The organism is Gemmatimonadota bacterium, assembly GCA_016720805.1.
Lineage (GTDB): Bacteria > Gemmatimonadota > Gemmatimonadetes > Gemmatimonadales > GWC2-71-9 > Palsa-1233.
The window spans coordinates 1-110,140 of record JADKJZ010000007.1; the positions used below are offsets into that span (position 1 = coordinate 1).

Consider the following 110,140-nt stretch of genomic DNA (forward strand, 5'->3'; position numbering starts at 1 on the left):
GCCCCGATAGTGAGTCGCCAGGGTCGATCCACCATCCGGCTCCGCATTGTGGTCACCGACCCGGTGCCCGGTGTTGCGCTCGCCCTGCAGTCGGGGCGATTCGATCTCGTTGCACCGACATCGGTGACGGCTTCGGCGGTGGCGTTCGAATTGGCGGTGGAGGCGAGCCAGCCAGTCGCGGATGGTCCGGTCGTCTGCTACGGGCCGTTCACCCAGGGGCCACCGACGGAGCGGTTCGTCTACGTCACCGTCGGGACACGGGCGGGTCAGCCCAGCAGTCCCTATGACCGGCGGGCGAAGATCCCTCTTGCCGGCATCACCCCCGCGCTCTATCACCACGCGGTGACGGATCCTGGCAGCGTTCTCGAGGTGCGCGTCGGCGGTCGCGGTCGAGATGGCAGTCCGGTCTGCGCCTCGGTCAGGTTGCCGGCAGATGCCTGGCGGCTCGTTCCTTCCATCCCGGCAAGGTGCGCTAAATGGCTTCCGCGTTTCGCTTCATGCTCTCTGCGCTCGTTGCCGCTGCCTTCTACTGGCTGATCAACCGGTTTCTCTGGCAGGACGAGCGCTCCTCCAGCACATTGATCATGCAGTCGTTGGCCTGGGGTGCGATGATGGCGGCCTTTGCGGTCTGGCAATCGCGTCGGGCGCGAGCCGGCAAGGTCAGCGATTTCCATCCCGCCTTCTATTTTGTTTTCGGACTGTTCATGATTGCCGCAGGTATCGCGTGTTGGTTCGAAGCGTCCCCGCCAAGGTCCCCGAATGACGTGCTGAGTTCGGTCGGTGCGGCAGCCCTTGGCCTCTTCTTCCTGGGCTGCGGGGTGAGTGCGGCTCGCAGCCGCAAGCTCAGTGGAGTGACACAATGAAATCATCCGTTCTAGGTGGCATGGTGACCGTGTTGTTTCTCGGTGCAACCACCAGTGCCAGCGCGCAGCTGACCTATCGCGGGCCGACGGCGGTGTTCCGGGATTCCCAGACTGCCGTACCACTCTTCGCGCTGAAGCCCACGCTTGGCCCCTTCGCACGCGGCACGACCCCGGGCGCACCCACCGCGACGACGGCGCGACTGATCGGCGTCGCTGGCGTTCAGCTCTCGCCGACGCGCTGCCCGATCCGCACCTTCCTTCCCGACAGCACGAAGCAGGATCGGATGCCGATCGCCGAACCGAACCTCGCGACGGTCGAGCGGATGCCGGTCGATCGGAGCAGCTGTCCGATCCGGTAAGCACGCATCAGACCACGACGCCCTACCCCGGAGTGCCTTTTGTCGACCATTCGCCTGACGACCGTCGCTCTCCTCGCCGTCATCGCTCCGATGGCGGCCGTCTCCCTTCAGGCGCAGGCCCCAACTGGACCGGCCGCAGCCAAAGCATTGCTGCGCATCGACGCCGAGGCCGAGAATCTCAGCGCGATCTCGAGCCTCGCAGTGAGCCCCTCCGGCATCCTCGCCGTGTATCTCCGGCAGGACGGTGTCATCCGCCTCTACAGCCCTGCGGGAAAGCCGGTCGCATCGGCGGGGCACGCAGGGGAGGGTCCGGGAGAGTTTCGACAACTCGACGCCATCGGGTGGATCGGCGATACCCTCTGGGCATCGGATGGTCGCCTGCGTCGGTTGACTCGGTACTCCGCCGACGGAAATTTCCTTCGCGCCATTCAGCTCCCTGACCGCATTGAGCAAACGTTACCCGGGGGCACATCCACCCGATATACCGGTGCCCGCCTGCAAGCGGCCTATCCCGACGGCAGTCTATTGCTGCAAGTGATGCTTTTCAGTCCGCCGAAGTCGGAGGCGCCGAAGGACGTCATGGGTGACCCGCGGTTCGCCGTCCGCACCTCGCTTGAGGGCGCGGTCCGCTTCGTCATCGCAACGGACCCTCCGAATCGCTGCATGGTCGCGGGGTCGGAAGTGATCATCAGCATGCCTGGGTCCTCCTGCCCCATGACGCTGCGTGCCACTCCGCCGAATGCCAGCCGCCGGGTGGCGGTGCTGCAGGAGACCTCGCCCAACGGGACGGGTTCGATCAGGGTCGTCGCCGTGAACGACCGCGGTGAACCGCTCTTCGAGCACAAACGGTCCGTCCCTCTGCGCCGGGTGCCGTCCGAGGCGCATGATCGCCAACTCGAAGGGGTGCCAAGCGAGATGCGCGAGCAGATCGAGGCGCGAACTCGGTTCTTCCCGCCCGCCTTCGAAGTACAAGTGGCACCGAGCGGTGCCGCCTGGATCGGCCTCGACGCCGCCTCGGGCAAGCTTCGCGAATGGTTCCGCCTCGACGCCAGCGGCAAGCCGCTCCCCTCTGTCTGGCTCCCAGCCTCGGCGAAGGGGCTCGCCTTCGATCGTCGCGGCGCGTGGGCGATCACCGAGTCAGAGGACGGCTCGCAGAGCATCGTCCTCTACGAGGCGCGACCCTAGTGCTGCAACGGACCGCCGTCACCCTGCTCGTCCTGGGCGTCGCTCCTCTGACCGCCCAGCAGGACTACATGGCCAGGGCGCGGCCGATGCTCGGCTGCTGGAGCATTGCCGTTGGCGCGTACGCGCCGAAGCTGACCGAGCGGGGTCGCGACACCGCGGCGGTGTACCCACCCCGCGTCATGAAGGTCGACACGACCGCGGGCCAGGGGCTCGAGGCGACGGACGGACTCGGCTGGCTGATCGCTGGAGTCACGCCGCCGATTGAGCAGCGCTGGCGAGGCGCCGTGATGCTCGGGCGAGTCGACAGCGTCGAGATCAACTGGTTCCGGACTTCCGGTGTGCTCACCGCCGTGGTCAAGCCGGCCCCGCGACACGGTGCGCGGGCGACTCATCCACATGCCCTTCGGCGGCGATGCGTATCCGTCCGCCCCGATCACGATGATCCGGACGCGGTGTCCTTGACGCAGCCGCCTACTCCGGCGCTTCGACGAACGCCTTGAGGCGCGCCGCGGCCGCATCCCACTGCGCCGAGACCTGATCGAGATACTCGCGCGCGACGCCGAGTCGCTTGAGGTCAAGCGAGTACACGTGCTCCCTCCCCTCCTTGCTGTCGCGGACCAGGCCGACTCGTTCAAGCGACTGCAGGTGCCGGGTGATGCCCTGCCTCGTCATCCCGCTCCCTTCGGTCAGGCGCGTGATCGAGAGGTCGCCCTCGACGGCGAGTCGGCGCACCAGGGTGAGGCGCGTGGTGTCCCCGAGGGCGGCGAAGACGGGGGCCGCGTGGCGGACGGCGCCGCTGCGACTACTCGACATACGCAGCCAGCTTCTTCGACTGCCCGTTCCATCCGCCGGTGTTCATCCGGAACGCCTCCACGCGGCGCGTGGCCGGCAGCTGGTCAAAGCCGGACTCGATGATGGTGATGGCGGTACCGCCCGCGTTCTCCTCGAGGCGGAACTCCACCAACGTCATTGGCTCGGCGGTGTAGTCGACCTTCGGGTCGATGGCGCCCGGGTGCCACCGGTAGGAGAAGTAGCCCTCCGGCTCGACCCGTTCGATCCGCATCTCGATCGTCACGTGCTCCAGCCCCGCCATCCGCAGGCTGCCGTGGACGATCGCCCCGGGCGTGAACGGACCGTCGAGCGAGATGCCGAACCAGGTGCCGAACTCGGTGGCGTCGGAGAGTGCGCGCCACACCCGGGCGCGTGGCGCGGCAACATCCAAGCGCTTCTCGATCCGGTCGGTGGTCTCGGGCTGTTCGGTTGTGCTGCTCATGGGGGAGCTCCAGGCGGGGGCGAAGGAACGATAATAGGCAACGTGAAGGTTGCGCATTATGCGGCAGGCGAAGGGAACACGCAAGGTTTTGGTTGCGCATTGGCACCGGGCCATGGCGCATGGCGCTTCGCTGGGGCCGTGGGCTGATACCTTCCATCGAGTCGCCGACCCCCGCGGCCGTACCCGGACCCGGAGCCCGACATGTTCAAGGGCCTCACGCCGCTAGTCGTCGTCGCCATCCTCCTCGGAGGGGCATTCACCGCCTCCGCCCAGCAGCCTCCCCTCCCGGCATCCGTGGACAGCGGCAAGATGGTGCGGATGTACACGGCGACCACGATGCTCGAGGGGCGACTGCTCGCCCCTACGGCATGGGCGACTCGGCGCTGCACTACTGCCGATTTCCCGGACGGCCATGCCTCGGAATCGAGGACTCGGCCGCCATGCGCACGATTCCGGTCAGCGACCTGCGGCGCCTCGACGTCTCGACCGGATCGCACTGGCGCCGTGGCGGACTGATCGGTGGCGTCATCGGCGCCGCGATGGGCGTCGTGGGGACCGCGTTTGCGGTCAGCATGTGCGACACCGCGGACTGCGCCTCCAACCGCGACACGATCGTGATTCTCGGTGGCATCAGCAGCGGACTGACCTTCGGCGCGCTCGGCGCACTCTGGGGATCGGCCTTTCCACGATGGGACTCTCGGTGATGACGCAGTGACCACCACGCCCCAAACGCTCCCCCGGGTGATCGGCTTCATTTGCTTCGCGATCATGGTGTGGGTCGCAGGACCGGTGGTGATCGGGTCCCGCCCGTTCGACTGGTCGCGCGCCGCCGAGGGGATGCTCACCGGCGCGTTCTTCGCGATCGCGATGACGGCGACGAAGCATTCCCGACTGCCCGTCGAGAAGCGCCTGGCACCGCCTCACGCGATCGGGCTCGGTGGGTTGAGTCTGGCACTCCTCGGCATGATGGTCATCGAGGGCGCGGCTCGGCGAACGAAGCTCGATGCCATCATGGTGGTCGGTACGCTGCTCCTCGCGCTTCCCGGGGCCTATCTGATCGTGGCTGGGATCCGGCAGCGGCGATCCACCGACGCCCAGGGCGGTGCCTGACGGTTGGTCCACTGGCAGAACACGACTTCGGAGTACCCATGACCGCACCACGCGTCCCCACGTTCGCAACCATCGCCCTATGCTGTTCGCCGCCCCGAGCGGCGCGCAGGCTTTCACCGCCCCTTCGTTCGCGCGACCGACATGGACGTCGGCGCAATCGTTCACCACCGTCACGGGCGTTCGAGAGCTCTCCAGCGGCTCGGTGCTCGTGGCCGACTTCTCCGAGCCGATGGTCCATCTGCTGGCCCCGGGTGGCCAGAGTGCCAAACAGATTGGCCGAAAGGGATCCGGGCCGCGCGAGTACCTCACGCCCCTGCGGCTGATCGTGCTCCCGAACGACTCGACCCTGCTGATCGACCGTGACGCAGATCGTTACCTGATCATCGCGCCAAACGGGGACATCGTCGCCACGACCCCTTTCCCCGAGCAGATGCGTCTCGCCGGCCAGTACATCCGCGGGGCCGACCAGGGCGGGCGCCTCTACTTCCAGATGCGTTACATCGCCTCAGCGCCGACCGCCCCAACGACGACGGCCATTCTGCGCTGGGATCGCCGGAGCGTCCGATTCGACAGCCTCGGCTTCGTGAAGATGCCTTCCGCCACCCCGATCGGCGGCAAGCTCGCGAACGGCGCCAGCTACCAAGGGATGCGGATCATGCCGTACACGCCCGCGGATGCGTGGACCGTGGCCCCCGACGGCCGGATCGCGATGATTCGCGTTGCGCCCTACCGTGTCGATTGGCTCGCGACCGGCCGCCCGCCGGTGGTTGGCGGGGCCATCCTCTATACCCCGGTCCCGGTGACCGATGCGGACCGGAAGGCGAACGAGCCGAAGGGACCTCCCTTCACGCTGGTGTACGCCGAGGTCAAGCCACCCTTCAGCAACGACGCGGTCGTGCTGGATGACCGAGCGCGTCTCTGGATCGGCCGCTCGTTCACCCGAGGCGCCAAGGCAAGAGACTGGGATGTTGTCGATAGCCAGGGGAAGTTGCTCAAGACGATCAACCTCGCCGCCGACAAGTGGATCATGGCCGTCACCGCACGCTTCGTCTACGTGCTCTGGCGGGACCAGGACGACGTGGAGTGGCTGCAGGCCTACGCACGGTAACGGGCTAGCGCCGCACCGAGCGATCGCTGAGCAGCTTGCTTGCCGCCTGCCTCGCCGCCGGGGTACTGTTTCCCATGCCCATCATCCGCTCCGCCGCGCTTGCCGTCCTCACGGTGCTCATCGCCGTGCCCCTTTCAGCCCAGATCCGCCCGACCGTAACCGGGCTGGTGACCGAGTACCGCGCCAACCCCCTCGGCACTGACGTCCTACGGCCGCGTCTCAGCTGGCGGATCGAGTCCCCGCGCCGCAACACGATGCAGGCGGCCTATCAGATCCAGGTCGCCGCGTCGCAGGCGGCGCTGACCGCCGGCAAATCGCTGCTCTGGGACTCCGGCCGCATTGCTACCGACGCCTCCATCTTCCAGCCGTACAGCGGCCCTGCGCTGACCTCGTCGACGCGCTACTTCTGGCGAGTCCGCATCTGGGACGACGCCAACATTCCGTCGGCATGGAGCACCCCCGCCTTCTGGGAGACCGGGCTGCTCAAGGCCACCGACTGGTCGGCCCAGTGGATCGGCCCCGCCGCCGAGATGCACGACTCGGCCGGCGCCCCTGCCCCGCTGCTTCGCAACCGCTTCACGGTGAAGGGCACGGTTCGCTCGGCGCGCGTCTACGTCACCGCCCGCGGCCTCTACGAATTGCGGCTGAACGGCCAGCGCGTCGGCGAGGACTTCTTCACGCCGGGCTGGACCTCGCTCAACCGTCGCCTGCAGTACCAGACCTACGACGTCACCGCCGCGCTCGCCCAAGGCGAGAACGCCATCGGTGCGATGCTCGGCGACGGCTGGTATCGCGGCTACCTCGGCTTCTCCGGTCGCCGCCACGCCTATGGCACCACGGTGGCGCTGCTCGCCCAGCTCGAGATCCGCTACGCCGACGGCCGAGTGCAGCGCGTCACCACCGACAGCACGTGGCAGACCTCGACGGGGGCGATCACCTTCGCCGACATCTATCGCGGCGAGAGCTACGACGCGCGGCTCGAGCAGGCGGGCTGGGATCGCGCGGGGTTCGCAGGCAAGGGCTGGCTGCCTGTCGCGATGGCCGCGCCGACGAACGCCGTCCTCGTCGCCCCGACCACCGAGCCGGTCCGCCGGACACAGGAGATCAAGGCCGTCACGATCCTCCGCTCCCCGTCGGGAAAGGTGATCTACGACCTCGGCCAGAACATGACGGGCTGGGTGCGGCTCCGCGTGCGCGGCGCGGCCGGCACCACGATCACCCTCTCCCATGGCGAGGTCCTCACCCCCAAGGGTGAGCTCTATACCGACAACCTCCGCGACGGCTTCCAGAAGGACCGCTACACCCTCAAGGGCGGCGGCGACGAAACCTGGGAGCCGCACTTCACCTACCACGGCTTCCGCTATGTGCAGGTCGAGGGGATGTCGGGTGAGCCGGCGATCGGTGCGATCACCGGCGTCGTCGTCCACACCAACCTGGCGGAGACCGGGACGTTCGTGACGTCGGACACGCTGCTGAACAAGCTGCAGCGGAACATCGTCTGGGGGCAGCGCGGCAACTTCCTCGACGTGCCGACCGACTGTCCGCAGCGCGATGAGCGGCTCGGGTGGACCGGGGATGCGCAAGTCTTTGCGCGAACCGCGAGCTTCAACATGAATGTCGCCGGCTTCTTCGCGAAGTGGCTCGGCGACCTCGCCCTCGATCAGCATCCCGGTGGCGCCGTCCCCTGGGTCATCCCGAATCCGCTGGGCGGCGACAGCACCCGCTTTGCCTCCGCTGCCGGCTGGGGCGACGCGTCGACGGTCGTGCCCTGGACGATGTACCTGATGTACGGTGATCGCGGGGGCCTCGAGCGACAGTTCGCCAGCATGACTGCGTGGGTCGACTACGAGACCCGCCGTGCCGGCCCAGCGCTCATCTGGAAGCAGGATTCCCACTTCGGCGATTGGCTCGCCTGGCACAGCGACGACGCTGGCTACCCCGGCGCAACCACCGGCACCGACTTCATCGCGACGATCTACCTGGCCCACTCGGCCGACATTGTCTCGCGCGCCGCCACCGTTCTCGGCCGCACCGCTGACGCCGCCAAGTACCGCGATCTCTTCAACCGGGTGCGGGTGGCGTTCCGGAAGGAGTTCGTGACGACCAACGGACGCGTCGCCGAGAACACCCAGACGGCGTATGCCCTTGCGCTCAACTATGGGTTGCTCGATGCCAGCGAGATGCCGCAAGCAGTGCAACGTCTGGTCGATGACATCGGCAAGCATGATGGTCACCTCTCGACCGGCTTCCTCGGCACGCCGGAGCTGACGCATGCCCTGTCACGCAACGGGCGCACCGACGTGGCCTTCGCCCTGCTCAATCAGCGCGGCTATCCGGGATGGCTGTACCCGATCGGGCGGGGTGCCACGACAATGTGGGAGCGGTGGGACGGCATCCGCCCCGACGGGACGTTCCAGGAGCAGAGCATGAACTCCTTCAACCACTACGCCTTCGGCGCGATCGGCGACTGGATGTACCGCACCATCGGCGGGCTCGATGTCGACGACGCTGCACCGGGCTACAAGCATGCGATCATCGCCCCGGTGGTCGGCGGCGGGATCACCAGCGCGAAGACCGAGTTGCAGACGTCGTACGGCCTGCTTGGCTCCGACTGGCAGTACGTGAACGCAGTGGCCGACCTCGGGGATGTGGCGCACGCGATTCAGCTGGCTCTCGCGCCGGTCTTTCTCCTGACCGGAATCGCCGGCATCCTGAATGTGATGACGGGGCGTCTGGCACGGATCATTGATCGTGGGCGATACCTGACGGAGCGGGAGCTGCCGCCGGCGATGGTCGCATCTGCCAGCTACCATGTCGAGCTGGCGAGTCTCGAATTCCGGCGCCACCTGGCGAGCTCCGCGATCGCCGTCAGCACCCTCTCGGCGCTGCTGGTTTGCACGGTGATCGCGGCGCTCTTCGTCCAGGTGCTGCTGCAGATCGAGTTGCGCTGGGTGGTGGGCGCGCTGTTCACCGGCTCGACGATGGCGCTCGTCGTGGGGCTGGTGTACTTCCTGCGCGAGGTGCACCTGGCCACCAAGACGGTGCGCATTCAAGCTGCTCCCCCGAGCGCGTGATGCCACTCACGACCCGAGCCACCTTCCGCATCAACCTGATCCTTGCGATCCTCGGCGGGGTCGTCGGCGCCATCGCCGCGATCCCGCTGACCTGGGTGGGCAAGGTGGTGTCCGGCGCCCCGCCGGCGGATCTCGCCAACTATCTCTGGAACATGCGGGTCTTCGGAATCATGGGGGCACTGTTCGGACCGATGCTCGCCTGGTCGTCGCTCCGCAACGTGCCGCTCTGGCGTGCCGCGCTTGAACCCACCATTGGGGCCCTCGTCGGGGCGGCCCTTGGCATGCTGACGGGTTCGGACTCCCTCTTTGTCATGGGAGCGGCGTTTGGTCTGGCGCTTCCAGTCTGGCGGCTGAATCGGGTCTATCGCGCACACGGCCAGCTCCCGGCGTCCGCCGATCCGACGAATGGGAGACTTGAGTCGTGACGAACGGGCGCGACGTGCACCGAACTTGTCACTGGTAATCCCGTGCACGACGTGCTGACCACCTGGGGATGGGACGCAGGTTGGGAGGTGCTGCTGGCTGCCCACCAACTGGGGCTGCACCATCAGGCAGCCCGCGTCACCGCACAGGAGCGCGACCGGTGGTCGATTCAGCTGGCCGACGGTCCCGTGGAGGCCAGGCTGGTCGGGACCCACGACGGTCCCCTGCCCGTGACCGGCGACTGGGTGGTCGTCGAACCAGGTCCGCTGCCCACCGATCCGTGGACCCTGCGTGACGTGTTGTCCCGTCGCACCGCCATCTCTCGTGGGAGTGCCGGCGAGGGGGGCGGCGAGCAGCTACTCGCGGCCAACGTCGACGTCATCTGGATCGTGCAGCCGCTCGATGTGCCGATCAATCCGCGCAGCATCGAACGCTATCTCGCCGTGGCGTGGGAGAGTGGTGCGGTGCCGGTGGTCGTGTTGACGAAGGCCGACCTCGTCACCGACCTGGCGCTCGCGCGGGCCGAGGTCGCTACCGTGGCGCTCGGCGTTGACGTGCACGTCGTGCGCGTCGACGATGACGCGAGTCTCGCCGCGTTGCGGGCGACGCTTCGCCCCGGACGCACCGTGGCGCTCCTGGGGCCGTCCGGTGCTGGCAAGTCGACGCTCGTCAATACGCTCGCCGGCGCGCATCAACTGGAGACCGGCGAGGTGCGGGCGTTCGATCGGAAGGGTCGGCACACCACGACCCGCCGCGAGCTCTACCAGATCGCCGGTGGCGCCCTGCTGATGGATACGCCGGGACTGCGCGAACTGCGGATCTGGACGCTCGACGAAGGACTCGCCGGGGCATTTCCGGAGATCGACGAGCTCGCGGCGACATGCCGTTTCCGGGATTGCCGTCATGACGCCGAGCCCGGGTGTGCCGTGGTGGCTGCAGTGGAGGCGGGGCAGCTGGCCGCGGACCGACTCGCGAGCTATCGCAAGCTGCAGGCGGAGGCGGCGTGGATCGACCGCAAGCACGACGCTCGTGCGCGGGCGGCTGCGGTGTCGCAACACAAGACGGCGCTGAAGACGATGAAGCACCACCCCAAGTACCGGCCTGAGGATCGCTGAGCCATCGACCGAGGCTAGGGTGTCGGCAACCTCAGTCGAAACACCCGCAGCACCGTATACCCTTCCTCATCCTCCACGCGCATCAGTACCGCATTGGTGCCGAACGCCTCGATCCGATCACGCCCGGTGCCAGTGAGGCGGCCTGCGATGGTGCCGTCCTGTCGGAGCGCCGTCCATCCCCAGGTCGAGTCGGCGTACTCGTAGCCGCCATCCTTGAACCAGGCGAGGCCGTCGGCGCCGATCAGGACCCGATCGAACGTCGGCAGCGAATCGGCCGGTGCCGTTCCGCGGAGGTTGTTGAACACCCGCGCGGTGTCCCACTTGATGACCCCGACGTTGGTGCGGGTGCGCAGCCAGGTGATGTACCGCTCGACGTCGAGGTTCACGCTCTCCGGATCGGTCGCGCGCCGTGTGCTCGGCATGCGGATCCGCTGCATGAGTGCCCCGCTCCCTGCACGGAGTCGCATGGAGCCGTTGCGGATATCCACCAGCAGGATGCGCCCGCCCCACCCGGCCAACGCGCCGGCCGTGCCGTAGCGCTGGCTGACCATCCCGTTCAGGTACTTCGTGAGGGCAAAGCCCGGCAGCGAATCGAACGGCGTCGGTGTGGCCGTGGGCATCACGATGCGGCCGACAAACCACGGCACCAGATTGGAGCTGCTCTTCGGATCGCGGAAGCCGATTCCCTCGTTGGAACCGACCAGCAGTGTGTCCTTCCCGACGAGACCAAGCGGGGAGAAAGCGATCTTTCCGAATTGAGCGGTGATGTTGACGGTGCGGATGACGCCGACGCCGGGCACGATCACAGAGACGCGAGCGTTCTCGATGTCGTTCAGCAGCAGCGTATCACCAGCGCCACGAATCATCCGTCCGCCCTGGAACTCCCCCGGCCCTGCCCCGCGCTGCCCGATCCGCTCGGCGACCTTGCCGTCGGCACCGATGACGAAGACCGAGCCGTCGCTGAAGAACGCCATCCGGTTGTCGCTCAGCAGGAGCGGCCGCCAGAGCTTGCCGAGCTCGAGGTCGGTGGTCCGCTCGTCAACGACGGTGATGGGCAGGGTATCGAGCGTGAAGCGTGGCGCGCGGTCGCGTGCATCGAGCGCGTGCTCGACGATGCGAATGCCGGCGCTGTCGTGGACGGTCGGGGCTGCGACGTCGGGAGGGGCTGACGGTTGTTCGGGATGTTTGCTGGCGTTGCACGCGCCGAGCAGTAGAAGCACGGTCGCGAGCGCGTGGCGATGAGCGGATGGGTGCGGAATGGACTGCCTCCTGTGGGGGCCGCAAGCTAGTTCTGAACGGTGCCTCCCCAAAGGATGCGCGACACGCCGGGGTGGACATTCTCCGGATTCGGCAGTCATTTCGAAGCACACACGACCATTGCCGCCATCGGCTCGCTCCCCTTCCCCCCTGGGTCACGCCATGCGCCGTCCGGTTCTGCTGCTGCTCCTCATCTCCATCCTCGCAGGCAGTGCAACTGCGCAGTCCCCGCGCATCATCGATAATCCCCGCCCCACCTGGAAGCCGGGGGAAGCGCTGGCCCTCTCCGCGGCACCGACGCTGGTGATCGGCGCGGACGGGGGGCCCGACTACGAACTCTCGCGCGTTCGCGGGGCGGCCCGGCTGGGGGACGGCCGCATCGTGGTGGCCGATGGTGGCAGCCTCGCGCTGCGCTTCTACGATGCTGCAGGTCGCTATGTGAAATCGGCTGGGGGCAAAGGAGGTGGGCCTGGTGAGTTTGAACAGCTGGAGTCGTTCTGGCGCGTACGGGGCGATACCCTCGTGGCAGGGAGCTTGATGAGGGGGGACCTTTCCTACTTCACCGGAGACGGCAAGTACCTGCACCGGCTTCCGAGCACACCGCCCCCGGGGCCGCCAGGCGAAGCATCGTCCACCGGTATGCCGTTCACGCTCGTACCACTCGATGGAGGCGGCCTGCGGGTCAGCGCAATGATGCGGATGGGGCGGCACACCGCAGGGAATCCTCGCTCGGTCGATTCCTTTCCGGTGGCCGTTGTGGACCGGAGGCAGGTTGAGACGCGCCGCATCGGCGCCCTGCCGATGATGGAGGTAGCCCTGCACGAGGGGGAGTATGGCTCGCCATGGTTCGGCGCCAAGGCCGCGTATGCCGTCGATGCGACGCGCTTCTATGTCGGCCTTGGCACGGCGTACTCGATCAGCGTGTACACGCGGGATGGAACGCTTTCCCACACGATCCGACGGGCATGGAGTCCGCGCAGGGTGACCAAGGCGGACATCGACGCCTACATGACTGAATGGGGAAAGCGTTGGATCAAGTCGAAGGGCGCGCAGGCCGAGAAGGAGCGCGCAGAGCTGCGCAACGATCGCTATGCCACCACAGTCCCCGCCTTCTCGCAGTTCATTGCCGATGGGACGGGAAGGCTCTGGGTCCGCGAGGCGCACCTTGCCGATGCCCCCGGCGCCGGACAACTCAACACTACCCCACTCGTTCCGAGCACCTGGAGCGTCTTCGACCCGGCCGGCCGATGGCTCGGCGATGTCACCATGCCCGCGCGTTTCCTCCCGCGCGACATCGGCACCGATTATGTGCTGGGCGTCGCGCTCGACGACGACAACGTCGAGACCGTCGTGATGTACCGGCTCGCGCCCCGCGCTGGCCGGTAGCGAGGCCTCCCACCCCCATCCCCCCTAGGTTGGCCTCGTTGCCACCTGAAACTTGCGCGGCACGCCCCCGTACTTTACACTACAAAGTGCTTTGCCGCCTCCCAGGAGTCGCCCGTGCCTCGTTGCCACCACAGCCCGTCGGTCACCGCATGACAGCCCCGGAGCCCGAACCGACCCCGCTGCACGACCGGGCCCTCCAGGACCTGTCGTTCATCCGGCGCACCATGGAGGGGGCGGCCTCCTTCACGGATGTCCCCGGCAAAGGGATCGTGGCGCTGGGGCTGATCGCCATCGCGGCGGCCGGTATCGCCTCCCGACAGGCCACCCCCGACGGATGGCTCATGGTCTGGCTGGTGACGGGCATCGTCGGTGGGCTCGTCGGCAGCGGGACCATGTATCACAAGATGCGCCAGCGGATCGGCACCGGCGGCGCCTTCTCGCTCAGCGCCCCGGCCCGGAAGTTCTTCCTCGGTTACTGGCCCGCACTCCTCGCCGGCGCCGTCCTGACCATCGCCCTGATCGATCCGGGCACACCGGGCGTCGAGGCCCACGTGGTCGATCGCCTCCTGCCGGGGGTCTGGCTCCTCCTCTACGGCGTCGGTGTGACCACGGCAGGCGCCCATTCGGTGCGCGCCGTCCCGCTGATGGGAATCGGCTTCATCCTCCTCGGCGCGACGGCGCTGTTCTGCCCGGCCCTCGACGGCGACCTGATGCTCGCTCTCGGCTTCGGCGCGCTCCACATCGGCTTCGGCGTCCATATCGCTCGGCGGCACGGTGGCTAAGCCCCGCGGCAGCGCCGCTCGGGCGCACAAGCCATCTGCCACCGAGGCACCGGCCTCGAAGGCACCGGGCCCGAACCTGCAGGCCATTGATGGGGATGTCTCGATGCCGATGTCGCTCGATCGGATCATCCACGAACGGATGCGCCTCGCGATGGTGAGTGCGCTGGCCGTGCACGACACGCTCTCGTTCAACGAGCTGAAGTCGCTGCTCGACACCACAGACGGCAACGTCTCGGTGCACGCTCGGAAACTCGAGGACGCCGGCTACATCACCTGCACCAAGAGCTTCGACGGGCGCGTCCCACGAACCGAGTTTCGACTCGCCCCGGCCGGCCGACACGCGCTCGAGGAATACCTCGGCCACATGGAAGCGCTGATCCGTCGCGTGGGAGGCGCCTGATGCCCGCCGGGATTCCCTCGCATCTCGCGATCATCATGGACGGCAACGGCCGCTGGGCCACCTCGCGCGGGCGTCCGCGCTGGATGGGGCACGCCCGTGGCGCACGCACCGCCGCCGAGATCGTGGCGCACTGCGCCAAGCTCGGCGTCAGCGACCTCTCGCTCTACGCCTTCTCGAGCGACAACTGGAAGCGCCCGCGCGAGGAAGTCGGCTTCCTCTTCGACCTCTTCGCGTCGCACCTCGAGAACAAGCTGGCCTCGCTGGTCACTCATGGCATCCGACTCTCGATCTTCGGCCGACGCGATCGCCTGCCGACCAAGCTCGTGATCGCGATCGAGCAAGCCGAGCGCCGCACCGCCCATGGAACACGGATGCACCTCCATGTGGCGATCGACTATTCCAGTCGCGCCGCACTGGAGGACGCGTTGCCACGGGCTGACCATGCCTCGCGCACCGCCCTGCTGCCGTCGGTCGACCTGCTGGTGCGAACCGGCGGGGAACGGCGTCTCTCCGACTTCCTGCTGTGGGAAAGCGCCTACGCCGAGCTTGCCTTCCTCGACGTCTGCTTCCCCGACTTGAGCACCGACGACCTCGACGCGGCCTTCGCCGACTTCGCCCGACGCGATCGGCGCTTCGGCGCCGTTCCGTCCATTGCATCCCCCCTGGAGCCCGTCACATGACCGTCGTGCAGATTACCCAGTACGCCGAAGAACCGGAGGCGCTCGAGGCGCTGTATCGCCGTGACCCGGCGCTCTTCAACCGTTCGTTCGCCGAGGCCTTCCGGGCGGCGCCGCAGTCGCCAGTCCTCCGTGTCTGGCAGGCCCGGCTCAACTATCGGGAGGCGTCGGATCAGGCGGCGACGCGGCGCGGCGTGATAATGGTCATCCTGCTGGCGCTGATCTCCGGCGCGGCGGTCCGCCTGCCGGCGCTGGCCCTCACGGTGGATTGGTACTATCCCCGCTTCGCGCCGATGATCGTCATCCTCGGACTCTGCACCTACTTCTGGATCGCGAACCCCGACCGCCGACGAATCATCCTGGGACTCGGTGTCGCCCTTAACACCGGCATCTACGTCTCGCTGTTGCCCGGCTTCAAGGATTCCGTGGTGATGGCGCTGATTCACCTCCCGATCCTCTTCTGGGGCGTCCTCGGCCTGGCGTTCACCGGCTCGGCGTGGCGTGACACCGATGCCCGCATCCGCTTCATCCGCTACAACGGCGAGATGGTGATCCTGGTGGCGCTCGTGGGCCTCGGCGGCATGGTCTTCAGCGGCCTGACGGTGGCGCTGTTCGAGATGGTGATGAAGGACAGCGCGGAACAGTACTTCGAGAACATCGGCATCTTCGGGGTGGCCGCGGTTCCCGTGGTGGCGACCTACCTCTATGACGTCGTCTTCCATCGACGCACCGGGATTCCGGCCGTACTGGCCCGTGTCTTCGCGCCGCTCTTCCTAGTCATGTCGACCATCTACCTCGGCGTCGCCTTCCTCGGCGGGCAGAACCCGTTCCTCGACCGCGGCTTCCTGATCACCTGCAACGGCCTGCTGCTGGTGGTCCTGGCGATCACCGTCTTCTCCATCGTCGAACGCGACGCCGATTCGCCCACCGGCCTCGTCGACACGATCAACGTGGCGCTCGCCGGCGTCACGCTGGTGATCAATGCCATCGCCCTGTCGGCGATCGTCTTCCGTCTGGCCTCCTACGGCTTCACGCCGAATCGCGTCGCGGTGCTCGGCGTCAACCTGGTGATCATGGTCCACCTTGCCCGAATCTGTTGGTCGTACCTTGCGGTGGTGCGCGGCCGCGCCCGCTTCGCGACGATGCGTCCCGTCGTGGCGGGATACCTGCCGGTATACGCCGGATGGGCGGCCCTGGTCGTCTTCCTGCTGCCGGTGATCTTCCGCTTCGCCTAGCGCCCGCTGACTGGCCCGCCCCGACCGTGGGCGGCATATTCCGCTCGGACGCCTCCCCTCACGCCCGAGCCACCCAATGAGCGATTCCCTCTCGCGCCGAGACGCCCTCAAGGCACTCGGCGCGGCCGCGACCGCCGGACTGCTGCCGACGACCACCCAGGCCGCGGAGCCCGACGCGTCGCCGATCACGCCAACGCCGCCCATCGAGCAGGTAGCGCGTGCCAGCGGCGAGATCGTGACTCTCCAGAACACCAGCGAGGTCTTCACGCCGGCGCGGGGCGAGTCGTTCATGCGATTCTCGTTCGACTTCCCCGAGCCGTCGGTGGTCTTCGGGCCGCATCGTTTCGGCTTCGTCCTCTTCACCAACGAGAACACGTACTCCCTCGATCAGTCGCGGATGCGCGCCGAGGGGAACGACGACGCGATGCGGCTGAGCTGCGACTCGTTCGTCTGGGCCGGCGGGCAGGAGAAGGTGACGGGGAAGTTCGAGGCGACCTTCCGGCGCACCGCGCAGGCGATCGAGTGGGACATCGTGGTCACCATGCCGCACCCGGTGAAGACTGTCACCACCGTGATCCGCGACATCCCGAAGGGCCCGGTCTCATTTGGCGGCGGCGGCTTCGTCAATCCGCGCGACGGCGACCTGCTGGGTGGCTACACCTTTGGCGCGGGCGACCTCCACGGCGCCTTCTCGCCGATCGGGATGACGACGCCGATCGCAGTCCTGCAGGCGGCCGACGCCGAGTTTATCGCCCTCTCCACCCTCGACGATCGCGTCCGCCCGAAGCGCTTCTACTTCCAGCAGGGGGAGAAGGGGTTCCGGGTCGAGGCGATCTACGAGCACGACGCCTGGCGGAACGACACCACGGTGCGCGTCCCAACGTGGCGGCTGCTGCGCGCCACGACCTTCGAGGGGGCGATGGCGCCGCACATGGCGCACATCGAGCGCGCCTACGCGCTGCCGACCTACGAGACCCGCCCCGACGCCCCGGCGTGGATGCGCAACGTCGCGCTGGTCACGACGTTCCACGGGCAGCACTATACCGGCTACATCTTCAACGACTACGCCAAGCAGCTCGAGATCCTCCGCTGGATGGCGACGCAGATCGCGCCCGAGCGGGTGCTCGTCTTCCTCGCGTCGTGGGATGGCCGCTACTACTGGGATTACCCCAACTACACGGTGCCCGAGCGGATGGGGGGCGAGGCGGGATTCCGGCGGCTGATCAGCGAAGGCCAGAAGATGGGCTTCAAGATGATGCCGATGTTCGGCGCCAACTCGGCGAACCGGCAGCAGCCGTCCTGGGAGAAGATCAAGGGCGGCGCGACGTACAAGCTCGACGGCGACCTCTACAACCTGAACTGGGTCGACTGGAACAACGATCGCCACCAGGACGGCTGGCTCACCTACATGAACCTCGGCCATGACGCCTGGCGGAACCACATCACGGGGCGGATCGCCGAGACGATCGAGCGCTTCGGCGTCGATGCTTACTTCCTCGACATCGTTGGCGGGCACGTCAACGCCACCACGGGCGACATGCACGAGGGAACGAAGCGGATGATCAGCGACCTGCGGACGCAGTTCCCGAAGGTCGCCTGTGTCGGCGAGATGCCCTACGACGCTCTCTACGGCTTCATCCCGATGTACCACGCCGGGGGCGGCGGGCGGTGGCGGAAGTACGCCCGCTTCTTCTCGCACCTGAGCGCCCCCGCCCCGGGACGCGGCAGCAGCGGCGTCCACGAGGCAGGCTTCCAGCACTTCAACACCGAGACCCTCGGCCTCTCGCCGAACACCATCCCCACGCTGCAGGTGGTCGACGACACCTTCACCCTCCACCGCGACACGATGGCCGCCGTCATTGCGCGCGCCAAGCAGCGCGCCGGGATCGGCTAGAGCGCGTTCGCCCGCACGGTCCGGATGCCGAAGACCGGGGCGATCCGCCCCGGCTGGGTGGCCTGGAAGCGCACCGTGACCTTCGCCTTGCCGCGTACCAGCGTGGCCGGGACCTGGTAGGTCGCGTCCCAGAAGCCGACGGCGTCCGGCTTCGCCTCGAAGCTGCCCACCACGGTGCCATCGACCTGGATCTCGAAGTTCCCGGCCGCGGGCATCAGGCCGATCTCGTTCAGGTAGGTCACCACGACCGCCATCGGCGCGTCAGCATCCACTGCGAGCTGGTACGAGAACCACCCTCCACCCGCGCGGTTGGGCTTGCCGTCGGCGTTGCCGGCCGGCCTGTTCGCGGGCTCGCTGACGTACCCTGCGGACGATTCCTCCGCGGCCACACCGGGGTGCACCACGCTCACCGTCGCCGCTTCCAGCCGGCGGAGCCGTTCCCGTTCGGCCGCGAGCGCACCGACGCGCGCGTCGAACTCCGCCGTCGTGATCACGTCGAAGTAGTTGCTGTAGCGGCGGCGATGGGTCCGGTAGAACGGCTTGAGTGAGAGGTCAGTCGGCGCGGCCGGCTGCGCCGGAAGCCGCGCCACCTGGCGCGCCGTGAAGTCACCGGGTGCACCGGCCGGCACCAGCCACTCCGCGACTGGCTTGTCGTCGGTGACCAACGCCGGGATCCTCGCCACGCTCGCGCCCTCCGCACCTCGGCTCGGGCCATGGTCGCCTGCCAGCACGAGCGGGCCCCACATGATCGCCGTGACCCGCTTGTTGTCGGCGGTCGGCTCGAAGCGGAGCGTCTTCGGCAAGCGCATTGCGATGACGTCGCCGGCCTTCCACTGCCGTGTGATGCTGACATACTGGCTCGGCGGAAGCCCCGACTCGTCGATGCCGATGCGCCAACCGCCCGCGGCCCCTGGGCGGAAGCTCGCGATCGGCGGCTGCGGCAGCTTCTCGCCGTTCACGCTGATGGTGTAGCCATCGCCTGCCCAGCCCGGCCGACGCAGATGCAGCGTCGACGGCTTGAGCCCTGCCGCGACGACCTTGATCCGCGCGCTCTCGCCCGTGGGGAAGTCGGTCTCCTGCACCAGCTTCATCCCCGAGGCGAAGTCGGCCGAGCTGGGGACGAAGAGGTTCACCCAGGCCTGGTCGGCGTTCTCGTAGTAGATGCCGTCGCCGTGGAGGGCGTGGCTCTCCATCCCGCTGCCGACGCAGCAGGTGAAGTCGCGCTGCATGTCCTGGTATTCCTGCGTCACGCCACGCCCGGCCGGCACCATGTACGAGGTGGTGCCGTCGGCCGGATCGATCGAGGCGAGGATGTGGTTGAAGAGTACCCGCTCGTGGAAGTCGCCGTACTCGGCATCCGGCCGGAACGAGAAGAGCCGGATCGAGAGCTTCCGCATGTTGTAGGCGTTGCAGGTCTCGCAGGTGCGGCCATCGAGGCGGGTGCTCAGCTGGTCCGGCATCCCGAAGTACTCGGCCAGGCCGTGCCCGCCGGTCGCGTAGGTGTGATGCTGCACCACGCGATCCCAGAAGAACGACGCGGCGACGATGTCGGCCGGGTCGCCGGTGTAGCCGTACCGTGCGGCCGAGCCGATCAACTTGGGGATCTGACAGTTGCCGTGTTTCCCGGCGAGGTTGTCCTGGTGGCGCTTGAGGGCATCGGTGAATGCCACGTGCTCGAAGCGGTGCGACAGGTCGAGCCAGCGCTTGTTACCGGTGTCGGCGTAGAGGTCGGCAAGGACCTCGTTCATGCCACCGTGCTCGGTGAGGAGCATCTTCTGCACCTGCGCCTCCGACAGCGGCGCCAGCACGGACTCGGCCCACGCGGCGTACTTGATCTCCAGCGCCAACGCCGTGGCGTTGCCAGTATGCCGGTACGCATCGCGGAGGCCGGCGTACGTCTTGTGCAGCGTGTACCACGGCGACCAGAGACCGTTGAGGTCGAACCCGCCGGAGCGGATGTTGCCCTTCGACACCGCGGCGAACGCCTCGCGCAGCCCTTCGAGGGCGCCGAGGTAGCCATCGCCGTTCTTGAGCTGGACCTCCTGCATCTCCTTCACGAGATAGCCGGCGCGCGCCTTGAAGCGGGCGTCGCCGGTGGCCCGATACATCAGGCTCACCCCCGAGAGATGGTGCCCGGCGATATGCCCCGTGAGGTTGCGGCCACCGCCATCCCATCCCTCGTACGGCTCGGCCTTCTTCGGCAGTCCGGCGCGGAGGCGATAGTGCGCCATCATCCGATCGGGATCGAGCGCGAGGAGGTAGCTCGCGGTGACATCCTGTGCGCGCTTCAGTGGCCCGCCAAGTACCCGCACCTTGTGCAACGGCAGTGGACGCGCCGTGAGCATCCGCAACTCGAAGGCGCGGATCGTCGGATCGACCGCGGGGGCCAGCGGCAGCTCGGCGGCGAGCTCGCCCTTGGTCAGCGGCCCGAGCGAGAAGGCGGCGGCAGTGGCCGCGGACTGCTGGAGGAAGTCGCGGCGATTGGTGGGCATGTCGAGGTCCTGGTGGGGTGGGAACAGCGACGGAATCTAGGGACCGCGCGCTCGGCTGTCGAGCGAGCACCCTCCGATGCCGCTGGAGGCGGATTCGCTTCGGGGACGCTAGCTTGAGGGCAGACCCCCCGACATTCCGAGGAACCCACCATGCGACTCCCGTTGCTCATCGCCGCCCTCGTGCTCGGCGTCGGTCCGGTGCCCCAACAGGCGCGCCCGCTCTTCAACGGTCGCGACCTGACGGGGTGGCATGTGGATGTGCCCGCCCGCGACACGACGCCATCACTCCGGAATCCGTTCATCGTGCGGGACGGCCATCTGGTCTCGCTCGGCACACCGGAAGGGCACCTGATCACCGACAGCGTCTACGCCAACTACCGCCTCGACGTCGAGTATCGCTTCCCGGGCAAGCCGGGCAACGCCGGGGTGCTGGTACATGCGTCGACGCCGCGCGCGCTCTACGGCATGTTTCCGAAATCGATCGAGGTGCAGATGGAGCATGGCAATGCCGGCGACTTCTGGTGCATCGTCGAGGACATCACCGTCCCCGACATGGTGGCGCGGCGCGGGCCCAAGAACCTGTGGGGTATCCGGGAAGGCGCCAACCGCCGGATCGTCAACCTGACCGATGACTCCGAGCGCCCGCTCGGCGAATGGAACTCGATGCGCATCGAGGCGGTCGGTTCGTCGCTGAAGATCTGGGTCAACGGCGTCCTGGTAAACTCGGGCACCAATGCCACCGCGTCGCGCGGGCAGATCGCGCTGCAGGCCGAGGGCTCCGAGGTCGAGTTCCGTCGACTCGACCTCACGCCGATCACGCGACTGAGCCCCTAGGGACGCGGCTTGGCGGGTGCCTTCAGCGCCCGCTCGCCGATCCCGGGCTGCTTCATCAGCGCCTCGATGTCGGCGATCTCGATCGGGACGAAGCCCGACATCAGTTCGTAGCCGGTCTCGGTGATCAGGATCATGTCCTCGAGCCGGACCGAGAGCTCCCCGGCGCCGTCAATCGTCATCTGCGGCTCGATCGTGAAGACGTAGCCGGGCTCGAGCGTGCGAGTGATGTTCGGCACGTCGTGCACTTCCATCCCCACTGAATGGCCGAGGGAGCCGCCGCGGCCCGTTGTGCCCGGCGGGAGCGGCTTGTAGCGGTCCATCATCGCCTGCGCCGCCGCCTTGATCCGTGGGTCGGTGAAGCGGTAGGCCGCCATGATGGGCTGCATCTTGGCGTAGGCGGAGTCCATGACCGCACGGGCCGTCACGTGCGGACGGATCGACGTGAGCACCGCTTGATAGAGTCGCAGATAGATGGTGTAATACTCTCGCTGCCGGGGCGTGAACTTGCCGTTCACCGGCCAGACGCGGGTGACGTCGGCGGTGTAGTTGTTCAGGTCCGGCGCCCAGTCGAATTGCAGCAGCTCGCCATCGACCAGCGTGCCGCGGTTCTTGTGGTAGTGGGTGTACTGCATCCGCGGTCCGCCGGCGATCAGCGGGAAGTACGACGTCCCGTATGCCCCGCCCCGCTTGTAGACATACTCGGCCGGCGCCTCGAGCTCGTGCTCGAGCATCCCCGGCTTCGTGTCGCGCATCGCCTCCATGATTGCGACCCCGGCGAGCCTGGTCGCCTCGCGAATCTGCGCGACCTCCCGAGGAGTCTTGAACGCCCGGAGCGAATCGAGCACTGGATCGAGGTCCTTGAGCTGGGCCGTCGGCACCGCACGCTTCACCGCCGCGACGAACAGCTCCTCCCGCGAGACGCGCCCGTCCCAGGGATCGGCCTTCGAGCGCCGGAAGTAGCCGGCGACATCGCTTGAGGACTCGCTCCCCTGCGTCTCCGGGCGGAACGGCGTGAAGATCGTCCGTCCATCCAGCCGCCCCAGCACCGTCGCGAAGGAGTCGCGCGGCATCACCACGTCGACCCCGCTCACCTGCCGGGCGGAGTCGTTGGCGGTGAGGTAGGGACCGTACTGGCGGACGCGCGGTGCGGCGGCGTTGAGGAAGAGCGTCGTGCGCTTGGTGCGGCCGTCGACGATCAGCATCGCGCGCGGCTCGACGACGCCACTCAGGTAGAAGAACTGGTTCCCCTGCCGCAGCGTCCATTCGCCGCGGGCCTCGGTGGTCCCTTGGATCACCGCGACGCCGTCGCCGATGTGTTCCATCACCTTGGCGCGGTGCGCGGCGAACTCCTCCGGTGGGAAGGCGCCGGTGAAGCCGCCTTGTGCCGCCAATGGCGCGGCGAGGAGGCCGAGCGCCACGGCGACGGTGCAGGTACGACGAGCCATGCGGTCCATTCCTTGTGGTGGTTACTTCCGAGTGAAGGCGGGGGGCGTCATCAGCAGGCGCGTTCGCGGATCGAGGACGACATCTCGCGGCGCCCGGGCGCTGGGGATCTCGACTCGCGTGCTGACGCCCGTGAACTCGATGGTCGAGACGGTCGTCGCTCCGGCACTGTCGGGCACGATGCCGACATCCAGCGCCAGGCGGTACGGCGTTCCGGCCTGGGTCTGTCGAAGCTCGACAACGACCACCTTCCGGGCGTCATCCCAGCTCCACGTTCCCGCGAGTGCGGGAGAGATGGTGCGATGCAGCCACTGCTCGAAGAACCAGCCGAGTGACTGGCCCGACACCTCTTCCATCACCCGTTGCAGGTCTGCGGACGAGGCATTCGCGTCGCGATAGCGCTTCGAGTACTCGCGGATCCCGGCCCGGAAGAGATCCTCGCCGAGCTGGATGCGGAGCATGTGGAGGACCCAAGCCCCCTTCTGGTAGACCAGGTTCGGGATCACACCGCGGAGGTCCGCCGGGTTGGCATGGACCACCGGATGATTGACCCGCGTCTCGGCCGCAAGCGCCGTCGTCCGGGCGCGCTGGAGCCCGGTGACGAAGGCGTCGCGCCCGTCGTAGTGCTCGGTGAACAGCAGCGTGAAGTAAGTGGCGAAGCCTTCGCTGAGCCAGGCATCGTCCCAGTCATTCTCGGTGACGGCGTCGCCGAACCACTGATGCGCGATCTCGTGCGCCACCAGCGACGTCTGCGGCGTGGTGCGGACCGTCGTCTCGCCGTAGAAGATCACGCTGGCGTGCTCCGTGCCACCGCCCCCAAAAGCGGCCGCCACGTTGGCAAGCTTCTCGTACGGGTACGGACCGATGTAGTCGCTGAAGAACTCCACCGCCTGCCGCGCCGGTGCCTCGTAAGTCAGGATGCCGTTCTCCATCTCCTGGTAGGCGACCCAGGTCTGCAGCGCCACGCCCCGGACCGTGCCAGCATGATGGACCGCGAACTGGGCGACACCGATCGCATTCAACCACGACGAGATGGGCACCGACTGCTTCCAGTGCGTCCGCTTGGTGCCGTCGGCCCGGGAGATCTCGGACTGGAGCAGACCATTGGCGACGACGGCGTACTTGGTCGGCGCCGTGACGATGAACTCGCTCGTTGCCTTGTCTGATGGGTGGTCGATCATCGGCAGCCACTGCCGTGCCAAGTCGGGCCAGTTCCACGAGAAGAAGCAGCGCTCCTTGAACTTGTTGAGTCCCACCATCAGGCCGCCGGCCGGAATGCCGTGGTACCGCACCCGGAAGCGGCGCAGCTCACCCGCCGCCGGCGCACGGCCCAGCGTCATGGTGAGATGGTTCTCACGATGCGTGAATGGCACCGCCACGCCATCACTGGTCACCTCGGCCACCGCCATCCCCTTCCCGTTCGCCACGGTTGCGAGGTCAAGGAAGAAGGTGGTCAGTCCGCCCTTGATGAATCGCACGGTGACCGTCGCGTCGCCAGCCAGGTCATCGGTCGAGTCGTTGAGTGCCAGCTCGAAGCGATAGTGCTGCACGTCGATCCCCGGCTGACGCGGGTAGGCGTCGCGCATGGCCGGCGGCGTGCCGACGAGGCCAGCGGCGAGTCCGACGAGGGTCCACAGATGCATCGCGAGCGTCTCCGGGGGGCTGTGCGTGTGGGGTGAAGCGGGTGGTGCCCTAGCCCAGCACTTTCGGTGCGACGAACCGCTTCGACGCCTGCTCGTAGCTGTGCGCGAGCGCGAGGAGACGTGCATCGCTCCCCGGCAGTCCGACGAACGAGAGGTTGCCCCCCGGCATGCCGTCGCTGCCAAGGCCGCTCGGCACGGAGACCTCCGGAAGGCCGAGCCAGTTGCCGTAGCCGAGCGTGGTGCGGATATCGGGCCAATTGTCGACGGCACGGGGCGCGGGAAACGGCATCGTCGGATAGACCATCGCCTCGATCCGCTGCTGCCGGAACGACTCGGCCAGCTGCGCGGTGACCTCGGCGCGTGAGCGTGCGAACGACACCCCTGCGGGATCGGTCTCGTACGGCTGCACCATCAGCTTCGCCATCGCCTCCCATTCCTTGGGGAGGACGTCGTAGAACTTCTGGAACGCGGCGAGCCCCTTTCGGACACTCGCTTCGGCATTCGCACTGCCCTGCCGCTGGAAATAGCGGAGGAGGGCGTTGGCGGTGGCGGCAGGCGAATTCGGATCGGGGCGAGCGTCCTGCCGGGCCGTGGCTGAGGCGGTGAAGCGTTGCCGCACGGTCGCGCGGGTCACCTCCGGGGCGAACGGCTCAACCACGGCGCCGGCGCGCGTGAGGTCAGCGATGGCCCGATCGAAGATGGCCACCGACGCGGCGGGCATCTGGTCGCGCGGGACGTGGAACTCCACCAGGCCGAGTCGGGCGCCTTGCAGGGCATTCGCATCGAGGGTGGCGAGGGTGCCGCGTCGCCACGGTGCGGTCAGCGCGAGACCGTCGGACGCATCGGGGCCGGCGATCGCGTCGAGCATCAAGGCCGCGTCGGCCACGAAGCGCGACAGGGGTCCGTGGGTGTCGAGGTACGGCCAGGTCGGGATCACACCACTGCGCGGGACGAGGCCGAAGGTCGGCTTCATCCCGACGACGCCGGTGAACTGGGCGGGGATGCGGTTGGAGCCGCCGTCATCGGTGCCGAGCGCGGCGAAGGCGATCCCGCAGGCCACTGACACCGCCGACCCGGCGCTCGAGCCACCAGGGGTCTTGATATTGGCCGAATCGTATGGGTTGATCACCTGGCCAGAGAGCGACGCGGTGCCGTTGCCGCGGTAGGCGAAGTCGTCGGCGGCCGTCTTGCCGAGGATGACGGCGCCGGCGGCGCGGAGCCGGGCGACCTCCAACGAGTCGTGGCGTACCGGCTCAGGAAAGAGCTCCGCCCAGGCGGCACTCGAGGAGGTGGTCGGGAGGCCGGCCATATCGTAGATCGACTTCGCAAAGAGCGGCACGCCATCGAGCGGACCGCGGAGCGCGCCACGACGGGCGCGAAGGTCCGAGGCACGCGCGTCGGCGAGGGCACGGTCGCTGAGCAGGTCCGTCGAGTGGAGGCGGTGGTTCCAGGCGTAGCTGCGGTCGATGGCCTCGCGGGTGACCGAGGTGGCGGTCCACTCCCCGCGCGCGCGGCCGGCCTGGAATTCCAGGATGGTGCCGGCGAGTGGCTCGGGGGGAGCGCGGGCCAGCGGAGGTGCGGCGCGGCGAAGAGGGCGCCGAGGGTCTCGAGGGCTTCGCGACGAGTGAGGGGCATGAGGAAGTTTACAGCCATTCTGCGGGTGGCGGGGTGGCAGGTGGCGGACGGGGAGATTGAAGTAGCTTCAATCGGCAGGCGAGTCTGCTGTGACATCCGGGAGGCGACATGACGTTCGGCGACGAGGGTACCATGTCCGCAGGCGAGCAGGCAGGACGATTGGGGAGTCACGAGTGATCGGCGGGCCACGTCGTCGGTGGCGCGTCCTCGCGTCCCTGCTTGTCGCGGCGCCTCTGCAGGGCCAGACTCCGCCGTGGCGCCTTCTCCGCGAATCGGGCTTCACCATTCCGAGCACGATCGCCAACGCCAACTCGATTGCGCTCCTGCCGAACGGCCACCTGCTCCTGCGCGACAACCGACCGCCATATATCCATATCATCGATCGCACCGGCCGTTCGATCCGTGCCTTCGTCGAGCATGGCGCCGGGCCCGGACATGCCACGAATCCGGTGCGCATCGGCTACCTGAATGGCCAGGTCTGGTTGTGGGACACCGCGACCCAGCGTCTCAGCTATTTCACCCTGGAGGGCGTCCTTCAGCGCGAACTCCCGTTGGCCATTCATGGAGACGTCATTCCTCGCGCGGCGAACCGCTTCGTGGTGCTGCCCTTCTTTGTCTACTCCCCAGGCGGCGATTCGATGCGCACGATCACGATCAATGCGATCGACTCCACCGGTCGCCTGAAAGAGCGGCTCTTCAGCTACACCGGTGCGATCCCGACGCTCACGGTTCCGGCAGGAGGCGGCCGCACGACCGTCGGCGGCCAGCCATACTTTCAGGTGCCCTATCAATCAGTGTTCCCCCATGGCAACGGACTCGCGGTGGCCTTTCCCGCGGTCATGCGTCGCGGGACGAGGACCGCGTTCAGGCTTGTACGGATGGATGAATCGGGAAAGCGCCTCTTCGACGGCTGGGTGAACGTCCCCGGCGTTCGCACCGGGCCGAGGCAGCTCGACGAGGCCGTTGCGTATCTGACGACCGGCCCTGCGGCCAAGGATCCGGCGTACGCCGGCCGGGTCCGGAAGGCGGTGCGCGTCCCCGCATTCCTCCCGGCCTTCACCGTCGCGATGGTCGGGCCTGGTGGCGAGACCTGGCTGCGAGACTTCGCCCTTGGCCGGGGAGGCCCCGGATGGTTCGTCGTTTCGGCGACGGGCAGCCTGCTCGGCCGCGTCACCCTTGGCCGCGATGAACAACTGGCCTCCATCACCCCGGACGGCCGCCTCGTGGTTCGTGGCGAGGGTGCCGATGGCGAGCCAACGCTGACCTTCTACCGGGTCGACCGGCGCTGAGCGGCGGGGTGGCGCCTTGTGGTCCGCCATCCCGCTGTAGCTTCAAGGAATCCCAATCCAGAGAGGTCCCGGTGCCCCGAGTCACCACCACCGCCGTATACATCGTGACGAGCGCCGCGCTCCTCGCTGCCTGCTCCTCGAGTACGCCCACGCCGTCGACGACCCCAACGACTGCACCCAGCGCCGCCGCCACGGCGACCACCGTGGCCGCGCGGCTCCCGGCGTGCACCGGCCCGGTCGCGGACAACCGGGTCTTCGCCTTTGATGAGGTCCACGTGCCGCCCGCGTATCGCGATGGGCCCGCAGTCAGGTACCCTGCCGCACTCCGACAGGCCGGCGTAAGTGGCCGGGCCACGCTCTCCTACATCGTGAACGGCGATGGCGCCGTCGACAGCACGAGCGTCACGGTGGTCTCCGCCACCAACCCTGCCTTCGAGGCACCATCGCGAACGGTGGTGGCCGCGACGCGCTTCTGGCCGGGATGCCGTGATGGCACGCCGGTGCGCACCCGCGTCACGCAGGCGATCATGTTCGACGCCAAGCGCGATGGAACCGGGGCCCCGTGAGGGCGCTGCTGGCGCTGGCCATCGTTGCGACGGTCCCATTGCCGATACCAGGACAGAGCGAGGCATCCTACGACGCCTTCCTGCGTCAGGTCGTGCTCACTCGAACCGGTGGCTACGGCCACCCCACCGGCATCAGTTATCAGGCCGCCGACTCCACGACGATGCGCCTGCTCGGCAGCAACGATTCGCTCCGCGTCACACAGCCAAACGCCTCATCCCCCATCGATTGCCCCAGCGCCACCAGCGATCGGGGGCGCTGGACCGGCGGCTACCTGGTCAAGGTGTCCGACTCGGCAAACGCCGAGGCGGGCGTCCGGCGCATCACTGTCGAACTGTCGTGCACCAGTCACGTGGTTATCCGGAATGAGAAGCCGACCAGGTTTTGGGAGCTCGGCGTCTGGGACGTCATCCACGACGCGAGCGGGTGGCGCGTGTTGCGGCAGATCTCACGGCGGATGACATGAGCGACAGGGGAGCGGCCGCCGAGGTCCAGCGCATCGCCGCGTTCTCCGACGGTCACACCGGCGGCAACCCCGCCGGGGTCTGGATCGGCGAGTCGTTTCCGACCGACGCGGAGATGCAGCGCACGGCGCATGAGGTCGGCTTCTCGGAAACCGCATTTGCGGTCCCGACGGCGACCGGATTCCGGGTCCGCTATTTCGCGCCCGCGTCCGAGGTCCCCTTCTGCGGTCACGCCACCATTGCGCTCGGCGCCGCACTCGCCATGACCCACGGCGACGGCACCTTTGCCCTGACGCTGAACGACGCCGAGATCACGGTCGAGGGGCATCGTGACGGAATGATCGTTTCGGCCGCGCTGCAGTCGCCGCCGACCCGTAGCGCCCCGATCTCGCCGCTGCTGGTGTCGGAGGTGCTCGGCATCTTCGGCTACACGGCTGCCGACCTCGACCAGCGCATTCCTCCAGCCATGGCGCACGGCGGCGCGAATCATCTCGTCGTCATCCTCAAGTCGCGAGCGCTCCTCGCCGCGATGCGCTACGACCTGGACGCAGGCCGTGCCCTGATGCTGCGCGAGGGGCTGGTCACCATCCTCTTCGGCTGGGCCGAGTCGGCGCAGCGCTTCCACACGCGGAATCCCTTTGCGTCGGGCGGCGTCTACGAGGACCCGGCCACGGGCGCCGCGACCGCCGCCTTCGCAGGCTACCTGCGCGACATCGGCTGGCCGCATGGTGGCGTGATCGACATCGTACAGGGTGAGGACATGGGCATGCGATCCCTGCTCCGAGCGGAGATCCCGGAATCGCCAGGCAGCTCGATCCGCGTGTCGGGGACGGCGCGGGTGATGGCGTCGACTGGAAGCTGAACCTCGCTCTCAGGGTCCCGACGCTCCGACCGCCGATCGCTGACACTTTCCCGCGCCGGGCAACGTCCTGTTCTGGAACGCTACTCCAGCTACCCCAACATACCGCATGGCTGTCGCAGGTCGGCCGCCGGCCCTGCCTTGGTGAGGATCCTCCAATGAACGAAGACCTGGCCGCGTCATTCATCTTCCTTGCCATCTCCGTCACGCTCAACCTCGCGCTGTTGGTCGGATGGTTCCGCTCCTCTCGACGGGCCAGCCGCTTCGAGAAGCGACTCTTCGCGTCTCCGGTGGCCGATGACCGCCGCGTCGAGCAGCTGGAGGGCGTCCTCGATTCGGTGGCCAGTCAGGTCGATCGGCTCGCCAGCGGCCAGGAATTTCTGAGCCGAGTCGTCGGCGAACGGAGTGCGCGGCTATCGGAGCGGCTCCAGGTCGAGACCCCCCATTAACATCAGGCTCTCCTCTTCGCTGGAGTCGTCCTGATGGCATGGGTCGCCCTGTTCGTGGCTGGTCTGCTGGAAATCGGTTGGGCCGTCGGGCTCAAGTACACCGAGGGCTTCACCCGGCTCTGGCCCACGGTTGGAACGGCCGCCGCCCTCGCCGCCAGTATGGGTCTGCTCGCGTTCGCGATGCGGACCCTCCCGCTCGGCACCGCCTACGCCGTCTGGACCGGCATCGGCACCGTCGGCACGGCCATCCTCGGCATCGCCCTCTTCCGCGAACCCGCCACTGCACTTCGCATCACTTGCATCGCGATGATCGTCGCCGGCATCGTCGGCCTCAAGCTCGCTTCGGCCCCGCCAACCCCGGGATCATGAGCGCGCCCCCGCTCGAACTGTCGGTCTCCCCCGAGCTGCGCCTGCGATCACTCCGCGCAACGCACGCTGGTGCGCTGCTCGCGGCCGTCGATGCCGACCGCGCGCTGTTCGAGACCTGGCTGCGCTGGGCTGCGGGTGTGCGTACCCGCGACGACGCGGCAGCGTTCATTGCGCGGGCGACGGAGGCGGAGGCCGAAGGCCGTGGCTTTCATCTCGGCCTCTGGCGAGACGGGATGCTGCTCGGCGGAGTGCCCTGCTGGTCGATCGACCCCGTGCATCGCGTGGCCGAGCTCGGCTACTGGCTTGGGAGCACGAGCCGCGGGAGTGGGCTCGCCGCCACAGCCACCAGAGCCGTGATGGCGTACCTCTTCGATCAGCGGGAGGTGAATCGCATCGAGTTCCAGTGTCGGATTGAGAACGACGCCTCGCGGCGCACGGCCGAGCGTGTTGGCGGCCAACTCGAAGGCGTCCGGCGACAGTCGCACTGGGTCGGCGGTGCGTTCCGGGACCATGCCCTCTACGCGGTTCTGGCGCCAGAGTGGCGGGGTGGCGGGACAGATGTCAGGGCGGTGGGGTAGGTTCCACTGCAAGGATCGCGATCCGGGCTGAGCGACGGGAATCCCAAAGTGTGGGCGCGACGCCGAGACCCCGGCGATGTCTGTTGCGCTTGCAGCGGTTCAGCGAGCAACAAACGACGTTGAATTGTTGTTAGCGTGACTTGGCCATCTGGCGCGTTGTTACGCTACCCGTTATAATAGACCCCGTGATACGCTCCTTTGCCGACGCCGCGACCGAGGACCTCTTCAACGGCCTGAGCAGTCGGCGGGCGCGCCAAGCCTGCCCGGCCGCGATCTGGCCGGTCGTCCGACGGAAGCTCACCCAGCTCAACCGGGTGCGCGACCTCCAGGAGCTGAGCATCCCGCCAGGCAATCGGTTGGAACGTCTCAAAGGGGACCGGGCCGGGCAACACAGCATTCGCATCAATGACCAATACCGGGTGTGCTTCCGGTGGGAGGACGGCTATGTCGACGAAGTCGAAGTCACCGACTACCACTAAGCGGGGGCGGGCCGGGGCGCTGGTCCAGCGCCGGCTGCCGACGCACTTGCCGCCGACGCATCCGGGCGAGATGCTGCGGGAGGAGTTCCTCGTCCCCCTCGGCATCACGCAGTCGGCGTTCGCCGCACGGCTCGGGGTCTCCTTTCCCCGACTGAACGAGGTGATCAACGCTAAGCGGGCCGTGACCCCGGATACCGCCCTCCGCCTCGCGCGGGTGCTCGGGATGAGTGCGGACTTCTGGTTGGGTTTGCAGCAGGACTGGGATTTGTGGCACGCCCTCCGCTCGGCGGACGCGGCCGAGATCGCGCACCTGCAGCCGCTCCGGCGCGCGAGTTGAGGGCACGCTAACCGGCAAACGCAGCGAACGAGCGCGCTTGTGATGCGGCTCCGCCGCCCACGCGCTCGCCGCTGATTTGCAAATCGTTAGGGTCACACTCACTTGATTCAGGAAGCCCGGATGGATGACCGACGCGTGAAGCCCTGGAAGGTCACCATGCTGGCTGGTCTTTGGGTGTGGGCGGTGGCGTATGCCGGCTATTTCGGCGTTCTCGTCTGGACTGACCCGGGGCTCCTACTGTACGCAGGGCATGCGATCTCATTGATCTTCTATGGCGTCCCGCTTCTCCTCCTTGTCTTGATATCGTGGCCGCTCCTGCGCGTGTGGACGCGCCGTCCGCAACGAATGCCACTCATCTTTCTTGCCGTCTGGGGCGGGATGGTCTTTGCTCCGTTGCCGCCGATGCCCACCTCCCATTGGACAAGTGGAATGGCCGAGCCTGAAACAACGGTGTCATGGCTTTTTCTTGCGTTTGCGGCGGTGTTGAGCGTGATGCCGCTCTTGCTGTCCCTTGGGATGCTTCGAACGACGATTCGGGCACGCCGGCATCTCGTCGCGACGGGACCCTAACAAGCGTTTGCTGCGGTCGGGGCCTGACGCCTCGGCCCACGCGCCGTAGACTCATTGAGGCACGCGCGGGCCTCGGCAGGCCCCGCCGCAGAAACGCACGCCGTTAGCTGTCCAGACCCTCGTGAACTCGATGGCACGTAGCGGAATCCTGTTTGCGGTTGCCCGCCGCATCCTGCTCTGGCATTCCGTCGGGATCGGACTCGGCACGCTGGGGTTCGGATTCAGCTACTTCCTACTCGTGCTGTGGGAAAGCGCCCCCCAGTGAAGACCTGGTTTTCGGCGCCCACTCCGGCCTCGGTTCGAAGGAAGTCCCGCCGAGATCACCCCGGGGTCTGTCGCTTAGCTTGCCATTGCTACCGTGACCCCGTTGTCCCACCTGGAGACCCTCGATGCACCTCGGCTTGTTCGCCCTCGGACTCCTCAGCGGCCTCGGCACCATTGCACCCACCAAGGGACAAACCGTTGATCTCCAGGCTGCCACGGCGCTGATCGAGCGTGTCCTCCCCGGTCACACCAGGGACTTCCGCGCCGAGGCGATCCCCGACAGCGCCGGGCTCGACATCTTCGAGCTGGAATCCCGGAACGGCACAATCATCCTGCGCGGCTCCTCCGGCGTCGCGATCGCCTCGGCCCTCAACTGGTACCTCGAGCGGGTGGCCGGCGTGAACGTCTCGCTCCCGCTCAAGCCGATCCGACTCGGCCGCCTCGTGCCCGTGCCCGCCAAGGTCCGTGTCGGCACGCCGTACCGGCTCCGCTACTTCTTCAACTACTGCACCTTCTCGTACTCGATGGCCTGGTGGGACTGGGAGCAGTGGCAGCAGATGATCGACTGGATGGCCCTCAAGGGGATCAACATGCCCCTGGCCGTGACCGGCCAGGAGGCAGTCTGGCGGGCCGTGCTCCAGGACCTCGGCTTCTCCCGGAAGCAGGTCGCCGACTTCCTCGTCGGCCCGGCCTATTTCCCCTGGGGATGGATGGGCAACATCGACGGTCTCGGCGGACCACTGCCCGATTCGTGGATCGACAGCCACATCACCCTCGAAAAGCAGATCCTCCAGCGTGAACGCTCCCTCGGCATGACGCCAGTCCTGCAGGGGTTCACGGGGCACGTGCCGGAGTCCATCAAGGAGATCTTCCCGGCCGCCAAGATTCACCGCACCGGTGACTGGTCGGCCGGCTTCTCAGGGACCTGGTTCCTCGATCCACTGGACCCGCTCTTCCAACGCTTCGGCAAGCGCTTCATCGAACGGCAGACCGAGCTCTTCGGCACCGACCACCTGTACGCCGCCGATCCGTTCAACGAGATCGATCCGCCAACCAACGACTCCACCTTCCTCGCCGGGATGGGGCGCACGATCTACGAGTCGATGCGCTCCGCTGATCCCGACGCGACATGGGTGCTGCAGGGGTGGTTTCTCTACTATCAGGCGAAGTTCTGGAAGGAACCGCAGGCGCGCGCCATTCTCGGCGCGGTGCCCGATGATCGCATGGTGGTGCTCGACCTCTGGGGCGACCGACACCCCGTCTGGCAGGCACGGCAGGCGTTCTACGGCAAGCCGTGGATCTGGAACGTCCTCTACAACTTCGGCGGCAAGGTCAGCGTCAACGGTGACCTGCCGAAGATCGCCGCCAACCTCGACAGCGCCGTCACCAGCCCAGCCAAGGGGAGGCTCTCCGGCCTCGGCATGATGATGGAAGGCCTCGGCACCAACCCGATCGTCCCTGACTTCGTGATGGACCAGACGTGGCGAACGACCGTGCCGGATGTGACCGAGTGGACACACGACTACATCAGCCGCCGGTATGGTGCCGCCAACAGCGCCGCCTGGAGCGCGTGGCAGATGCTCCTCGCCACGGCGTTCACGTCGGCCGCACAAACCGGCAACTTCCTGGGTGAGCGCCCCGGCTTCTACGTCAAGGGCACAGCGTATCGCACCGAACCGATCGCACCCTATGATCGTGGCCTGCTCGCCGCGGCACTCGATTCGCTGCTGAGTGCGGCACCACGCCTGGGGGGCAACGACGCCTTCCAGTACGACGTCGTGAACCTCACTCGGCAGGTGCTCGGGCAGCAGGGGCTCCCTCTCGTCAACGAGGTCGAGACGGCGTTCACGCGGCACGATCGCGCGGCCCTCGTGGCAGCGGAAGCAAAGGTGACCACCCTGCTCCGCGACCTCGACGAGCTGGTCGGCACGCGTGACGAGTTCCTGCTGGGCCGGTGGATTGAGGATGCCAAGCGCTGGGGGACCACTGACGCCGAGCGGCGGCTGTACGAGTGGAACGCGCGGAACATCATCACGCTGTGGGGAACGAAGTGCACCGAGGGTCAGAACGACGACCTCAATCTCTATGCCTTCAAGGAATGGCAGGGGATGTTCAGTGGGTACTTCCTGCCCCGCTGGCAGGCCTTCTTTGCGGAGATCAACGCTGCGTTCGATGCTGGAACCGCATTTGACCGGAAGCCGTTCGCCGCGGCGATGTGCGAGTGGGAACAGAAGTGGTCCAGCGGCAGCGATGCCTTCCAGCGCCGTCCCAAGGGCGATCCGATTGCGGTGTCGCGTCGGCTGGCGGCGAAGTACCGTTGAGCTGCAGCCTGCATCCTCACCTCCACCCCCCAGGAGCCCTACCGATGCCCCCAGCCACTGAAGGTCGGCGATGGCTATCGCCAAGATCGCGCTGATGGGCTATCTGCCTGGCGCTCCCCTCGCTCTACCTGATCGTGGCCGGCGCGCGCCACGCTCGCTTGCCCTGAGACCCTGACCGTGCCCGCATCCAAGCCCCACAAGCGAAAGCCCATGACCTTCGCCGACGCCGAGGCGCTCACGGCGAAGCTCCCTGGGGTCGAGGTCAGCACCTCCTACGGCACCCCGGCCCTCAAGGTGAAGGGGAAGCTCTTCGCCAGGCTGCACGACGACGGCGAGACCCTCGTGCTCCGGACCACCACCGTCAACCGCGACTGCCTGCTCGAGGCGTGGCCCGACACCTTCTTCCTCACCGATCACTACCGGAACTATCCCTGGGTGCTGGTGCGCCTCGCGCAGGTCGAGCGCAACCACGTGGCTGAACTGCTGTCGGACGCCTGGGAGCTGGTCGCGCCTGCCAGGCTCCGCGCTTCCCGTGGCGGGGCCACATGACCCACCACAACTTCACCGACCGGTTGCGGCGGGGGTTGCCGATCGCCTGGAGGGTCGCGCAGGTCGTCGTCGTCGTGGGTCTGCTCTCGCTGGCGGGGCCCGTCACGGCGCACGCGCAGGCGGCCGCCTCGGACTCCGGCGTGGTCCTCACCATCATGCGCGGTGTGTACAGTCGGCTGGGATACCGTCTTGCAGCTGGCGCGCAGGACACAAGCCGTCGCGCGTGGGAGATTTCGTTCCCGGCGGCTGATTCGGCGCGTTGGGAGCCTCACCGCCGCAACCTGCTGCGCATCCTGCGTGGCAGGACCCCGACAGCAACCGATAGCTCAGTTAGCAGCCTCTCCATCGGGCCATGGTCCGTTCACGGGGACACGCTCACCGCAGCCTTCTCTCTCGGTGCCAAGTGGCGCTGCTGGGATGGACACGAAACCGGCCAAGGCACTTCCTATCGCATCACGGCCGTCAGGCGCGGGAGGACGTGGGATGAGCCGCGCGTGGAGCCTGAGGTCTTTGGAGACGGCATCTGCATCAGCAAGCCTCCACGGGGCGGTCCCTCGCGGTGAGCACCTTCGTGGAGTACTTCCCGCCCTGGCTGCTCCTCGCGGCGGTGGCACCGCTCATCGGCTTCCTGCTGCTCGCGGAACTGGGGCCAAGGTTCCACCCGAGGTGCACCAGAACGGTGGCGCTCCTCGTCGCGTGGTTCGCCGCTGGGGCCGTGGCGGGCGTGATCACGTACCGCTCCGGCGCACCGACCCCTGGAGCGGCATGGCTCGCCGGCCTGGTCGCCATCGTGGCGTTGGCGCCCGCGCTCCTACCCGCGGTCGGAGTGCACGCACGGCTGGCCAAGGCGCCGCCCCTCACACGCAGCCTCACCACCGCTCTGGTCGGGTCACTCCTCGCACCGCTGGCGATCATCGCCCTGATCGCGCTGAGCTGCCTTACGGGTGATGGCGGGTGCATATGAGCGCCTGGAGACACCATCGATGAAGGGCGGCGCCGTGATCGCGGCAGTCGTCGTTTGCGCCACGGGGGTGGTGCCGATTTCCGCACAATCCCGCGGTGAAGGCGCCGCGCCAGTCCCGGCCTGCGACCGACCGTTCTATCAGATCAGCTGCGCCATGCAGGCAGCCGGGATCACGGCGCTTCGGCAGGTCGTGCTGGGCAAGGACGATCGCGAGATCCGGTACTGGATGACCAGCGGCTACTTCTTTCCGGACGAGGTGCTCATCCTCCGTCAACGGGGCGACTCCGTAACCGGCCGGCTGGTGTATTTCTGGGCCCCCGGCATGTTGGAGCAGGCGTTCGCGCAATCCCGCTGCCGGGAGCAGGAGCAGTGGTCCACCCCGGCAGGCGGCGCGTGCGTGGCCCGCCTGACCTCGCCGATATACTGGCGGGCGATGGTCCGCGACCTGGACGAGGCAGGCCTCTCCATGGTGCCGTTTGCCCCGGTGCGCACCAAGTGGTGCGATCGGACGCCGATCCCGCCGCCCCCGGACGACCCCGACCGCCTGCCGATCGACCGCCTCTGTCCGATGCGCTTCGACGGCTTCGACGAAGTGATCGAGGTGAAGAGTGCGACCGGCTACTGGCGCTACCAGTTTCCGGACTTCCCGGCCCCGATGGATATCGGCCTGCAGCGCGACAAGGCGCTGCGCGAGATCTTTCGTCGCACCAACCAGCGCTAGGCGATCAACCTTTGCCACCGGAGCGCCCCACCATGCACGCCAAGGCCATCACCCCCATCCTCAATGTCTCGAACATTCAGGAGAGCTTCGCCTGGTTCGAGAAGCTCGGCTGGGCCAAGGGGTGGGACTGGGGATCGCCACCGACCTTCGGCGGGGTCTGCTCGGGAACGTGCGAGATCTTCCTTTGTCAGGGTGCCCAAGGTGGCCGAGGCAAGAGCGACCTCGCGATGACCTCCGGGCCGAACGGATCCGACGACGCCGAGCGGGGCGTCTGGATGTCGATCTGGGTGGAGGACGTCGACGCCATCCATGCGCACTGCGTCGCTCAGGGACTCGACGTCACCTGGCCGCCGACCGACGAACCGTGGGGCGTCCGAGAGATGCATGTGCGGCACCCGGACGGGCATGTCTTCCGGATCAGCCGAGGCGTGGGACACGAGTGATGAGTGGCGCTCCCTTCAGCGTAACGCGCTACGCGACCGCCGAGGACTTCCTCCGCGATGTCGGCGACTTCCTCATGGCCGATGAAGCCGAGAATGCGTTGATGATCGGCATGGCGCATGCACTCGTGGGCCACGACACCCCGGCGTACTTCGCGGCGGTGCATCAGAATGGCACTCCCGTGCTGGCCGCGTTCAGCAATCATCCCGAGAAGCTCGGCCTCAGTCAGACAGCGGAAGCAGCGGCCGTTGGGCTGCTCGTCGCCGACGTGATTGCTGCATGCCCACGCGTCTCGCGCATCGGCGGCCCGGAACCGACGGTGGCGCATTTCGTCGCCATATTTGTCGCGCACACGGGACGTCGCGTCACCGATCGGATGGGCACCCGCATCCATCGACTCGACGAACTGCGACCCCCGACGCGCCTCCCTGCGGGAGCGCTGCGCATGGCGGTCGAGGCGGACTTGCCGACACTCGTTCCCTGGGTCGAGGACTTCCTGGTGCACATCGGCGACCAGAGCGAAGCACGGCAGATCGCCGAAGAGCGCGTGCGCGGCGGGCAGGTGTTCGTCTGGGATGATGGCGAACTGCGATCGATGGCAGGGTGGTCCGGGAAGACACCCAACGGCGTACGCGTGAACCTCGTGTACACACCGGCCGCGTTGCGCGGGCGCGGCCTCGCCTCCGCCACCGTGGCTGCGTTGACCCGCCTGCTCCTCGACGAGGGACGGCACTTCTGCTGCCTCTACACCGACGTCACCAATCCGATATCGAACGCGATCTATGCCAAGCTCGGCTACCGTCCGGTGTCAGAAGCGGCGCTGTACGCCATACCGTGCTAAGTGACCGCCTCCTCCGCGCCGCCCTCTGGGCGTCGGTTGCGCTCAACACCCTCGGCGTGGTGGTCTTCACCCTGCCGGCGCTCGGGCACACCACGCCCCTGCTGCCACTCGCGGTGCCGCCATACTTCGCGGCGCAGATCGGTTTCACGATCGCACTCTTCGGCTGCGTCTACGCGTGGCTCGCGACGCAGGAGCACATCAATCGACCCTTGATCGTCGTCGGTGGTCTCGGCAAGCTCGGCTTTTTCGGATTGACGCTCGCCTATGCGCTCGCCGGTGATCTCCCGCTTTCAATGGCCGTCAACGCGACCCCCGATCTGATCCTCGCCGCCGCCTTCCTCATCTGGGCGCGCCAGCCACGATGACGGCCACGCCGACATCCCTCCTCGCTGCCGGCCTGGCGACCGTCCTCGTGGCGCTCGCCCTGCTGCACCTCTACTGGATGGTGCGCGGTGTCGGAACCGGCACCGCGGTGCCCACCCGGACCGATGGCACCCCGCTGTTCCGACCGGGACGAGTGGCGTCGCTGACTGTCGCGCTCGCCCTTGGCGCAGCCGCACTCCTTGTGCTGCTTCGGGCACGGCTGATCGACCTCGGACTGCCACTCGTGATGGTCCGCCTCGGCATCTGGGGGGTGGCGGCTGCCTTCGCTGCTCGGACCGTCGGCGACTTCCACTTCGTCGGACTGTTCAAGTCGGTCCGGGGAACGCCGTTTGCCCGCTGGGACGATCGGCTGTTCACCCCATTGTGCCTGGCCATTGCGCTCGCGACCGCGATCCTGGCGACGACGACGGAGTAGCGCTCCCCACCCTCGTGCGGCGCTGACTCACAATGCGCCACCGGTGAAGCATCCGGCCCGCCGGGCCAACCGCAACCATCCGACCCCTCCGAGCATCAACTTTTCCGGTGTGCACCCCGTACGGGTGGCAACACCCTTCTCGCGAGGCAGTCGCTCGCGAGTCGATTCCCCTGCCTGGAGCCATCTGATGATTCGTGCCCGAACCCTGCTCGCCCTGTTGGTGGGTCTGCCCTTGGCGGCGAGCGGCCAGTCCGGCGCAGTGCGCTATGACCAGTCGAACCGTATCGACATCAAGCTTCCCCCCGAATTGGCCCGGAACCCCGAGATCATGGCCAACATGGGGCGGATGCCCAAGGCCTCGACGAGGCCGATGCAGCTGCGCTTCACCCCCCAGGCCGCCCTCTTCGGCCCGGCCCCGGCGGCGGCAGCGCCGGGCGCCCCTGCGGGAATGGTGGGAACAACCGTGATGATTGGTGGGCCAGGCGGTGGTGGCGGTCGCGAAATGATGGTTCGCGACATGGACGTGTCGATGGCGAGCGGGGGGAGCTTCGCCTTCTTCGGCGGCGGCGGCAGTGGGATGGACGCGGTGACCGGTGCCTTCACCGACCTCGAAAGCGGCAGCTACATCGAGCTCCGGTCGCTGCTCGGTCGGACCTTCCGGATCACCGATAGCCGGCCGGCCATCGGCTGGAAGCTCACGGGCGAGTCGGCACAGTTCCTCGGCTACCCCGTCTTCCAGGCGATCGCCAAGCAGGACAGTTCCACGATCGAGGCGTGGTTCACGCCCGACATTCCCGTGTCTGCCGGCCCCGCCCAGTACGGCGGCCTGCCGGGTCTGATCCTCACGCTCGCGATCGATTCCAATCGCGTCGTCTTCACCGCCACCGGTGTGGATCTCAAGACCCCGGTCGAGAAGATTGCGGCGCCCTCCGAGGGCAGCAAGGTGAGCCGGGCCGAGTATGACAAGATCCTCAAGGAGAAGCAGGACGAGATGGCGAAGTCGCGTCGCGGACGGGGGAACTAGGATGCCGTTCGTGTCACGTCGCCTTCGGGCCGTCGCCGTCATGGCGGCCGCCCTGATCGGATTGGCCGCGTCGGCCAAGCCCGCCGCCGCCCAGCAGTTCAACGTTCGCGGCGTCGTCGTCGACTCCGCCAAGAAGCCCGTCTCGGGTGCCATGGTGGTGGCCTTGACCCGGAAGGACTCGGTCATCGCCGCGTTCGCCACCTCCGGCGGCTCCGGGGGCTATGTGTTGTCGCGCCTGGCGCCCGGCAACTACATCCTCCAGGTCACCCAGATCGGCTCGAAGCCGTATCGCCGCGACTTCACCCTCGGCGCGGCCGCCTTCACGGCGGACACCGTGACGATGGTGGGCGCAGGCCCCATCAAGCTCAACGATCTCGTGGTGAACGCCGAGCACATTCCGATCGTGAACAAGCCGGATACGCTTGAATTCAATGCGGCGGCGTTCAAGACCCGCATCAACGCCACGACCGAAGAGCTGCTCAAGCGGTTGCCCGGCGTGACGGTCGACGCCGATGGCACCATCACCGCGCAGGGCAAGACGGTGCAGCAGGTGCTGGTCGACGGCAAGGAGTTCTTCGGCAACGACCCGAAGATGGCGACCCGCAACCTGCCGGCTGCCGCAGTCGACAAGGTGCAGGTGTTGCAGAAGAAGTCCGACGCCGCCGAGTTCTCGGGGATCGATGACGGCAACGAACGGACGACCGTCAACCTCGTGCTCAAGCCGAATGCGCGCGTCGGTTACTTCGGCCGCGCGGTGGCGGGTGCCGGTCCGAAGCCGAAGACCGATGCGGCGTTCGCGGGCCCGAAGGGCGACGACGCACGCTACACCGGGGCACTCAACCTCAACCGCTTCTCGCCCGTGACCCAGCTCTCCCTGGTCAGCAACCGCAACAACGTCGGGCAGTCGGGCTTCTCGTTCGGCCCCGAGGCGGTGCTGATGGGCCGCGGCAGCGGCGGCGCCGGTGGTCTCGGCAGCGGCTTCAGCGAGACGATGGCGATCGGCCTCAACGGGAGCCGGCAGTTCGCCAAGAACAGCTGGCTGCGCGGGAGCTATTTCCTCAGCACCGCCGACAACCGTCAGCAGGCGTTCACCGATGACCAGCTCCTTCAGGGCGCGTCGATCTCCGCGAACCGGCACGAGACGGCGACGACCCAGTCGGACAACACCTCCCATCGCCTGAACGTGAACGGCCAGCACGCCTTCAACGACTGGAACCAGCTCCGCTTCCGCGGCAACTTCAGTGCGGGAACGAGCAGCTCCGACAACATCTCGGCGCAGGAGACGCGCCTGCCGAATGGCGCGCTCCAGAACAGCGCCAGTTCGACGGTGGCGACGGATGGCGACAACCTGAGCGGCGACGGGCGCTTCACGTTCTCCAAGCGCTTCAACCAGGCGGGGCGGTCGCTCATCGCCGAGGCGTGGGGTGAGCTGAGCAAGCCGGAACAGCGCTCGAACCTGGCGTCGACCACGACGCTGGCCGGGGCGCCGGGCGGCACCACGATCCGCGACCTGCTGCAGCAGCAAAACCGCGATAGCCGGACCTTTACAACCGGCCAGCGCCTCGGCCTCACCGAACCGCTCGGCAAGGGGAAGGTGATCGAGTTGTACGGCCAGCACCGGGCCATTTCCGAGGACCAGACGTACGACGTGAATGACCTGGTGAACGGCACGCCGGTCCCGAACCTTGATCTCAGCCGGGCCTTCGAGCGGACCTACAGCTATCTGCAGGGCGGGACGCGCTTCAGCCACAACACCCAGGCGCTCCGGTGGGTCCTTGGCGCCGAAGTCCAAACCTCGGACCTGCAGGGGACGATCATCGGGCGCAACGAGTCGATTGACAACGGCTTCACCAACGTGCTGCCGTCGGCCAACCTGCGCTACCAGTTCAATCAGGGCAGCAACGTCAGCGTGAACTACCGGACGTCGACGCGCGACCCCTCGCTCAACGAGCTGCAGCCGTTCGTCGACAACACCGACCCGCTGCGGACCTACGTCGGCAATCCGAACCTGACGCCGCAGTACCAGCACAGCCTCTCGGCCGACTTCCGGCGCTTCGACCAGTTCACGTTCCGGAATGTTTACGTGTACGGCAACGTCGGCTACAACCGCAACCAGATCGTGCAATCGCGGGTGATCGATGCGCAGGGCCGCCAGACCGTCATGCCGGTGAACCTCGGCGACGGCTGGAACGGCAACGCCGGCGTGAACCTCGGCTCGCCGGTCCGCTCCCTGGGGGCGCAGGTGGATGTCGACTACAGCTACAATCGCTCGGTCGGCCAGGAACTCGTCAACGCCGTCACGAACGAGAGCCGCAATTCGTCGCACAACATCGGCCTCCGCCTGCAGAACCGCTCCAAGGAGGTCTTCGACCTCAATGCCGGCGCGCGGTGGGGCTTCAACAAGGTCGCGTATTCGATCAACAGTGCCCTCAACCAGAGCTACCTGACCAGCACCTACTACGGTGACGGCACCTGGTTCCTGAGCAAGACGCTGTCGGCCAACGTCAGCGGCAACTACCAGGTCTACGACCAGAAGCTCTTCGGGCCGCGGGACAACATCTTCATGCTTGGCGGGTCCATCGGCGTGCAGATGCTCGACAACCGGGCCGAGTTCCGGCTCTACGGCGTCGACCTGCTGAACGAGAACAACGGGATCTCGATCTCGAGCACGAGCAGCTACATCCGCCAGCGCCAGTCGCCGACGCTCGGCCGCCGGGTGATGGTACAGTTCAGCTATTCGCTCGGCTCGAACCTCTCCCCGGCCGGTGGCGGCGGCATGCGCGGCCGGTAACGGCGGATAGCACCTGCCCCACACGAAACCGCCGCACCGGACGTCCCGGTGCGGCGGTTTTGCCATTCCCCCTCCGCCCTTCCCCTGAAGGGTTGAGGGGACTTGACAGCCCGCCGCCACGGCGTAGCTTCCCCTTACCTCTTCAGGGGAATAAGATGGCGGACCTCGACCTCCTGCACGGCACCCTCGACCTCATCATTCTCAAAGCGCTGATCTGGGGACCGTCGCATGGTTATGCCGTGGCGCGCTGGGTCGCGGATACCACCGGGGAGGAGCTGCAGGTGGAGGAGGGCGCCTTGTACACCGCCCTGCACCGGATGGAAAAGCGGGGCTGGATCGCCGCCGAGTGGGGACTCTCCGAGAACAATCGGAAGGCGAAGTTCTATCGCCTCACGCCGGCGGGCCGGAAGCAGCTGCGCGACAAGGCAGAGATGTGGCAGCGCTATGCCCGTGCGGTTGCCCGCGTCCTGAGCACCACCTGAGGCCCTCCGATGAACATCTCTCCCCGCTTCCGGCGACTCTTTCGGATTGAACGCGGCCTCGAGGACGTCCCGACGGCGGTCGCCGACGAATTGCAGTTCCACTTCGACATGACGATCGAGGAGCTCGTCGCGGCAGGGATGTCTCGCGACGAGGCGACTCGCGAAGCGCACCGACGGTTCGGAGACCTCGAGCGGACGCGCCTGGATTTGCACGGCCTTGACCGTGCCCGCGTCGTAGTCGAACGTCGAGCCCGGTGGTGGAGTGGCGTCCGACAGGACCTCCGGTACGCGGTCCGCGGCCTTCGCGGATCGCCTGGCTTCACGCTCGGCGTGATGCTCACGTTGGGCTTGGGCATTGGCGCCAACGCGACGATGTTCGCGATCATCGACCCGTTGCTCTTCCGCCCTCCGGCCTACCTCCGCCACCCTGACCGGGTCAACCGTCCCTTCGTGGGCACGGTACAACAAGGCACCGAGGCCTTTCAGGGCTCCTTCAGCTATCGCCAATACCTCGATCTGGTCAGCGACACGCGATCCTTCGAGCGTGTCGCCGGCTATTGGGCGACGAACCTCGCCGTTGGCACTGGAGACAACGTCCAGGAGCAACGGATCACCGGCCTCAGTGCCTCCATTTGGCCCATGTTCTCGGCACGTCCCGTCCTCGGCCGCTTCTTTGGCGCGGACGAGGACCGCCTCCCCTTCGGCGAACCGGTCGTCGTCGTGAGTTGGCCCTACTGGCAGGCCAGGCTCGGCGGCCGAACGGACGTCCTCGGACAGCAACTCCGGATCGGGAAGCTGAGCTACACCATCATTGGCGTGGCGCCCCGTGACTTCCTCGGCTTCGAGTTGCGTCGCTCGATCGGCTTCGTGCCGCTCACCAACCTCGCCGCGAACGTGTTCGAGGATCGCGGAGTGGGCCAGCGCTTCTCCGACACGTACAACATGAACTGGTTGCGTCTTGTGACGGAGCGCAAGGCGGGCATCACAACCGCGGTGGCCACGGCCGACCTCCAACAGGCCGTGGTTCGCTCCCTCGAGCGACGCGCCCTGGAGCAGCCGGGTCGTCGCCCAATCTCGGAGATCAGGCCGCGCGCGATGCTTGCCCCCGTGCAGGAACAGGCGGGCCCCAATCAATCTTCCACGACCCGCGTCGGCACCTGGCTCGTGGGCGTCGCGCTCGTCGTGCTCCTGATTGCCTGCGCCAACGTGGGGAACCTGCTCCTGGCGCGGGCGCTCCGACGCCGACGGGAGATCGCGGTTCGACTGGCCCTGGGCGTCACACGCGGGCGACTCCTCACGCAGCTGCTCACCGAGAGCCTCCTGCTCGCCACTTTGGGAGCGGGCGCCGGATTGTTCGTGGCTACCTGGAGCGGATCGATCGTGCAGCGCGCCTTGGCGCCCGACACTGAACCGATCGGCATCCTGTCCGACACGCGACTCCTGGTCGTCGCCGGCATCACCATGACCTTCACCGCGATCGTGTGCGGCCTCGCGCCGGCAATGCTGGTATTCCGTGCCGATCTCGTGGCTAGCCTGCGGGGAGGGGTCAGGGAAGGCGGTGGGCCGCGTTCACGACTGCGCAGCGGGCTCCTGATCGTGCAGGGGGCCCTGTCCATGTTGCTCCTGGTTGGCGCGGCCCTCTTCGTGCGGTCCTTGCACGCGGTTCGTGCCGAGCCGCTGGGCTACGATCCCGCTCAGATCACATACCTGGAGCAGAATCTTCGCGGCGTCCCGATGGCTGACGAGGAGCGCTATCGGTTGCTCGACCGCCTCGTCGCTCGCGCCGAGGCACTCCCCGGGGTCGTCGCCGCCACGCGGACCACCAGTGTGCCGTTCTGGACGGACTGGAGCATCGACCTCTTCGTCCCCGGCATCGACTCGGTGGGCAAGCTCGGCGACTTCATCCTGCACTCCGTGAGCAGCGGATACTTCCGGACCATGGGAACCGCCATCGTACAGGGCCGTGGCTTTGCCGATACCGACCGTGCCGGCAGCGAGCGGGTCATAGTCGTCAGTCGGTCGATGGCCCACGTCATCTGGCCCAACCAGCCGGCGCTCGGGAAGTGCGTCAAACTCGAGGCCGATTCGCTGCCGTGCCACGTCGTCGTCGGGGTCGCGGAGGATATCAAGCGCGGATCCCTGAGCGCGGAGCCTGGGTTGCAGTACTACGTCCCCGCTTCCCAGTACCCTGCAGGCGCCTTCGGCATTCTCGTCCGGACGACGATGCCTGCGGCGTCAACGGCCGAGTCGCTCCGCCGGGCCTTGCAGGCCGAAATGCCTGGTCCAGCCTATCTCACCGCCCAGCCACTCGATCGCCTTATCGCTCCCCAGCTGATCCCCTGGGAGCTCGGCGCCACGATGTTCACGCTGTTCGGTGGATTGGCACTTCTGGTCGCGAGCGTTGGCCTTTACAGCGTCCTTGCCTATGGCGTGGCCCAGCGGCGGCAGGAGTTGGGCGTCCGAATCGCCCTCGGGGCAACGGTCGTCTCCGTCGTCCGCCTGGTCGTGCGCGATGCGATGCAGTTGATGGTGGTGGCCGTGGCGCTCGGGCTCTGCGCCGCCCTTGCCGCCGCGCGGTGGGTGGAGCCGCTGCTGTTCCACACGTCGCCACGCGACCCGGTGGTCCTCGCCGGGGTGGCCGCGGTCCTGTTGCTGGTGAGTCTGGCGGCCGCCTTTGCCCCGGCCTGGCGCGCGGCGCATGTCGACCCAGCCATCGCGCTCCGCAGCGAGTAGCCCCAAGCTGGCCAGAAGAAACCGCCGCACCGGGACATCCGGTGCGGCGGTTTTGCATTGCGGTCCTACTGGTGGTTCAGTTGCCGAGCGCCTTCTTCAGCGCGGCCGATCCGCCGAGCACCGGCAGCGTCACCGAGGTGCCATCGAGGTCGATGGTCAGTTCGGTGCCCGGCGCCGGGTGGATCGTGAAGCCCAGGTCACTGGAGAAGATCATCAGGCCGAGCTGCTGGCCGGGCTTGATGATCTGGTCGTCCGGCTGGAGCGGGAAGGTCAGCGTGACGAACTTCCCGGGCTGGAGCGGCTCGCCCGGCTTCTTCGAGGTGTAGTCGGCCGCGCCCTTGAGTGACTTGTAGTTCTGCGGGTCGGCCCAGCCACGCGTCACCACACCCACCTGCCCCGCGCTGCCGATGTTGGCCGGCTCGAATGGCAGCGTCACGAGGTACACCGAGAGGTTCGCGGCCGCCTTGTTCGCGGCCAGCTTCAGCGTGACCACCGTGGTGCCCGAGAGGTGGACCGAGTCCTTGAAGATCGGCAGCGCGTACAGCAGCCGGTTCGGCGACGACGCGGCCAGCGCCATGTCGCCCGGCTTGACGTGCCAGTCGTCGACCAGCTTCTCGATGCCCTGCTTGCCGGTCGTCATGAACGCCAGCGCACCGACGCCGTTGCCGCCCTTGGCCAGCTTGAGCTTGACGGGCTTGGTACCCGGGATCGGGAAATCGGCGTAGAAGGTCGGCGCCGCAGCACCACGGCCGCCACCGGCGACCGTCGCCGTCGACTGCACGATCATCGCGCGCGGGAGATTCTCGACACCGTTGTCGACGCCGTAGAGATAGTGGGCCCACCACTTGTTCTGGATGTCGGCCGGCGGCGGCGCGCCGTGCCCGCCCTGGCTCATGTAGATCTTCGACGACTTGTTGATCTTCTTGAGCGCATCCCACATCCGGGTGCTGTTGTCGGGCATCACGTTCCAGTCGTTGAAGCCGTGGGCGAAGAGCACCGCGGCCTTCACGTTCTTGATGTACTTGGTCTGGTCGCGCAGCTCCCAGAGGTCGTTGTAGTCACCGTGCTCGCGATCCTGGAAGCTCTTGAAGATCCCATCCCGCCAGATCGAGTCGCACGTGGCGCGCACGCGGCCGCTGTGGATGAAGTCATAGAGGACGTCGATGTCCTCGCCGAGATAGCCGCCGGGCGAGCGCACCAGGCCGTAGCTGCGGTAGTAGCGGTAGTCGGAGGTGTTCGGCGAGATCGGGATGATCGCCTCGAGCCCCTTCACGCCGGTGGTCGCCGTGGCCATCGGCATCGCGCCCTCGTAGGAGGTGCCGTACATGCCGACCTTGCCGCTCGACCACGACGTCGCCGACACCTGCTCGTTGCCGTCGACCGTGGTGTAGCCCTTCGCGCGACCATTCAGCCAGTCGATCACGAACGAGGCGGAGGTCCGCTCCGAGGTGTCGCCCGAGCTCGGGCAGCCCATCGACAACCCGGTGCCGGCCTGTTCGGCGGCGACCGTCGCGAAGCCGCGCGGCACCCACTGGGTGGCGTAGCCGACGCGGATCGGCGGGTTCTCCATGAACGCACGCTTGGGCACGTCGGTCCGCTTCGGGCCGGCGACGCCGAGCTCATGCTCGACATTCCAGTTGGCGGGGTTGTTCGTGGGGCCGATGTAGGGCGACGCCAGCATGATGATCGGCACCTTCAGACCAGCCTTCTCGGCGGCACCCGGTCGGACGATGTCGGCGTGGACGCGGTCCATCTTGCCGTCGTGGTCGGAGTCAAAGTTCGTCTCGACCCAGACCCGCTGCTTCACGAACTGGGCAGTGTCGGCGAACTCGGTGACCGGCATCACCATGCCGTCCTTGATGATCGGTCCGATCTTTCCCATCGTCGCCATCGCGGAGACCGGGGCGATCGGCGCGGGGCCGCCGGCGCGCCCCTGGGCGGAGAGGGTGGCCGTTCCAGTGAGGGCCAAGACCGCAACCAGTGCGGCGTGGCGACGAGGGAGCATCGTGGGCAGAACCTGTGACATGCTGAGGCACCCAGCTGAGGGAGGAACCGACAGAAACGGGCGGGCGGGCGGAGACGACAGTTGACTGGTGAAGCAATTTCGAGTTGTCAACAATCACAAGTACGCCGATCGAGCGCAACTTGTTGCGGCTGGCGCGAACCACGGGCGGGTGGTATCTCGGAAGGGTGGCCAGAACGCCGTTCCGGGCGAGCTGCGCCTGACAGAAGCGGGTGCCGGCACCCGAGGTGGTGCCTCGTCCACCGACGTCCCCATATAGCTTCCATGCGTTCGCCCCCGACCCGACACCTGGGAGGCCTCGAATGAGACTGCCACTCGTCCTCACGATGCTTCTCCTGCTCCCGGCAGGTGCACGGGCGCAGGAGCGACCAACCCTCGACGATTCCCTGCTTCGCCGCTATGCCGAGGCCACACCCTGCCCCTCGCAGCCCCCGGCGGCCTGGCTCAAGGGCGATTCCGAGATTGCGCGCAAGCCAATCTGTACCGTCGTGGCGATGGCGGCAGCACGACTGGCCGCAGACCAGGACCCCGCCGTTCGCACGTTGGGGGTGTCGCCCGCGTGCGTCTCCTCTATCGGAATGACCGGATGGGGGCAACCGACCCCGATGTATCGGACCGATCAGCCGGCCCAGCGGGTATCGAGCGGCCCACGTGAGTACTTCGCCGTGTGGGGGGTCACCTTCGTCGGCGAGGACTCAAACTCCGTCCACGTGTCGGTGAACCGCTTCACCGGCGCGGCCAGCCACCGGACACGTGTCATCGACGCGAGGAACCCGATGCCCAAGGCCTGCCGATGAAGGCGGTCGTCGCGATTGGCCTCGCCTTGGGCCTCCACGCGACGGCCATCCTCCACGCGCAGCGCGTCGTGACCCGCGACAGCGCCGGCGTTCGGATCGTCACGTCGCCACCACGGAGCAAGCTCCCCGTCGCCTTCCGAGTGGGGCCGCAGCTCTGGGATGTCGGCGGCCTCAATGACGATCCCGCCCGCGAGCTCGGTCGGGACGGCGCCCCGCACGTGACGGCGCACCAACTGCTCCCCGTCCGTCACTGACCCGGGCCGAATCCTTCATGGCCATCACACCTGCTGCGAGGAAGTGCGTGACCATCCGACACACTGCCGGCCGCCATCACCCACGGGCAGGTCGCCTCCGAGTGACTGGCATCACCGTCATGCTCGCGGCCCTGCTGATCGCGCAGGGGGCTGGGCAGGCAACCACGATACGCGCCGATGGACCACCGGCATGGGGGACCAACGTCCGCCTCACCTTGGAGCGGACCGTTGGCACGTTGGACGGCCCACCCGAGTATGCGCTCAATTCCGTCGGGTATCTGGCCGGCACGTTGAGCGGGGCGTTCTATCTGTACGATCACCGGGACCACCAGATCCGTTTTTACGACGCCGGCGGGAAGTTCGTGCGCCCGATCGGACGCAAAGGTTCCGGCCCGGGCGAGTATCAGCAGTTGATGGGGATGGGGTTGATCGGCGACTCAAGCTTGGTGACGTGGGACGCCGGATTGCTCCGGCTCACCTATTTCAAGCCGGACGGCACCCCGCTCTCGTCCGTCACGCCTCGACTGAGCAGTTCGATGTTCGGCAGCAACCTCTTTGGGGTCGACCGTTCCGGAATCGCCTCCATCATGGTCGCGTCGCCATCCAAGCAGGATACGTCGTTCTACATCCGGATGCGCCGAGACGGTAGCATCCTCGATTCGGTTCGCTTCTACAGCGGGAGCGAAATGGCGTTTTCCCTCTCCACACCGGAGGGGAGCCGGGTCAATTTCGCCACGCAGTCGCTCGGCCGACCGTACCCATGGGGTGGCCTGGTCACCGCCGTAACCACGACCCTCGGGTTCACCATCCGCCAAGGTACGCGCGCGCTCACCGTCACCCGACGATTCACGCCACTGCCAGTCCAGTCGGGGGAAAAGGCCGATTACCAAGGGTTTGCCAAGATGTTCAACGGCCGCAAGGACGTCCAGGCGGAAGGACTGATTGCCATTCCCGACATGAAGCCGGCCTTGCGCGACCTGCAGCTCGATCGCGATGGCCGCGTCTGGCTCGATATCTATACCGTCGCCGAACAGCAGAGCGCTTCCACCACCCGCACCCGATCCACTGGGCCCAGGCTCACCTGGCGTGAGCGCACCACGTTCGAGGTCTTCTCCGCCGTGGGGACATACCTCGGCAAGGTCGCCCTCCCGCTCGGCCATGAGTTCGCCGACGCGCGTGGCGACCGGGTCTGGACGGTGACGAAGGGCCCGGACGACGAGATTCAAATCGCGATCTTTCGCATCGAACACCGGTAGCAGTCCCAGAATGGCACAAATCGCCGACCCGATCCGTCTGAGTAGCATCATCCAGCGGTGGTCGACATCGTCGGTGACCTGTTCAGTTGAATCCAGGGAGTCTTACGATCGAATGAACCGCTCCACGACCCTCCTCGACGCCGCCGACCTCACCGTCAGCCGCTTCGACCACCCTCCGCACGAGGCGCACGACGATCCCGATCGCGAAGAGGGTCGCCACTTCGGCATCGCCTTCGTGCGAGAGGGCCGGTTCGGCATTGGGACGCAGTGGCTCCGCTCTGGCGCCGTGCTGCTCACCCAACCCGGGGTCGCCGTCTCCTGCCGACATGGTTCCCGATACCCGACGGATGTCTGTGTCGCCATCAGCTTCAGTGACGCAGCGGTTGCACCGTTCGAGCACGGATGGAGCCGCGCCGGTTGGCACGCACGGCAGCGCCCGACGCCACGCCTCGCCCTCGTGCAGCGGCGCCTGGCGCTTGCCATCGATGACGCGGACGCCTTCGCCACCGAGCGCTGGTCGCTCACCGCGCTTGCCGCACTTGCCATGGAGAGCCGCGACGCCCGCGCGCGAGGGAGCTACGCGCCGCGTCCCGCTGACATCGAGGCCGTGCTGGCCTGCTGCCGCACCATCGAGCGAGACCCCACCGCGAGGCAACTCGTGGCTGCGCGCGCACGCGCCGTCGGGATGACGTCCACCCAGCTGACGCATCACTTCCGACGATACCTCGGGGTCTCGCCGCACCAGTATGTGCTCTCGTGGCGGCTCGCCGCCGCGACGGACCTCCTCGATCAGGGCTGTTCCGTCTCGGAGAGTTGCTGGCGCTCGGGCTTCGAGAACCTCAGCCATTTCTGCCGCAGCTTCCTGCGTGCCTTCGCGGTCCGCCCCTCCACCTGGCGCTCGCTGCCGGCGGCCGAAAGACGACGGAAAGTGCAAGCCGTGCGGAGCGCCGTGCCCTAGGATTCCGCCTCACTTCAAGGAGGAATCATGCGGTATGGCAATTACCTGGCGCTGGTGCTCGCGGTGAGCGCGCCCAGCACGATGACGGCGCAGGCAGCGCCGAGCGTCGCGGGGACGCTCCCTGCGACCGAGCTCAGGGCGCTCGAGGCGATCCGGAAGGACGTCTGGGTGCACTGGTTCACTGGCGACACGGCGGGGCTGCATCGGGTGCTGCCTCCCGAGCTGATCGCGATCAGTCCCGACGGCTCACCCTGGCAGACGCTCCAGCAGACGCTCGATGGGTCGGTCAAGTTCAAGGCGGCTGGCAACAGCCTCATATCGGTCGCGTTCGAGGGGACGACAGTCCACCGCTTTGACTCGGTGGTGGTGATGTTCTCGCAGTACGTGGTCGTGACCGAGCGGGCTGGGCAACGAAGCACCCAGCGGGGCCGAGCCACCGAAGTGTTCGTCCGCAAGGATGGCCGGTGGGTGCATACCTCGTGGCACCTGGACGTCATCACGTAATCCGATCCCTCTGATTCCCTGACTGTCCCTGGAGTCTCGCCACGGCAGGTGCCGATCGAGCCACCGGAAGATCGAGCGTGCGGTGGGTCACGGTGTTTGTCATGGCGATCCGAGTGCGCCCATGGCACAGCACGTGAATCACCCATGCCTCTGAGAGCTCGCCCCGCCTTCCTTCCCGCCTCTTCGCGCTGCTACTCGTCCCGGGCACACTTGCGTTGGTCGTTGCCGCGGAATGGCTGGCCGGTGGTGGCCGGGCGATGTCCGGCGACCGAGCGATGGGCTTCGGCCTCCTCACCCTCCTCCTGATTCCACCGTTCGCCATCAGTGCGGTGACGCTCCCGCTCTCCTGGTGGCTGCTTCGCCACGCGCCGGCACGCCGTCTACTGCTCTTCTCGGGGACCGTGCTCCTGGGCTATGTCGCGTCCACAGTGATGGTTGGATGGATGATCTTTCGCGTGGTATCGCCCACCCGTGGCGGACTCGCCGACACCCTCACCTTCTGTGTCCTCCCCTTCGCCCCGATCGTCCTGGCGTTGACCGCCAGCCACATTGTCTGGGGCAGGCGGACTTCCCCGATGGCGACTCCCGCCCCAGATTCTGAGACCCCTTCCCCGGAGCCGCCATGCCCCCCATCGACAACGGTCACGTCACCGACGGAGACCACTGCCGCGTGATTGCGGGCACTCATAAGGGCAAATACGGCACAGTGCGGGACATCAACATGAGTAAGGGTGGCAACGTCACCATCACCGTGGTGCAATCAGATGGCGACCGATTCAAGACGCTCGCCCGGAACGTCCTCGTGGAGCCTCGGCAAGATCGTCGCACCCGCTGATCCTCCCACCCACCGCTCTCAGGACCTGAACGAGATGGCCCTCACGCTGACCGACGAGGCGAGGAAGCAGGCGCTCGCTTCCATCACCCGCTTCTGCACCGACGAGCTCGAGCTGGAGGCAAACACCGTGCAGTCGACGTTGCTGCTCAAGTTCTTCCTGGCCGAGCTCGGTCCGACGATCTACAACACGGGAGTCGCGGATGCCCAGGCATTCCTGCGCGACCGCCTCGCCGATCTCGAGGCAACGTGCTACGAGCCAGAGTTCGTGTATTGGCCCAAAGAGTCATCGGTCCGCCGGAAGCGTTAGTCCTCCCGTCGACCCGCCAGGTCACTGCATTCACGGGAGCTCGCCACCGATGCGACGGGCCGCATCTGGGTGGAGCGTCACAGGGCGCAAGGCTTTCTGTGGGAGGCCTGGCAAGGCGACAAGGTGGTCGGCGCCTTCGCCCGATACCGGGAGGAGGACGGCCGATACGAGGTGCACATGTATCGCATCCGGAAGTAGCACTCCCCCGGCACGGAACTTCCCGACTACTGCACCATCAGGTTCCGGGCCGGATCGACCGTGGCCGCACGATAGGCCGGGACGAGCACCGCGGCCAGGGCCACGAGGAGCAGCAGCACGCCGCAACTGACGAAGGCTCGCAGGTCGATCGGTGCCACGTCGACCAGCAATGACTGCATCACCCGGGTGAGCATCGCCGCGCCGACCAGCCCGACGAGCGCCCCGGGAATCACGATGCGCGCTGCCCACCGCAACACCAAGGTCACCACCTGGCCACGCGTCGCTCCCAATGCCGCGCGCACCGCGAGTTCCCGCGTCCGCTGCGCCACCGCATGCACCAGCACGCCGTAGATGCCCAATGCCGCCAGCAGCAAGGCCATGCTGGCGAAGCCCGTCAGCAACGTGAGCGTCAACAGTCGCGGCGCAAGCTGCCCCTCGAGCCGTGCCTGCATCGTCCCCAGGTCCGCGGGCACCTGTGGGTCGATCGCCCGGAGTCTGTCCTGCACCGCGGCAATGAGTTCCGGTGACGCCGTGGTCGCCCGCGCCACGAGGGTCATGCTCTGCGTCCATACCGGAAGCTGCCGCGCCGCCGTATACATCTCCGGCAGAACCTCGGCCTCAGGGCCCCACTGACGAACGTCCCCGACCACTCCCACGATCGTGACCCACGGCGCGGGGGTTCCGTCACGCTGGAACTCCATGCTGGACGCCCGGACCCGCTTGCCCAGCGGACTCTCGGCACCCCAGTAGCGACGGGCCATCGCCGCGTTGATGACGGCGACGCGTTCGCTGCCGGGGCGATCGGCGGCCGAGAGCCGACGCCCCGCGAGCAGCGGCACGTTCATCGTCTCGAGGTAGCCATCCGTGATCGCGCGGTAGCCGGCACCGGCACCCGGCTCATCCCGACCCTCGATCTCCACGAACGAGCTCCCTGCCATCCCCAGAGGAATCCAGTTCGCAGCGCCCGCCGCCGCGACGCCGGGAATCGTGGCAATCGCCTCCCTCGCCTGATCCCAGTAGGCCATGCGCCGCTCCGGCATGGTGTCGTACCGAGTCCCGGAGAGGGTCACTTCCGCCGTGACCACGCCGCGATCGAAACCGAGGTCGCGTTCGAGCAGCGTCCGGAACGAACGGATGAGGAGCCCCGCCCCGATCAGCAGCAGCAGCGCAAGCGCGACCTCACCGCCAACCAGGAGCCCGCCCGCGAGGCCTCGACCGCTTCGCGTCGCGGTGCGTCCCCCCGCCGCCAACAACTGGTGGAGGGACGTCCGCGATCCAACCAGCGCCGGGACGATACCCGCCACCACGCCAACCACCACCGAGAGCGCGACGGCAAACGCGACGACCCCGACGTCGAGCCGCACCTCGCCGCTGCGCGGGATCTGTGCGCCCCATGCTGCGAGCACGGCGCGAAGGCCCAGCATCGCCAGGCCGATACCGACGACGCCACCAGCAAGGGCAAGCAGAAGATGCTCGATCAACAGCTGCTGGATCAGCCGGCCACGCCCGGCGCCGATCGAAGCGCGGATCGCCATTTCGACGCTGCGTGCTGCCCCTCTGCCCAGGGTGGCCGTGGCCACATTGGCGCAGACTATCAGGAGCAACAGCGCGACGGCGCCCATCAAGAGCCGGAGGTAGACTGCCGAGTCACCGATGATGACGTCGTGCAGCGGCGTCACGCCGACCGCGTAGGAATAGAGGGCCTGCGGGTCGGTCGCACGGATCCCCGCAGCGATTCGGCTGAGATCGGCCGCCGCCGCCGTCGGCCCCACCCCGGGGGCGAGTCGCGCGATCGCGATGAAGTTGATGTTCGTGCGTGCGCCCTCGCCACGAAAGGTCCGAGGGATCCACAGCTCGGTGCCTTCCGGGTAGACATCGCTGTTGGCGACCACCCCGACGATGGTCAGCGGGCGAGACTCCACGCGGACGACCATGCCGAGCGCGGGATCTGCGCTGAACTGGCGACGCCAGACCGCTTCGCTGACCACGGCCACCGGTGCGCCCCCTGCCACCTCGTCGGCGGTCACACCGCGACCGGCGATGAAGCGAGTCCCCAGCACCCGGAAGAAGTCGGCGGAGACCGAGGTCGCCGTCACGCGAACTGACTGATCCCCGTTCGCGAGGCTCAGCCGGGCGCCGCGGCTGTGGAGCGCGGTCGTCTCGAGACTTCGATTCTCGCGCTGCCAGTCGGTCCAGTCTGCCGCGGACACCGCGTCAATCTGCTGACCCAACGAGTCCTGGCCCGTCAGGACCACCAATCGGCTCGGCGCCGGGAATGGCAACGGCCGGAGGAGGATGCGTTCGACCAGTGTGAACATCATGGTCGCGACGCCGATGCCGAGCGCCAGGGTCGCGATGGCAAGGAGCGCGAAGCCCCGCGCACGCCGCCACTGCCGCACGGCGCCACGGAGGTCGCTCGCCAGGGCGCCGAACCAATCTCGCGATTCGAGGGAGCGGTGCCGATCGCGCGCGGCACGATGGAGCCGACGCCGCGCGTCCGCGAAGTCGCCGAACCGCTCCTGGGCATCGCGCGTTGCCTCCTCGAGCGACATGCCCGAGTGCATCAGGGCGTCAACCCGGAGTTGCAGGTGCGCCTCGAGCTCCTGGTCCATTTCGATCTCGGCGCGCGGGCGCAGCCGGAAGAATCGACGATAGTCGGCCATCCGGATCCTCCTCAGGCCAGTCGGCTGGTGAGCGAGAGGATCGACGTCACCGAGCGCGTGTAGCGCAGCCAGGTCTCCGTCTCGGCGCGCAGGTGCGCCCGCCCCGTGCGCGTGATGGAGTAGTACCGCGCGCGACGGTTGTTTTCCGTCGTTCCCCATTCCGCCGTCAGCCAGCCGCGTCCCTCCATCCGCTGGAGCGACTGGTACAGCGCGCTGTCGTCGATGGTGATCTCCTGCCCCGACTGTTGCTCGAGCCACGACGACACGCCGTAGCCGTGCATCGGTCCGAAGGACAGCGCCTTCAGGATCAGGAAATCGAGCGTCCCCTTGAGCAGCGGCAGGACTGGCTCGGCAAGCTTCGACATGGTACTCTCCCCGTATGTGCTAAGGTGAGAGATACCGGCGGGAATGCGCACCCGTCAAGGGTGGATTCGGCCCGCCGTCCCCGTGCCGCTCGTGGGACCCGCTTTCCCACTTTCGGACACGACCGCGTGGGCCGGCCCGTCGCATCGACCCGATGTGGCGCGGTGACAACGAGTTAGCCACGGCGCCCGCGGCATCTGTTTCGGCACAGTTCTTTCCTATACCGCAGTCCACTCGCCGGGATACCGCCGGCACCGCACCTCCTCTGCCCAGGACACTGACGTGGACGTCGCCCGCGCCAAGCAGCCGAATACCACTCGACGCAACCGACTCATCGGCGGCGGCGTCATTGTGCTCGCCCTGATCATCCTCGTGGCCCGGATGAAGCCCGCCGCCCCGACGGCAGAACGTCCCACGCTCTCGATCGATTCGGTCGTCTCCGGCGCCATGGTCCGCGAGGTGCGGTCGCCAGGATCGCTGGTTCCCGAACAGATCCGGTGGATCTCGGCCGTGGCCCCTGGCCGCGTCGAGAAGAAGCTCGTCCAGCCCGGCGAACGGGTCACCGCCGGAACGATCCTGATGGAGCTGAGCAATCCCGACGTCGAGATCCAGTTGCTGCAGGCGGAACGCCAGCTCACCGATGCCCAGTCGCAGCTGGTCTCGCTGCAGGTCACCCTCGAGACCCAGCGCCTGACCCAGGCCGGCGTGGTCGCGCAGACGCGGGCGGCCTACCTCGATGCCGTCCGCAATGCCGAAGCCAGCAAGTCGCTCATCGACCAACAGCTGATTTCCGTCTTCGATGCCGCCAAGGCGAAGGAACTCGCCGAGGACCTGACCGAGCGTCTCGGACTGGAGCGGCAGCGCCTCGCGATCTTCACCGACAACATCCCGGCCCAATTGGCCGTGCAGCGGGAACAGGTCGCCCGCCTCAAGGCCGTGGTCGAGTTCCAACGCTCGCTCGCGGGGGCGATGACGGTCCGGGCAGGCGCGGACGGCGTGCTCCAGGAGCTGCCGCTGGAAGTCGGCCAGTTCGCGACCAGCGGGACCACGATCGCCAAGGTCGTCCAGCCGGAACGGCTCAAGGCGGTGCTGCGCGTCCAGGAGAATCAGGCCCGGGACGTCGCCATCGGCCAGTCGGCGGTCATCGACACGCGCAACGGTTTGGTCCGTGGACGCGTCTCACGAATCGACCCCTCCTCCACCGGCGGGATGGTCTCGGTCGATGTCGCCCTCCTGGACTCGCTCCCCAAGGGCGCCCGACCGGACCTGAGCATCGACGGCACCATCGAGATCGAGCGGCTCGGCAAGGTGCTGCACGTGGGCCGACCGACCTATGGCCAGGCCAACGCCACCATCGGCCTGTTCAAGCTCTCGGCGGATGGCAACGAGGCGACGCGAGTCCAGGTCAAGCTCGGCCGCACCTCGGCCAACGCCGTGGAGATCGTGTCGGGACTGCAGGCCGGTGACCGGGTCATCCTGTCGGACATGTCGCGGTTCGACGCTGTCGATCGCGTGCGCGTGAAGTAACCCTGATTGCCTGAACGCCGTTTCCTGGACCATCGTCTCACACCGGAGAGCCCATGACGCCCCCTGCGCAACCCCTGATTCGCCTGGATGGACTCCAGAAGGTCTTCTATACCGACGAGGTCGAGACTCACGCCCTCTCCGAGGTCCACCTCGAGGTCCAGCGCGGCGAGTATGTGGCCATCTCGGGCCCATCGGGGTGTGGCAAGACGACGCTGCTGTCGTTGCTCGGGCTGCTCGACACGCCCACCGGCGGCGAATACTGGCTGGACGAGAAGCCGGTCGCCCAGCTCTCGCCGGCCGATCGGGCCCGGATCCGCAATCGCGAAATCGGCTTCATCTTCCAGGCGTTCAATCTCATCGGCGACCTCACCGTGTACGAGAACGTCGAGTTGCCGCTGACCTACCGCGGCATGGCACCGGCGGAACGGAAGGACCGCGTGATGTCGGCGCTCGAGCGCGTCGGGATGAGCCACCGCGTGCGGCACTATCCGGCCCAGCTCTCGGGCGGCCAGCAACAGCGCGTCGCGGTGGCGCGGGCGGTGGCCGGCGAGCCGCTGATCCTGCTGGCCGACGAACCCACGGGCAACCTCGACTCGACCAACGGTGAGGCCGTGATGCAACTGCTCCAGGAACTCCATCGCGGCGGCGCGACCATCATCATGGTGACCCACGACGCGCGCTACGAGAAGCACGCGGATCGGTCGATCCACCTCTTCGATGGTCGGGTCGTCGGCGACCAGGCCCTCGCCCTCACCAACGCGTAGCCGTCGGAGCACATCGACCATGGGCCAGCTCGCGAACAACCTCCGCTACGCGGTGCGCACGCTGCGGCGCAGTCCTGGCTTCGCGCTGGTCGCCATTCTCACGCTCGGCCTCGGCATCGGGGCGAACACGGCGATCTTCTCGGTGATCAACGCGGTGGTGTTGCGTCCGTTGCCATTCGATCAGCCCGAGCGTCTGGTGACGATGGCCCACTATTACGCCTCGATCAACCTCGTTGCGGGTGTCTCCGCGCCCGGTGTCGTCGAGTACCAGAAGCAGACGAACACCTTCAGTGCCGTCTCCGCGGTCACGGGGTGGGCGCCCACGCTCACCGGCAATGGCGAGGCGACGCGCCTGCAGGCCCTTCGGGTCGTGGGGGAGTACTTCGCCACCTATGGTGTCCCGGCAGCACTCGGGCGGGGGCTCCGCGCGGACGAATCGGTGGCCGGCGCGGATCACGTCGTGGTGCTGAGCGATCAGTTCTGGCGGAGGGAACGGGGCGCCGATCCCGCGGTGGTCGGGCAGCACCTGCTCCTCAACGGCGAGAGTTACGAGATCGTCGGCGTCATGCCGCCCTCGTTCACCTCGATGCTGAACCGGACGATCGATCTCTGGGCGCCGCTGGTCCTCTCGCCCGGCGCACTCGCCGGCTCGTTCGGCAACGAATTCATGGGGCTGACCGCCCGGCTCAAGCCCGGGGTGGCGCTGGCCACCGCGCAAGCCGACATGCACGCCCTGGCGGCCCGCCTGAAGGCCGACCGGCCCGACGCGCTCTCGTCGGATTGGGACCTCGCGGTGGCACCACTCCGCGATCAGGTCACGTCCGCGGGAATGCGCCGCGCCATGCTGGTCCTGCTCGGCGCCGTGGGGCTGGTCCTCCTGATCGCCTGTGCCAACGTGGCCAATCTGCAACTGGCCCGTGCCGCGTCGCGGTCGCGCGAGATTGCCGTGCGCGTGGCACTCGGCGCCTCTCCGCGGGACCTGGTGGCCCAGCTCCTCACCGAGAGCATGGTGCTCGCGTTGGCGGGCGGCGTGGTCGGCGTGCTGATCGCGCTCTGGGGCGTCCCGGCGCTCATGTCGTTGAATCAGAGCAACCTCCCCCCTGCGGCCACGATCAGCCTCGATGCCCGCGTGCTGCTCTTTACCCTCGGACTCACGCTCCTCACCGGAGTCCTGTTCGGCTTGACCCCCGCGCTGAAGGCTTCGCGCACCGTGCTGCATGACGCCCTGAAGGAGGGTGGGCGCGGGGCCGCGGGCGACCGAAGCGGGCTCGCGTTGCGTCGCGGGCTGGTGATCGGCACCGTCGCCATCGCCCTGACCCTGCTGGTTGGAGCCGGCCTGCTCGCGCGCTCCTTCCGTCACCTCCTCGAGGTAGATCCGGGATTCCGGCCGGACCATCTGCTCGCTTTCAACATCGCCCTCCCAACGGCGAAGTATCCCACCGACACCCTGCGGCTCGGCTTCTTCGAGCGCGCCACCGCCGGAGTCGCCGAGCTGCCGGGCGTCACCTCCGTCGGGGCAACGTCGGTGCTCCCGTTCACCAACAACGGCAGCACGTCGTCGTTCACCGTCGAGGGCCACGTGGTGCCGCCGAACGGCAGCGGACCCTGGGGTGACTATCGGGTGGTGACGCCGCAGTACCTCGCCACCATCGGGGCGCCGCTGAAGGAAGGGCGATTCTTCACGGCGCAGGATCGCGTTGGCAGTCAGGAGGTGGTGATCGTCGACGAGGAACTGGCGGCCACCTTCTGGCCCGGCGCGAGCGCTCTCGGCAAGCGCATCAACTACGGCAATGTCTCCGCCGATGACCCGACGCCGCAGTGGCTGACCATCGTCGGCGTGGTGGGGCACACGATGCACGAGGGACTCGACGGACAGAAACGAGTGCAGGTGTATCGTCCGTTGGCGCAGGACGGTGGCGGCGCGATGGCGTTCGTCGTGCGAACCGTTGCCGATCCCCTCACCGCCGTGGCTGGTGTCCGCGAGACGCTGCGCGGCATTGATCCTGACGTGGCGATTGCGAACGTCAACACCATGGAGGCGCTGGTCTCGAACACCACCGGGCCGCGCCGCTTCTCGATGGTCCTGCTCAGCGTCTTCTCCCTCCTGGCGGCGGGCCTCGCCGCCCTCGGCCTCTACGGCGTGATGGCCTACACGGTGGCCCAACGCACCAAGGAGCTCGGCGTGCGGCTGGCCCTCGGGGCCAGCCCGGGCGACCTCCGCCAGATGGTGATGCGCCAGGGAATGCGGCTCGCACTCGCGGGCGTTGCCATCGGCCTGGTGGCCGCCTTCCTGATGACGATGCTGCTCCGCGCGATGGATGCGGGGACCGCGCTGAGCGCGGCCGACCGATTGCTCTTCGGCGTCTCGCCGCAGGACCCCGTCACGTTTGTTGCCATTCCCCTGCTGCTGGTGGCCGTGGCGATGCTCGCCTCGTGGTTGCCGGCCCGCCGAGCGACCCGTCTCGACCCGGTCGAGGCCCTGCGTGGGGAATGAGGTGACGCGATGATCCGCCTTGTCGCCCTCGAGAAGTCGCTCCCGACGCGACCCTCCCCGACCTTCCTACTTCGGCAGCTGACCCTGTCGATCGCGGCCGGCGAATTTGTCAGCATCATGGGACCGTCCGGCGCCGGGAAGTCGACCTTGCTCTCCATCCTTGGCCTGCTCGATGGCGACTTCACTGGCGAGTACTGGCTCGGGGAACAACCGGTCCACGCCTTGTCACCGAAGGCTCGCGGCGTCCTGGCCCGCACCGCGATCGGGTTCGTCTTCCAGCAGTATCACCTGATCGACGACCTCACCGTCGCGGAGAACCTTGACGTCCCGCTCAGCTATCGGAACGTTCCGGCGAGGGAACGCCAGGCCATCGTGGCCGACACCTTGGACCGCTTCCAGATGGTGGGCAAGAAGGACCTCTACCCATCGCAGCTCTCCGGCGGTCAGCAGCAATTGGTCGGGGTGGCGCGCGCCGTCATCGCCAAACCCAGGCTGCTGCTGGCCGACGAGCCGACCGGGAACCTGCACTCCGAGCAGGGTCGCGACATCATGGCCCTCTTTCAGGCGCTCCACCGCGACGGCACGACGATCATCCAGGTGACGCACTCGGCGGAGAATGCTGCGTACGGCACCCGGGTCATTCGCCTGAAGGATGGCTGGCTGGCGACGGAGTAGATTCCCTCCCATGCCCCTCCCCTCTCCCCGCATCCTGATCGCTGACGACCAGGCCGACATTCTCCAGGCACTCCGACTCCTGCTTCGGCAAGAGGGATTCACGGTCGACAGCGCCTCCTCGCCCGCCGCGGTGCTCGCGGCGCTGGAACGGGGAGAGTTCGACGTCCTCCTGATGGACCTCAATTACACCCGGGATACGACTTCGGGCCGGGAAGGGCTCGACGTGCTGACGCAGATTCGTCAGCTCGACGCCACCCTCCCTGTCGTCGTCATGACCGCATTCGGGAGCGTGGAGGGTGCCGTGGAGGCGATGCGGCATGGAGCCCGCGATTACGTCGAGAAGCCCTGGGACAACCAGCGACTCGTCGCATTGCTCCGGACGCAGGTCGAACTCGGCTCCGCGCTCCGACGCGGCCAACGGCTCGAGGGCGAGAACGCCCTGCTGCGTGGCGATGGCACCCCTGACCTCGTCGCCGAGTCGCCGGCGATGCGCGCCGTCGCGAAACTGATGGCGCGCGTGGCGCCCTCGGATGCCAATGCGCTGATCCTTGGCGAGCATGGGGTCGGCAAGGAAATCGCGGCGCGCTGGCTGCACCTCGCCAGTCAGCGGGCCGCGCGACCCATGATCACTGTCAACGTCGGTGGCCTCTCCGAGGGTGTCTTCGAGAGCGAACTCTTCGGCCACCTGAAGGGGGCCTTCACCGATGCGAAGAGCGACCGGATCGGACGCTTCGAACTCGCCGATCGCAGCACGCTCTTCCTCGATGAAATCGCCAACATCACGCCGAGTCAGCAGGCGAAGCTGCTCCGGGTCCTGAACACCGGAGAATTCGAGCGGGTCGGCTCGTCGCGGACCAGGACCGTCTCCACGCGCGTGTTCAGTGCGACGAACGCCGATCTGCCGACCGAGGTCAGCAGCGGGCGCTTTCGCGAAGACCTGCTGTATCGCCTGAACACCGTCGAGATCCGGATTCCCGCCCTGCGCGATCGCCGCGAGGACATTCCGCCGCTCTCGGCCCATTTCCTGGCTCGGCATGCGACACACTATCGCAAGCCGATCGGCGGCTTTGCCCCGGACGCGATGGCCGCGATGCTCAACTACGGGTGGCCCGGCAACATCCGCGAACTGGACCACGCCATCGAACGGGCGGTACTGCTCGCCGATGGCACCACGATCGGCACCGCCGACCTGGGGCTCAACGCCGCCGCCGCGGGCAGCAGCCAGCTCGACCAGATGACACTCGAGCAGGTCGAGCAGCTCCTGGTCCAGAAGGCGCTCGCGCGGACCGGCCACAACGTCACCGAAGCAGCCAAGGCGCTCGGACTCAGCCGAAGCGCGATGTACCGTCGGCTGGAGCGGTACGGACTGTAGCGCATGGCCTCGCAACCGTGGCGACTCGTGGGGGTGGCGGCGCTCGCAGCGCTTCCCGCGGTAGGTATCGCGCTGATCCTGCTCTGGACGGAGCCCGGCAGCCTGGCGTTCCGGTGGACGGCGACGATCGCGATCCTTGCCTCGCTCGGACTGGGTCTTTCGGCGCTGCACTCGGCGGTCGTCCGACCCTTGCAGACGATCGCGAATCTCCTCGCCGCGATGCGCGAGGGTGACTTCTCGCACCGGGCGCGGTCGCTCGACCCGCAGGACGACCTCGGCCTCCTGTACGCCGAGACCAATGCCCTGGCCGACATGCTCCGGGGGCAACGGCTCGGGGTCATCGAGGCGACGGCCCTGCTCCAGACGGTCATGGCGGAGATCGACGCCGCGGTCTTCACCTTCGAGGACGAATCGGGCCGCCTCGTCTTTGCCAATCCGGGTGGTGCCCGTCTGCTCGACGAACCCGCCGAACGCCTGGTCGGACGGCACGCGGCGGACCTCGGGCTGGCGGACTGCTTCGATGGCGAGACGCCTCGTGTCCTCGAACAACGGGGCGCGTACGCCAACCGGTGGGAGCTGCGTCGGAGCAGCTTCCGGCAGGACGGCCGCGCGCACACGCTTGTCCTGCTCACCGACGTGCGCCGAGCGCTCCAGGTCGAGGAGCGTGAGGCGTGGCAACGGCTCATCCGGGTGCTGTCACACGAGATCAACAACTCGCTGGCGCCGATCCGCAGCTTCGCCGGGTCGCTCCGAAGTCTGGTCGATCGGTCACCACGAGGCGATGCGAGTGACGCCGACCTCCGTGAGGGGCTCGGCGTGATCGAACAGCGGGCCGAGTCACTGGGGCGGTTCATCGCGGCCTATGCGCGACTCGCTCGGCTCCCGCGGCCCGTGCTGGCACCGATGCAACTCGGGGATTGGGTGCGCCGGGTCGTGTCGCTCGAGGGGCGGTTGCCGATCCTCGTCCAGGCCGGCCCTGACAGGACTCTGATGGCAGACCGCGACCAACTGGATCAATTACTCATCAATCTGGTGCGGAACGCCGTTGACGCGTCGCAGGAAACGGGGGGCGGGGTGTCAGTCCGCTGGGCATTGCGACCGGACGAGGTCGAACTGATCGTGGAGGATGAAGGCACGGGACTGGCCGCCGGGACCGCCAACCTCTTTGTTCCGTTCTACACCACCAAGCCGGGCGGCTCCGGCATCGGACTGGCGCTCTCCCGACGCATCGCCGAAGCGCATGGCGGCACGCTGCAGCTGGAGAACCGGACCGATCGCGCCGGCTGTCGGGCGATCGTCCGGATTCCGGTGCAGACCCAGGCACGAGAGTCCACTGGTGCCTTCCAATCCGGAAGCTACCGCTCCGCACCACGGCACCTCGGAGGCGCCCCACGTGAACGACCTTCCTGATTCGTCCCCGCACGACGCGCTCCAGCGCGAGCTCGGTGGCGGTCTCCGACTCGAGGAGCAGCTGACGGGTGGGGGCATGTCCACGGTCTACCGCGCGCGCGACGTGGCGCTCAACCGTTCGGTCGTCATCAAGGTCCTCCCGGCCGAGCTGGCGGCGGCCGTGTCGGTGGAACGCTTCAAGCGCGAGATTCTCGTGTCAGCGGCGCTGCAGCATCCCCACATTGTCCCCGTGCTGAGTGCCGGGGAGGTCGATGGGCTGCCCTACTTCGTCATGCCCTTCATCGACGGCGAGTCATTGCGTGCCCGCCTGGCCCGCGGTCCGCTCGCGGTGCGGGAGGCGGTGGCGATCCTGAAGGATGTGGCCCGCGCACTCTCGTATGCGCACACCAACGATGTGGTGCACCGGGACATCAAGCCCGACAACATCCTGCTGACCGGCGGCTCGGCCGTCGTCACGGACTTCGGCGTGGCCAAGGCGCTCAATGCCTCCCAGGCCTCCCGTCGCACGGGCCATATCAGCGGCGCGCACGGTGCGGCGATGACGGCCTCGGGGATCGCGATCGGCACACCAGCCTACATGGCCCCGGAGCAGGCGGCGGGCGACCCGAACACGGACCACCGGGCCGATCTCTACGCACTCGGGATTGTCGCCTGGGAGATGATGACCGGGACGGCACCCTTCCACGGGCTCTCACCGCAACAAGTGATGGCGTCGCACGTGGTCCATACGCCACCAGCCGTTGCCTCCCGGCGGTATGACGTCCCCCGTGCCTTCGCCGCGGTGATCGATCATTTGTTGCAGAAGGAGCCCCGCAACCGCCCGCGCTTTGCGGCCGATGTCGTGCGCGCACTGGAAGACCCGGCGGTGTTGAGCGGCGACTTCGTGGCGACGCCGTCCGCCGGACGCCGCCGGCGCCGACCGCTGCTGATTGCTGGCGGGGTGGTCGTGCTGGCAATCGTGCTCGCCTTCCTGTTGCGCTGACTTCCACCGCTGAAACCCCGGGCGGGGTCGCCTCGTCCTATACCCCTAATTCTCTTATGCCTTACACATTTACTGATGGGTGGCCCGATGTCCCAAACGCCGATGATGCTCCTCAAGGGTACGCTCGACGTGCTGATCCTCAAGACCCTCAGCTGGGGCCCGAGCCATGGCTACGCCATCTCGCGCTGGATCCGCCACGTGACGGGCGATGCGCTGACGGTCGAGGAAGGAGCGCTCTATCCTGCCCTCCGACGGCTGGAAGAGAAGGCGCTGGTGGATTCGCAGTGGGAGACCACCGCCACGGGCCGCGAGGCGAAGGTCTATCGCCTGACGCCTGGAGGGCGGAGCCATCTGCGCACTGAACTCAGCCACTGGAGTCGCTATGTCGCCGCGATGACGCGGGCGCTGGAGGCCCGGCCGACTGGGGCGATCGGGTGACCGGGCGCGACCCGCTGGACCCCTTGCCGCTGTCGGGGCAGAAGCCGATCGGGGATGACGTGGCGCGGGAGATCGAGGGGCACATCGCGCTCCGGACCGAGGAACTCGTGGCGTCCGGGTGGGCCGCCGACGCGGCACGCGAGGAGGCACTCCGAGCCTTCGGTGACGTGACGCGGGTGCGCGATGAGTGCGTGTCCATCACCCGGCGCTCCCGCCGCGCCCAGTCCCGCGAGGAACGCTTCGGCGCCCTCTGGCTCGATCTCCGCTTCGCCGCCCGGATCCTGCGACGGTCGCCCGCCTTCACACTCGGTGCGATCGTCACTCTCGCGCTCGGCATCGGCGCCAACACCGCCATCTTCTCGGTGGTCGATGGCGTACTGCTCCGCCCCCTGGCGTTCGCCGAGCCGGACCGCCTCGTCGACGTGAAGGAACGCCATGACGGCGGCAGCACGTCCGACCTCTCGTGGCCGAACTTTGCAGATTGGCGTGACCAGGCTCGCAGCTTCGACGGTCTCGCCGCCTACAGCATCTCGGAAGGGACATTGCTGGGGGCCGACCGGCCGATGCACATCCGGACCGCGGCCGTCTCGGCGGGATTCTTTCCTGTCATGGCGATCACACCGCTCCTCGGACGGCTGCCTTCGGCCGACGACCACCGCCTCGGCGCCGCCCCGGTCGCCGTCGTCAGCCACCGCTTCTGGCAGACGCACTTGGGCGGAGTGCAGGACCTCGGCTCCAGGCGCCTCCGCACCGACTTCGACTTCGAGGTGATTGGCGTCCTGCCGCCGGGAATGACCTTCCCCGCGGACGCGGACCTCTGGTATCCGGTCGAGCTGTACTCCATGGGTGTCAGTCGCACGGGGCACAACTTCTCGGTTGTCGGTCGACTGAAGCATGACCAGACCGAGCTCGCGGCCACGCGGGAGCTCGACGTCCTGACCGACCGGATGCGGGCCGCGTCGCCCGGAGATTTCGACGCCGCCGGTGCGACCATCACGCCGCTCCAGGAGGTGTTGACCGGATCGCGCGCGCGCCCCCTCCTCCTGATCCTCGCGGCGTCGGCGCTGCTCCTGATCGCCGCGTGCACCAACCTGGCCAGCAGCCTGCTGGTCCGCGGCACCGGCCGCAGTCACGAACTGGCGATCCGGTCCGCCATCGGTGCCGGCCGGGGGCGCCTGATCCGGCAGGTCTTCACCGAGAGCGTGCTGATCGGCCTTCTCGGCTGTGCGGCCGGTCTGGTCGTCGCGCTGGGCCTCCAACGCCTCCTCCTGGCGATGGCCCCCGCGGGGCTGGTGCCGGCCGGCATGGCGCCTTTCGATGCGAGGGTGATCGGCTTCTCCGTGATCCTCTCCCTGTTGACCTCGGTAATGTTCGGCCTTCTCCCCGCGCTGCGAGGTTCGTCGATTCGTCCGGCCGACGCCATGCGCGAGGGAGGCCGCAACAGCGGCTCACGACGGAGTCGCCGACTCTGGTCGATGCTCGTCGCCGTCGAGGTCGCACTTGCCGTGGTGCTCCTGGCCGGTTCCGGACTGATGATCCGCAGCTTCGCCTCACTCACCGCGATCGACCCCGGCTTCCGCACAGATCATGTCTTGACGACGCCGCTTGATCTCCCGGTCTCCTCCTATCCGACGGGGCGGGAAGCCGTGGAAGTTCACCGCCGCATCGTTGCCGCGATCGGAGAATTGCCGGGGGTGGTCGCGGTGGGCGTGGGCAATCGGCTGCCGCTCGAGAACAACGGCCCCAATGGCGCGATCCAGGTCCTCGGAAAGACACCGATCGCCGGCAAGGACTACACGGGAAGCGCGGTCTACCGGGTCGTGAGCGATGGCTACTTCGAGGCGCTGGGGATGCGCCTGATCGCCGGCCGCTTCTTCACCGCCGGCGACCGTGAAGGCGCCGCGCCGGTGGCCGTGGTGAGCCAGGCCCTGGCACAGCGCGAGTGGCCAGGCGAGTCCCCGATCGGCCGGCTCCTCCGGCCGTACGGGATGGACGAGGACAGCGGGAAAGACTACGCCACGGTCGTGGGTGTGGTGGACGACATCCCCCACGCCGCGCTCGCCGCCGAGCGCATGCCGGCAGTGTGGTATCCCATTGCCCAGATGCCGGCGCGGGCGCATGGGTTGACCCTCGTGGTGCGGACCGCCGGGGCGCCCGCCGACCTGGCCCAGCTGGTTCGCCAGCGCATCGAGGCGATCGATCCCCGCCTTCCCGTCGACTTCCTGACCATGGAGCAACGGCTCACGGCCACCATCGCGGATCGCCGCTTCGTGATGGTGGTCCTGGCCACCTTTGCGATCGTCGCCCTGCTCCTCGCCGCGGTCGGCATTCACGGCGTGGTGGCCTACACGGTGGCCCAGCGCACGCGGGAGATCGGCATCCGGATCGCATTGGGCGCGGCGCCGCAGCGCGTGCAGGCGATGGTGCAACGCGGCGCGATGGCCGTGATCGGCCTCGGGTTGGCGGTGGGCGGGGTCGGTGCGCTGCTCGGCACCCGGGTCATGCGGGCCATCCTCTACGACGTCGAACCCGGAGACCCGCTGACGCTCCTGCTGGCCGTCGCGGTGCTCGGCGGCGTCGGCTTCGTCGCCAGCTGGCTGCCGGCCCGGCGCGGGGCCCACACCGATCCGGTTCGTGCGATCCGGACCGAGTGAAACCGGCTGCAACCCTTTGGCGTATTCCCTCATCATTGATGGTATCACCATGTGAGGGAATGCCATGCCCGACGAACTCGAACTCTTTCAGGGGACGCTCGACGTCCTCGTCCTCCGGGCGCTGAGTCACGGCCCCCGACACGGCTACGCGGTGGCCCGATGGGTCGAGGAGGGGTCTGACGGCACCTTCCGCATCCTGGACGGAGCGCTGTATACCTCGCTGCATCGGCTCGAGGAGCGTGGCTGGGTCGACGCCGAATGGGGCATCTCGGAGCGCGGCAAGCGCGCACGGTTCTACCGACTCACCACGGCAGGCCGCGGCGAATTGCGGAAGCGGACCCGGAACTGGGACCGGTACGTCGTCGCCGTCGCGAAGGTCATGGCCGCACCGGCGAGGGCCTGACCGATGGCACCCTCGATTCCCGCCTGGCGTCGCTACCTCCGCTTCGGCGGCCCGGATATCGCGGCCGACATCAATGACGAGCTCGCCTTTCACGTCGAGGAGCGGACCCAGGCGCTCGTCGACAGCGGCCTGACGCCCGAGGCCGCGCGTGCCCAGGCGCTCGCCGAGTTCGGCGACCTCGGCGCGACGCGTGCCTCATTGCGGCTCATCGACGAGCGGATCCACCGCCGGCGCGGGACGCAGGACCAACTGCGCGTCCTCGGTCACGAAGTCCGCCTGGCCTTCCGTCGGTTGGCACGCCAGCCAGCGTTCACAGTCCCCGCCGTGCTCACGCTGGGTCTGGGGATCGCCGCGACCGCGGTCGCCTTCACGCTGCTCCAGACCGTGGTGCTGCGCGCGCTGCCGTTTCCGGACGCGAACCGCCTCGTCTTCCTCTCCTCGCCCATGCCGAAGATCGATGATGTCTGGGGCATCGCGCGACACCAGCTGCCGTACTACAAGGCCAACGTCCGGGCCTTCGAGGACATGGCACTCTATCGCGCCTGGGAGGTCACGATCCCGGGCGAGGGGACGGTGCGCGCGGAGCGCGTCGTCGCCGCGAACGTCTCGGCGAGCATCTTCCCCACCCTGCGGATCGCCCCCGCGCTCGGCCGCGTGCTGCGGCCCGAGGACAATCTGGCACGGCCGGCGACGGTCGTCGTCTTGAGCCACGGCTACTGGATGCGCCGGTTCGGTGGTGATCCCGGTGTGATTGGTCGCATGCTGACCGTTGACGGGACGTCGCGCGAGATCGTCGGCGTCACGCCGCCGGGCGCCTCGCTCCCCGATCGTCAGGTCGATCTCTGGTTGCCTGACCACATCGATCCGGCCGCGCAGCCCATGAACAACCACGTGCGCAACGCCGTCGCGCGACTCCGGCCCGGTTTCACGGCGGCCGACGCCGAGGCGCAGCTCGTCCCGCTCGTGGCCCGCATGGACGAGCTCTTCCCATCGGCGTACCCGAACCATTGGATCCGCAACTCGGGCTTCCGCACGGCGGTCGCACCGCTCCGTGACGAGATCGTCGGGGGCTCCGTCGCGCGCGCGCTCTGGATCCTCTTTGCCGCGGTCTGGCTGGTGCTGGTCGTTGCGGTGGCCAACGTCGTGAACCTGGTGATCGTGCGCGCCGAAGCCACCCGGCGCGAGACGGCGATGCGAACGGCGCTGGGCGCCTCGCGTAGCGCCCTGGCGGCGCATTTCCTGACCGAGGGAATGGTGATCGTCGGTCTGGGATCACTCGGGGCCCTCGGGCTCACCCTGCTGACGCTTCGCCTGATCCCGGCGCTCGCCGCAGGGACCCTCCCCCGGCTCACCGAATTGCATCTCGCCTGGGAAGGATGGCTGCTCTCGGCCACGATCGCCGGCGTGATCGCCATCGTCATCGGGATGATCCCGATGGCGCACGCCTCGACCGATCCGCAGACCTTGCGCGAGGGCTCGCGCAGCCTCACGGCGTCGCGTAGACGGCTGGCGATCCGGAACCTGCTCGTCGTCGGACAGGTTGCGCTCACGGTAATGTTGCTGGCCGGGGCGGGACTGCTCATCCGAAGTGGCATGCGGTTGCGCGCGGTCGATCCAGGGTTCTCGCCGGCCGGCGTGACCACCCTGTCGCTGGCGCTCTCGCCGGTGGTGTACAAGGATTACGAATCCGCCGCGCTGTTGTACCGACGCCTTGCCGAGCGGCTGGAGGCGGCACCGGGGGTCCGATCGGTCGGCTATGCAGAGGCACTGCCGCTCGCCGGTGACATCGGGTGTACCGGCGTCTCGTCGCGCGCCGAGGGACCGCAGGCCGCGCGCGGCCGCTGCATTCCGCTGCTGCAGGTTTCGCCAGGATATTTCGCGACCATGGGAATCTCCGTGCGTGGACAGTCTCCCGACTGGGGCGAAGTGACCCGCCGCATCGGCGGGGTCGTGGTGTCGCCCGCGCTCGCGCACCGACTCTGGCCAGACCAGGATCCGATCGGACAGCCGATCCAGTGCTGCGGCAGCGGAGGCTGGGATCGCGTCGTCGGGGTCACCGGTGAGGTCCATGGCAACTCCCTCGAGACCCCGCCGGGCGAGATTGCGTACTTCTCGATCGCCCCCCCGGACAGCGCGCCAACGAACAACGTGCCGCTCAACGTTTTCCTGGTCATCAAGGCACCGACGGTCACGCCGTTGACGCTGCAACGCCTCGTGACGCAGGCCTTGGCGGAGATCGACCCGACCGTGCCCGCATCCGCCGCGAGGCCCATGACTGAGCTGGTGGCCGAGTCGATGGCCAATCGGACTTTCATGCTCACGCTCCTGGCGGCGGCTGCCGCCATGGCGCTGGTCTTGAGTGCGGTCGGCCTCTACGGCGTGATCGCGTATGTCGTCGGGCAACGGGAGCGCGAGATCGGCGTCCGAATCGCCGTCGGAGCGAGCGGCCGGCAGATCGGTGGGTTGGTCATCGGTCAGTCGCTTCGTCTCGTGGCCCTCGGCATCGGGCTCGGCATCGCCGGCGCGCTCGCGGGGACACGGGTCCTGACCGCGTTCCTCTACGAGATCAGTCCGACCGACCCCGTCGTGCTGGGTGGCGTGGCCGGCCTCGTTGCGCTGCTTGGCCTGCTCGCGAGCGGACTGCCAACGCTCCGCGCCATCAGGACGGATCCGGTAATTGCGCTTCGAGCCGACTGAGTCGCCGCGTCGCGGGCTGCAACCAATGCGGCCCGCCATGCGTCTTATCCAGCTGACTCCTTCAGGATCCCCCTGGTGAATTTTCGACTCGCCCTGCGACATCTCCGCAAGAGCCCATTCGTCACGAGCATTGCCATCGCCTCGCTGGCGCTGGGGATCGGCGCCAACGCGGCGATCTTCTCGGTCGTCGACCAGATGCTCCTCCGCCCCCTGCCGGTCCCTGAGGCCGACCGCCTGGTCTCGTTCAAGGCACCGGGCCCGAATCCGGGATCGCAGTCGTGCAGCCAGATTGGCGAATGCGACGAGGTGTTTTCCTACCCGATGTTTCAGGACCTGCAACGCGAGCAGACCTCCTTCACCGGCATCGCGGCCCACGTCGGATTCTCCGCCAACATCTCGGCGCAGGGGCAGACGGTGAGCGCGGATGGCCTCCTCGTGTCGGGTTCCTACTTCCCGGTGCTTGGCCTGGCCGCGCAACTCGGCCGGCTGATCGGTCCGGAGGACGCCGCCAATCCGGGCGACGGGCGAATCGCGGTGCTCAGTCACGAGTATTGGCAAGGCACGCTCGGCTCCGACCCGAGCATCATCGGGAAGATCATCGTCGTCAACGGGCAGTCGCTCGAGGTCGTCGGCGTCGCACCGCGCGGTTTCCGAGGCACCACCCTGGGGCTCGCACCGCGCGTCTTCGTCCCCATCACCCAACGCGGGACGATGGAGCCGGGCTGGAAGGGCTTTGACAATCGCCGCTCCTATTGGGCCTACCTCTTCGGCCGATTGAAGCCGGGCGTCTCGCTCGAGCAGGCGTCGGCCGCCATCAATCCGAAGTACAGCGGCATCATCCAGAATGTCGAAGCCGCCCTCCAGCAGGGGATGAGCGACAAGACGATGGTCGACTTCCGGAAGAAGCCGCTCGTGCTGACGCCGGGATCACTCGGGCAGAGCTCGGTACGCTCGGAGACGACGACCCCGCTGGCCATGCTGTTCGGGGTCACGTTGCTCGTGCTGCTGATCGCATGTGCCAACATCTCCAATCTGCTACTCGCCCGGGGCGCGGCGCGCTCGAGTGAGATGGCGGTTCGTCTGGCGCTCGGCGGCACTCGACGGCAACTGCTCTCCCAATTGCTGACCGAGTCGTTGTTGCTGGCCGGCGCAGGGGCAGTGGTCGGGCTTGGCGTCGCCCTGCTGACTCTCCGCGCCTTGCAAGCCGTGATGCCTGAAAACGCCGCGGCGACCTTCCAGGCCAACCTGGATCCCACGGTGATCGGCTTCACGGCGGCACTCAGTCTCCTGACCGCGGTGCTCTTCGGCCTCTTCCCGGCTCTGCACGGCACGCGCCCGGACTTGATCGCCTCGATCCGCGAACAGGGTGGCCAGACCTCCGGCGGCCGTGCCGCGGCCCGGTGGCGCACGGCACTCGCCACCGGCCAGATCGGCCTGGCCATGGCGCTGCTGGCATCGGCCGGGCTGTTCACCAAGAGTCTGGCCAACATCACGCGCCTCGACCTCGGCGTGAAGGTGGATCATGTCGTGACCTTCGGCCTCTCCCCGGAATTGAATGGCTACACCTCGGAGCGTTCGCAACAGTTCTTCCAGCGCGTCATCGACGCGGTGACGGCCATCCCCGGGGTAACCAGCGTGGCGGGGGCGACCGTGCCCCTGCTGGCCGGCAGCAACTGGGGCACCGATGTCGGGGTCGAGGGCTTCCCGAAAGGCCCCGACGTGGACAACAACTCGCGCGTCAACACCGTGGGGCCCGGGTACTTTGCCACCGTCGGGATCCCGCTCATCACCGGCCGCGAGTTCAACCGTGCCGACGTCCTCGGCGCGCCGAAGGTGGCGGTGGTGAACCAGGCCTTCGCGAAGAAGTTCAATCTCGGGGCCAATCCGGTCGGCCGCCGCATGGACAGCGGCAACGACAGCCTCGACATCGAGATCGTCGGACTGGTGCAGGATGCCAAGTACAGCAATGTGAAGACGGAGATTCCGCCGCTCTTCTTCACGCCCTACCCACAGAATCAGCAAGCGGGCGCGCTCGCCTTCTATGTGAAGACCGGTGGTGACCCGAAGGCCCTGCTCCCGGTGCTGTCGCGAATCATCAAGGGGCTCGACGAGAACCTTCCGATCGAGGAGCTGCGCACCATGCCCGAGCAGATTCGCGAGAATGTCTTCCTTGACCGGCTTGTCTCGCTCTTCTCGCTGACGTTCGCGCTGCTCGCGACGCTGCTGGCCGCCATCGGCCTCTATGGCGTGCTCGCCTTCACCGTCGCGCAACGCACGCGGGAGTTCGGCGTCCGGATGGCGCTGGGCGCCGATCCCGCCCGCGTCCGGACCATGGTGCTGCGACAGGTGGGCATGATGACGTTGATCGGCGGGGGCGTCGGACTGCTGGCGGCGATAGGTATTGGACGGGCCGCCCAGTCGCTGCTCTTTCAGTTGCAAGGCACGGATCCGGTCGTACTTGCAGCGTCCGCTGGTGCACTTGCGGTGGTTGCGCTCGGCGCCGGGCTGGTGCCCGCGGTGCGCGCATCGCGGCTCGACCCCGTCCGCGCGTTGCGGTACGAATAGGCTCGGCAGACGGGAACTTCGGCACGGCGCCGAAGTTCCCGTCACTGGTCATCGTACGGCGCGCGCGACCCGGGTGATTGCCGCCACACTCATATCCACGTCGTCCGGCGTGGTGGCCCACGATGACACCGAGATCCGCATCGCCGTCTTCCCCTGCCACAACGTCGGACCGGCCCAGCAGGTGCCTTCCTCCTGTACCGCCGCGATCACCCGATGCGTCTGCTCCGGCGAGCCGAACGAGACCAGTACCTGATTGAGCACCACCTCGTTCAGAATCTCGAAGCCCGCCGCTTCCAGCCCCTTGGCGAAACGGCGCGCATGAGCACAGGTCCCAGCGATCATCGCCGCAAGCCCTTCCCTGCCGAGTGACGTCAGCACCGCCCAGACATCAACGCCGCGCGCCCGTCGCGAGAGCTCCGGCGTATAGTCTGACGGATTGCGCTCCTCACTCGCCGTCGGGAGATACGACGCCGTCACCGCCATCGCGGCGCGCAGTGCCTCTCCATCCTTCACCAAGGTGATGCCGCTGTCGTAGGGAACGTTCAGCCACTTGTGCGCGTCGGTCGCCACCGAGTCGGCGGCGTCGATGCCGACCACGTGGTGCGCCAGCGCCGGCACCGCACCCGCCCACAAGCCGAACGCCCCATCGACGTGCACCCATGCCCTAGCGGCGTGCGCGTGCGCGATGATGGCCGGAAGCGGATCGAAGGCGCCGGTATTGAGGTTGCCGGCCTGCGCCACCACGATCGTCGGCCCGCTGATCGGGGGGAGCGCCGAGGCGATCATCCGCCCCTGGCCATCGACCGGGACGCGGACGATGCGGTCACGGCCCAGACCGAGGAGCCCGAGCGCCTTGAGCACCGTGGGATGCACCTCCTCGCCGACGATCACCGTGATCGGCGGTGCCCCGAAAAGACCATCGGCCTCCACATTCCAGCCGGCGTTGGCGAGCACGCGATGCCGCCCTGCGGCGAGACCACAGAGATTCGCGACCGTGGCCCCGGTGACGAACGCCCCGGCGGTATCTGGCGGAAAGCCGAACAATTCGGCCATCCATCGCAGGGCGACGCGCTCGATGACGGCCGTGCCCGGGGTGGCACGGTACAGTCCAGTGTTCTGGTCCCACGCCGTCGAGAGCCAATTGGTCGCCACGCTGACCGGCAGTGCCCCACCGATCACGAAGCCGAAGAAGCGCGGCCCCGCCATCGCCATCGTCGCAGGTGCGACCATCGCGTCGAGGCGGGCGAGCACGGCGGCTGGCGTGGTGCCGGTCGCCGGCATTGGTTCGTCGAGTTCACCCAGTCGGGCGACGGCCGTTGCATCGGGCGCGACCGGGCGGGCGTCGAGACCCTCGAGATACCGTGACGCGCGGGCCGCCGCGTCCTGGAGGAGTCGTGTGGTGTCGTGGTCCTGCAGCGAGGGTGCGGTCATGGGCTCGGTTCGTCGGGGTGAAGGGTCAGCACGGAAAAATGGGCTCCCATTCCAGATGCGCAATTGGAACGCCCAGGACGACATGTCGTGAATCGGTGCGCATCGGCGCATTTGCCGATACACCTTCTCCCTCAGGAGCACGTCATGTCGTTTGTATCCCGCCGGTCCCTCTTCGCCTCGGCTGCCGTCGTCCTCGGTGCCATCGTCCTGGCTCCGCGCCCCGCTGCCGCCCAGGATGGCAAGAACTGGATTGCCTCGCTGCACGGCACGCACCGGATGCTGTTCGATGCCCCGGCCACGGCCAACGGCGTTCCGCTGGTGCACTTGATGAACTACTACGACACGTACAACACCGCCTTCAATGTCCCGGACAGGGAGATCGACGGCATCCTCACCTTCTACGGCTTCACGACGTTTCATGGGCTGACCGATGCGATGTGGTCCAAGTACAACATCGGGGCCTTCCTGAAGGAGAACGATGCCAAGGGAGTCCCCTTCACCGCCAACCCGTGGCGTACCAGCCCGAGCGCCCTCGGCATGGTACTCCCGCAGGCGAGCATCGAGGCGATGCAGAAGCGCGGCGCCACATTTCTCATCTGCAACAACGCGCTGCAGATCCTCTCGGGGATGCTCGCCAACGCCCAGGGCCTCGACCCGAAGGTCGTCTACGCGGACATGAAGGCGCACATTCTCCCCGGCGTGACCCTCGTGCCGGGGATGGTGATCGCGATCGACCAGGCCCAGCGCGCCGGGATCTCGTACCACCGCCAGTAAGCCGACGCACGAAACCCACGGCCCGCTCCCCGCGCAGTAGCTTATGGACGCGCAGGGAGCGGGCCCTGGTGTGCCACCCTCCTCGCACGCGGGATTCCTCTCCCCCTGGAGGACCGGCCGATGTCCCATCTGCGCCTGGAGAACCGTCACACCGGCGAAGTCCTCGACCTCCGGCGGATCCGGGAGCACGGCGTCGAGTGCCTTGAGCTTCGCGGCACCCTCCCTCCACGTCGGCAAGGCGCCATCCTGCATGTGCACTACGTGCAGGACGAGGAGGGATTCGTCACCGAAGGCGTCCTCTCCGCGATGGTTGACGGCGCGGTGCTCCACGCAGGGCCCGGCGAAGTGGTGTCCCTGCCGCGCGGCGTCCCGCACAGCTGGTGGAATGCCGGGGCAGCGCCACTCGCCTTTCAGGGAATCGCGCGGCCTGCTGCCGATCTCGACCGCTACCTGCAGGCCATCTTCGAGGTGATGAACCGGAGTCCGGCCGATCGCCCTCGCTCTTCTACCTCGCACACGCCTCGTTGCGCCATCGTGAGACGCAGCGCGTCATCTTGATGCCACGTTGGATCCAGACGCCGCTCTTCCGCGTGATCGTGGCCATCGGCACCGTGCTCGGACGATACCGCGGGACCGCGTGGCCCGGCTGCCCCGCCAATTGTCCGGGAGCGCCGACGCTGGCCTAAGGCGTGGTGCCGCCGGGATGGCGCCTGGCCCCCTTCCCGGCATAGTCTTGAGGGACCACCCGCGGTTGCCCCCAACCAGCGCCGGAGCGTGCTATGGCCGAAGCCAAAACGAAGCCCACCAAGGCGAGCGTGACCGCGTACCTCACCGCGATCGAGGACCCCGACCGTCGCAAGGACTGCCGCGCATTGGCGACCCTGATGGCGAAGGTGACCAAGGCGAAGCCGACGATGTGGGGAACCGCCATCGTCGGCTTCGGGAGCTACCACTACAAGTACGACAGCGGCCATGAGGGCGATTCGTGCCTTACCGGCTTTGCCTCCCGCTCGACCGGCATCAGCGTCTACCTGATGGGAGACTTCCCCGGGCGAACCGGCCTGCTCGCCAAGTTGGGGAAGCACAAGATGGCGAAGGCGTGCCTGACGATCCGGAGACTCGCGGATGTCGACCTCGCAGTACTCGAGCAACTCGTCGCCGGGTCCGTCAAGGCGGTGGCGACCCGATACGGCAACACCACCATTTGAGCATCACCCCTTTCAGGCCGGGGCACACCCGGATCACGGAGTCGGCATGAGTATGCGTCCCACCAGTTGTCCCAAGTGCAATGGCCCGATGGAAGAGGGCTTCGTCCTCGACAAGGCACACTACGGCGCTCCCACGACACCGGAATGGCTCGAGGGGAAGCCGGAGCGCTCCTTCTGGACAGGACTCCGCACCAAGGGGCACGATCGCTACCACGTGATGACCTATCGGTGCGAGCGCTGCGGGTACCTCGAGTCCTACGCCGACTCGGCGCCGATCTGATGGGGCGATCGCGCGGTGGTCACCTCGTCATCCTGCTGCTGGCCTCCCTGCGCGCCGGGACGGCAGCGGCACAATCGGTCACGCTCGAGTCGGTCGTATGGCGCACCCCGGCGATCCGCAGCCTCAGGAACGTCGTGATGCAGGACTCGGTGCTCTTCCCGGCGCTGGGGGCGTGTCGGGTGGCCTCCGAGGCGCTGCAGTCGAAGGTGGTGGCCAAGCTGCTTGAGGATGCCGATACCGCCGGCGCCACGCGTCATGCCGAGATCGCGCCAACGCAGTGGGATGCCGCCTGCCTGCTGCGCACGGTGGACACGCTCCCGGGGCTGTTCGGTCGACGGGGCAGCGTGGCTCGCATCGAGGAAGTGGTGGGGTTGGCACGTTCGGGGCGGATGAGCGGTGAGCAGCGCCAGGCATTCGCGGAACGGCTCGCAGCGGCAACGCCAGCGATGCCGACGACAGCCGCTGCACTGCGGAACGAGCTGCGCCAGGAGTACCTGGCCGACTTCGTCCGTGACCGTCTCGCCGAAGATGAGAGCCTGCGGCGGAGCCAGCCCCTGCCCGACTTGAGTCGACCGCCGGCGCCGCTCTCCCTGATCATGCCGCCCGCCAACTTTCCCACGTCGATGTTCGGGAAGCAGGTTGTGGCGACCTTCCGCCTGGGCCCTGATGGTGTCGTGGAGATCGTCTCGATGACCCCCGAGATCAGCGATTCTACCTACCGGATGGCGCTCCTGACCACCTTCATGCGCTATCGGTTCCGCCCCGCGACCGACCAGCAGGGTCGTCCCGTGGGCGGAACCTATGTCTACACGTTCGGCTTCAATCGGGGGCCTCGCCCCTGATCACTCCGACTTGACCGATCCGACGAAGAGGATCGGCATGGTCGGCGCCGTCGAACCGCCCGTCGGTTCCATCGTAACGGCACTCGCCGCGACCGTGCCCGCAGGAAGCGTGACCTGCTCGATCAGCGCGCGGCCCTGCGCATCCGTCTGGAAGGTCACGGACGGAACGGGTACTCCATCGACGATGAACCAGAGTTGATAGGTCTTCCCCGTCGGTGCCGTGTCGAGCGAGGCAATGGAGAGCAGCGCGGTCTTCCGGACGCGGTCGAGGTAGACGCGCACCGTCGGCTTGGCCGCTCCCGTCGAGGCGAGTGTCACCAATTCCACCCCGGGGTCCATCAGCCGCGCCAACAACGAGTCCCGCTCGGCCAGCGTGGTCGCCGTCTTCGCCGCCAGCGCCTGCGCGGCTGCCGTCGCCTCACGTTCACGGTTCAGATTCATGGACTGCACCGCCAGCAGCGCGAGCGACGCGGCGAGCCCGAGCCCCAACCAGAGCGGCGCACGAGAAGGCCGCTGGGCACGGATCGGCGTCACGGGCGTCTCCGTGATCACTGGCGGTGCCTCAGGGAGCCGAACCGCGTGCGCCATCACACGTGCCTTGAGCTCGGTGGGCAGGCCAGCTGGCGTGCTGAGCGCGAAGTCGGCAAGCGTGGCGCGAGCCTCCTGCACTCGGCGGGCCAGCGAGCTGTCCGTCCCAAGTCGGGTCTCGAAGGCGGCGAGTTCCGCACCCTCGAGCATGCCGAGGACGTACTCCTCGACCAGTTCCGTCACTGCGTCATTCGACAGGTCGCTCACGTGTGCCCCCCAGGCCCGAGCGCGGCGACGAGGTCGCGCATCTTGCGCAGCCCGAGGCGCAGCCGCGTCTTGACCGTTCCCAGCGGCTCGTTGAGCCGTTCGGCAATTTCAGACTGTGACAGCCCCTCGAAATAGGCCAGCTCGATGGCGGTCCGTTGCGCATCGGGCAGGACCAGCAAGGCGTCCTGAATCCTCCGTGCCCGCTCGTCGGCCAGCACACCCGCGATCGGGGACGCATAGCCACTCCCCATCGCCGCCGGCGAGGCTGTCTCCGCCTCTGCGGCATCGGCGAGCTTCCCGCGACGCGACCGGGCTCGCAACAGGTCCAACGCCCGACTCCTCGCGATGGTCACCAACCAAGCGGCGACCGATCCACGCCCGCCCTCGAACCTGGCGGCCTCGCGCCATGCCTGTGCGAAGGTGTCCACGACCACCTCTTCCGCATCCGCCTGCTCCCGGGTGATCCGCAGCGCCAGACCGAGCAATCCGGGCGCGTACCGATCATACAGGGCGGACATGGCAGCGGCATCGCCGCTCGTCATGGAACGCACGAGCGCGGAGTCGTCTGGCGGAAGGCGGTCGGCAGGGTGTGGCATGCTGCGGGGGACGTTCCTCGGTGGGCTACCCGGCACAGAGCAGCAAGCCGAATCCTACCCGATCGAGGAGCTCCATCACAAGAGCGAGTCCTCACGGGAGCCCCTGTGACGCCTCGCCCGCAAGGAAGACGAGCGTGCGACGGCGCCCGTCGATCCGGGCTTCCACGACGTTCACCTGATCGTCGAATCGCTCCTGCAGGAGCGTCGCCGCGATCCGCCCGTTCCGGAGTCCCCCGATCGCCCTCCCGCGGAGCGCGATCCGGAGGCGATCGCCCTCGGTGGTGATCTGGGACGGCGTGAGGGCGACGAGTCGGCCGTCGGCGTCCCGAACCACCAGCGTGCGCGCCAGATACGCGGCAATCGCCTCGGGTCGGTTCCCCGCGGGAAAGTCGGCCTCGTACACGAGCACCGTCGCCCGGATGTCGTGGCCGAGGCCGAGGACGTCGATCCGTGCGGCATGGACCGGATGCCGTTCGGCGGCAGCCAGCAGTCCGACCATTGCGAGGACCGCGACGACACGAGGCAGGGTCACCATGGCAGCCGCCCGGCCGCGATCACCAACGCGGCCCCACCCACGGCGACGGATGTCAGCCGCAGGCGCCACCGGGTCGCGTCGTCGCGGCCCGCCGCCACGACAGCGCCAATCGCCCAGTCGGCCAGGGTCAGGGTGGAGACGATCGCCGCAAGGATCACAGCCTGCCCCAGCTCGATCCCGATATTGAAGCCGAGCAGTGGCAGGGCGATGCCGCCATCGAAGAGCTGTCCGAGTGTGGTGGCAAAGCCGGCGCCGTGCACCAACCCAAAGAGGCCGGCAAGCGCAGGGCGTTGCCATCCGGCCGGACGCGCACCACGACTCCAGAGATTCTCGATCGCGGCCACCACGATCGTGCACGGGATCAGGAACTCGACGAGGGCGCTCGGCACCGCCAGCACTCCGAGTGCCACGAGCGCGAGGGTGATGCTGTGCCCGATCGTAAAGGAACTGACCACCGCGAGGCCGTGTCGCCAATCGCGCAGTCGATAGCTGGCGGCGAGGGCCGCGAGGAAGAGGAGGTGGTCGAGCGCCTCCAACGAAACGAGGTGACGGATCCCCACCATGATGAAGGTGGCGATCATCGTGCCATTCCCAACGCCTTTGCGTGGGCCTCCAGCAGTCGATCCTCGGTGCCCCACCGAAGCGCCTGGGTCATGGCCACCCGCGCCTCTGCGTCACGCCCCGCCTTGTGGAGCGCCCACGCGTACACGTCGTAGCCGAGCACGTCCCTCCGGGTCAGCAGCTCCGCCTCGGCCTGCGCCAGGACGGTGGGGACCTGTCGCCCACGATCCAGCAACGCGAGCCGCCACTGCCGATGCCACGCCGTGCCGGGGACGCCCGCGATCAACGTCTCGAAGGCACGAAACCTGTGCTCCGATTCCTGGTCGCGCCCCAAGCGCCGCATCGCCTCGGCGGCGAGTGCCAGCGCCAGGGGATCGCCACCATGCGCCATCGCCGCGTCGGCATACTCGAGGGCATCCGCAGGATCGTTGGTGTCCAGCGCGAGCTGCGCCTGGGTCATCAGCACGCGCGCATCGTCCGGGGCGACTGCCGCGGCCGCCTTCAGGGCGCGCGCCGCGAGTCGCGTCGCGCCAACCGTGCGCGCGAGATCTCCCAGACGGAGGTCATACCACGCGATCTGTTCCGCGGGCGTGAAGGCCATGCGCCGAGCGTCTTCCCTGGCCTGCTCGAGCATCGCCTTGGCATGACCCGCGCGGCCACGCATGGCCGCCCACCGGGCCACCCGCGCGGTCACGGCCGGATCCTCACCCCCGTGGTCCAGCGGGGTGAACAGCCGATCCGCCAAGGGATAGTCTCCCTGCTCGAGCGCAATCTCGGCCCGCAAGGACTGCGCGCCATGCGAGGCGGGATCGGCCGTGAGCAAGGAGTCGGTGGCGTCGGCGGCCTCGGCGAAGCGGTGCTGTCCGATCAGCGCGATGGCGAGCACGCGGAACGCCTCGCTGTTGTGGGCGCGGCGATTGGCCAGGGATCGACGCGCCTCCTGCTCGGCCAGCAGCAGGTCGGCCGGGCTGCCTCGCTCGCGCGCACGCTGGAGATACAGCGCCGCCAGTCGAAGCCGATCAAAGGCGCCGGTCGGGTCGCGCTCGGCTCGCATCGTGTACCACGCGATGTCGGCATCGCGCCGACTCCGCTCTCCGGCGACATCCCACCCCGGCGATGCCGCGACGCGCGTGTGACCCCGCATCGCGACCGCCGTTGCTCCCCCGAAGAGAACCACGACACTGGTGATGGCAGCCACACGCGCCCACCGCATTAGTTCTTCACCGCAAGGTACGGGAAGGTCGTGAGGAAGTTCGAGTCGTTCGGGACGTTGTCGGACGCCAGACCGGGCGACACGTTGCTCGGGTCGAGCAGCGCACCGAAGATGGCGCTCAGTCCGGCATCGACGACGTCATCGCTCAACTTGCGCCCGCCGTAGCCATCGGCGAGGGCCCAGCTGAGCCACCCGGCGCTGGCGATGGGCTTGTCGGTCTGCACGATCAGCATGTCGGGCAACAGCACGGTCGCGAGCGTGTTCTGGACCGTCTGGTTGCGACCGGCCACGGTCGCGATGAAGTTCACGAACTCGGCGCGAATATTGGTCGGGTCGGCGGCCGGCCCGGTGCTGCCGTGCAGGGCATGGCTGCGCTTGGCGAGGAAGACTTCGCTCACCAGCGGATTGCCGAGCCGCTGCACCTGGTTGTACATCCGGGTGCCATTGTCGGTCGGCATGGTGGTGCTGTCGCTGCTGCAGCCGGCGGCGACGAGCGCGCCAACGAGCAGCAGCGGGGTGATGGCAAGACGGGTCATGGGGGCAAACCTCACGCGGGAGAAGGAAGAGTTCATCGGGAGATCGTGCCCCAGAGGCCGATCTTGGCGTTGCCACCGGCGGTGAGTTGCGCAGTCGGCAACTCGATCACCAGGGAGGCGACGTTGGCGCCGTTCAGCACGTTGACGGCCTGCCCCACGGGACGAAACGCCGAGGCGGTGGCGGTCGACGGCGTGGAGAGCGGGCCAGTGCCGGGGCGGCGATCCGGGAGAATCCGGAAGAACTGCTCAAGGTCGATGAAGAACGGCTCGTCCCGGACGCCGGCGTAGACCTGCATGCCGCTCGTGGAACCCAGCGTGGTGTTGATCGCGCCGGTGACCGCCGGCTCCATCGAAGAGACGACGTTCTGCATCGCCCCGCGGACGGTCGGCGCGAACGGACCGCGCACGAAGACCTTCTGGTTGGCACCGGTCCCGGAGAAGGTCACCTGCAGCACGAGGTCTTCGAGCGCGTCCCCGGTGTTGTCGATCTTGATCTGGTAGAGGAGGTTCGGATCGAACGACGAGGACGCCGCCTCGGCCGGCGAGATGAACGGGTGCGAGTTCAACACCAGTGCGATCCGACCGGCGGTGGTCGGGAAGGCATAGAAGTCCGTCATGTCCTGCGTCGGATTGAGCTCGACATCGGCGGTGTCCTGGTGGTCGGACGCCTGGACGAATTGCCAAGCGCCGGTCAGGGCCGCGACGCCGAGGACGGCGGCGAGACCGAGCCGCACGGTTCGGGAGGGGGTATGCATCAGGGTGGTACTCCTGGTGGAGGTGGTCGTGCTTCTGCACGCACCAGGGGTACGGCCTCGAACCGGGATCGGATCTCTTCCCGTCCGACGACGGCAGGGGGTGTCCAATTCCGACCCCGGGCCACAGATTTCTGACACTCCCTTCGCCAATCGACGGCCTCATGACCGCACCCCCACCTGTGCGCAGCCAGTCTTCCTATTTCTGGCTCTGCCTCGCCCTCTCGGCGACGGTGTTCTATGGTTTCTCGATCACCTACTTCCAGCCGATGCTGGTGGGGGCCTACCCCGAGTCATCCGCTACCGTCCATCTCCACGGCTGGACCTTCTTCCTCTACTACCTCCTGCTCCCGCTCCAGGCGTGCCTGATCCGGGCCCGCCGGGTGGAATGGCACCGAGCCCTCGGCACGCTGAGCCTCGGTCTCGCGGCGGCGATGGTCGGCACCGGGATGGTGGTGATCGGGACGCAGATGAACCTCTCGCTGCAACCTGATGGCTCGCCATTCTGGCAGGGGATGGGGCCGGCGGTTTTCGCCACGCTGATCCTCTTCGTCATCTTCTACACGCGCGGGATCCTGGCACGCCGTGATCGGGACCGGCACCGTCGCTTCATGTTGCTGGCCAGTGCCGGCGGGATGGGCGCAGCCGGCTTCCGGGTGATGACGCAGGTTCTTGGCTTCACCGTCTCGGCGGGCGTCGTCGGAATCCTGGTCCCGAATCTCTTCATCGTCGCCGCCATCCTGATCGACCGCCGACGCGGGCGCCCACTGCATCCGGTCTACCGCACCGGGCTGCCGCTCTCGGTCGGGCTGGAGGTCGCCGCCTTCCTGGTCACCCCGACGCCAATCGGTCGTGTGCTGGCCGAAGCGCTCGGCTCGGTTGGTCGTGCCCTCGCACCACTCTACTGAGACCACCACCCCATGCTCCTCTCCGCTCCCGCCCTGATCGGCATCGCACTGCAAGCCCAGTTGATCGCCACCCTGCCGCGGACGCCGCTGCCCAAGCCGGCGCCAGGTGTGGCCCACGCCGGGGTGCATCAGAACACCGCCGCCGCAGGCCGGCTGGTCGGGGCGACGCTGACTCTCGAGGTCGACATCGTGGAAAGCGGGTGGAAGCCGGAAGGGGCCGACGATCCCGAAGTGCCGATCCTCGCCTTCGCCGAGCATGGCAAGCAGGCGACCGTCCCGGGCCCACTTGCCCGCGTGCCGCTCGGGACCACGATGCTCCTCACGCTTCGCAACCTGACCGACTCGGCGCTGGTGATCGGCGGACTGCGTTCCACGCTTTCGGCGGCGCGCGACACCATCCAGTTGCCGAAGGGTGGCACGCGCGATATTCGGGTCCGGTTTGGCGCGTCGGGGACGTTCGCCTATTGGGGTGCCTTCCTCGGCACCGACCCGATGGATCGGCTCTGGAAGGACAGTCAGCTCAATGGAGCGATCGTCGTCGATGCCCCCGGCACCAGCATGCCCGACCGCGTCCTCGTCGTCAGCGAATGGTTCTACCCCTATGATGAGAACCGGCCGTTCGAGGTGGTCTCCGTCATCAACGGGAAGGGATGGCCGTACACCGAGACGATCCACCTGACGCAGAATGATTCGACCAGATTTCGCGTCGTGAACATGACGTCACTTTTTCACCCGTTCCACCTGCACGGCTTCTTCTACCGGATCGAGTCGAAAGGCGATGGGCGACGGGACCTGCCGGTCGCGATGGGGTTGCGGCACCTCTCGAACACCGACCTGCTCGCCCCGGGGAGTACGGTCACCTTCTCCTTCCTGCCTGCGACGCCAGGGAACTGGCTCTTCCACTGCCATTTCTCCTTCCATACCGATGAGACCGTCACGCTGAGCGGGTCGCCGAAGGACTCCCTCGAAGCGGCAGCGATGGCGATGCCGGGCGGACCACACCGGATGGAGGGCGCGAGCGGGCATGCGATGCGCGGCCTCGTCGTCGGGATCAAGGTGGCACCGGCTCCGAGTTACGTGCCGACCTCCACAGCGAACGCGCGCGAGATGCGCCTCCTCATACAGAGGAAGCCGAACGCCCTGATGACAGGTGCCCCGGCATATGGCTTCGTGCTCCAAGCGGGTCCGAACGAACCCGCCAAGGATTCGGTGACCCTCCCCGGCCCGGTGCTCGAGCTGGTGCGCGGCAAACCGGTCCGGATCCTCGTGAAGAACAACCTCGACGAGCCCTCGTCCGTCCACTGGCACGGCCTCGAAATCGAGAGCTTTCCCGATGGCGTACCGCACTGGAGCGGCCTCGGTGACAAGGTCTATACCCAGATCGCCCCGCACGACTCGTTCGTCGCCGCGTTCACGCCACCGCGGTCGGGGACGTACCCGTACCACTCCCACCTCGATGAGCGGCACCAGATCAACTCCGGGATGTACGGGGCGGTGATCGTCACCGACACACCGCGTGACCTGACGCATGATCACCTGATCATCGCCGGCGGCGGTGGTCCCGAAATTGAGCCGAAGGCGGAGAGCTTCTATGCCCTGGTCAACGGCAGGCGTTCTCCCCGACCGCTCAGGCTGACCGTGGGTGAGACACATCGGTTGCGGATCGTCGCCATCCATCCCGACTGGAGGATCTCGTTCACGCTGCAGACCGACTCGAGCGTGGCCCGGTGGCGGCCGACCGCGAAGGATGGCGCCGTCCTCCCCCCAACGATGCGGGTGTCGCGCCCGGCCCATATCGAGATGGGCCCGGGGCAGACCGCCGACTTCGAGTTCATCCCGACGCGCCCGGGAACCTGGCGCATGGAGATCCGCTCCGTCGAAACCGGCTGGTACATCCCGCTCGACGTCATCGTCGAGGCCAAACCCGCGAAGCGGTAATTCCATGGCGACGGCGGTAGCTTTCGGCTGATCCTGATTCCGGGGCGGGCATGAGCGAGCGGGAGTACGACGACGAGGAAGTGGCGGCCATCTTTCAACGGGCCGCTTCGCCGGAACATGCGAGCGTCGCTGCGCCCGGCCAGGGAAAGGGCCTCACGCTCGCGGCACTGCAGGAGATCGGGCGGGAGGTCGGCATCGCCCCTGAATCGATCGCCTCTGCCGCGCAATCGCTTGAGCAGGCACCGCGCGCCAAGCCCGCCAGCGTGCTCGGTGTCCGGATCGGCGTGGTGGACGCGGCCGAGTTCGACCGCCCGATCAGCGACCCGGAATGGGAACGGCTGGTCTCCGATCTGCGGACGACCTTCGACGCGGCCGGCGTCGTCCGCTACGACGGTCCCTTCCGCCAGTGGAGCAATGGCAACCTGAAGGTCCTCGCGGAGCCAACGGCCACCGGGCATCGGCTGCGCTTCCAGACTGTCAACAGCGCCGCGCAGGGGATGATCGCCGCGGGCCTCGGCGCGTTCATCGCCGCCAGCGGGGCGCTCCTCGCTGCGCCGAATGCGCCAGGCGCCGGCGCGGCCTTCCTGGCGCTCGGTGGCGCGGCGGCACTTGGCGTCGGGTGGTGGCGCCTGAAGGGGTGGGCGACCCAGCGGCAGTCCCAGTTCGCCGCGCTCGTGGGCCGGTACCGCGGTGCCCGCATCCTCCCGCCTGGGGTGGGGTGACAGGTGGCGCTGACCGCGACGATCTACAATCTCGACATCCAGCTGGCTGACGTCGATCGTAGCGTCTACGAGGAGCTGGCCCTCCGCGTCGCCTGCCATCCCTCGGAATCGCCGGAGTATCTGATCGCCCGGGTGCTGGCCTACTGCCTGGAGTACCGGGAGGGGATCGCCTTCGGGCGGGGAATCTCCGAGCCGGATGATCCGCCGATCGCGGTTCGCGACCTCACCGGCAGCCTGCTCGTCTGGATCGAGATCGGCTCGCCCGACGCGGCGCGGCTCCACAAGGCAAGCAAGGCGGCGCCGCGCGTCGCGGTCTACACCCACAAGGAGCCGCGCACGCTGCTGCGGCAACTCGAGGGGGAGAAGATCCACCGCGCCGACGCGCTGGAGATCTACGCCTTCGACCGTGCGCTGATCGACGGACTCGTGGAGCTGCTCGATCGGCGCACCCGGCTGGCCCTCTCGATCTCCGACCGGGAGATCTACGCGACGGTCGGCGACGTCACGGTCTCCGGCGCGGTGGAGCGGTACCCACTCGTCCCCTAGTCACATCCCGCATCACCTTCACCCGCCGCGAGCATTCCATGGAACGACGCCCCTTCGTGCGCTTGGCCGGCCTGTCGGCCCTCACCGGCCTCTTCGGCGCCCGCCGGACGGCCTGGGCCACTGCCCCTGGCACCACTGGCCCCACGCCCCGCGCCCGGCAGCTGGAGCTTCGTCCTCCTCCCCGACACGCAGTGTTACAGCGAGTCGTTCCCCGACGTCTTCATGGCGCAGACGGAGTGGATCGCGAGGCAACGGCAGGCGCGCAACATCCAGTTCGTGCTGCATCTCGGCGACATCACCAACAACAACGTCCATCCCGAGTGGATCAACGCGCGCCGGGCAATGGACGTGCTGCGCCAGGCCGGGATCCCGCACCTGCTGGTCCCGGGCAACCATGACATGGGGACGTGGGGCAACACCGACTCGCGCGAGTCGTTCTTCAGCGACTACTTCATCCAGCGCAACGCGCGCGTCGCGGGAGAGTCGGAGAACGCCTTCCTCCGGGTCACCGTAGGCGAGGCGAAGTTCCTCATCGTCGGCCTCGAGTTCGGACCGAGGGACAAGGTCGTCGAGTGGGCCAACGAGATCGTGGCCAAGTACCCCGACCACCACGCCATCCTGCTGACCCACGTCTACATGTATTCCGACGACCAGCGTTACAACTGGACCGGTCCGGGGAAGGCACAGAGCTGGAACCCGAATGCCTATGGCGTTGGTACCAACGCGGCCCTGGCGGCCGAGGGCGTCAACGACGGCGAGGCACTCTGGCAGAAGCTGGTGAGCCGACACAAGCAGTTCGTCTTCACCTTCAACGGCCACGTCCTGAACGACGGCATCGGCACCCTCGAGAGCAAGGCACCGCTCGGGCACTCCGTGCACCAGATGCTGGTGAACTACCAGTGCGGCGTGGTGCCCGACCGCAAGAAGGGTGGCGGCGGCTTCCTCCGGCTGGTCGAGGTGCAGGCCGACGGTCGCACCGTGAACATCAGCGACTACTCGCCATACTATGACCAGTGGTTGACCGATCCCGATCGAAAGTTCACCATTACGGTCGATCGCGATCTCAACAAGCCCGCGACCCCATGACGTTGCCGTCGCGTTGACGGTCCGGGCCTCGTGCCCGCCCTCGCACCACCCACGGAGAACACCATGCGCCGCCTGATGCTGGTCCTGAGCACCGCAGTCGTGATGGGCTGTGCCAAGAAGGAAGAGGCGCCGCCGGAGACCGTCGCCGAGCCGCCCGCGCCGGTGGCCCCGCCCCGATCGACATGGCCGCCGTCGCCGGCACATGGGAGATGAAGACGATGGGGGCCACGTCCGACAGCGTGCTGACCACCTTCACCCTCGAGGCCTCGGCGGACACCGCGGGCTGGCTGATGGCCTTCCCGAAGCGGACGCCGATGAAGCTGAGCATCACCGTCTCGGGGGACAGCATCATGTCGGTGAGCCCCCAGTACGAGAGCGTGCTCCGGAAGGGGGCCAAGGTGCAGACCAACACCGTCTTCCACCTGGTCGGCGACAAGCTGATCGGGCACACCACGGCCCATTACACGGGCGCGGGAGCCGACTCGGTCGTCATGTTGCGCAGTGAGGGCACCAAGGCGCCGAAGTAACCAGGCGCCCGGCAATGGCAGGGAGCGACGGGTGGTCGTCCAATCGGGCGACCACCCGTCGTCGGTTCAGCGGTTCGCCAGTTCGAACTCCTTCATGAAGTCCACCAGCGCCACGATGCTGGCGCGCGGGCAGGCGTTGTAGATGCTCGCACGGATGCCGCCCGCGGAGCGATGGCCCTTCAACCCCTCCATGCCGCGCTTCCCTGCTTCGCCGAGGAACTTGGTGTCGAGCTCATCGGTGGCACAGCGGAAGACGACGTTCATGTGCGAACGGCTGTCGGGATGGACCGGCGCGCGGAAGAGCGTGCTCTGGTCGAGGAAGTCATACAGCAGCGCCGCCTTCTCGGCATTGCGCTCCGCCATCGCCGCCAGCCCGCCGGTTTCCTCGATCCACTTCAGCACCTGTCCGACCATGTAGATGGCGAAGGTCGGCGGCGTATTGTAGAGCGACCGCTCCTTCACGTAGGTCCGGTATTGCAGCATCGTCGGAATCATGGTCGGTGCGGTGTCGGCAAGATCGTCGCGGATGATCGCCATCACGACGCCGGACGGGCCGAGATTCTTCTGGGCACCGGCATAGATGAGGCCGTACTTGCTGACGTCGAGCGGGCGGCTGAACATGTCGCTCGAGGTGTCGGCGATCAGCGGCACGCCTTCCGGCACCGGCGGCAGTTCGCGCCACTGCGTGCCATAGATGGTGTTGTTCGTGGTGATGTGGACGTACGCCGGCGCGGACGAGTAGGCGATCTCCGCCACGTCGGGGATGCGGGTGAACTTCGACCCGGCCGCCGAGACCGCCATGTGGGTCGTGCCGAACTTCCCTGCCTCCTGCATCGCCTTCTCGGACCAGACGCCGGTATGCAGGTAGTCGGCGGTCCGGCCGGCCGGCAGCAGGTTCATCGGCACCATCGCGAACTGCTGCGACGCGCCGCCCTGCATGAAGATCACCTTGTACTGGTCAGGGATCCCTGCCAGCCGCCGCGCCGCCTCCTCGGCCTCGTTGATGATCTTCTCGAACAGCTTCCCACGGTGGCTGTGTTCCGCCACACCCATCCCGCTGCCGCCGATGTTCCAGATGTCCTGCTGCGCCTGCCGCAACACCGACTCCGGGAGGACACCTGGGCCCGCGCCGAAATTGTGGATCCGCTCAGTCATGATCGAAGTTCCTGCTCGCAAAGGATTACGCGATGGCCGTGAGGTCAACGCTCAGGATGTGCGGGTTGCCGCTGCGAATTTCTGCCAGGGCGGCGTCCGAGGGCGCCGAGCTGAGCTGGATGCGGGCGGCCGCGGCTTCAGCGCCGTGGTAGGGGATGTTCTCCACCTCCTCGACATTGACTGAGGCCTCGGCGAGTACCCGAAAAACATGCGCCAGCACGCCTGGACGATTCTGGTGGCGCACCGAGAGGACGTGGGTGGCGGCACTGCGGGCGAGGCGATTGACACAGTACGGCGCGATGCCGGTCTTCGCGAACGCCTCGACAATCCGGATCACTTCCTGGGCGATTGCGATCTGTGCCTGGTCCGTCGAGGCCCCGACGTGGTGCGTCCCATAGACGCCGGGGAGATCGATGATGGCAGGCTTGAACTCCGCCTTGCCGCCGCCCGGTTCACCCTCGAAGACGTCGAGCGCGACGCGGAGACCGTGCCCGGTGACCGCGGCGGCAAGCGCCGCCTCGTCGACCACACTGCCACGCGAGGCATTGATCAGATACGCCCCCGGCTTCATCGCCGCGAGGAACTCGGCGTTGACGAGTTTCTTCGTCTCCGCACCGCCGGCGACGTTGATCGAGACGGCATCGGAGTGACGCGCGACCTCGATCGGCGTCTCGCAGTAGCCCACCCCGATCCGGTCGGCTTCCTCGTTGGTGAGGTTCCGCGAGTAAGCGACGACGTGCATGCCGAACGCCTGGGCCCGCTTGGCCACTTCTCGACCAATCTGCCCCAGGCCGACGATGCCCAGGGTCCGGCCGTAGACACCGCGTGCCTTGGAGTACTCGGCCTTGCGCCATTCACCGCGCCGCAGGTCGGCAACCTGATCGGGAATGCGACGATCCATGCCGAGCAGCAGGCCCATCACGAGCTCGGCGACGGCGATGGAGTTCTTGCCGGGCGTATTGGCGACGAAGATGCCGAGGCGCGAGGCAGCGGCGACATCGATCGAGTCGATGCCGGCGCCGGCACGGATCACCAACGAGAGGGCCGGACCGGCCGCCAGGGCGGCCTCGCTCACCTTCTTGCCTCGCACGATGAGCACCTTCGGATTCACGTCGGCGATGGTGGCCGGGAGCTCCTCCACGGCACCATCGGGTCGCAGCACCACGTCGCAGCCGAGCTCCTTCAATCCATCGACGCCCACGGTTTCGAACTTGTCTGCCACCAGCACTTTCATTGCGTGGCCCCTCCGGGGGTCTTGGGATCGAAGGTGTGGACGAAGAAGCCGCTCTTCAGCTTGGGCTCGAACCAGGTCGACTTGGGGGGCATGATGGCGCCGGCATCGGCGATCGCCATGAGCTGGGCCACCGAGACGGGGTACATCGCGAAGGCAACCGCATCCTGGCCTGACTGCACGCGTTGTTCGAGTTCGGCCGTTCCACGGATGCCACCGACGAAGTCGATCCGCTGATCGACGCGGACGTCGCCGATGCCGAGGATCGGCGCGAGGACGCGCTCGTGGAGCAACGACGCGTCGAGCGAGCCAATCGGGTCGTCGGCAGCGATGGACGCCGAGTCGAGGCGCAACCTGTGCCAGCTGCCGTCGACATAGATGCCGAACGTCCCGGCCGCATCGGGCACGGGTGTCGTGGTTGGGGTCAGGGTGCCCACCGCAGCGAGCCGCAAGAGAAACGCCGCCGGCGTGAGGCCATGCAGATCCTTCACGACGCGATTGTACGAGAGGATGTGAAGTTGATCCGACGGAAAGAGCACCGCGAGGAACCAGTTGTAGTCCTCGTCGCCGGTGTGGTGCGGGTTGGCCGCCCGCAATGCCTTGCCGGTACGCCACGCGGAGGCGCAGCGATGGTGCCCGTCGGCCACATAGCAATCCGGCATCGCCGCAAACGCGGCAGCATAGGCCTCGGTATCAACGACGCGCCAGACCCGCTGGCGAACCCCGTCATACGTGACCAGATCGTAGAGCGGCTCCTGCGCCATCGTGGCGGCGTTGAGCGCGGCCAGCGAGGCTTCCGGCCGGTGCGTCAGGAAGACCGGCTCCGCGTGCGCGGCAAGGGTCAGCACGTGGCGGGTGCGGTCGTCCTCTTTGTCGGGCCGCGTCTTCTCGTGCTTCTTGATCAGGTCGGCTTCGTAGTCGTCGACATGGACGCAGCCAACCACGCCGACCTGTGCCTGTCCCTCACGAGTCAGTTCGTAGAGGTAGAAGGCGGCTGTGTCGTCATGGACGAAGGTGCCGTCGGCGAGCACGCGGTCGAGATTCTCCTTCGCCTTGGCGTAGATCCGATCATCGTGCGGGTCGGTCTCGGGAGGGAGGTCGATGTCGGACCGCCCCACGTGGAGGAAGGAGAGCGGATTGCCGGCGGCCAGCGCAGCCGCCTCGGCACGATTGACGACATCGTAGGGCGGCGCGACGACGCGATCAACCAGATCGGGCCTCGGGCGCCACGCTCGGAAAGGACTGAATCGGATACGCCCTCCGGGGGCGGTGCAGGTGCGAGGGGGGAACCTCGGATGATACCCCCGGCGGGCCACCGGCAGGTAGTCGGACCTGGGCGTGTCGACCCTTGACGGGTACGCCCAGCGGGCCGAGAATGGGGTGGCCGGACCCCGGCCTATCCTGCGGTTCCCCCTTCCCCGCCACCTACTTTCCCCATGACCTGGCTCGCCTCGATCGCGATTGCCATCCTCTCCGGCCTCGCCACCATGCTCGCCGCCGGCTTCGTGGCCACGCTGGCCGTGGACTGGCACCGGATCTCCTCGTTCGAGGGCAACTCGGGCTACTTCGTCGTGGGGCTGGCGCTCGTCGGGCTGGTCGGCGGGCTCCTCGTCGGCTTCGTGGTCTCACGCTACCTCGGTCCCGGATTCTTCAAGGCCGTGGGGGTAGCTCTCCTGATCACCGGCAGCTGCATCGGCCTCATCGGGGGATCTCCCGGTTGATGGCGGACGTGCCACCGACCCTCGGCGGCGAGGCAGTGGCGCAGGCCGACGAGTTCCGCTGGCCAGCCGGTCAGCCGCTCCCTGCCGCTGACTCGGCCGAGTGGTTCCTCGGGTTGCACTCGGCGACTGGCGGGAGATTGCGGACCAGCCGCAACGGCCCGCTCTGGCGCGAAGATGCCCGCCTGGAGGATGGCCGATGGATCGTTCCCGGCGCCGTCTCCCTCTTCACGGAGCGGGGCGACCGGATCATCGACGTCGTGCCAGACAGCATCCTCAAGAACGGCTTCAAGGTGCCCATCGGCCGCTCGCCAAAGCGGAGCCAACTCGAATGGAGCGAGTGGCTGCCGCGGACGACCGGGCCCGATGGCATCACCTACCGCTTCCGGGTCGTCCCGGCGAATCAGCCGCTCCGCACCGAGGCGTTCGGCCCTTTCGAGGTGACCACCATCGCCCACTGGCTGGGCGAGGTGATCTACGCGGGCCAGCCGCCGATGTGGACCGCAACCGCCGAGTTCCGCATCCGCCATCGGGGGCAGCCGGTGGTCATCCAGCACAGAGCGGTCTCCACTGACGCTACCACGGCAACCGAACTGGCCAACGCGGTTGCTGCCATCGATGGGCCGACTCCGGCGCTCATGGTGCAGGTTGGCGCCGAGCAGGGGGTCGGCACCTGCTATCTGGTGGTGAGCGGACCGGCCATGCCGCGGGTGGAACGCGTGGGCCCGTGCGGCCACCCGATGCAGGTCGCGCCGCTCGCCAACGATGCGTCCGCGCGCGCCGAGCCGGCGCTGCTGCCGGAGGGACGCTTCGATCGCAACTCATTCGGCCGCTCGCGATACTCCCTGCTGGCGAACAATGTCCTCGACAGCGAGACACTCACCCTGCGGCCCTACGACAGCGCCGACCAGTCGCAGCTGATCGAGCGGTTGCCTCCAGCCGGGATCGCCCCGGACGCGCAGAGCTTCGTGCGGGTGGAGTGGGACGCTGAGACCACCGGCAAGATCGTGGTCGCGGTGACGCGCCTCGATGGGGGCCCCCGGTATCGACTGCCGGTCGATGCCACCCGCATGCGCTACTTCGCGATCGATCATGTCGACCCGGCGTGGGTGCTCCACCATTTCGAGTGGCGGCACACGGCCGGCCGGCCCGACAGCCTGGTTCCGCGAGCCGCCTTCAATCCGATGCCATATCGCGGCACGCTCTCGACCGATTCCGACTACCGCGAGTACCGGGTCGGACCTGCGTTGGCGGGACTTCGGCCCGCACTGATCGACTGGCTCGTGACGGAATTCAAGGCGGAGCGGGTGACCAACGACGAGGCCGCGTTCACGCAGGAGGTGAAGATCGGCGAGACGGTGATTCACGTGAGCTTCAGCCCCGACGGAGAATCACACGTGGGGGTCTGGATGGATCGGGGGCCGGACACGCAGCTTGTCGCCGAGATAGCCCGGCGATTCGACGCGGCACTGGCAACCTATCGCTTCGACACCTTCATTGGGCGGCCACCGGCGGAATGAACCCGCTCCAGCGAGGGATGTCTTGGATGGGGATCCGGCGGTAGCTTCTCGGTTCACCCTGTCCGGAGCACCGCATGTCTGTCGCCAAGGTTGCCGAGCTGATCGCCGAATCGGAAAAGAGCTTCAAGGATGCCATCGAGGTGGGCGTGGCCCGTGCCCACAAGACCATCCGCAACGTGACGGGCGCGTGGGTCGAGGGGCAGAAGGTCATTGTGAAGGAGGGGAAGATCGTGTCCTTTCGCGTCATCCTGAAAGTCACCTTCGTGCTCGACGACTGATCCATGGAGTCGACGCCCTGACGCGCGATCCCGTGGCGCCTGGGGCGCTGCCCCATCTTCGCCGGGTGACCACCTGGCTGGATGACGGCATTCGCGTGCCCGGCACGTCGTTCCGATTCGGCATCGACCCGATTCTCGGGCTGTTGCCGGGCGTCGGCGATGCTGCCGGTGCCGCGCTCTCCGCGGCCATCGTGGCGGAGGCCGTGCGGCAGGGGGTCTCGCGCTTCACCTTGACACGAATGGCCGGCAACGTGGCACTCGATGCCGCCTTCGGCACTGTGCCGCTCCTGGGCGATCTCTTCGACGCGATCTGGAAGGCCAATCGTCGGAACCTCGTCCTCCTCGAGCGGCACCTGACCGAGCCGCCAACGGCCGCACGCGCCGATCGCCGCTTCGTGGTGGTGGTGGTCGGGGCACTGGTCGTCCTGGTTGGCGCCTTGATGCTCGCCGGCGCGATGCTGAGCGTGGCCATACTGCAGTGGCTGTTCGCCCGCGTGTAAATTGAGGGCAGCGTGGTCATCATCTTGCCCCGGTACTTCTGGAGGATCGCCTGCTCCCCTCGACCCGACGCCTTCGCACCGCCTTCCTGCTCGTCCTGACGACCGCGGTCGTCGCCGGTTGCCAGCAGGCCACGCCCCAGAAGGCGGTGACCGCGCTCTATGACATCCTTCGGGACGCCAAGGTCACCGGCGCGCCGACGGTCGAACAACTGGCGCGTCTCACACCCCTGCTTGGCAACGAATTGCACGCCACCCTCGACAGCGCACGCGTCCGTCGAGACGCCGACGTGCTGGCTCACCCGGATGAGAAGCCGGCCTTCGCCGACGGCGATCTCTTCTCGTCGCTCTTCGAAGGCACAACATCAGCGGTACCGAAAGCGCCAGGAGCCGACGCCCCGGTGCATCGGTTGGTGGTCCGGTTTCGCAATGACAGCGTCTCGCCCGTGGTCGAGTGGACCGACACCGTGGTCGTGGCGATGGAGAACGGCCACTGGGTGGTCACCGATGTGCGCTACGCTGGCAATTGGCCGTTCGCCAATCGCGGAAGCCTCGTCGCCTCGATGCAGGCGGTGCTGCACCCTCCGAAGTACCCCTCGTGGCAGCTCGAGTTGGATGGCATCGGACTCGGACGCGTTGGCATGACGGTCGCAGCCGCCGAGCGTGTCCTTGGGCCGGCCAAGGTGGAGCGGCTCGAGGCAGGCGCGGTGTGTGGTTACGCCAACTTCGCCAAGTTGCCAGCGGGCGTCTCCTTCATGGTGGCCGGCGACACCCTCGTACGTGCCAACGTCAGTGCGCAAGGCGTCCGCACCGCGGAGGGGCTCGGCGTCGGGAGCAGCGAGGCGGAGGTGCGCGCGGCGTACGGCAGCCGTGTCACCGTGGAGCCACACCCGTATGTCGGGCCCGTCGGTCATTATCTCGTCGTCACCGACCCGAGTCGGCCGGCGCTGCTCATGATCTTCGAAACGGATGGGGCGAAGGTCACGTCCTTCCGGGCGGGTCGGCTCCCGGAAGTGCGCCTGATCGAAGGATGTGCCTGAGGCGCTAGCCGCGGGGGTGGAACTTGCGGTGCACGTTCCGGAGGTAGTCGCGGTCGACGTGGGTATAGATCTGGGTGGTCGAGAGGTCGGCGTGGCCGAGCATCTCCTGCACCGCCCGCAAGTCGGCGCCCCCTTCCAGCAGGTGCGTCGCGAAGGAATGCCGCAGCGTGTGGGGCGTCACCCGCTTGGTGATGCCCGCCTGCGCTGCCCGCTTCTTCACGATGCCCCACGCCCCGACCCGGCTCAAGGGTTCACCGCGGGCGTTGAGCAGCACCCTCCCTTGTGACTTCCCCCGATCGAGCTCGGCGCGCGTGGTGTGCAGATACACCGACACCGCGCTCACGATCGGTCGACCGATCGGCACCAGTCGCTCCTTCCGTCCCTTCCCGAACGCCCGCACCAGGCCGTCACCGAGCAGCAGGTCGGTGAGACCCATGTCACAGAGCTCCGAGACGCGGAGTCCGGCCCCGTAGGCCAGCTCGAGCATCGCACGATCACGCCAGGCGAGGGTCTCGTCCACCTGCGGCGCGGCGAGCAGCCGATCGACTTCCTCGACGGAGAGCGTGTCGGGCAGCGTCCGCCACTTCTTCGGCGTCTCGAGTCGATCGCTCGGGTCCTTCTCCACCAGCCCCTCGGCCGCCATGAACGCGAACCACGTCCGCACCGACGAGACGTGGCGCCGGATGGTGGCGCCACTCAACTCGAGGTCCTTGAGGAGGAAGATGAACTCGCGCAGCAACGGCGTCGTGAGCTGCCGGGGCTCGGTGATCCCCTTCGACCGCGCGAATGACACCAGGCGCGACAGGTCGCGCTGATACGCCTCGATGGTGTTGGGCGAATGCCCGGCCTCGAGCGAGAGGTGGTCGCGGAACGACGGCAGGTGAAAGGCAGCCACGAGCTCGGGAGGAAGATCGCCGAGGCTCACGGGGCGACTCGCCTCCGACGGCGCCACCAGAGGAAGCCGCCGATCGCGACGAGGATGACGAGCCCAATCCCGGCCACCTGGTTGAACTGATTCACCCAGCCGATCACCGTCTCCCAGTTTTCGCCGAGCTTCGCCGCCGCGAGAATGATTCCGCCATACCAGAGCGCGGAGGCGAAGAGAATCGGCACCAGCGCGCGCCAGGGTCCGAGATGAATCAATCCGGTGAATGGTGCCACGACGGCACGCACCCCTGGGAGGAGCCGCCCGACGAAGAGACCCAGGAGTCCGAATCGCTGGTACTCCTTCCGGACGATGGCGAGCCCCTGCTCCGGGAGGAAGCGCTTGGCGAAGCCGGATTCGAACAGGGTGTGCGAGTGCCGCGCGGCGAGCCAATACATGCCCATCGCGCCACCGACGTTGGCCACGAGGGTGATCGCGAAGATGATCCGGGCGTCGATGATGCCGCGATAGGAGAGGAACGCGCCCAGAGCGATCGCCGTGTCGGCGGGAAAGGGCGGAAAGATGTTCTCGACCGCCGCGAGCAGGGCGATCACGGCGTAGATGGCGACCGGCGGGAGCCCGGCCAGCCACTCCACCAGCCCCGCCATCAGACTGGCCGCAGCGTCGCGACGGCGATCACGGCGATCCCTTCGCCGCGGCCGAGGAAACCCATCCCCTCGTTGGTCTTGGCCTTCACCGACACCGCCCCATCGCCGACACCCAGCGCCTCGGCGAGGCGCGCCTGCATCGCGGGGACATGCGGCGCCAGCTTCGGCGCCTGCGCGATGACGGTGATGTCGCACTGCTGCATGGTCCAGCCGGCGGCAATCACGCGGCGGTGCGCCTCGATCAGCAGCGGAATCGAGTCGGCATTGGCGTAGGCCGGATCGGTGTCGGGGAAGAGCCGGCCGATGTCGCCCAGCGCCGCGGCGCCGAGGATCGCGTCCGTGAGCGCGTGAGAGACCGCGTCGGCGTCGGAATGGCCGACAAGGCCCAGCGAATACGGAATGGTGACGCCGCCGAGGATCAGCGGGCGCCCGGCACCGAAACGGTGCGAGTCGTAGCCGATCCCGACGCGAATCACGCGACCGCCGCCAGAGGCGACTCGATCAGCGAGTAGTCCTGCCGACGCCGCGCCGGGTGCATGCCGGCATCACGAATGGCGCGTTCCATCTCCTCGATCGTGGCGCGGTACGTCGTGCCGGCGGCGGAGACGACGTTCTCCTCCATCATCAGCGACCCGAAGTCGTTGGCACCAAAGCGCAGGGCCACTTGCCCCACCTTCAGCCCCATCGTCACCCAACTGGCCTGCATGTTGGGGATGTTGTCAACGAGGATGCGGGCGGTGGCCAGCGTGCGCAGGTAGGTGACGGCGTCGGTCTTGACGCGGTCGCTCATTGCCGTCCCTTCCGGCTGCAGCGGCCAGGCAATGAACGCGGTGAAGCCACCGGTGCGCGCCTGCACTTCGCGGATGCGGAAGAAGTGTTCGATCCGATCGGCGTCGGACTCGCCCAGGCCGTACATCATCGTCACCGAGGTCTTCATCCCCTGGCGATGCGCCTCTTCCTGCACGCCGAGCCACTCGTCGGTCTGCGCCTTCTTCTTGGCGACGCGCTCGCGCACTTCGTCCACCAGGATCTCGCCGCCACCACCGGGAATCGAATCGAGACCGGCCTCGTGCAGCTGGCGCACGACCTCGGGCATCGGGATCCGGAAGCGCTCCGAGAAGAAGACCACTTCCGACGGCGAGAAGCCGTGGATGTGAATAGGGTGATGCACCTTGATGTAGCGCATCAGCTCGAGGTACCAGTCGAACGGGATGTACGGGTTGTGGCCGCCCTGCAGCAGGATCTGCGCGCCACCGATCGCCTTGCACTCGTCGATCTTGGCGCCGATCTCCTCGAACGAGAGGACGTACCCCTCATTGTCCTTCGGCCGGCGGTAGAAGGCGCAGAAGGCGCAGTCGGCCACGCAGACGTTGGTGTAGTTGATGTTCCGGTCGATGATGTACGACACCGTCGGATCCGGGTGGAGCCGGTGGCGGGTGGCATCGGCCAGGGCGCCGAGTTCGAGCAGCGGGGCGCGCTGGTAGAGCTCGAGCGCCTCGCGAAACTCGCTGCTACTGCGATCCACGGTGCTCATTCAGGCCGCCGTGAGAAAGGTGAGTGAGCCATTCGGTACCAGTCCGTCGGCGGCGAGGCGCCCGAAGAATTCGGTCAGCCCCGCGAGGTGCCGGTAGGAGAGATCGTAGTCGAGGTCGCCGAGATAGGCGCGGCAGGTGGCCGCCGGGATCCCGGTGCGTGCGGCCGCTTCGGCGGCAATGATGTCGAGGTTCCCCACGCCCCAGTCGCGCGAGGCGCAGAGCCGCTCGTGCAGGGCCAGTGCTTCGGTGCGATCGGCGTCGCGGCGGGCCGCCCAGACGGCGAAGACGAAGGGCAGCCCGGTCCATTCCTTCCACGCCTGCCCCAGGTCGATGAACACTGGGTACTGCCCCGAGGCGCGGAGGTGGAGCGCGGCGTCGCCGATCACCAGCACCGCGTCGTGCGGCAGCGCCTGCAAGCCCGCCAGGTCGTTCGGCTCGGCGCGCACCGTCGCGAACTGCGGTGTCACCTGCCAGCGGTGCTTGCAGAGCAGTTCGAGCAGCAGCACCGACGTGCGCGACGAGGCGGTGCGGAGCACGGTGGCCCCGTCGAGTTCGTTGACCGGCCGCTTCGAGAAGAGCGCCACGGAGTGGACCGGGCCATCGCAGGAGATGGCGAGGTTCGGCAGCAGGTGGTAGAGCGAGGCGTCGCGGGCATACTCCACCGCTGAGACGGCGCTCACGTCGAGCTCGCCGGCCGCGAGGAGGTCGTTCAATTCTGCGGCCGTGGCGGTGACCACTTCGGCGCCGCAGGAGACCACACCCCGGTCCATCGCCGCGAAGACCGGGGCGGTGTTGATCCAGGGGAGCCGGCCCAGCCTCACGCGGCGTGCACCACGGGCAACGACATCCGCGACGTGCCGCCCTTCGGCATCACCAGGTCGGTGAAGTCGGTGCGGACCGCCTCGTAGAGCGAATTGCGCTCGACCGGAATCTTCTGGGCGTCGCGAATCAGCGACACCAGCCCCTCGTACGGCATGTGCATCTGGGTCGTGGCGCCGGCCTCGTGATAGACCCGCTCGTACACCACCGTCCCCTCGACGTCGTCGCAGCCGAACGCCAGCGCGATCTGCGACAGGAACGGCGTGACCATCGGCCAGTGCGTCTTGACGTGCGCGATGTTGTCGAGGAAGAGCCGCCCGACGGCGATGTTCTTGAGGTCCTCGAAGCCGGTCGTGGCAGTACCGACCCGCCCGAGCTCCTCGCCGAGTTCGTTGTTCTCGGTGTGATAGGCGAGCGGGATGTAGGTCAGGAAGCCGCCGGTCTCGTCCTGCAGCTCGCGCAGCATCGAGAGGTGTTCGATCCGGTCGTCGGCCGTCTCGACATGGCCGTAGAGCATGGTGCAGTTGGTCGGGATGCCGAGGCCGTGGGCCTCGCGGTGCACCTTGATCCACTCGGCGCCGGTCAGCTTCCGCTCGGCGATCGTCGCGCGCACGGCGGTCGAGAACACTTCGGCGCCGCCACCGGGCATCGAGGTGAGGCCAGCGTCCTTGAGCGCGATCAGCACCTCGCGCACCGACGTCTTCTCGATCCGCGCCAGGTGCGCGATCTCGACCGCGGTCAGCGCCTTGATGTGGATGTGCGGATGCCGCTCCTTGAGGCCGCGGATCATGTCGGTGTAGTACGACAGCGGGAGCTTCGGGTGGAGGCCGCCGACGATGTGGAATTCCTTGGTCGGCCCACCGATGGCGGTGGCCGCCTCGTGGTAGACCTCGTCGAGCGACCGGGTGTAGTGCCCTTCCTCGTTCGGCATCCGGGCGTACGAGCAGAAGGTGCAGGTATTCCGGAGGATGCAGACGTTGGTCGGATTGATGTGCTGGTTGGCCGAGAAGTAGACGCGGTCGCCGTTCTTGCGCCGGTTGGCGTAGTCGGCGAGGGTGCCGAGGCCGATCAGGTCATCGGTGGCGTAGAGGGCGCGGGCGTCGGCGGCGTCGAGGCGGCTGCCCTCGGCGACCTTCTTGGCGATCGGCCGGAGGGCTGGGTCGCGGAGTCGCTCTTCGTGGAGGGCAACGGGCGAGAGGGTCGGCGGCGCCTGCTCGGTCATGGTGGTCATCCCTCCAATCTACGGGCACCCGGGGTTGAGGCCAACGTTCTCCCATGGTATACCCGGGAGAGGTGGTCGGGTTGCCTCCGGAAGCGGCGCCACGCCCTCCCGGAGCGCCGTAGACGGGGCATATTTCGGGGCGATGGCTCCCTCCCCCACCTGCCTCTCCTGCAATCGGCCTTTCCCCCGGAACGGCGAACTCGCCTCCCTCCCCGAGGGGCGGCGGATCGCGTTCGACCCGGGGCAGCGGCGCGTCTGGCGGATCTGCACCAAGTGCGGCGAGTGGAACCTGCTGGGGGCCGAGGCGGCGGGGGCGGCGCTGGGGGAGTTGGAGGCGCGGGTGCCGACGCGCGGGACGGCGCTCCTCATCACGCACGTGGGGCCCCGGCCCGAACTGCTGCGAGTGGACGACTTCGCCGACGTGCGGGTGGGCGAGATGGCGCTGGCGGAGCGGCGGGACACGCTGGCGAAGAAATCAAGAAATCTGGGACGACTGGGCGCCGGGTTCATTTTTCTCCTCCTGCCGCTCCTGGTCTGGCATGCCGTCACGAGTCCCGGACCATATGTCCAGTTTCCGGCCTTCGTAGGTGCGGGTGTCCTTGGGCGCGAATGGTATCGTCGATATCACCGCCTTCGCGTTTCAACTAGTCGGCTCGTTCTTGGCGTGCTTGGCCTGGGGTTTGGCGGCTTCGCGGTCGCCACGGGACGACTGAAACCGGATATCCTTGCATTCGCGATGGCTTCCGGCCTGACGGTCACGTTGGCCAGCCATCTTCTCGCAGCGAAAGCACTACTCCCCTCGGGACGTCGGGTACACGCTCCGGATGCCCATTGGGATGGCATCGCCATCAGATGGAACGCCGATCTCGGAGAACTCTCGCTGCAGGTCAGGAACGGTCCATGGATGGATGCGGTCGATTCGCAGTCCTACTTGCGGCTCGTCACAGATGGTCAGGTGTTGCCCTTGATGAGCGACGAGGATCTCACCAAGGCACATCTCCTCGCCACGACGCACGATGTCGGAGGGATTTTGAGCGCGCTCGACGCCTGGCGGCAGGACCGAGACGACACCCTGCGGCTTGCGGACATTCCCGTCATGTACTTCGTCGCGCTGGACCTGGCCTTTGCGAGGAAGGATTCGGGCTCATCCAAGGCCCAGTTGGCCCACGGGAAGCTGCTCGAAGCTGCCGACGTTGCTGATGAAGCGGAGCGGCTCGACAGGCCTCCTGAGGGCGCCTGATGGCCAAGGATGCCTGCCTCGAAGTGCGGCAAGTCGTTTCCGGTCAACAAGCAGTTGGCGAGCGTCCCGCTTGCCCGGCTTGTGGCGTTCGATCCCGATGCCAACCGCGTCTGGCGGATCTGCGCCAAGTGCCACCACTGGAACCTACTCGGCCCCGAGGCGTCTGCCGCCGCGATTCCCGAACTCACGGCGCGCTTCGATGGACTACCGAGCGCTGGGCCGGAGGGATTGGCGAAAGCGAAGGTCTCCGACAAGCTGGACCTGTACCGCGTGGGTGGGCCGCAGGAGCGGGCGGCGGCAATTCTCGAACTCAGCGAAGCGCGTCGTGAGATCTTCGGAGGGGTCCCAGTATGGGCAAAGGTCATCTTTGCGGTCTACATGCCGTACATGCTCTATCGCGCGGTGCGGGAGCCGCTCTGGGCGGCGTGGGCCGGCAGTGCCATTTGTTTCGGCATCCTGGATGCGGCCACGAAGGTGAGCAGAGCGAGTCTCGCGGGCAGATCACTTGATCGAGAGATCGCCTGGCCGATCGGGGCCATCCTGCTCGGCGCGTCGGCCATCCCCTTCGGCGTGCTGGACTACCGATGGGCGCTCTTGGGGTTAGCGCTCGGCGTACTCTTCGGATGGGTTGCACGACGCGACATGCTACGGGTTCGGGCAGTGGTCTGGACGGCGGGAGAAGACGACCTCTCCTTCGATGGAGCCGACGCCGACGGTATCGGTCAAACCCTGACGGCCACCTTGACGACACCTGAAACGATCACGCCGGACCAGGTCGCCACGGCCTTCGACCGGCTGGACCGCCTCGGGGGCCTCTCTGCGGTCCTGCGCCACCTCACGGTGGATCGTGGCCTTCCCGAAGGCAGACTCGAATTGTACCGGATGCCAGTCGACGACCTCGCACTGCTCGCGCTCGCCTCCCGAGCGGCGACTGCCGAGCCGGCGCCGCCGATCCGAGCGGGTCTGCCTGACGCCCGAGCGATCGCAGAGCTGGCCGAGTCACTCGATCGGCCGCCCGGAGGGGCCTGATGGCCAAGGACACCTGCCTCGAGTGCGGCAAGCCGTTTCCCGCCAACAAGGAGCTGGCGGCCGTGCCAAACGGGCGCCTCGTCGGGTTCGACCCCGATGCCAACCGCGTCTGGCGGATCTGCGCCAAGTGCCACCACTGGAACCTACTCGGCCCCGAGGCGTCTGCCGCCGCGATTCCCGAACTCACGGCGCGCGCTTCGATGGACTACCGAGCGCTGGGCCGGAGGGATTGGGGAAAGCGAAGGTCTCCAACAAGCTGGACCTGTACCGCGTGGGTGGGCCGCAGGAGCGGGCGGCGGCGAGCCTCGCGATCGCGTTGGCGAAGCGCGAGATGACGTCCAGCGCGGTCACGGGAATTTCGGTGACTCTGGTGGTCTTTGGCTCATTGCAGGTGTGGAGTCAGATCCTTGTGCTGCGCGCACTTGGGCTTGAATACGTCACGGGCATCTGCTTGTTCATGGGGATCAGCGGGCTCTTCCTCCCGTTCAAGGCGCGGAAACGCTGGGCCGATCGTTACCTCCCACTCCCCATGGCGCTGTTGGGTTTACTTCTGGCAGCAAACGGCTTTCTCACGACATCCTGGATACTCGCCTGCGTCCTTGCGGCGGTTGTGTTCGGAATTGCTTTCCGCTTCGAGAAGAAGTCCCCGAACGCGCTCGTCTGGACGCCTGGTCTTGATGACCTCGGCCTCAAGGAACGGTGGGGCGCCCCGGTGGCAGTGCGTGAGATACCATTTCTGCTCGACCCTCCCGATGTGAGCTCCACGGAAGCGACTGAGGCAAGTCTGCGGGCCGAGACACTCGGGAGCCTGCGTGCAGCGTTGGCACAAGTCTGTGAGGAACTCGGACAACCTGAAGGGCGCCTGGTGATCGCTGACCTTTCCAGAGAGCATCTCCTGCTACTGGCGATGGCGGCGCGCATCTCACAGGTGGAACCGCAGGCAGCGATTCGCTCGGGAGTAGCTGACGCCAAAGCAATTGCCGAGGAAGCCGAATCCCTCGACCACGCCCCTACCCTCCCAACACCTCGCGCACCTTCGTCGCCAACTCTTCCGGCGTGAACGGCTTCGGCAGGAACGGCACGTCGCCATGCTCGGCGGCCACGAGTTCTTCGCTGTAGCCCGACATCAGCAGCACCTTCATCTGCGGATGCCGCTCGCGAATCCGGCGCGACAGCTCGCCGCCGCCCATTCCCGGCATCACCATGTCGGTCAGCAGCATGTCGATCGTGCCGCCATGACTTGCATCCAGGGCCAGCGCCTCCGCCCCGCTCGCCGCACTGAGCACGACATACCCGAGCTGCGTCAGCACCCGATCGACGAGCTTTCGCACCTGCGCCTCATCCTCCGCGACCAGGATCGTCGCGCCACCAGCCGCCCGCTTCTCCGCCGCAGCTGCAGTGGCCGCCGACTCGGCTTCCGCCGCCGCCCGCGGGAAGACCAGCCGGAACAACGCCCCCTCCCCGACCGTCGACTGCACCTCGATCCGCCCGCCCGCCTGCTCCATGATGCCGTAACAGGTCGCCAGGCCGAGGCCGGTGCCCTGCCCCGCCGGCTTCGTCGTGAAGAACGGCTCGAAGAGGTGCGCCAGCACTTCCGGCGCGATGCCCTGGCCGGTATCGCGGAAGGTCAGGTGCACCTCATCGCGAATGGCCAACGCCTGGATGGTGAGCGTGCCGCCCTCGGGCATCGCATCCCGCGCGTTGACCGCCAAGTTGGTCAGCAACTGATCGCCCTGCGTCGGGTCGATGAGGATGGGGGCCGGGTCCGGAGAGAGGCGAATGCTGAGTGCGACACTGTCGCCCACCAGCTGCCGCAAGCGGCGATTCGCGTCGAGAATCAGCGCGTTGACGTCCACCACGCGCGGCTGGACCACCTGACGACGCGCGAACGCCAGCAACTGCGAGGTGAGGTCCGCCGCGCGGGCCGAGGAACGAACGATCTCCTGCACGTCGGCCAGCGCGTCGGGTTGATCAGCCACGCGCTCCTCGAGGAGGTGGCCGTAGCCGGAGATCGCGGTGATCAGGTTGTTGAAGTCGTGCGCGATCCCGCCGGCCAGTCGGCCGATCGACTCGAGCCGTGCCGCCCCGGTCAGCCGCCGTTCGAGCTTCCGCTGCTCCGTCACGTCGCGGATGATCATCAGGACGCAACGCATCCCGTCGATGTCAACGAGCCGACCCGCCAGACGGGTCTCGCGGACCGCGCCATCGGGACGCACCAGCGCGACGGCGAAATCCGTCAGCGTGCCGTCGCGCGAAATGGCCCGCACCATCGCCTCGCGGTCGGCCGGCGTCGGCCAGAGCTTCAGCTCCACGGCCGAGCGCCCGAGGACCTCGTCCCGACTCCGCCCCGTGAGCTCAACAAAGCCCTCGTTGACTTCGAGCAGCACGCCATCGGCGAAGCGGTCAGGCGACACCGTCCGGCGTCAGCGAAAAGAGTCGCGAGAACTTCTCCTCGCCCCGAAGGCGTTCCGCCTCGCGCGCGTGGTCGCGACGCCCCACCAGGACGATGGCCAATCCGCCGGCGAGAAGCACGAGGGCCCCCAACGCCGTACGCATCGGGAAGACGCGCTCCTGGATCGTCGCGTCCCAACCGCCAGCCGGCATCGCCAGCAATTGCCACTGTCGGCCCGAGAACGCGACCGATGCCCGGATGGCCAGACCATTCGTCCCGACCAGCGTGGAATCGCCGACGATCAGCGCGCCGCGTTCGTCGACGAGCGCGCTCCGGATATTGGGAAGATTCTCGAGCCCGGCCTCGACCGCGATCGGCGCCAGTCGCACCACCACGGCCGCCACGGCGATCACCGAGCCGTTCTCGGCACGGGCAGCGAGCCGCCCGACGAGCCCGGTCCCGCCCTGGTACAGCTCCGTGGGCCCCGGACACGACGATGCCCGGCTCGGTCAGCGCGCGCCGGAAGTCGGCAACCGTGCCCTCTCGCGAATCCTGCATCACGTTCCGACCGCTCGCCTGTTCATTGCCGAGCTGCGGCCAGATGTGCGTGATCGTTCCGTCGGGAGCGACGAACTGCACCGCGAGCACGCTGGGCACATCCTGAAGGATGTCCTGCGCGAAGCGGTCGAACTCCTCCGCCCGATCGGGCTTGTCCCAGTGAATCTCGAGGAAGGAAGAGAGCCCGTGCAACAACGCCATCCGACCGCGCAATGACGTCTCGAGCGCCGTGGCCGTCGGCACCACCTCGTTGCGCACCGACTCACGCAGCAGTTCGGTGCGCACCCCGGCGTACCAGCGGTCGGCGGAGATGGCGATCGCGCCGGTGACGGCGACCACGATCAACGCCGTCGTCCAGGCCGAGAAACCAGCACCCCCCCGACGGCGTTCACCGCGGGGGGGCAAAGGGGCCGGAGGGGCCGGGGTCACCATCAGAGAGCTCGGACCGCCAACGTCACGTTGTGGCCGCCGAAGCCGAAGGAGCCTGGAGAGCGCGACCCGGACGGGCTGGCTCCGGTTTCACATTCGGCACGCAATCCAGGTCGCACTCGGGATCGGGATCATCGTTGTTGATGGTCGGCGGGACTTCTCCGGTGCGGGCCACCAGCAGGGACACGACGGCCTCGATCGCGCCGGCCGCGCCCAGCGCGTGTCCGGTCATCGACTTGGTCGAGGCAAAGATGAGCCGCTTCGCCTGGTCGCCGAAGACCGCCTTCACGGCGTTCGTCTCGGCAATGTCACCTTGCGGCGTCGAGGTACCGTGGGCGTTGATGTAGTCGACCTCGTCGAGGGCGATGTTCCCGCTTTCCAGGCACATCTGCATCGCCTGCATCGCGCCATGACCGTCCGACGGCGGTGAGGTGATGTGATAGGCGTCACCCGACGCGCCGTAGCCGATGACCTCGCCGAGGATCGTCGCGCCGCGGGCCTTGGCGTGCTCGTATTCCTCGAGCACCATCATCCCGGCACCATCGGCGAGGACAAAGCCGTCACGACCACGATCGAACGGGCGTGACGCCCTGGCCGGCTCGTCGTTGCGCGTGGAGAGCGCCTTCATGTTGCCAAACGCCGCCACCGTCAGGCCGGTGATCGCGGCCTCGCAGCCGCCCGCCAGCATCACGTCGGAGATGCCACCCTTGATCAACTGCCACGACGTCCTGATGGCGTGGGCGCCCGAGGCGCATGCCGAGACGGTGGCGAAGTTGGGGCCGCGGAGGTTGTAGCGAATGGACGCCAATCCCGCCGCGATGTACGGGATGAACATCGGGACGAAGAACGGCGAGACGCGGTCGGGCCCCTTGGTGAGGTAGGCCTCGACGTTGTCGGTGAAGGTCTGCATGCCGCCGATGCCGGCCCTGATGATGCAGCCGGCCTTGGCGGGATTGATGCTGCCCGGCTCCGCGAGTCCGGCCTGCACCATCGCCTGATGGGCGGCGGCCAGGCCGTACTGCGCGAAGAGATCGTAGCGTCGTGCTTCCTTCTTGTCGATGTAGGGAGCGGATCGAACCCCTTCACCTCGCAAGCGAAACGCACCGACGAACGGACGGGATCGAACTTCGTGATCGGCGCCGCGCCGGAGACACCCGCGAGCAGGATTCGTCCAGGACTCGTCCACGGTCAGCCCCACCGGGGTCACCAGGCCGAGTCCCGTCACCACGACGCGGCGCGTCAAATCACTTCCCCAGCTTGTCGTTCAGGTACTTCAGCGCATCCCCCACGGTCCGCAGCTTCTCGGCGTCTTCGTCCGGGATGTCGATGTCGAATTCCTTCTCGAAGGCCATCACCAGCTCGACGGTATCCAGGGAGTCGGCGCCGAGATCCTCCATGAACGCGGCCTCCGGGGAGAGCCCTCGCGCTCGACACCCAGCTCCTCGACAATGATGTCCTTGACCTTCTCCGCCACGTCACTCACGTGATGCCTCTGTGCGTTGTGGGAACGATGAACCAGCTCAGCCGATCATGCCGCCGTCGACCACCAGGACCTGCCCGGTGAGTAGGCACCCATCTCCGACGCGAGGAACGCGACGGTTCCTGCGATGTCCGCCGGGGCGCCGAGGCGACCTAACGGGATGGACTCCAATAATGCCGCCCGGGCCGTCTCCGGCAAGGAGGCCGTCATGTCCGTCTCGATGAACCCCGGGGCGATGCAGTTCACCAGGACGCCCGGGCCGCATACTCCTTCGCGACCGACTTCGAAAGCCGATCAGCCCCGCCTTGCTGGCCGCATAATTGGCTCTGCCCGGCGTTGCCGGTGATACCGACGACGGAGGTGATGTTGACGATCCGCCCGGAGCGGCGCTTCATCATCCTTTGATCACCGCCTGCGTGGCCACGAAGGCCCCCGTCAGGTTGGCGGCGAGCACCTCATCCCAGTCGGCCTGGCCGAGCCGGATGAGGAGGTTGTCGCGGAGTCAGGCCGGCGTTGTGACCAGGATGTCGATCGGGCCGAGCTCCGCCTCACAGGCGGCGATGGCGGCCCGGATCGAATCGGGCTGGGTAACGTCGCAGGCGAAGCCCCGGGCACGAGGGCCGATCGCCGCCGCGACCTTGGTCGCGTTCGCCGCCGCCGACCGACCGACCACAGCCACTTGCGCGCCAGCGGCGTGCAGCGTCTCCGGATCGCACGGCCGATGCCGCGCGTGCTGCCGGTCACGAACGTAATGCGCCCGGTGAGATCAAGCGGAAGGCTCATGAGGCGAGGAAGGTCTCGAGGTCGGTAGCGGTCCCAAGCGGCGTACACGACGCCTCGGGGACGATGCGCTTGAGGAGGCCGGTGAGCACACTGCCCGGGCCGATCTCGAGCCAGCGCGCCTCTGAAAACTCCCGGGCAATCCGCAGCATCGGGCGACCCAGCGCACCGGGCGGTCAACTGGTCACCAAGCAGGCGGATGGCGTCATTACGATCGTC

Annotated in this window: 110 protein-coding genes and 3 pseudogenes; 80 read left to right on the forward strand and 33 right to left on the reverse strand. The window is 67.6% G+C overall.

Annotated features, from left to right (window positions below; genetic code table 11):
* The first annotated feature begins 497 nt into the window (after positions 1–497).
* The 4 genes from IPP98_07520 to IPP98_07535 are packed head-to-tail and all read left to right on the forward strand — an operon-like array spanning position 498 to position 2,907.
* Positions 498–863, forward strand: coding sequence for a hypothetical protein (locus tag IPP98_07520; protein ID MBL0178956.1), 366 nt, complete (start codon positions 498–500; stop codon positions 861–863).
* Between the two features lie 20 nt (positions 864–883).
* Positions 884–1,222, forward strand: a complete 339-nt coding sequence (locus tag IPP98_07525) for a hypothetical protein (protein ID MBL0178957.1) — start codon at positions 884–886, stop codon at positions 1,220–1,222.
* Between the two features lie 39 nt (positions 1,223–1,261).
* Complete coding sequence (locus IPP98_07530; GenBank protein ID MBL0178958.1) at positions 1,262–2,407, forward strand: hypothetical protein; 1,146 nt, start codon at positions 1,262–1,264, stop codon at positions 2,405–2,407.
* Complete coding sequence (locus IPP98_07535; protein ID MBL0178959.1) at positions 2,407–2,907, forward strand: hypothetical protein; 501 nt, start codon at positions 2,407–2,409, stop codon at positions 2,905–2,907. The genes IPP98_07530 and IPP98_07535 overlap by 1 nt, the downstream gene beginning before the upstream one ends.
* Here the strand turns inward: IPP98_07535 and IPP98_07540 are convergent.
* Positions 2,879–3,220 carry a helix-turn-helix transcriptional regulator gene (locus IPP98_07540; protein MBL0178960.1) on the reverse strand — a complete coding sequence of 114 codons (342 nt, stop codon included), beginning with the start codon at positions 3,218–3,220 and terminating at the stop codon, positions 2,879–2,881. The two genes, IPP98_07535 and IPP98_07540, sit on opposite strands and share 29 nt — an antisense overlap.
* A complete protein-coding gene (locus tag IPP98_07545) occupies positions 3,210–3,680 on the reverse strand; it encodes an SRPBCC family protein (protein ID MBL0178961.1) in 471 nt (156 codons plus the stop codon). Before IPP98_07545 ends, IPP98_07540 begins: the two co-directional genes overlap by 11 nt.
* 440 nt (positions 3,681–4,120) lie before the next feature.
* On the opposite strand from IPP98_07545, the gene IPP98_07550 reads away from it, so the two are divergent.
* The 6 genes from IPP98_07550 to rsgA all read left to right on the forward strand — a co-directional run bounded on the left by IPP98_07550 (position 4,121) and on the right by rsgA (position 10,510).
* Positions 4,121–4,384 carry a hypothetical protein gene (locus tag IPP98_07550; protein ID MBL0178962.1) on the forward strand — a complete coding sequence of 88 codons (264 nt, stop codon included), beginning with the start codon at positions 4,121–4,123 and terminating at the stop codon, positions 4,382–4,384.
* Between the two features lie 7 nt (positions 4,385–4,391).
* Positions 4,392–4,790 carry a hypothetical protein gene (locus IPP98_07555; protein ID MBL0178963.1) on the forward strand — a complete coding sequence of 133 codons (399 nt, stop codon included), beginning with the start codon at positions 4,392–4,394 and terminating at the stop codon, positions 4,788–4,790.
* 79 nt (positions 4,791–4,869) lie between these two features.
* On the forward strand, positions 4,870–5,898 hold the full coding sequence (locus IPP98_07560; protein ID MBL0178964.1) for a hypothetical protein: 1,029 nt from the start codon (positions 4,870–4,872) through the stop codon (positions 5,896–5,898).
* 74 nt (positions 5,899–5,972) lie between these two features.
* On the forward strand, positions 5,973–8,972 hold the full coding sequence (locus IPP98_07565) for a family 78 glycoside hydrolase catalytic domain (GenBank protein MBL0178965.1): 3,000 nt from the start codon (positions 5,973–5,975) through the stop codon (positions 8,970–8,972).
* A complete protein-coding gene (locus tag IPP98_07570) occupies positions 8,972–9,397 on the forward strand; it encodes a hypothetical protein (GenBank protein MBL0178966.1) in 426 nt (141 codons plus the stop codon). Before IPP98_07565 ends, IPP98_07570 begins: the two co-directional genes overlap by 1 nt.
* A 42-nt stretch (positions 9,398–9,439) precedes the next feature.
* Positions 9,440–10,510, forward strand: coding sequence for a ribosome small subunit-dependent GTPase A (gene rsgA, locus IPP98_07575; GenBank protein ID MBL0178967.1), 1,071 nt, complete (start codon positions 9,440–9,442; stop codon positions 10,508–10,510).
* A 14-nt stretch (positions 10,511–10,524) separates the two neighbouring features.
* Here rsgA and IPP98_07580 read toward each other — a convergent pair whose 3' ends face one another.
* Positions 10,525–11,730, reverse strand: coding sequence for a hypothetical protein (locus tag IPP98_07580; GenBank protein ID MBL0178968.1), 1,206 nt, complete (start codon positions 11,728–11,730; stop codon positions 10,525–10,527).
* Between the two features lie 199 nt (positions 11,731–11,929).
* On the opposite strand from IPP98_07580, the gene IPP98_07585 reads away from it, so the two are divergent.
* The 6 genes from IPP98_07585 to IPP98_07610 all read left to right on the forward strand — a co-directional run bounded on the left by IPP98_07585 (position 11,930) and on the right by IPP98_07610 (position 18,141).
* A complete protein-coding gene (locus IPP98_07585) occupies positions 11,930–13,153 on the forward strand; it encodes a hypothetical protein (protein MBL0178969.1) in 1,224 nt (407 codons plus the stop codon).
* A 149-nt stretch (positions 13,154–13,302) separates the two neighbouring features.
* Positions 13,303–13,935 (forward strand): hypothetical protein, encoded by a 633-nt coding sequence (locus IPP98_07590; protein ID MBL0178970.1) that lies wholly within the window; start codon positions 13,303–13,305, stop codon positions 13,933–13,935.
* Between the two features lie 103 nt (positions 13,936–14,038).
* Positions 14,039–14,335 carry a transcriptional regulator gene (locus IPP98_07595; protein ID MBL0178971.1) on the forward strand — a complete coding sequence of 99 codons (297 nt, stop codon included), beginning with the start codon at positions 14,039–14,041 and terminating at the stop codon, positions 14,333–14,335.
* Positions 14,335–15,015: a di-trans,poly-cis-decaprenylcistransferase gene (gene uppS / locus IPP98_07600; GenBank protein MBL0178972.1), complete on the forward strand. Its 681-nt coding sequence runs from the start codon at positions 14,335–14,337 to the stop codon at positions 15,013–15,015. The genes IPP98_07595 and uppS overlap by 1 nt, the downstream gene beginning before the upstream one ends.
* Positions 15,012–16,247 (forward strand): hypothetical protein, encoded by a 1,236-nt coding sequence (locus IPP98_07605; GenBank protein ID MBL0178973.1) that lies wholly within the window; start codon positions 15,012–15,014, stop codon positions 16,245–16,247. The genes uppS and IPP98_07605 overlap by 4 nt, the downstream gene beginning before the upstream one ends.
* Positions 16,248–16,323: 76 nt before the next feature.
* Positions 16,324–18,141 carry a hypothetical protein gene (locus tag IPP98_07610; GenBank protein ID MBL0178974.1) on the forward strand — a complete coding sequence of 606 codons (1,818 nt, stop codon included), beginning with the start codon at positions 16,324–16,326 and terminating at the stop codon, positions 18,139–18,141.
* Here the strand turns inward: IPP98_07610 and IPP98_07615 are convergent.
* On the reverse strand, positions 18,138–20,633 hold the full coding sequence (locus tag IPP98_07615; protein MBL0178975.1) for a glycoside hydrolase family 127 protein: 2,496 nt from the start codon (positions 20,631–20,633) through the stop codon (positions 18,138–18,140). The genes IPP98_07610 and IPP98_07615 overlap by 4 nt on opposite strands.
* Positions 20,634–20,783: 150 nt before the next feature.
* Between IPP98_07615 and IPP98_07620 the strand changes: the two genes are divergently transcribed.
* Positions 20,784–21,467, forward strand: coding sequence for a DUF1080 domain-containing protein (locus IPP98_07620; GenBank protein ID MBL0178976.1), 684 nt, complete (start codon positions 20,784–20,786; stop codon positions 21,465–21,467).
* On the opposite strand, the gene IPP98_07625 is transcribed toward IPP98_07620, so the two are convergent.
* From IPP98_07625 to IPP98_07635, 3 genes are read right to left on the reverse strand one after another with little or no spacing between them, the layout of a single operon-like run.
* The gene (locus IPP98_07625; GenBank protein ID MBL0178977.1) at positions 21,464–22,912 is read right to left on the reverse strand and encodes an aminopeptidase P N-terminal domain-containing protein; all 1,449 of its coding nucleotides are present in this window, start codon (positions 22,910–22,912) and stop codon (positions 21,464–21,466) included. The two genes, IPP98_07620 and IPP98_07625, sit on opposite strands and share 4 nt — an antisense overlap.
* 21 nt (positions 22,913–22,933) lie before the next feature.
* Positions 22,934–24,553 (reverse strand): M1 family metallopeptidase, encoded by a 1,620-nt coding sequence (locus IPP98_07630; GenBank protein ID MBL0178978.1) that lies wholly within the window; start codon positions 24,551–24,553, stop codon positions 22,934–22,936.
* 49 nt (positions 24,554–24,602) lie between these two features.
* Positions 24,603–26,228: an amidase gene (locus IPP98_07635; protein MBL0178979.1), complete on the reverse strand. Its 1,626-nt coding sequence runs from the start codon at positions 26,226–26,228 to the stop codon at positions 24,603–24,605.
* A 133-nt stretch (positions 26,229–26,361) separates the two neighbouring features.
* Here IPP98_07635 and IPP98_07640 point away from each other — a divergent pair, with 133 nt between their 5' ends.
* The 22 genes from IPP98_07640 to IPP98_07745 all read left to right on the forward strand — a co-directional run bounded on the left by IPP98_07640 (position 26,362) and on the right by IPP98_07745 (position 46,076).
* Positions 26,362–27,477 (forward strand): hypothetical protein, encoded by a 1,116-nt coding sequence (locus tag IPP98_07640; protein ID MBL0178980.1) that lies wholly within the window; start codon positions 26,362–26,364, stop codon positions 27,475–27,477.
* 71 nt (positions 27,478–27,548) lie between these two features.
* Entirely contained in the window at positions 27,549–28,043 is a 495-nt protein-coding gene (locus IPP98_07645; protein MBL0178981.1) for a TonB family protein, read from the forward strand.
* A complete protein-coding gene (locus tag IPP98_07650) occupies positions 28,040–28,507 on the forward strand; it encodes a hypothetical protein (GenBank protein ID MBL0178982.1) in 468 nt (155 codons plus the stop codon). Before IPP98_07645 ends, IPP98_07650 begins: the two co-directional genes overlap by 4 nt.
* Positions 28,504–29,367 (forward strand): PhzF family phenazine biosynthesis protein, encoded by an 864-nt coding sequence (locus IPP98_07655; GenBank protein MBL0178983.1) that lies wholly within the window; start codon positions 28,504–28,506, stop codon positions 29,365–29,367. The genes IPP98_07650 and IPP98_07655 overlap by 4 nt, the downstream gene beginning before the upstream one ends.
* 155 nt (positions 29,368–29,522) lie before the next feature.
* Positions 29,523–29,813, forward strand: coding sequence for a hypothetical protein (locus IPP98_07660; GenBank protein MBL0178984.1), 291 nt, complete (start codon positions 29,523–29,525; stop codon positions 29,811–29,813).
* Positions 29,814–29,846: 33 nt separating this feature from the next.
* Positions 29,847–30,182, forward strand: coding sequence for a quaternary ammonium compound efflux SMR transporter SugE (sugE, locus tag IPP98_07665; GenBank protein ID MBL0178985.1), 336 nt, complete (start codon positions 29,847–29,849; stop codon positions 30,180–30,182).
* Positions 30,179–30,760 carry a GNAT family N-acetyltransferase gene (locus IPP98_07670; protein MBL0178986.1) on the forward strand — a complete coding sequence of 194 codons (582 nt, stop codon included), beginning with the start codon at positions 30,179–30,181 and terminating at the stop codon, positions 30,758–30,760. Before sugE ends, IPP98_07670 begins: the two co-directional genes overlap by 4 nt.
* Positions 30,761–30,945: 185 nt before the next feature.
* On the forward strand, positions 30,946–31,239 hold the full coding sequence (locus tag IPP98_07675) for a type II toxin-antitoxin system RelE/ParE family toxin (GenBank protein MBL0178987.1): 294 nt from the start codon (positions 30,946–30,948) through the stop codon (positions 31,237–31,239).
* The gene (locus IPP98_07680; GenBank protein MBL0178988.1) at positions 31,205–31,576 is read left to right on the forward strand and encodes a HigA family addiction module antidote protein; all 372 of its coding nucleotides are present in this window, start codon (positions 31,205–31,207) and stop codon (positions 31,574–31,576) included. The genes IPP98_07675 and IPP98_07680 overlap by 35 nt, the downstream gene beginning before the upstream one ends.
* Before the next feature lie 135 nt (positions 31,577–31,711).
* Positions 31,712–32,146 carry a hypothetical protein gene (locus tag IPP98_07685; protein ID MBL0178989.1) on the forward strand — a complete coding sequence of 145 codons (435 nt, stop codon included), beginning with the start codon at positions 31,712–31,714 and terminating at the stop codon, positions 32,144–32,146.
* A 389-nt stretch (positions 32,147–32,535) separates the two neighbouring features.
* The gene (locus IPP98_07690) at positions 32,536–34,731 is read left to right on the forward strand and encodes an alpha-N-acetylglucosaminidase (GenBank protein MBL0178990.1); all 2,196 of its coding nucleotides are present in this window, start codon (positions 32,536–32,538) and stop codon (positions 34,729–34,731) included.
* Between the two features lie 210 nt (positions 34,732–34,941).
* Complete coding sequence (locus IPP98_07695) at positions 34,942–35,280, forward strand: MmcQ/YjbR family DNA-binding protein (GenBank protein ID MBL0178991.1); 339 nt, start codon at positions 34,942–34,944, stop codon at positions 35,278–35,280.
* A 559-nt stretch (positions 35,281–35,839) separates the two neighbouring features.
* On the forward strand, positions 35,840–36,244 hold the full coding sequence (locus IPP98_07700; protein MBL0178992.1) for a hypothetical protein: 405 nt from the start codon (positions 35,840–35,842) through the stop codon (positions 36,242–36,244).
* Between the two features lie 19 nt (positions 36,245–36,263).
* A complete protein-coding gene (locus IPP98_07705; GenBank protein ID MBL0178993.1) occupies positions 36,264–36,965 on the forward strand; it encodes a hypothetical protein in 702 nt (233 codons plus the stop codon).
* A gap of 32 nt (positions 36,966–36,997) precedes the next feature.
* Complete coding sequence (locus tag IPP98_07710; GenBank protein ID MBL0178994.1) at positions 36,998–37,408, forward strand: bleomycin resistance family protein; 411 nt, start codon at positions 36,998–37,000, stop codon at positions 37,406–37,408.
* A complete protein-coding gene (locus tag IPP98_07715; GenBank protein ID MBL0178995.1) occupies positions 37,408–38,247 on the forward strand; it encodes a GNAT family N-acetyltransferase in 840 nt (279 codons plus the stop codon). The genes IPP98_07710 and IPP98_07715 overlap by 1 nt, the downstream gene beginning before the upstream one ends.
* Positions 38,241–38,612, forward strand: coding sequence for a hypothetical protein (locus IPP98_07720; protein MBL0178996.1), 372 nt, complete (start codon positions 38,241–38,243; stop codon positions 38,610–38,612). Before IPP98_07715 ends, IPP98_07720 begins: the two co-directional genes overlap by 7 nt.
* Positions 38,609–39,046 carry a DUF3995 domain-containing protein gene (locus tag IPP98_07725; GenBank protein MBL0178997.1) on the forward strand — a complete coding sequence of 146 codons (438 nt, stop codon included), beginning with the start codon at positions 38,609–38,611 and terminating at the stop codon, positions 39,044–39,046. The genes IPP98_07720 and IPP98_07725 overlap by 4 nt, the downstream gene beginning before the upstream one ends.
* 187 nt (positions 39,047–39,233) lie before the next feature.
* Positions 39,234–40,070, forward strand: a complete 837-nt coding sequence (locus tag IPP98_07730; protein ID MBL0178998.1) for a GLPGLI family protein — start codon at positions 39,234–39,236, stop codon at positions 40,068–40,070.
* Positions 40,071–40,080: 10 nt separating this feature from the next.
* Positions 40,081–42,861, forward strand: coding sequence for a TonB-dependent receptor (locus tag IPP98_07735; GenBank protein ID MBL0178999.1), 2,781 nt, complete (start codon positions 40,081–40,083; stop codon positions 42,859–42,861).
* A 155-nt stretch (positions 42,862–43,016) separates the two neighbouring features.
* Positions 43,017–43,343, forward strand: a complete 327-nt coding sequence (locus tag IPP98_07740) for a PadR family transcriptional regulator (GenBank protein ID MBL0179000.1) — start codon at positions 43,017–43,019, stop codon at positions 43,341–43,343.
* Between the two features lie 9 nt (positions 43,344–43,352).
* Positions 43,353–46,076, forward strand: coding sequence for an ABC transporter permease (locus IPP98_07745; GenBank protein MBL0179001.1), 2,724 nt, complete (start codon positions 43,353–43,355; stop codon positions 46,074–46,076).
* Between the two features lie 76 nt (positions 46,077–46,152).
* On the opposite strand, the gene IPP98_07750 is transcribed toward IPP98_07745, so the two are convergent.
* Complete coding sequence (locus tag IPP98_07750) at positions 46,153–48,102, reverse strand: Xaa-Pro dipeptidyl-peptidase (protein MBL0179002.1); 1,950 nt, start codon at positions 48,100–48,102, stop codon at positions 46,153–46,155.
* 299 nt (positions 48,103–48,401) lie between these two features.
* Between IPP98_07750 and IPP98_07755 the strand changes: the two genes are divergently transcribed.
* The 8 genes from IPP98_07755 (at position 48,402) to IPP98_07790 (ending at position 53,010) form a co-directional block, all read left to right on the forward strand.
* Positions 48,402–48,896 carry a hypothetical protein gene (locus IPP98_07755; GenBank protein MBL0179003.1) on the forward strand — a complete coding sequence of 165 codons (495 nt, stop codon included), beginning with the start codon at positions 48,402–48,404 and terminating at the stop codon, positions 48,894–48,896.
* Entirely contained in the window at positions 48,893–49,150 is a 258-nt protein-coding gene (locus IPP98_07760; protein ID MBL0179004.1) for a hypothetical protein, read from the forward strand. The genes IPP98_07755 and IPP98_07760 overlap by 4 nt, the downstream gene beginning before the upstream one ends.
* Positions 49,151–49,251: 101 nt before the next feature.
* Complete coding sequence (locus tag IPP98_07765) at positions 49,252–50,406, forward strand: hypothetical protein (GenBank protein MBL0179005.1); 1,155 nt, start codon at positions 49,252–49,254, stop codon at positions 50,404–50,406.
* Positions 50,407–50,518: 112 nt separating this feature from the next.
* A complete protein-coding gene (locus tag IPP98_07770; protein MBL0179006.1) occupies positions 50,519–51,364 on the forward strand; it encodes a helix-turn-helix domain-containing protein in 846 nt (281 codons plus the stop codon).
* A 27-nt stretch (positions 51,365–51,391) separates the two neighbouring features.
* Complete coding sequence (locus IPP98_07775; protein ID MBL0179007.1) at positions 51,392–51,868, forward strand: nuclear transport factor 2 family protein; 477 nt, start codon at positions 51,392–51,394, stop codon at positions 51,866–51,868.
* Positions 51,869–52,125: 257 nt separating this feature from the next.
* Complete coding sequence (locus tag IPP98_07780) at positions 52,126–52,542, forward strand: hypothetical protein (GenBank protein MBL0179008.1); 417 nt, start codon at positions 52,126–52,128, stop codon at positions 52,540–52,542.
* Positions 52,491–52,703: a KOW motif-containing protein gene (locus IPP98_07785; GenBank protein MBL0179009.1), complete on the forward strand. Its 213-nt coding sequence runs from the start codon at positions 52,491–52,493 to the stop codon at positions 52,701–52,703. The genes IPP98_07780 and IPP98_07785 overlap by 52 nt, the downstream gene beginning before the upstream one ends.
* A gap of 34 nt (positions 52,704–52,737) precedes the next feature.
* The gene (locus IPP98_07790; protein MBL0179010.1) at positions 52,738–53,010 is read left to right on the forward strand and encodes a DUF2164 domain-containing protein; all 273 of its coding nucleotides are present in this window, start codon (positions 52,738–52,740) and stop codon (positions 53,008–53,010) included.
* 224 nt (positions 53,011–53,234) lie between these two features.
* Here the strand turns inward: IPP98_07790 and IPP98_07795 are convergent, their stop codons facing one another.
* Positions 53,235–55,871 carry an ABC transporter permease gene (locus IPP98_07795; protein ID MBL0179011.1) on the reverse strand — a complete coding sequence of 879 codons (2,637 nt, stop codon included), beginning with the start codon at positions 55,869–55,871 and terminating at the stop codon, positions 53,235–53,237.
* A gap of 11 nt (positions 55,872–55,882) precedes the next feature.
* On the reverse strand, positions 55,883–56,236 hold the full coding sequence (locus IPP98_07800; GenBank protein ID MBL0179012.1) for a PadR family transcriptional regulator: 354 nt from the start codon (positions 56,234–56,236) through the stop codon (positions 55,883–55,885).
* 379 nt (positions 56,237–56,615) lie between these two features.
* Between IPP98_07800 and IPP98_07805 the strand changes: the two genes are divergently transcribed.
* The 12 genes from IPP98_07805 (at position 56,616) to IPP98_07860 (ending at position 74,215) form a co-directional block, all read left to right on the forward strand.
* Positions 56,616–57,761 (forward strand): HlyD family efflux transporter periplasmic adaptor subunit, encoded by a 1,146-nt coding sequence (locus tag IPP98_07805; protein MBL0179013.1) that lies wholly within the window; start codon positions 56,616–56,618, stop codon positions 57,759–57,761.
* Between the two features lie 53 nt (positions 57,762–57,814).
* Positions 57,815–58,525: an ABC transporter ATP-binding protein gene (locus tag IPP98_07810; GenBank protein ID MBL0179014.1), complete on the forward strand. Its 711-nt coding sequence runs from the start codon at positions 57,815–57,817 to the stop codon at positions 58,523–58,525.
* A gap of 19 nt (positions 58,526–58,544) precedes the next feature.
* On the forward strand, positions 58,545–61,019 hold the full coding sequence (locus tag IPP98_07815) for an ABC transporter permease (GenBank protein MBL0179015.1): 2,475 nt from the start codon (positions 58,545–58,547) through the stop codon (positions 61,017–61,019).
* 9 nt (positions 61,020–61,028) lie between these two features.
* Complete coding sequence (locus IPP98_07820; GenBank protein ID MBL0179016.1) at positions 61,029–61,694, forward strand: ABC transporter ATP-binding protein; 666 nt, start codon at positions 61,029–61,031, stop codon at positions 61,692–61,694.
* A 10-nt stretch (positions 61,695–61,704) separates the two neighbouring features.
* Positions 61,705–63,066 carry a sigma-54-dependent Fis family transcriptional regulator gene (locus IPP98_07825; GenBank protein ID MBL0179017.1) on the forward strand — a complete coding sequence of 454 codons (1,362 nt, stop codon included), beginning with the start codon at positions 61,705–61,707 and terminating at the stop codon, positions 63,064–63,066.
* Between the two features lie 3 nt (positions 63,067–63,069).
* Complete coding sequence (locus IPP98_07830) at positions 63,070–64,476, forward strand: PAS domain-containing sensor histidine kinase (GenBank protein ID MBL0179018.1); 1,407 nt, start codon at positions 63,070–63,072, stop codon at positions 64,474–64,476.
* On the forward strand, positions 64,460–65,458 hold the full coding sequence (locus IPP98_07835) for a serine/threonine protein kinase (protein MBL0179019.1): 999 nt from the start codon (positions 64,460–64,462) through the stop codon (positions 65,456–65,458). The genes IPP98_07830 and IPP98_07835 overlap by 17 nt, the downstream gene beginning before the upstream one ends.
* Positions 65,459–65,545: 87 nt before the next feature.
* Positions 65,546–65,896, forward strand: coding sequence for a PadR family transcriptional regulator (locus tag IPP98_07840; protein ID MBL0179020.1), 351 nt, complete (start codon positions 65,546–65,548; stop codon positions 65,894–65,896).
* Entirely contained in the window at positions 65,893–68,550 is a 2,658-nt protein-coding gene (locus IPP98_07845; protein MBL0179021.1) for an ABC transporter permease, read from the forward strand. Before IPP98_07840 ends, IPP98_07845 begins: the two co-directional genes overlap by 4 nt.
* Before the next feature lie 64 nt (positions 68,551–68,614).
* Positions 68,615–68,953 (forward strand): PadR family transcriptional regulator, encoded by a 339-nt coding sequence (locus tag IPP98_07850; protein ID MBL0179022.1) that lies wholly within the window; start codon positions 68,615–68,617, stop codon positions 68,951–68,953.
* Between the two features lie 3 nt (positions 68,954–68,956).
* The gene (locus IPP98_07855; protein MBL0179023.1) at positions 68,957–71,650 is read left to right on the forward strand and encodes an ABC transporter permease; all 2,694 of its coding nucleotides are present in this window, start codon (positions 68,957–68,959) and stop codon (positions 71,648–71,650) included.
* Positions 71,651–71,725: 75 nt separating this feature from the next.
* A complete protein-coding gene (locus tag IPP98_07860; GenBank protein ID MBL0179024.1) occupies positions 71,726–74,215 on the forward strand; it encodes an ABC transporter permease in 2,490 nt (829 codons plus the stop codon).
* 48 nt (positions 74,216–74,263) lie between these two features.
* Here IPP98_07860 and IPP98_07865 read toward each other — a convergent pair whose 3' ends face one another.
* Positions 74,264–75,646 (reverse strand): aspartate aminotransferase family protein, encoded by a 1,383-nt coding sequence (locus IPP98_07865; protein MBL0179025.1) that lies wholly within the window; start codon positions 75,644–75,646, stop codon positions 74,264–74,266.
* 144 nt (positions 75,647–75,790) lie between these two features.
* On the opposite strand from IPP98_07865, the gene IPP98_07870 reads away from it, so the two are divergent.
* The 5 genes from IPP98_07870 to IPP98_07890 all read left to right on the forward strand — a co-directional run bounded on the left by IPP98_07870 (position 75,791) and on the right by IPP98_07890 (position 78,750).
* Positions 75,791–76,420 carry a hypothetical protein gene (locus IPP98_07870; protein MBL0179026.1) on the forward strand — a complete coding sequence of 210 codons (630 nt, stop codon included), beginning with the start codon at positions 75,791–75,793 and terminating at the stop codon, positions 76,418–76,420.
* A 120-nt stretch (positions 76,421–76,540) separates the two neighbouring features.
* Complete coding sequence (locus IPP98_07875; GenBank protein MBL0179027.1) at positions 76,541–76,978, forward strand: cupin domain-containing protein; 438 nt, start codon at positions 76,541–76,543, stop codon at positions 76,976–76,978.
* Between the two features lie 221 nt (positions 76,979–77,199).
* Positions 77,200–77,628, forward strand: a complete 429-nt coding sequence (locus IPP98_07880; protein MBL0179028.1) for a DUF1801 domain-containing protein — start codon at positions 77,200–77,202, stop codon at positions 77,626–77,628.
* Between the two features lie 46 nt (positions 77,629–77,674).
* Positions 77,675–77,908: a hypothetical protein gene (locus tag IPP98_07885; protein ID MBL0179029.1), complete on the forward strand. Its 234-nt coding sequence runs from the start codon at positions 77,675–77,677 to the stop codon at positions 77,906–77,908.
* Positions 77,908–78,750, forward strand: a complete 843-nt coding sequence (locus IPP98_07890) for a hypothetical protein (protein MBL0179030.1) — start codon at positions 77,908–77,910, stop codon at positions 78,748–78,750. Before IPP98_07885 ends, IPP98_07890 begins: the two co-directional genes overlap by 1 nt.
* Here the strand turns inward: IPP98_07890 and IPP98_07895 are convergent, their stop codons facing one another.
* From IPP98_07895 to IPP98_07925, 7 genes are all read right to left on the reverse strand, one after another.
* Complete coding sequence (locus IPP98_07895; protein ID MBL0179031.1) at positions 78,751–79,545, reverse strand: anti-sigma factor; 795 nt, start codon at positions 79,543–79,545, stop codon at positions 78,751–78,753.
* Complete coding sequence (locus IPP98_07900; GenBank protein MBL0179032.1) at positions 79,542–80,087, reverse strand: sigma-70 family RNA polymerase sigma factor; 546 nt, start codon at positions 80,085–80,087, stop codon at positions 79,542–79,544. The genes IPP98_07895 and IPP98_07900 overlap by 4 nt, the downstream gene beginning before the upstream one ends.
* A 145-nt stretch (positions 80,088–80,232) precedes the next feature.
* Entirely contained in the window at positions 80,233–80,676 is a 444-nt protein-coding gene (locus tag IPP98_07905) for a hypothetical protein (GenBank protein MBL0179033.1), read from the reverse strand.
* Entirely contained in the window at positions 80,670–81,257 is a 588-nt protein-coding gene (locus IPP98_07910; GenBank protein MBL0179034.1) for a HupE/UreJ family protein, read from the reverse strand. Before IPP98_07910 ends, IPP98_07905 begins: the two co-directional genes overlap by 7 nt.
* Positions 81,254–82,435, reverse strand: coding sequence for a hypothetical protein (locus IPP98_07915; GenBank protein ID MBL0179035.1), 1,182 nt, complete (start codon positions 82,433–82,435; stop codon positions 81,254–81,256). Before IPP98_07915 ends, IPP98_07910 begins: the two co-directional genes overlap by 4 nt.
* 14 nt (positions 82,436–82,449) lie before the next feature.
* Positions 82,450–82,986 (reverse strand): DUF4331 family protein, encoded by a 537-nt coding sequence (locus IPP98_07920; GenBank protein MBL0179036.1) that lies wholly within the window; start codon positions 82,984–82,986, stop codon positions 82,450–82,452.
* Between the two features lie 32 nt (positions 82,987–83,018).
* Positions 83,019–83,741, reverse strand: coding sequence for a DUF4331 family protein (locus IPP98_07925; GenBank protein ID MBL0179037.1), 723 nt, complete (start codon positions 83,739–83,741; stop codon positions 83,019–83,021).
* A gap of 161 nt (positions 83,742–83,902) precedes the next feature.
* Between IPP98_07925 and IPP98_07930 the strand changes: the two genes are divergently transcribed.
* From IPP98_07930 to IPP98_07960, 7 genes are all read left to right on the forward strand, one after another.
* Positions 83,903–84,646: a hypothetical protein gene (locus IPP98_07930; GenBank protein MBL0179038.1), complete on the forward strand. Its 744-nt coding sequence runs from the start codon at positions 83,903–83,905 to the stop codon at positions 84,644–84,646.
* A gap of 12 nt (positions 84,647–84,658) precedes the next feature.
* The gene (locus tag IPP98_07935; protein MBL0179039.1) at positions 84,659–86,584 is read left to right on the forward strand and encodes a multicopper oxidase domain-containing protein; all 1,926 of its coding nucleotides are present in this window, start codon (positions 84,659–84,661) and stop codon (positions 86,582–86,584) included.
* Between the two features lie 50 nt (positions 86,585–86,634).
* On the forward strand, positions 86,635–87,306 hold the full coding sequence (locus IPP98_07940; protein MBL0179040.1) for a hypothetical protein: 672 nt from the start codon (positions 86,635–86,637) through the stop codon (positions 87,304–87,306).
* A 3-nt stretch (positions 87,307–87,309) separates the two neighbouring features.
* Complete coding sequence (locus IPP98_07945) at positions 87,310–87,852, forward strand: YaeQ family protein (GenBank protein ID MBL0179041.1); 543 nt, start codon at positions 87,310–87,312, stop codon at positions 87,850–87,852.
* Between the two features lie 222 nt (positions 87,853–88,074).
* Positions 88,075–88,938, forward strand: a complete 864-nt coding sequence (locus IPP98_07950; GenBank protein MBL0179042.1) for a metallophosphoesterase — start codon at positions 88,075–88,077, stop codon at positions 88,936–88,938.
* A 63-nt stretch (positions 88,939–89,001) separates the two neighbouring features.
* Complete coding sequence (locus tag IPP98_07955) at positions 89,002–89,151, forward strand: hypothetical protein (GenBank protein MBL0179043.1); 150 nt, start codon at positions 89,002–89,004, stop codon at positions 89,149–89,151.
* Positions 89,121–89,465: a hypothetical protein gene (locus IPP98_07960; GenBank protein MBL0179044.1), complete on the forward strand. Its 345-nt coding sequence runs from the start codon at positions 89,121–89,123 to the stop codon at positions 89,463–89,465. The genes IPP98_07955 and IPP98_07960 overlap by 31 nt, the downstream gene beginning before the upstream one ends.
* A 66-nt stretch (positions 89,466–89,531) precedes the next feature.
* Here the strand turns inward: IPP98_07960 and serC are convergent, their stop codons facing one another.
* From serC to IPP98_07975, 3 genes are read right to left on the reverse strand one after another with little or no spacing between them, the layout of a single operon-like run.
* Positions 89,532–90,620: a 3-phosphoserine/phosphohydroxythreonine transaminase gene (gene serC, locus IPP98_07965; protein ID MBL0179045.1), complete on the reverse strand. Its 1,089-nt coding sequence runs from the start codon at positions 90,618–90,620 to the stop codon at positions 89,532–89,534.
* 25 nt (positions 90,621–90,645) lie between these two features.
* On the reverse strand, positions 90,646–91,854 hold the full coding sequence (locus IPP98_07970; protein MBL0179046.1) for an ACT domain-containing protein: 1,209 nt from the start codon (positions 91,852–91,854) through the stop codon (positions 90,646–90,648).
* Positions 91,851–93,104, reverse strand: a complete 1,254-nt coding sequence (locus tag IPP98_07975; protein ID MBL0179047.1) for a DUF1015 domain-containing protein — start codon at positions 93,102–93,104, stop codon at positions 91,851–91,853. The genes IPP98_07970 and IPP98_07975 overlap by 4 nt, the downstream gene beginning before the upstream one ends.
* Positions 93,105–93,287: 183 nt before the next feature.
* On the opposite strand from IPP98_07975, the gene IPP98_07980 reads away from it, so the two are divergent.
* The 5 genes from IPP98_07980 (at position 93,288) to IPP98_08000 (ending at position 96,904) form a co-directional block, all read left to right on the forward strand.
* A complete protein-coding gene (locus IPP98_07980) occupies positions 93,288–93,572 on the forward strand; it encodes a hypothetical protein (GenBank protein ID MBL0179048.1) in 285 nt (94 codons plus the stop codon).
* Positions 93,572–95,089, forward strand: a complete 1,518-nt coding sequence (locus tag IPP98_07985; protein ID MBL0179049.1) for a hypothetical protein — start codon at positions 93,572–93,574, stop codon at positions 95,087–95,089. The genes IPP98_07980 and IPP98_07985 overlap by 1 nt, the downstream gene beginning before the upstream one ends.
* Before the next feature lie 74 nt (positions 95,090–95,163).
* Entirely contained in the window at positions 95,164–95,367 is a 204-nt protein-coding gene (locus tag IPP98_07990) for a dodecin domain-containing protein (GenBank protein ID MBL0179050.1), read from the forward strand.
* Positions 95,368–95,432: 65 nt separating this feature from the next.
* On the forward strand, positions 95,433–95,867 hold the full coding sequence (locus IPP98_07995) for a DUF4112 domain-containing protein (protein MBL0179051.1): 435 nt from the start codon (positions 95,433–95,435) through the stop codon (positions 95,865–95,867).
* 146 nt (positions 95,868–96,013) lie between these two features.
* On the forward strand, positions 96,014–96,904 hold the full coding sequence (locus IPP98_08000; GenBank protein MBL0179052.1) for a hypothetical protein: 891 nt from the start codon (positions 96,014–96,016) through the stop codon (positions 96,902–96,904).
* Positions 96,905–96,908: 4 nt separating this feature from the next.
* Here IPP98_08000 and xerD read toward each other — a convergent pair whose 3' ends face one another.
* From xerD to mqnE, 6 genes are read right to left on the reverse strand one after another with little or no spacing between them, the layout of a single operon-like run.
* The gene (gene xerD, locus IPP98_08005; GenBank protein MBL0179053.1) at positions 96,909–97,829 is read right to left on the reverse strand and encodes a site-specific tyrosine recombinase XerD; all 921 of its coding nucleotides are present in this window, start codon (positions 97,827–97,829) and stop codon (positions 96,909–96,911) included.
* On the reverse strand, positions 97,826–98,437 hold the full coding sequence (locus IPP98_08010; GenBank protein ID MBL0179054.1) for a hypothetical protein: 612 nt from the start codon (positions 98,435–98,437) through the stop codon (positions 97,826–97,828). The genes xerD and IPP98_08010 overlap by 4 nt, the downstream gene beginning before the upstream one ends.
* Positions 98,437–98,913, reverse strand: a complete 477-nt coding sequence (locus tag IPP98_08015) for a 2-C-methyl-D-erythritol 2,4-cyclodiphosphate synthase (GenBank protein MBL0179055.1) — start codon at positions 98,911–98,913, stop codon at positions 98,437–98,439. The genes IPP98_08010 and IPP98_08015 overlap by 1 nt, the downstream gene beginning before the upstream one ends.
* Positions 98,910–99,971, reverse strand: coding sequence for a dehypoxanthine futalosine cyclase (gene mqnC, locus IPP98_08020; protein MBL0179056.1), 1,062 nt, complete (start codon positions 99,969–99,971; stop codon positions 98,910–98,912). Before mqnC ends, IPP98_08015 begins: the two co-directional genes overlap by 4 nt.
* Positions 99,972–100,793 (reverse strand): menaquinone biosynthesis protein, encoded by an 822-nt coding sequence (locus tag IPP98_08025; protein MBL0179057.1) that lies wholly within the window; start codon positions 100,791–100,793, stop codon positions 99,972–99,974.
* A complete protein-coding gene (mqnE, locus tag IPP98_08030; GenBank protein MBL0179058.1) occupies positions 100,790–102,013 on the reverse strand; it encodes an aminofutalosine synthase MqnE in 1,224 nt (407 codons plus the stop codon). Before mqnE ends, IPP98_08025 begins: the two co-directional genes overlap by 4 nt.
* A 340-nt stretch (positions 102,014–102,353) precedes the next feature.
* Here mqnE and IPP98_08035 point away from each other — a divergent pair, with 340 nt between their 5' ends.
* The 3 genes from IPP98_08035 (at position 102,354) to IPP98_08045 (ending at position 105,342) form a co-directional block, all read left to right on the forward strand.
* Positions 102,354–103,253, forward strand: a complete 900-nt coding sequence (locus IPP98_08035) for a hypothetical protein (GenBank protein ID MBL0179059.1) — start codon at positions 102,354–102,356, stop codon at positions 103,251–103,253.
* Between the two features lie 9 nt (positions 103,254–103,262).
* On the forward strand, positions 103,263–104,282 hold the full coding sequence (locus IPP98_08040; protein MBL0179060.1) for a hypothetical protein: 1,020 nt from the start codon (positions 103,263–103,265) through the stop codon (positions 104,280–104,282).
* A 229-nt stretch (positions 104,283–104,511) separates the two neighbouring features.
* Positions 104,512–105,342 (forward strand): hypothetical protein, encoded by an 831-nt coding sequence (locus IPP98_08045; GenBank protein MBL0179061.1) that lies wholly within the window; start codon positions 104,512–104,514, stop codon positions 105,340–105,342.
* On the opposite strand, the gene IPP98_08050 is transcribed toward IPP98_08045, so the two are convergent.
* Positions 105,293–106,696 (reverse strand): response regulator, encoded by a 1,404-nt coding sequence (locus IPP98_08050; protein MBL0179062.1) that lies wholly within the window; start codon positions 106,694–106,696, stop codon positions 105,293–105,295. The two genes, IPP98_08045 and IPP98_08050, sit on opposite strands and share 50 nt — an antisense overlap.
* Positions 106,686–107,087 (reverse strand): hypothetical protein, encoded by a 402-nt coding sequence (locus IPP98_08055; protein MBL0179063.1) that lies wholly within the window; start codon positions 107,085–107,087, stop codon positions 106,686–106,688. The genes IPP98_08050 and IPP98_08055 overlap by 11 nt, the downstream gene beginning before the upstream one ends.
* Before the next feature lie 64 nt (positions 107,088–107,151).
* Between IPP98_08055 and IPP98_08060 the strand changes: the two genes are divergently transcribed.
* A complete protein-coding gene (locus IPP98_08060; GenBank protein MBL0179064.1) occupies positions 107,152–107,448 on the forward strand; it encodes a hypothetical protein in 297 nt (98 codons plus the stop codon).
* A 215-nt stretch (positions 107,449–107,663) separates the two neighbouring features.
* On the opposite strand, the pseudogene fabF reads toward IPP98_08060, so the two are convergent.
* The 4 genes and pseudogenes from fabF to IPP98_08080 all read right to left on the reverse strand — a co-directional run bounded on the left by fabF (position 107,664) and on the right by IPP98_08080 (position 110,073).
* A pseudogene (gene fabF / locus IPP98_08065) lies at positions 107,664–108,904 on the reverse strand (beta-ketoacyl-ACP synthase II).
* Position 108,905: 1 nt separating this feature from the next.
* Positions 108,906–109,144 (reverse strand): annotated as a pseudogene (locus IPP98_08070) (acyl carrier protein).
* Positions 109,145–109,181: 37 nt separating this feature from the next.
* Positions 109,182–109,924 (reverse strand): annotated as a pseudogene (locus IPP98_08075) (SDR family oxidoreductase).
* On the reverse strand, positions 109,921–110,073 hold the full coding sequence (locus IPP98_08080) for a hypothetical protein (GenBank protein MBL0179065.1): 153 nt from the start codon (positions 110,071–110,073) through the stop codon (positions 109,921–109,923). Before IPP98_08080 ends, IPP98_08075 begins: the two are co-directional and overlap by 4 nt.
* Between the last annotated feature and the right edge of the window lie 67 nt (positions 110,074–110,140).

Bases quoted from the DNA above. Each gene is read 5' to 3' on its own strand.
- IPP98_07520 (MBL0178956.1), top strand. From the start codon at position 498: ATGCTCTCTGCGCTCGTTGCCGCTGCCTTCTACTGGCTGATCAACCGG.
- IPP98_07525 (MBL0178957.1), top strand. From the start codon at position 884: ATGGTGACCGTGTTGTTTCTCGGTGCAACCACCAGTGCCAGCGCGCAG.
- IPP98_07540 (MBL0178960.1), bottom strand. From the start codon at position 3,220: ATGTCGAGTAGTCGCAGCGGCGCCGTCCGCCACGCGGCCCCCGTCTTC.
- IPP98_07545 (MBL0178961.1), bottom strand. From the start codon at position 3,680: ATGAGCAGCACAACCGAACAGCCCGAGACCACCGACCGGATCGAGAAG.
- IPP98_07550 (MBL0178962.1), top strand. From the start codon at position 4,121: ATGCGCACGATTCCGGTCAGCGACCTGCGGCGCCTCGACGTCTCGACC.
- IPP98_07560 (MBL0178964.1), top strand. From the start codon at position 4,870: ATGCTGTTCGCCGCCCCGAGCGGCGCGCAGGCTTTCACCGCCCCTTCG.
- IPP98_07565 (MBL0178965.1), top strand. From the start codon at position 5,973: ATGCCCATCATCCGCTCCGCCGCGCTTGCCGTCCTCACGGTGCTCATC.
- IPP98_07570 (MBL0178966.1), top strand. From the start codon at position 8,972: ATGCCACTCACGACCCGAGCCACCTTCCGCATCAACCTGATCCTTGCG.
- IPP98_07585 (MBL0178969.1), top strand. From the start codon at position 11,930: ATGCGCCGTCCGGTTCTGCTGCTGCTCCTCATCTCCATCCTCGCAGGC.
- IPP98_07590 (MBL0178970.1), top strand. From the start codon at position 13,303: ATGACAGCCCCGGAGCCCGAACCGACCCCGCTGCACGACCGGGCCCTC.
- IPP98_07595 (MBL0178971.1), top strand. From the start codon at position 14,039: ATGCCGATGTCGCTCGATCGGATCATCCACGAACGGATGCGCCTCGCG.
- uppS (MBL0178972.1), top strand. From the start codon at position 14,335: ATGCCCGCCGGGATTCCCTCGCATCTCGCGATCATCATGGACGGCAAC.
- IPP98_07605 (MBL0178973.1), top strand. From the start codon at position 15,012: ATGACCGTCGTGCAGATTACCCAGTACGCCGAAGAACCGGAGGCGCTC.
- IPP98_07610 (MBL0178974.1), top strand. From the start codon at position 16,324: ATGAGCGATTCCCTCTCGCGCCGAGACGCCCTCAAGGCACTCGGCGCG.
- IPP98_07615 (MBL0178975.1), bottom strand. From the start codon at position 20,633: ATGCCCACCAATCGCCGCGACTTCCTCCAGCAGTCCGCGGCCACTGCC.
- IPP98_07620 (MBL0178976.1), top strand. From the start codon at position 20,784: ATGCGACTCCCGTTGCTCATCGCCGCCCTCGTGCTCGGCGTCGGTCCG.
- IPP98_07625 (MBL0178977.1), bottom strand. From the start codon at position 22,912: ATGGCTCGTCGTACCTGCACCGTCGCCGTGGCGCTCGGCCTCCTCGCC.
- IPP98_07630 (MBL0178978.1), bottom strand. From the start codon at position 24,553: ATGCATCTGTGGACCCTCGTCGGACTCGCCGCTGGCCTCGTCGGCACG.
- IPP98_07655 (MBL0178983.1), top strand. From the start codon at position 28,504: ATGAGCGACAGGGGAGCGGCCGCCGAGGTCCAGCGCATCGCCGCGTTC.
- IPP98_07660 (MBL0178984.1), top strand. From the start codon at position 29,523: ATGAACGAAGACCTGGCCGCGTCATTCATCTTCCTTGCCATCTCCGTC.
- sugE (MBL0178985.1), top strand. From the start codon at position 29,847: ATGGCATGGGTCGCCCTGTTCGTGGCTGGTCTGCTGGAAATCGGTTGG.
- IPP98_07670 (MBL0178986.1), top strand. From the start codon at position 30,179: ATGAGCGCGCCCCCGCTCGAACTGTCGGTCTCCCCCGAGCTGCGCCTG.
- IPP98_07680 (MBL0178988.1), top strand. From the start codon at position 31,205: ATGTCGACGAAGTCGAAGTCACCGACTACCACTAAGCGGGGGCGGGCC.
- IPP98_07690 (MBL0178990.1), top strand. From the start codon at position 32,536: ATGCACCTCGGCTTGTTCGCCCTCGGACTCCTCAGCGGCCTCGGCACC.
- IPP98_07695 (MBL0178991.1), top strand. From the start codon at position 34,942: ATGACCTTCGCCGACGCCGAGGCGCTCACGGCGAAGCTCCCTGGGGTC.
- IPP98_07705 (MBL0178993.1), top strand. From the start codon at position 36,264: ATGAAGGGCGGCGCCGTGATCGCGGCAGTCGTCGTTTGCGCCACGGGG.
- IPP98_07710 (MBL0178994.1), top strand. From the start codon at position 36,998: ATGCACGCCAAGGCCATCACCCCCATCCTCAATGTCTCGAACATTCAG.
- IPP98_07715 (MBL0178995.1), top strand. From the start codon at position 37,408: ATGAGTGGCGCTCCCTTCAGCGTAACGCGCTACGCGACCGCCGAGGAC.
- IPP98_07725 (MBL0178997.1), top strand. From the start codon at position 38,609: ATGACGGCCACGCCGACATCCCTCCTCGCTGCCGGCCTGGCGACCGTC.
- IPP98_07730 (MBL0178998.1), top strand. From the start codon at position 39,234: ATGATTCGTGCCCGAACCCTGCTCGCCCTGTTGGTGGGTCTGCCCTTG.
- IPP98_07740 (MBL0179000.1), top strand. From the start codon at position 43,017: ATGGCGGACCTCGACCTCCTGCACGGCACCCTCGACCTCATCATTCTC.
- IPP98_07745 (MBL0179001.1), top strand. From the start codon at position 43,353: ATGAACATCTCTCCCCGCTTCCGGCGACTCTTTCGGATTGAACGCGGC.
- IPP98_07750 (MBL0179002.1), bottom strand. From the start codon at position 48,102: ATGTCACAGGTTCTGCCCACGATGCTCCCTCGTCGCCACGCCGCACTG.
- IPP98_07755 (MBL0179003.1), top strand. From the start codon at position 48,402: ATGAGACTGCCACTCGTCCTCACGATGCTTCTCCTGCTCCCGGCAGGT.
- IPP98_07760 (MBL0179004.1), top strand. From the start codon at position 48,893: ATGAAGGCGGTCGTCGCGATTGGCCTCGCCTTGGGCCTCCACGCGACG.
- IPP98_07770 (MBL0179006.1), top strand. From the start codon at position 50,519: ATGAACCGCTCCACGACCCTCCTCGACGCCGCCGACCTCACCGTCAGC.
- IPP98_07775 (MBL0179007.1), top strand. From the start codon at position 51,392: ATGCGGTATGGCAATTACCTGGCGCTGGTGCTCGCGGTGAGCGCGCCC.
- IPP98_07780 (MBL0179008.1), top strand. From the start codon at position 52,126: ATGTCCGGCGACCGAGCGATGGGCTTCGGCCTCCTCACCCTCCTCCTG.
- IPP98_07785 (MBL0179009.1), top strand. From the start codon at position 52,491: ATGCCCCCCATCGACAACGGTCACGTCACCGACGGAGACCACTGCCGC.
- IPP98_07790 (MBL0179010.1), top strand. From the start codon at position 52,738: ATGGCCCTCACGCTGACCGACGAGGCGAGGAAGCAGGCGCTCGCTTCC.
- IPP98_07795 (MBL0179011.1), bottom strand. From the start codon at position 55,871: ATGGCCGACTATCGTCGATTCTTCCGGCTGCGCCCGCGCGCCGAGATC.
- IPP98_07800 (MBL0179012.1), bottom strand. From the start codon at position 56,236: ATGTCGAAGCTTGCCGAGCCAGTCCTGCCGCTGCTCAAGGGGACGCTC.
- IPP98_07805 (MBL0179013.1), top strand. From the start codon at position 56,616: ATGAAGCCCGCCGCCCCGACGGCAGAACGTCCCACGCTCTCGATCGAT.
- IPP98_07810 (MBL0179014.1), top strand. From the start codon at position 57,815: ATGACGCCCCCTGCGCAACCCCTGATTCGCCTGGATGGACTCCAGAAG.
- IPP98_07815 (MBL0179015.1), top strand. From the start codon at position 58,545: ATGGGCCAGCTCGCGAACAACCTCCGCTACGCGGTGCGCACGCTGCGG.
- IPP98_07820 (MBL0179016.1), top strand. From the start codon at position 61,029: ATGATCCGCCTTGTCGCCCTCGAGAAGTCGCTCCCGACGCGACCCTCC.
- IPP98_07825 (MBL0179017.1), top strand. From the start codon at position 61,705: ATGCCCCTCCCCTCTCCCCGCATCCTGATCGCTGACGACCAGGCCGAC.
- IPP98_07830 (MBL0179018.1), top strand. From the start codon at position 63,070: ATGGCCTCGCAACCGTGGCGACTCGTGGGGGTGGCGGCGCTCGCAGCG.
- IPP98_07840 (MBL0179020.1), top strand. From the start codon at position 65,546: ATGTCCCAAACGCCGATGATGCTCCTCAAGGGTACGCTCGACGTGCTG.
- IPP98_07850 (MBL0179022.1), top strand. From the start codon at position 68,615: ATGCCCGACGAACTCGAACTCTTTCAGGGGACGCTCGACGTCCTCGTC.
- IPP98_07855 (MBL0179023.1), top strand. From the start codon at position 68,957: ATGGCACCCTCGATTCCCGCCTGGCGTCGCTACCTCCGCTTCGGCGGC.
- IPP98_07865 (MBL0179025.1), bottom strand. From the start codon at position 75,646: ATGACCGCACCCTCGCTGCAGGACCACGACACCACACGACTCCTCCAG.
- IPP98_07870 (MBL0179026.1), top strand. From the start codon at position 75,791: ATGTCGTTTGTATCCCGCCGGTCCCTCTTCGCCTCGGCTGCCGTCGTC.
- IPP98_07875 (MBL0179027.1), top strand. From the start codon at position 76,541: ATGTCCCATCTGCGCCTGGAGAACCGTCACACCGGCGAAGTCCTCGAC.
- IPP98_07880 (MBL0179028.1), top strand. From the start codon at position 77,200: ATGGCCGAAGCCAAAACGAAGCCCACCAAGGCGAGCGTGACCGCGTAC.
- IPP98_07885 (MBL0179029.1), top strand. From the start codon at position 77,675: ATGAGTATGCGTCCCACCAGTTGTCCCAAGTGCAATGGCCCGATGGAA.
- IPP98_07890 (MBL0179030.1), top strand. From the start codon at position 77,908: ATGGGGCGATCGCGCGGTGGTCACCTCGTCATCCTGCTGCTGGCCTCC.
- IPP98_07900 (MBL0179032.1), bottom strand. From the start codon at position 80,087: ATGACGAGCGGCGATGCCGCTGCCATGTCCGCCCTGTATGATCGGTAC.
- IPP98_07905 (MBL0179033.1), bottom strand. From the start codon at position 80,676: ATGGTGACCCTGCCTCGTGTCGTCGCGGTCCTCGCAATGGTCGGACTG.
- IPP98_07910 (MBL0179034.1), bottom strand. From the start codon at position 81,257: ATGATCGCCACCTTCATCATGGTGGGGATCCGTCACCTCGTTTCGTTG.
- IPP98_07920 (MBL0179036.1), bottom strand. From the start codon at position 82,986: ATGACCCGTCTTGCCATCACCCCGCTGCTGCTCGTTGGCGCGCTCGTC.
- IPP98_07925 (MBL0179037.1), bottom strand. From the start codon at position 83,741: ATGCATACCCCCTCCCGAACCGTGCGGCTCGGTCTCGCCGCCGTCCTC.
- IPP98_07930 (MBL0179038.1), top strand. From the start codon at position 83,903: ATGACCGCACCCCCACCTGTGCGCAGCCAGTCTTCCTATTTCTGGCTC.
- IPP98_07935 (MBL0179039.1), top strand. From the start codon at position 84,659: ATGCTCCTCTCCGCTCCCGCCCTGATCGGCATCGCACTGCAAGCCCAG.
- IPP98_07940 (MBL0179040.1), top strand. From the start codon at position 86,635: ATGAGCGAGCGGGAGTACGACGACGAGGAAGTGGCGGCCATCTTTCAA.
- IPP98_07950 (MBL0179042.1), top strand. From the start codon at position 88,075: ATGGCGCAGACGGAGTGGATCGCGAGGCAACGGCAGGCGCGCAACATC.
- IPP98_07955 (MBL0179043.1), top strand. From the start codon at position 89,002: ATGCGCCGCCTGATGCTGGTCCTGAGCACCGCAGTCGTGATGGGCTGT.
- IPP98_07960 (MBL0179044.1), top strand. From the start codon at position 89,121: ATGGCCGCCGTCGCCGGCACATGGGAGATGAAGACGATGGGGGCCACG.
- serC (MBL0179045.1), bottom strand. From the start codon at position 90,620: ATGACTGAGCGGATCCACAATTTCGGCGCGGGCCCAGGTGTCCTCCCG.
- IPP98_07970 (MBL0179046.1), bottom strand. From the start codon at position 91,854: ATGAAAGTGCTGGTGGCAGACAAGTTCGAAACCGTGGGCGTCGATGGA.
- IPP98_07980 (MBL0179048.1), top strand. From the start codon at position 93,288: ATGACCTGGCTCGCCTCGATCGCGATTGCCATCCTCTCCGGCCTCGCC.
- IPP98_07985 (MBL0179049.1), top strand. From the start codon at position 93,572: ATGGCGGACGTGCCACCGACCCTCGGCGGCGAGGCAGTGGCGCAGGCC.
- IPP98_07990 (MBL0179050.1), top strand. From the start codon at position 95,164: ATGTCTGTCGCCAAGGTTGCCGAGCTGATCGCCGAATCGGAAAAGAGC.
- IPP98_08010 (MBL0179054.1), bottom strand. From the start codon at position 98,437: ATGGCGGGGCTGGTGGAGTGGCTGGCCGGGCTCCCGCCGGTCGCCATC.
- mqnC (MBL0179056.1), bottom strand. From the start codon at position 99,971: ATGAGCACCGTGGATCGCAGTAGCAGCGAGTTTCGCGAGGCGCTCGAG.
- mqnE (MBL0179058.1), bottom strand. From the start codon at position 102,013: ATGACCGAGCAGGCGCCGCCGACCCTCTCGCCCGTTGCCCTCCACGAA.
- IPP98_08040 (MBL0179060.1), top strand. From the start codon at position 103,263: ATGCCTGCCTCGAAGTGCGGCAAGTCGTTTCCGGTCAACAAGCAGTTG.
- IPP98_08080 (MBL0179065.1), bottom strand. From the start codon at position 110,073: ATGCTGCGGATTGCCCGGGAGTTTTCAGAGGCGCGCTGGCTCGAGATC.